We start from the raw sequence: 115,343 nt of genomic DNA, 5'->3' as shown, positions 1-115,343 counted from the left end.
AATTGTCGCGGTATCAGGCTGGCAAACTGGCGGGGGTAAAAGCTTAGAGTCATTAGTTGAGGAGTTTAAGTCAGTTGGCCTAAAACACGCGCTAGTCACAGATATTAGCCGAGATGGCACGCTTCAAGGTGCGAATAATCAGTTATATCAAGAAATCGCAGAGTGCTACCCAGAGATCTTATGGCAAGCTTCTGGTGGCATTGCCACCTTAGATGATGTTAACGCAGTAAAACAAAGTGGCGCCAGCGGCATTATCATCGGCAAAGCGCTCTTGATTAATCAATTCAATGTTGAGGAGGCAATCTCATGCTGGCCAAACGCATAGTCCCTTGCCTTGATGTAAAAGACGCCAAAGTGGTTAAAGGTGTGCAATTTCGTAATCACGAGATCGTAGGTGATATCGTTCCCCTCGCCCAGCGCTATGCAGAAGAATGTGCTGATGAATTAGTGTTTTATGACATTACCGCTAGCGCTCACGATAGAGTGATAGATAAATCCTGGGTAAGTCGCGTGGCCGAACGAATTGATATTCCATTTTGTGTCGCAGGTGGCATAAGAAGCATAGAACAAGCACGAGAAAAGCTGGCGTTTGGTGCTGATAAAATCTCGATTAATTCACCAGCGCTATCCGATCCAAGCCTGATTGCCCGCTTACAAGATGAGTTTGGCCGCCAGTGCATTGTAATAGGTATTGACTCTTATTATGACGCGGCGACAAACAGCTACAAAGTCAAGCAATTTACTGGTGATGAAGCAGCAACTAAAGACACTCAATGGTACACCCAAGACTGGGTTGAAGAAGTGCAAAAACAAGGCTGCGGTGAAATTGTACTTAATGTTATGAACCAAGATGGTGTAAGGCAAGGCTATGACATTAAGCAATTATCTATGATACGAGCCATATGTGATGTACCGTTAATCGCTTCCGGCGGAGCCGGCACAATGGAGCACTTTAAAGATGTTTTCGCTAAGGCAAATGTCGACGCTGCTCTTGCAGCTAGTGTGTTTCACAAAGGTATTATCGACATACAAGATCTAAAGCGCTACCTCAGAAATAACAATATTGCTGTTCGCATTTAACTGAAGCGTTTACAAAATTTAAGGAACAAATATGAGCACATATACGCAACAAATAAATCGCGATGCCGAGATAGTCAGTCAGCTTGATTGGGATAAAACAGGTGGGTTAATCCCAGCTATAGTACAAAACCACCTAACTGGTAAGGTGCTGATGTTAGGCTATATGGATCAAGCTGCATTAGATAAAACCTTATCAAGCAAACAAGTAACGTTTTACAGTCGCAGTAAGCAAAGACTTTGGACTAAAGGTGAGTCATCCGGCAATACCTTAAACTTAGTGGCTATCGATAAAGACTGTGATAATGATAGCTTATTAGTGCAAGTGCTCCCTAACGGACCGACTTGCCACAAAGGCACTGAAAGCTGTTGGGCTGACGGCAATGCTCACAGTTTTATTGATAACCTCAGCACACTCATACGAGAGCGTAAAGGTCAAGATGCAAGCTCTAGCTATACAGCACAGCTATTCGAACGCGGAACTAAGCGAATCGCACAAAAAGTTGGTGAGGAAGGTTTAGAAACCGCTCTTGCTGCGGCCACGAATGACAAAGCAGAGCTCATCGATGAAGCCTCTGATCTTATCTATCACTTATTGGTTTTACTAGAAGATCAGCTACTGAGCATGCAAGACATTAACCTTAACTTGATGAAAAGACATAACCAAACTAAATGAGCCTTTACCGGCTAGTCCAAGGCAGCTATCAGCCCACAATTTTGGGTAATAGTTATTAGGTTAGGTAAAACTGCCAATGACTAAACTCAGTATGTAGTAAAGCTCATGCCTAGTTAAACTCATACTCAATTAAACTCATGCATAGTTAAGCAAAGCACTATTTGCTTAACTATGCATAATACCCATCTCAAATAGTTCGCGACTAATGCCGTTATATACAATCAACCGCGACAATACCGTCCATTAATCTATTGGATTGTCTTATAAGGCTCTTATCCAAATAACTGTGAATATCATCTATCAAGACCTAGAAAAATAGCGAACTTCACTAGTTTATACTTCAATATTCAAACAAAAAGCGATAAAAAAAACTACTGACACATAAAGTTTCCTACAAAATTACTCTTTAAAAAACAAGTGCATTTACCTAAACAATACGCTAGCATAAATTTGCATTTTAAATTGCATGGTCATTTTTAAGCATAGTTTTTAGTAAGTACTTTTTATTCATGAGTTAGCGCTATCATTCAGTAACTCATTTTTACTCATGTTCAATTAAAATTAGTGATATCAATATGAAACTCATCAATAGCTTCATTAATATTACAATCTTGCTTCTGTGTATTATGTCGCTGCAGGCAAGAGCACATCACCTCACCTATTTAATGATTGCTAATCAGGCAGAGCCGTTTCAAATCAATACTGCTGACCATCAATTTAACTCAGGAATTATTAGTGACGTCATTAACCAACTCGCTAGCAAAAAGCCGTTTACATTTACCACCCATGTCATGCCATACAAGCGCTATGCGCACGAAATAGAAAAGCAAACCTACACAAACTGGATTAGCTACGGCTCACCGTTATGGCGCAAGAATACCGGCATTAGAGATCAAAATGACCGCTTATCTAAACAAGCATTATTTCGCGCTAGCCACCTTTTAGTACAAAGAAACAATGATACTCAGCATTATGCAAGCATCAACGATTTGTTAGGTAAACGAGTCATTCTCCTGAAAGGCTTTGATTACCCGGGACTCACGCCTTATATCGCAAGCGGCAAGATTAATAAAGTTGAGTCAAATAGCCATCAAAGCGCATTAAATGCCTTAAAAAATAGCCGAGGCGATGTGTTCATAGAGATGGAAAGCCGCATACGCTATGCCATCAAACAGCACAATATTGACCAAAGTGCATTTAAATACACAGACATTGCTCATATCACCCCATCACTGAACATTCATCTCGCCTATGGTGATGATGTCGACCAAGCAATGATAGACTGGATTGATGATCAAATTGTTATTATGAAAGCCACTGGAAAACTTGAAGCGATAATTACTCGGTATCAATAGCCTTTCCCAGCAGAATATATCAATTTCGCGTCATGATTAATGGCCATTTTACACAATAGAAAACACTGTTTTTAAATTGTATAAAACTGTTATTGCTAGGGTGTTGCGCTCTAGATCTTCTGTTACAATCTGCGCCACTAAAATTAAGCTTCTCAATAATAAAAGTGTGCCCTATGAATCTTGCAGATAAAGTTTTAGTCGTAAATGACAACCTTCCAATTCGTACTAACAAGCCTGTACATTCAGGTAAAGTTCGCAGTGTTTACTGGTTAACCGAAGAAGATAGTGCTCGGTTAATTAAAGACAAAGGTTACGATGTCCCTGCCGATGCTCCACTTGCAATTATGGTGATCAGCGACCGTATTTCAGCATTTGACTGTGTATGGCAAGGTGAAAACGGTCTTAATGGCGTACCAGGTAAAGGAACCGCGTTAAACGCTATTTCTAACCACTGGTTCAAGCTTTTTAAAGAAAAAGGTTTAGCCGACAGCCATATTTTAGATATCCCACATCCGTTAGTTTGGATTGTACAGAAAGCCCGTCCTGTAATGATTGAAGCAATTGCTCGTCAATATATTACCGGTTCTATGTGGCGCTCTTACACTAAAGGTGAGCGCGAGTTCTGTGGTATTACTATTCCTGAGGGCTTAGAAAAAGATCAAAAGCTTCCTGAACTATTAATCACTCCTTCAACCAAAGGTGTATTAACAGGGCTTGAAGGCGTACCTGAAGCGGATGATGTTAACGTATCACGCAGCGACATTGAGCGCCATGTTGATGGATTCAACTTTAGTAGTCTTGCTGATATTGACCTATACGAAAAGCTGTTGAAAGAAGGTTTCGACGTGATCAGCGACGCTTTAGCGCAACACGATCAGATTTTCGTTGATACTAAGTTTGAATTTGGCTACGTCAATGATGCTGCTGGCAACGAAAAGCTTATCTATATGGATGAAGTTGGTACTCCTGATAGCTCTCGTATTTGGGACGGCTCATCGCACCGTGATGGCAAAATCATCGAGCAGTCTAAAGAAGGTTTCCGTCAATGGTTATTAAACCACTTCCCGGATCCAGATATCTTGCTAAACAAGAACCGCATGGAAGAACGTTTCGCCCTAGCTGCAGACAATAAGCTACCAGAATCAGTAATGATGGATATCTCTAATACCTATGTCGGTATTGCAGAGAAAATCATTGGTGAAAAGCTAACCATCAGCGAGAACCCAAAACAAGAGATCATCGATATCTTGCGTGATGAGTACCAGTTGATCGTTTAGTTACCTAGCGCTAATGCTCAATAAAAAGCCGCAATCAAGATTGCGGCTTTTTTGTTACTTCTCTATGGCACTGAGGATTCTAATCGCGCCGCAGAAGCTTAATGATAAATAGATGGCTCACCCTCTGGGCGAGTCTTTAACACCCGTAAGAACCACATATATTGCTCTGGGTAAGCTAAAATCACCTGCTCTACCGCTTTGTTTAGCGCAATCGCTTCATTCTCTTTGCCCTGCATAGTTTCAGGATCAATCGCTGGCATCACGGTTAAATCAAAATGACGTTTTGCTTGATCATAGCCAATTTTCACCGGCATTACTTGCGCATTGCCCGCTTGAGCTAAACGCCCAACCACAGGTAATGTCGCTTTAGTTGTCCCTAAAAATGGCGCAAATACGCTTTTATCGCGGCCTAAGTCTTCATCTGGTAAATAAAAAAAGCTGTTATCTTGCTTTAGCTCACTTAGCAAAGCACGAATACCCGCTTCACGCATATATATGTTACCGCCTTGCGAACTGCGCATGCGATTATTAAACCAGTTAAATAAACCGTTTTTATGCGCTTTAGCCATTGAAACCATAGGCAGATCTAAGTTTAAACGTAAGCCTGCATATTCAATGCCCCAAACATGCGGCATGATAAAAATTACCGGTTGCCCGGCGGCTCTGGCTTGCTCAACATGCTCATAACCATGTAACTGAACTCTGCGCCTCATATGCTTACGAGATTTGAGCATCAGTTCTGATTGTGCCAAGAGGATCATGACGAAATTTTCAACGTTATCTTTAACTAACGCGTCGATTTCATCTTTAGATTTTTCAGGAAAACAAGTTGTTAAATTAGCTCGCGCAACCTTGATAGGTTTCGTCGCTATCTTCATCACTAACTTTGCTAACACTTTGGCTATTGGATCACGCAGCCACGCAGGCATTAGACCAAATACCACCAGCACTAAAATCGCGACCCAAGTTAGCCAGTATTTAGGGTGTAACAAGCTAACATTAAAACGTCGGTCAAAATACTTTGGCTTTCTAGACAAAAGCAAACCTCTACTGCAAGTTAACAACAGAAAAAGCCACTCTATTGAGTGGCCTCTTCATTACGACACTAAAGCAATTACTTCTTTGCGTTAGCCTCTTCGACACGGCTTTTCAGCTTCTGTCCTGGTCGGAACGTCACAACACGACGTGCCGAAATTGGGATATCTTCTCCCGTCTTTGGGTTCCTTCCCGGTCTTTGATTCTTGTCCCTCAGGTCAAAGTTGCCAAAGCCAGATAGCTTGACCTGCTCACCACTTTCAAGAGCTTGACGAATTTCTTCGAAAAACGTCTCTACCATCTCTTTCGCTACTCTCTTGTTGATACCTAGCGTTTCAAAAAGATGTTCTGCCATTTCGGCTTTGGTAAGTGCCATACTTTTAGTCCCTCAACGATGCGTTGAACTCGTCCTTCAGAGCAGAAACCACTACATCTACCATCTCTGCGATCTCTTTCTCTTCCAGAGTACGAGCGTTATCTTGTAATAAGAGTGCTATTGCAAGGCTCTTTTTGCCTTCCTCTACACCTTTACCTCGGTATACATCGAACAAGTTTATGCCAACCAACTGATTTTCGCCAACTTTTCTTATCAATTTTACAACATCATCGGCTGAAATAGCGTCATCTACAACGATGGCGATATCACGACGGTTTGCTGGAAACTTAGATACAGTCTGGGCTAGCGGCAAATTAGCATGCAATAAAGCGTCTAATTCTAGCTCGAAAATAATTGTTTTTCCGTTTAGGCCAAATGGCTTTTCTAGGCTCGGATGAACCGTACCTATGATACCAATTACGCGATCATCTCTTAAGATTTCAGCGCATTGCCCCGGATGTAAAGCTGGATGAGTTGCAGCTCTGAAACTAAATTCAGTGTCAGCTGCGGTTAAACCGATGACCGCTTCTAAGTCACCTTTCAGGTCAAAGAAATCAACTGTTTTTGACTCCATTGTCCAATGCTCATCGTTTTGATTACCCGCAATAACTGCAGCAAGCATAGGCTGTTGTGACACACCTGACTCTGCAGCTTCATTTGGTACAAAACGTAAACCTGTTTCAAATAGTCTGACACGGTTTTGTTGACGGCTTTGGTTATAACCCACAGCTGTCAATAGACCGGTAAACATAGACAGACGCATTGCTGACATCTCTACCGAAATAGGATTCGGTAGGATCATTGCTTCTGCACCTGGATGAATCAACTCTTGCTGCTTAGGATCAACAAAGCTATAAGTCACCGCTTCTTGGAATCCACGAGCAACCAACATACTGCGCACGCGCTTGATGTTAATGTTTGATTCTTTATGATCAGACATACTTAATTGCGCAACCGGCGCAATATTTGGAATATTGTTGTAACCGTAAATACGGGCAACTTCTTCGATTAAATCTTCTTCAATTGCCATATCGAAGCGGTAAGTGGCTGTGGTGACATTCCACAGCCCTTCACTCACTGCAACAGTAAAGCCTAAACGCTCTAGGATTTCAGTCACATCGTTATCTTCAATGTGATGGCCTAGCGTCTTATCAAGCTTGCTGCGACGTAATAGGATTTGTGCAGGCTTTGGTAAGTGTTCGTCAGACTTAACTTCAACAACTGGACCGGCTTCACCACCACAAATATCAAGTACAAGGCGGCTTGCACGATCCATCACTTTTTGTTGCAGCTCTGGGTCTACACCACGCTCAAAGCGGTGCGATGAATCAGTATGCAGACCAATCTTACGCGCTTTACCTAAGATAGCTAAAGGTGCGAAGAATGCACATTCTAGAAGAATATCTGTTGTCTCAGCAGTTACACCGCTATATTCACCACCAAATACACCAGCAAGGGCTAATGGCTTAGCCTGATCTGCAATAATCAACATATCTGCAGGAATGGTGATTTCATTACCATCAAGTAAAGTGAGCTTTTCTTCGCCGTTAGGCTTACGAACTTGAATACCACCATCTAACTTCGCTAAGTCAAAAGCGTGCATTGGTTGACCGAATTCAACTAATACGTAGTTAGTGATGTCAACAATGGGGTCGATAGAGCGAATACCGCTACGGCGCAGTTTTTCTTGCATCCATAGTGGTGTTTCCGCTTTAACGTTGACATTTTTAATCACACGGCCCAAGTAACGACCACACTCTTGTGGCTCTTGAACATCAATACTCACTTCATCAGCGATAGTTGCCGATACAGCTTCCCAAGTAGGCTCTGTAACCGCTTGACGGTTAAGAACGCCCACTTCACGAGCAAGACCAGCCATACCTAAACAATCTGCACGGTTAGCCGTTAAATCAACGTCGATGACAGCGTCGTTTAGATCTAAGTACTCACGTACGTCTTGGCCCACAGGTGCATCTAATGGCAATTCAATGATGCCATCGCTTTCGATATCCACACCTAGCTCGCCAAACGAACACAACATGCCAAATGAAGGCTGACCGCGCAGTTTAGCTTTCTTAATTTTGAAATCACCAGGCAGTACAGCACCGACCATAGCAACAGCAACTTTAAGGCCTAAACGACAGTTTGCAGCGCCACAAACGATGTCGATAAGCTCTTCACCGCCAACATTGATTTTAGTCACGCGTAGTTTGTCAGCATCTGGGTGCTGACCACATTCAACCACTTCACCAACAATCACGCCGCTAAAGTCTGCAGCTACTGGCTCAACGCCATCAACTTCAAGACCCGCCATAGTGATTTGGTGTGATAATTCTTCGCGGCTAACACTTGGATTAACCCACTCACGAAGCCAAGATTCGCTAAATTTCATGCTATTACAGCTCCGTTTATTTAAATTGCTTCAAGAAGCGTAGGTCGTTTTCAAAGAATGAACGTAAATCGTTAACGCCGTAACGAAGCATAGATAAACGCTCAACCCCCATACCGAAGGCAAAACCTGAGTATTTCTCTGGGTCAATACCAACACTACGCAGTACATTTGGATGCACCATGCCGCAACCAAGTACTTCTAACCACTTACCGTTTTTACCCATCACGTCCACTTCTGCTGAAGGTTCGGTAAACGGGAAATAAGATGGACGGAAACGCACTTGTAAATCTTCTTCAAAAAAGTTGCGTAAGAAGTCGTGCAAAATGCCTTTTAGCTCAGCAAAGTTAACGTTTTCAGCAACCAATAAGCCTTCAACCTGATGGAACATAGGTGTATGAGTTTGGTCGTAATCATTACGGTAAACACGGCCTGGAGAAATAATACGTAACGGCGGCTTTTCGTGTTCCATCGTACGGATCTGCACACCTGAAGTTTGCGTACGTAGCATCACTTTAGGGTTAAAATAGAAAGTGTCATGATCAGCACGAGCTGGATGATGTTCAGAGATGTTTAATGCATCAAAGTTATGAAAGTCATCTTCGATTTCTGGGCCGTCTTTAACAACAAAACCTAACTCACCAAAGAATGCTTCAATGCGCTCAATTGTGCGCGTAACTGGGTGCAAACCGCCGTTTTCGATACGACGACCAGGTAAACTCACATCGATGCTTTCAGCTTTAAGCTGCGCTTCTAGCTCAGCCGCCTTTAGGCCATCAATGCGAATAGAAAGCTGCTTTTGAACCGTTTGCTTCGCTTGGTTCACTGCTTGACCAAAAGCAGGCTTCTCTTCAGGAGGAAGTTTACCCATCATTTTCATCATGTCGGTGATTTGACCTTTTTTACCAAGGTAATCGACACGGAGGTCATCGAGAGCTTTTAAATCTGTAGCTCCTTCGATGGCGGCTAAAGCCTGTTCTACGATCTCTGTTAACTGTGACATCATCTCTTCCAGTGCAAGTAAGTCTTCGACCTACGACTTTTGGGCTAACGTATTTTCTTTGTGAAAATAGAAAAAGACTAAAATTTTACGTTAGACAGCTAGATTTGACTAGGACTAATTCAGCTTTTTTGTTGCTAACTGCCTATTTTGTTTAGTCCTTATACAAGGCATTGCAATCGATTTTCAACCTAAGCTGCAAATAAAATCAGGCCAACAATTCATCAGCCCAAGATCAATCGCTTGAAAAAACCACAAAAAGATTAAATTTAACACCAAACAGTTATATCAACTATGAATACAGATATCTTTATATTCAATATGTTAACCAAGCAACTGTTTAAAAATGAGTCGTACAGTTCAAGCTTGTGAAAAATTGTTTAAGAAACCTCTACAATGTCCGATAACTAAAATAGGCTGTGATTTTAATAAGAGAACATTATGAAAGAAGTTAAGTTCCGCTGGGTCGATAAATACCTTATTCACATGACACTTAGGGCTAAATTTGCTGTTTTAGCTATCGTCCCTATTGTTACATTACTAAGCTTAGCGGTGTTACTTAACGCTAATTACAAACAAAACTTACTTACAAGCCAGATTACCCAAACCGAGAATTTTAACCAAACGTTAAATAGCACCCTCAATACTGCATATCAATTTGTGCCTCAAGATCAGCAGCAAGCTTTCTTAAAAGCGCTGCAAGGTACAGTAAGCGTCAGTCATCAGCAGTCTGCGCCACGTCAATTAACTAGCATTGCAAGTCACGGCGGCGAAACGCAAGTTTTAGGAGAGAGTGTTGAAAATACAAGTCGCATAGGCAATAACGGCCTCATCACCAAGCTCACTTCAGCGCAACAGAACCAAGCCCATAATGAGTATATGACATACCTCATTTTAACCTTGTTAATTGGTATCATTCTTATTAGCAGCTATTATATTTCAACCTTTGTTGGTGGCGCGTTGTACACCAATGTTATGGCGCTAAAAAAGGCAGCTGATGGCGATTTAACCGGACGCCTAAACTTCTTTGAGGTTAAAGATGAATTCAGCGTTTTAGCCATAAGCATCGACACGCTTGTTGAGCGGCAGCATAAATTGGTTAGCGAAATGACCAACGCCAATCACCAAATACGCAATGTTGTACAAGAGTTTAGAAATACCGCAAAAGAGGGACAATCTTTAGCGGTTGACCAGCGCCAGCATATCGACTCATTAGCCACAGCAATGGAGCAAATGACCGCAGCAGTAACCGAAGTGGCTCGTAATGCTGAGCTATCATCAACGGAAACTCAGGAAGCAAACGTACAAGTTGATGCCGGCTCTCGAGATATCGCTATTACCGTCGATGCAATCGGCGGTCTTTCAAATGAAATCGCTGATGCATCTGAAGCAGTAAACCATCTTAACGATAATGCCGCTAAAATTGACGAAGTCGTGACCACAATTAATGCGATTTCAGAGCAAACAAACCTACTCGCTTTAAATGCGGCCATTGAAGCTGCAAGGGCCGGAGAACAAGGACGTGGTTTTGCTGTCGTAGCAGATGAAGTTCGTACCTTAGCCGGACGCACTCAAGCCGCAACAGTTGAAATTAAAACCATGATTGAAGCATTACAATCAGGAGCCCGTAACTTAAAGCTCGTTATGAGCCGTACAGTAGACAAAGCAGAAGAAGGCAAAAAGCATGTACTCGATACGGGTAAAGATTTAGAAGGGATTGCTCACCATAGCGCGAAAGTATATGAAATGAGCGTGTTAATTGCGACTTCTGCAGAAGAGCAATCAGCAGTCGCCAATGAAATCGCAACCAATTTAATGGATATTCGCAGTCAATCACAGCATGTTGAACAATCTGCTAATCAGTCGGTATCAGGATGTGATGAACTGCACGCGACAACAGAACAACTCGATCAATTGCTAATTGGCCTGAAAATTTAGCTAACAATTTAGCCTCTCAAAAAAAGCAGCTTAGGCTGCTTTTTTCTATTCTCTGCCTTGTAGCTGAAATTGTAGCGATTCAATCAATTTCTGCTGCTGGTGATCTAACACACCATCAGCTCACAATCTCAAACTCCATCGAGTGCCCATTCGTCTTTACTGTCACAGCAAAGACTGTTCGCACAGCTTAAGCAAAACTATCACGAAGTCACTTAGTTGTTAGCCACCATTGAAAATAAACACTAGCAATGGCAGTCCTTTTGCAAACATGTGTAAATTGTCTCTTTATGTATCTTTGGCAAAGTTTGTTTTACAAAAAAATAACAAGAATTGTATACTTATTTGATGGTTACCTCGAGGCATCAAATTGACCCTGAAATAGCGCTTTAACGCTTCAAACCATATCAAGACCGACAACAGCATAGAGTAAACATTTGATTAAGCTATTTATCTGTGGGAGACCCAAGAATTGACAAACTGGCGCTCAAGCTTGCCTATACAGTTTATGTTCATTCAACTGTTTGTTGCAGCGGTCATTATTATTGCAAGTATCTGGTTCATTAAATCTATCGAACAAGATAGATTAATCGACAACCAAACATCCTTAAGCATCAACCTTGGCAATACGATAATTGCTAAATTACAACAAAAAACCAATCGTATCGAAAACCTTGCAGTATCTTTAGGCGCTGTGGGAGAGAGCTATCAAAGCTCCCCCTTTCAACTTGATACTATAGTGCCTGCAATACTAGAACAATCAGACCAACAACATGTGCTGCTTGGCGGTGGTATTTGGCCCGAGCCATATAGTTTTAATTCAGCAAAACAGAAGAATAGTTATTTTTGGTCTAGAAATAATAGCGGCCAATTAATGAAAGTGGACGACTATAACGATAAGTCCACTTCAACGTACTTTGAAGCAGATTGGTATCTACCTGCAAGGTATTACCCGACTGATACTACTTATTGGTCAAAATCCTATGTCGATCCCTATACAAATAATGCCATGCTGACCGCATCTGTACCTATGTGGTCAAATCACAAGTTTATTGGCGTATCGACAGTAGATGTAGCCTTATCAAGTATCGATAGCTTTTTGAAAACAGCAACCGAAAGTCAAGGCGGCTATGTGTTTGCACTTGACCAACAAAATCGCCTGTTGTCTTACCCTGAGCTTGAAGATGATAACGGTATAGCCAACAGCCATGAGTTGTTCTTACCTTTTGCTGAGTTCGCCAAAAAGCACCCAGACTTCAATCAACTGCAAATGCAACTTGCAACTATAGATCAAGAGTTCATCAAAAAAGCCAACAGTAACAAGGCCTATAGCAATCAACAATTAGCAGACGTTATTGCTAATGCGCCGGCTAATGAGCGCGATAAACTCATTGCACTGATCAACCAAAATGCTAACAACAAACTCGAACAAGTTGAGGTTATTGCGAGCCTGCAATTAAGCAATGATCCAAAACTTAACGAACCGGTGTTGGTTACAGTCTTTCTGATGCCTAGCACTTATTGGAAAATCGTGCTGGTGACGCCAATATCGGCCATCACTCAAAGTAGCCAGGCTTTAGCTAACTCTGTCGGTTTTTACCTGGTTATCATTCAAATTCTTGCGTTAATGCTGTTATTTGTGATGCAAAATAAACTATTTATTACCCCCATAAGTCGCATGGTACGTGCATTAAACGACAGTAATCCAGCAAAGGTAGAACTAGAAGCGACTCAGCGCAATGATGAAATAGGCATGCTTGCTAAAGCCTTCAGCTCTCGCACACGTCAATTAGAGATTGCGTTAGCCAGTTTAGATGCAACTAACCTTGCACTCGAGCAACAATTAGATGTGCAACAACAAGCTCAAATGGAGCTAAAAGAAAAGAAAGAACAGTTGAATACTGTTCTTAATTCAGCGCACAACTTGATTTTCATCAATGATATCAATGGCACATTTACACTCGTTAACGACCAGTTCTGTCAAACTCTGGGGCGTAATAGAGAAAATATATTAGGAAGTAAAACCCACTTAGTGATGCCAAAAGAGATTGCTCAGCTTAATAGTAAAAATGATCAGTACGTTATCAACACCAAAATTGAATTAAGCTATGAACAAACATTTCCAAGCAAAGACAAGCAACATACCTATTTAGTGACTAAATTCCCTATCCTAGATGAACAAGGTCAGGTTACTTCAGTGGGGACAATTGCCTTTGATATCAGTGCAACTAAAGCGTTAGAGCTAAAGAAAAAGGCCCAGTTTGAAATTCTTAGGCAAGAAACCTCAGAAAATATACGATTTATCGAAAAACTCGAGCAAACAAATCGCCGCTTGTTAAATGAATCTAATCAAGCAAAATCGGAATCAAACCGAGCGGTGAACTTTGAAAGAGTTAAAGTTGAAAATCAAGCCCTGTACCCTTCTTTAGTCGCTGCAATCGTCAAACCTATATTTAGAAAACAGGATGATTTAGCAGCAAGTGCCTATCGCTTAACGACAGGAGAACTGGATCCGCTAGAATTTAATCATGCACTGGCAGCACAAACTGAAAGGCTCCGCCATTTAGAATATCTATTTTCAGCTCAAGACTATCTCGCAAAACCCATCGATTTAGTGTTATTGCTCGAGCATATCGTTGCTTTACTGCAACCGAAATTGATAAGTAAAAATATAAACTTAACCATAAAAAGTGATAAAAGACTTATCGTGGATGGTGTCCACTGGCACTTTTTATTGATTTTTTATCGCGCAATAAGCAACACAATAAATGACGCTTTCTATCAACAGTCAGAGCAAAATAAAATTGAAGTTAAATTAGATAAAACCGCTGAAATGATCACCATGGAATTAAGAGATAATGGCCGACGCTTATCTGACGAACAACTCAAAAAAATACATAACACACTAAAAATAAATGAAGTTACAGGCACACTTTCAGCACTGTCTATTTGGTTGAAAAGCGAATTCAATGGCGAGCTAATCATATCAACACTCTCCCCTGACACCGGCTATACAACGCTTCAGAAATACCACCTTGCTAACTGTTAACCACAAAAAAGCGCCGCATCAATGAGTGCGGCGCTTTTGGTTAAGAACTCAGATAAATAACATTTAGATAGTCACTTTATCTAAAAAACTAACGAGACACATCAACGATATAATGCCCCTGTAGCCAGTTACGACCAATCAGTAATTTATAAGACATTTTGCTTCTGTCACGTAAGTTAACTTTTACTTTATATTCTTGCCCTGGTTCACCGATATTAAGCTCTACCATATAGCGGATCTCACTGCCTTGAGCATTTCGGATCAACGATGTTTCTACGATCCGTGACTTAACGACATGTGACTCACCTTTCTCATTTTCGGTGGTAAAGTGAATAATCTTGCCGACATTCTTTTCCATATCAGGATCTTCATTATCTATCTTTATATCAAGCGCATGCAGTGAATTTTCTACGGCACCGGTATCAATGCGAGTTTTAAAAATTAAACCTGATTCAACAACGCTAATAGGGGCTGTCGGCCCAATAATTTTCTTTTCTGACACATCTACGACATAGCGCCCTTTCAACCAATTCCGGCCAATAAGCAACTTATAATCCATATGGCTACGGTCTCGAAGATTAACCCTGACTTTACGCTCCTTGCCTTTAAAGCCAACATCTAAATCAACCATATAGCGAGTTTCAGTCCCCTGTGAGTTACTCACTGTAGAGGTTTTAACGATTTTTGCAGTTAAACGCTTAGATTCACCAGCATTGTTTTCTGTAGTAAAAGACACCATTTTTCCAACATTGTCTTTCATATTTTTAGCGTTACCGCCTTCAACAACAATGTCATAAGCATGCAAAGAGGTGTTTACCGCCCCAGTATCAATACGGGCAACATAAGACAGTTCCGCATGGGCTACAGACATCTTGGCGGTTGCGCCAATCACGGCTTTTTCATTTGCAATCACTGAAAACGAAGACGTCAGGATTAATAAACTTAGGCCTAGTTTTTTCAACATCGGAAACCTCTAATAATTTGATGATTTATATCGTTTATATCGCCGATATAATAACAAGATTTGTAGGTGAATAAAGTGCAACTATGACACAGTCAAGCTGAACAAATGCTGGCACAAGATTGAACTCATATCAAAAAATTAGCAACTAACAATATGAATAAACCTGCAGTACAAACACAATGGCAATAGTGCCACCAGCTCGTGATGCCGAACATTAGCTGACGTAAATGACGATAAAACTGTATCGCAAGCCAAACAAGAATAAAGGGCACAAAAGGTAAAGATATCACCAATGGGAAAAATCCCCACCCAAGATCAAATGAGTGCAGACTAAACAGCCTTAAGCAAAACCAAAACACCAGTAAGCAACAATAGACAAACATGTGCCGTGTATTCTGAGATTTGTTTAGCCAACTCCGCATTGCAATCTCCTCTGTCGATTTTGCAACACTAGGCTTTAATTTAACAAGCAACAAGCGCTTAGAGAGGAAATACTGTAAGCAAATATAAAAGGCTGTTGATGCCCGACAAGCGGCTTTATTGATATGTTTAAATATTAGTCTTCATTATTTTGTCTGCGACTCAGTCACACACAACCTGGCTGTGACATGGTAATGACTGAGGTACCGCTAAAAATTACTGATCTCTTGGTCAAACAAATTCTTTATCAAGCAAGAAAACTCTGTAATGAATAATGTTTGTTCCGCCGTCGCTTTTTGAGAAGCTACCCGCGCTAAAATCTCTTCTAAGTCGTACACAATAGAATCCACCTCACGAATAACTAAGTTACGCTGCGCAAATGTAAGCGAAGGATTTTGTCCACAAACCATTATAATTTGTGCAGCAAGTTGCTCTTCGAATAACTCCATAACTGTAGCGTCAGTGGCGCTTTGTTGCTGAGAGTTAGCAAATATATCTAAATGCTCAGTCAAATATTGGATCAGGTGAATATACCCGTCTTTATCGGTAACCATACAAAACCTAAAACACATAAATGTGTACATGATTGAAGCTGTTAAAGCACAGACAATCTTATTATTGATAGTAAGATGAATCTTATCTGAGTTTTTACTCAATTGAAATTGCAGTTCATTAGTTAAGCTACTGGTTATAAATAGCTTTAGCTAAAAATTACGCAAGTGTTCCTATCTGCATAAGCGCTTGATCTAGGGTTGCAGTTCAGCAAAAAGGCCTCACCAAATAGTGGCAAGGCCTTGAGATATCTAACGACTACGTCTTTTGTGATAATTGAAGCAAAATTTTACTTTGTTAAATTTAAACTAAAAGTAACAGGTACAGCTTTACTGATCGCGGAAAGGCCGGCTATTTCACGAAGCTTTTCTACGCCAGCAGTTAAACCAAAACTATTTGCATTAACAATCACTGGTGCCACACTCGCAACCAATAAGTGTGTGTCAGACAACTTAGCAATGCTGACTGTAAACGCCATCTGTTGTTTTTCGCCATGTAAATCAACTTCGGCATCAATGGTAGCGACTTTAACTGAACCAACAGCAAGATCTTTGACCAAGTTAGGGTCTACAGACGCAGTCAGTGTCAATTTAGGGTACTTATCAACCTCGAATAATAGCGACGTCATACGCTCATCGCGGATCTCAATATTGGTCGCTACGCTGGCTAAGGCTACAGAGAAGCTAAATTGGCCTTTATCATCAAATGTGCCAGCCATAGATTTAAAATGATGAACTTCAGCGATATCACCTTTTTTGATAGAGATGAAACTTACATTTGAACTATCGCTATCCACTTTCCATGGCTGTGCCGAAGCCATTAATGACAAAGGCAGCAAAAGTAACCCCGTGATAATACCTTTCATGTTCGTTCCCTCATATTCAGATAGTCATGTATTTCAACAGTTAAGCTAGAACTAATTTACCATGCTTAGCAAATGCTGAAAGCACTTTTTACAGTAGAAGCTAATATTTCTTTATTTATATTAGGGCAAATTCATCTATCTAGCTAAATGACTCATACAAAAAAACCGCATTATTGTGCGGTTTTAGTCTATTGGCTGTTTATACATCTACAGCTTAAAAAGGAGATAAACTAAGGGGCTAACCGGCTATGTTGCCAAGTATCTTCCACTTTAGTGTAGATAAAACGATCGTGCAGGCGATGCTCACCTCCTTGCCAAAACTCAATACTTTTAGGTCGCACTAAATAGCCGCCCCAAAACTTTGGCAATGGCACGTCACCTTTAGCAAATTTGGCTTTCATCTCTGCAAACTTAGACTCTAATGCCTGACGAGCACTAATTGGGCTGGATTGCTTTGAAACCCAGGCTGCGATTTGGCTCTCTTTAGGGCGACTCATAAAGTATTTAATCACCTCTGCTTTTGACAAAGGCTCTGCAACACCTGTAACCGCAACCTGCTTTTCTAAACTATGCCAAGGAAATAAAATACTGACTTGGGCATTATGCGTAATATGCTGTGCTTTACGGCTTTCCAAATTCGTGAAAAACACAAAACCGTTATCATCAAAACGCTTTAAAAGTACAATACGTTGAAAAGGCTGACCATTTTCATCAACTGTCGCCACTGACATAGCAGTTGGATCTTGTATGTTGGATTCGCGAACAACCTCAAGCCACGCATTAAATAACACCATAGGGTCACTCGGTACATCTTCACTATGTAACTCACCTAACGTGTATTCTCGTCTAATATCGCTAATATTTGACATCTTAGATCCCTTGCAAAACGGCATAAAAAAAGAAGCACTAAAACAGTGCTTCTTTTATCATAACAATCTTAGACCTATAGCGTGAAACTTTTAACTCATCGTTTCTCTCATGTAGGCGAGATGACTATCGCAATCTATCAAATAAGATTATTTGATTTTGCCGTTTGATTCAGCCCAAACGTGCAACATCTCTAGGCCTAATGTTGCGCCAGCAAGTGCAGTGATCTCAGCGCTATCATATGCAGGTGCAACTTCAACAACGTCCATACCGACAATCTTCATGCCTTTAAGGCCACGAATAATCTTCATTGCTTTATCGCTGGTTAAGCCACCACACACTGGCGTACCAGTACCTGGTGCGAACGCAGGGTCTAAGCAGTCGATATCAAATGTTACGTATAGCGGCATATCACCTACGCGCTTACGGATCTGGGCAACGATCTCATCAGCAGTCATTTCATTAGCGGCTGCGGCGTCAATCACTTCAAACAGGTGATTCGCAGTATCGTACTCTGTACGAATACCCACTTGAATTGAGTTTTCAGCAGCAATAATGCCTTCGTTTGGTGCATGGTAGAACATTGTACCATGATCGTACTTACTGCCTTGGCTATAGGTATCTGTGTGCGCATCAAAATGAAGTAAAGCCATTTTACCGTGCTTTTTATAGTGAGCGCGTAATAGTGGCAAGGTAACGAAGTGATCACCACCAAAACTTAGCATTGCCTTATCAGCTTCAAGAATCTTGGTTGCGAAATCTTCAACTCGCTGAGTAAAGTCAGCTGAGTCGCCACAGTTGTAAACAAGATCACCTGCATCAACAACTTTAATATGTTCACTTAGCTTAAACTGATACGGCCAGCGTGTTTCTTCCCACGCTAGGTTTACTGATGCGTTACGAATAGCACCAGGGCCCATACGGCCACCTGAACGGCCTGTCGTTGCCATATCAAATGGTAAGCCTAAAACCACTACATCCGCATCGCCTTCAAGAGGTTTAAAGTCTAGCGGTTGTCTTAAGTAACCAAATGCATTTGAATAAAGCGAATAATCTGGCTTATCTGCAATAGTGGTCATAAATACTCCATAAAATGTCTAGAGTCACAGTACTTCGGCTATTAAGGTTTCGCTTTCAGCCTGAATATAGTGATAGTAATTAAAATCATTTAGCTGGTTTAACTGTAGATCACAACTTGCTACCCTTCTATTTGAAAGAAAGCCTGTGTGATCTATTGGCATATTCAGCCCAATGATGTCCCAACTGCTGGGGTTCAATACTTTGAGTAACTCAGCAAAAATATTGAACGGATATTGTAAAAAGTTCACGTTTGTTTCGACACTCACGTAAGAGCTTTGCTCTTGAGGCGTGATATGTATGGTCAAAAATTTATCTTCAAACAATCCATTGATTGAATATCCACAGGGCTGAAACAGGTGATCGTCGAACTCAAATTGTGGTAGCAAACGATCTAAATTGAGTAGTCGGCGTATATAACTACTTTCTTGCTCAGCACTGCGTAAATATTGCGCAGCCTCACCTTCAATATGATACATCAACAAACAAGCACTTTGAGCCTGCTTAGTTACGCCTGCTGCACTATAAAGGTAATGATGATGGCTATCTAAATGACCGATACGATAAGCCGTACCGGGGACGAGCGCCTTCAACAACTCTACATCATCTTCAAAGCGCGTAGCTTGTAGATGCGGTGAGAACTCACTTTTACGCTGATAATTTAATTCTGATATAAGGCCTGCGCCGATTTTTTCAATGATAAACGCAACAGTATCAATTAAACGTGTTTTACCGCAGGTAATTAATAGCAACTTATGTTGCCATACAAACATGCTTGATTCACTTAATACATAGGCATCACAATATGCATTACTGAGATCCGATAAAATAGCGGCATCTGCCATCGCTAATGCCTGTTGCCAAAAGCCACGTGGATACGCTCTTAATGACGGGGCACTGGGGTGGAGTTGCAAAACTAATTTCTTTTCTGAACCTTCAAAAAACATCGAATCGAAGCCCCTAAAGCTAGCTATGTTTGTTAACTGATACTTGTATACAATCCATCAACGCAATTTAAAAATAAAACCAGCTAAGAGCGAACTCAAAGCTGGCTATAACAACACTTTTAACGCCATGATGATATGGCTGATTTACCGACCTACGAAAAATCTTCTAGGTAGGTATAACCTTTCAGACCTAGTTGTAGTTCTTCAAGAATATTAGCACGTTCATCTTCGGCAATATGCTTGTTCACTAGCTCTTCATAAGTACGCATAAATGATACTGCATCTAAGTTTACATAACGTAAAACGTCAGCAACGGTATCACCTGCAAGAACCGACTCAACATTAGTACGCGCGTCATCATCTAAACGAACAACCGCTGAGTTAGTATCACCAAACAAGTTATGCATATCACCCAAAATTTCTTGATATGCACCGACTAAGAAGAAGCCAATTAAATATGGGCTTTCTTGAGTCCATGCTGGTACTGGCAATGTTGTTTCAATACCTTGGCCTTCAACATATTGATCAACTGTACCATCTGAGTCACAGGTGATATCAAGCATTACCGCACGGCTTTCAGGCTTCTTATCTAGACCTGAAAGTGGCATGACAGGGAATACCTGATCGATACCCCACGCATCTGGTAATGATTGGAACAACGAGAAGTTAACAAAGAACTTGTCTGCTAGTTTCTCATTCAATTCATCAATAATTGGACGGTGGAAACGATACTTAGAGCTCATGCTACCTTGTAATTCGTAACATACACGCAAGTTAACCTGCTCTGCCCATGCGCGCTCAGCTAAACCAAGTTGTCCAACAGCAAATAATGAGTGCGCTTCTGCCAAATCGCTTTGACAATCATGGAAAATCTCAATCAATGCACGTTGATCAGCTTTACCACTCACTTCTACCCAAGACTGCCACATATTATGTAACAGCTGCGGTGCATCTTCTGCTGGCGGCTGAATATCTTCAGGCTTGTAGGCTTCTGTACCAATTACATCTGTCAATAGTACTGCGTGATGTGCAGTTAAGTAACGACCAGATTCAGAGATGATTCTCGGCATCGGCTGTTCGTACTCTTTACACATGTCAGTCAATACACTAACGATGTTGTTGGCGTACTCTGTTAGGCCGTAGTTCATAGAGTGACTACTTTGGCTACGCGTACCATCATAATCAACCGCTAAGCCACCACCCACGTCAAAACATTTAACGTTTGCGCCAAGCTTCATTAGCTCACAATAGAATCGACCAGCTTCACTCACACCTTGACGGATATCGCGAATATTGGCAATTTGCGAACCTAAGTGGAAATGCAATAACTCTAGCGAATCAAGCATATCTTCTTGTTTAAGTGAATTAATCACTTGCAGAACCTGAGCAGCACTTAAGCCAAACTTAGATTTCTCACCACCACTTGCCTGCCATTTACCCTTACCTTGGAATGCTAAACGCACACGCAAGCCAAGACGTGGTGTTACACCAAGTTCTTTTGCTTGTTCAAGCACGACCTTGAGTTCTGACATCTTCTCAAGAACGATATAAACCTTGTGACCTAGCTTTTCACCGATTAAAGCAAGGCGAATATATTCTTTATCTTTGTAGCCATTACAAATAATGACAGAGCTGGCCTTTTGCGCCATCGCCAATACAGCCATCAATTCTGGCTTACTACCGGCTTCTAAACCTAACTGCGGCACCTCTTTTGAGACTTGGCTAGCTAAGATCTCTTCAACAACCGTTTGCTGTTGGTTAACTTTAATCGGGTATACAAGTAAGTAATCATTTTCGTATTGATACTTTTGAATTGCCTGATTAAATGCCTGACAAAGGCTATTTACTCTATGATGCAAAATTTGCGGGAAACGCACTAATACGGGTAAAGCCACGCCTGACTTAACCATATCCTTCGCCATTTCGTTCAAACCAATTTTACAGTCTGGGCGGCTAGGATCCGGTGACACTGTCACCTCACCGTCATCGCTAATACCGTAAAGTCCTTGGCTCCAGTGATTTACGTTATAACTTGCGCGTGCATCATCAATAGACCAATTGCTCATATTTGTCCTAACCTGTCTATTTTATTCAAATAAGTTGCTAATACCTTAATGGTCTTAGCTAACTTGCGAATGTTAAAATCAGATACGCTCTGATTTAGCTACAAAAGTACAAACTAATTCAATTAATACTCAAAAACACTTCTGATGTCGACTAGGAGTATCAATTTTCTTAAAGCGCTGCTAACTGTATTGGCGCTTTGATTTTCATGGTAACGAAAAAAGCCATGCCTTTAAACCTAGCATGTAAAAGCAAATCCATAAAAATCTAATTTGTGACTTCAACCATTGCTTAACCGCAGTACGGTGTATTCACTCAAGAATAAGCCTACAAACGACACACTTTTCTCTCGGAATTTTTTGCGGCGCAATTAAACCTTGAGACACAGCAGATTGCAATAAAAATCAGCCCCTAAAAGGTCAATTAATTGCGAATTAATTATCAGCCGATAATAGCCTAGTAACAATCTGTCTTCATTATCACTAAAACCGTGATATTTGCCTGCTTTTGCTTACAGAAATTTGCTGAGTTTTGCGCATTAGTTTCAAAGGGCTAAAGCTTATTAAGATGTTTTCCACTATAATCGCAGCAGAAACTAATCGTTACTGTTTTAAAAGTAGAGAACATCATGATCCAGATAGGTAAAACCTGTAAGCTCGAAGTCGTCAAACAAGTTGATTTTGGTGTCTATTTAGACGCTAAAGAAATGGGCCAGGTCCTCCTTCCTCGCAAAGCCGTTCCAAAAGACTGCCAAGTCGGAGATATGGTTAATGTGTTTCTTTATTTAGATTCAGAGGACATGGTGATTGCCACTACTCGCCGACCATACGCGCAAGTAGGTGAATTTGCCTATTTAGAAGCAAAAGCCAATGGTCCATATGGCGCATTTCTAGATTGGGGACTCGATAAAGATCTACTGTTGCCTTTTGGTGAGCAGCACCGTGAAATCGAAGTGGGTAAGTCATACCTAGTTTACATTTATACTAGCCATGTAGATGATCGTATTGTTGCTTCTTCTAAGGTTGAAAAGTTCCTCGATTTAACTGAACCAAAGTTCCGCAATGACCAAGAAGTCAACTTGATCATTGGTGGCTCAACAGATCTTGGCTACAAAGCCATTATCAACAATAGCCACTGGGGCGTATTGTATAAAAATGAAGTTTACACTCGCTTAAGCTTTGGTCAAAAAGTCAAAGGCTTCATTAAGCGCGTTAGAACAGATGGTAAGATTGACCTTATCTTACAAAAAGGTGCCAAATCAGAGCTTGATAAACACGCTGTTGCTATCATGATTAAGCTAAAGCAAGCCGGTGGCTTCTTACCGCTTAACGATAAGACTGATGCAGAAGTGATTTACTCGCAATTATCTATGAGTAAAAAAGCCTTTAAAAAGAGTATTGGCGGCTTATATAAGAATAAGCAAATCACCATCACAACTGACGGCATTCGCTTAGAAGATTAAAATCTATGGGTAATTGCTTATAAACCAATCAATTACCTAAAAAACAATCTTAAAGCTTCTTTGCAATAAAGCATGGCTCTGTTATAACAAAGTCATGCTTTTTTATTAAGAGGTTAATATGGAACTCACTCCACTTGAAGCGCGTGTTATCGGTGTCCTGCTGGAAAAGGAGATCACCACTCCAGAACAATATCCCCTTTCTTTAAACAGTTTAACCTCTGGCTGCAATCAAAAAACCAGCCGCGAACCAGTGCTTAGCCTGAGTGAATCTGAGGTGCAAAACACCTTAGATGGTCTCGCTAAAAAACGACTCATCTCCGATCAATCAGGTTTTGGTAGCCGAGTCATCAAGTACAAGCATCGATTCTGTAATACTGAGTTTAGTGATCTTCAACTTAAGCCTGACGAACTCGCCATTATTTGCTTATTACTATTGCGAGGCCCACAAACGCCCGGAGAATTAAGAACCCGCAGCAATCGCCTATATGAATTTAACGATGTAGCCGAAGCGGAAGCAACCTTACGCAAACTACAACAGCGTGAATCACCTCTCGTAATGCTACTTGCTAAAGAGCCTGGCAAACGTGAAGCACGCTATCGTGAACTTCTAACGCCTCCTTCTAACATCGAACAACAAAACAGTGTCCCACTGCAGGTAAATTCTCAAGATTTAAATAGTGGTTCACAGCACACAGATCAACTAGAGCTCATACGTCGAGTACAAACACTGGAACAAGAAGTTGCTGAGCTAAAGGCGCAACTAAAAGAGCTACTTAAGTAGATACAAACATCCGTTAACAAGTTAGGTTAACCCTAATGCAAAAACGGTGTTAACCTAAGCCAACTTAATCATTCAATCATAAGGGATTAGTTTGGAAAATAACCCTCAGGCGAATAGCACGATTAAAAACACGCTATTACTCGCCCAATTTGAAGTCAAAAAAATGCTATTTAACCCTCGTGGGCTAATAGCGCTAATTGCATTTTCACTGGTCTGGATGCTGATATTACTCTATCCAATTAGTGGTGCTTCTACTTTTTTAATTAATCCAGATTTTAGAACCGTTATAGAAGGCTTTTTTGGCATCAACGCTGTGAGCGAGCTATTTGAGTGGCCGGTTGCAGAGCTTGCGGTTTATTGGATTGCTGCACTATATCTGTTCCCGCTTTTCAGTATATTTGTTTCAGCTGATCAATTTGCTAGCGATAAAGCCCGTGGCACCCTTAGATTTTTAACTCAGCGAGTAGGAAGAGACAGCTTGTTCTTTGGCCGCTTTATAGGCCACATGCTGCTGCAAAGTTTACTATTGTGCCTCACTGTTATTGCAACTATCGTACTTGCAGTAAGCAGGGAAACCAGCTTGTTATTACCGGCTCTCTATTCAGGCCTCATTGTCAGTATAAACTTAATCATAGTGCTATTACCCTACACTGCTCTTATGGCTATTTTGTCGCTTTATGCAAGCTCGGCACGACAAGCCACTATTTATGCAATTCTTGTTTGGGCAGCCATGTCTATCACCATTGCCATTATTAATAGCTACTTGCCTATTATTAATGTGTTAAAATGGCTATTGCCGGGTTCTCAGATCTCACTCATGATTAACACACAAGGTCTACAAAGCTTTATGTACGCACCTATCGCACTCATTCAAGCCTGCGCCTTACTATTTGCCGGTAAATTGTATATTAATAGGAGTGCGCTATGAGTTTAGTGACGTGCAAAGGACTGTCTAAATCCTACGGTGATAAGCAAGCACTGAAACAAGTTGATATTAGCCTTAATGCAGGTAACCCCATCGCATTAGTCGGTCCAAACGGAGCCGGTAAAACAACCTTGTTTAGCCTGCTGTGTGGCTATATTAAACCTACATCTGGCGAAATTAGTTTACTGGGTCATCCACCGGGCTCTGCCGCCCTACTCGGCCGCATAGCATCATTACCTCAGGACGCGCAGCTCGATCCTAATTTAGATGTTTTAACTCAGCTGAGCTTTTTTGCTAGTTTACAAGGTTTTGATAGCAAAGCTGCAAATGCTGAAGCACTGCGGGTGCTTAACTTAGTCGATCTCAGTGATAGCGCAAAACACAAGCCAAAGTCTTTAAGCCATGGCATGGCAAAGCGCGTATCAATAGCGCAAGCACTCATCGGCTCGCCAGAGCTGGTGCTACTTGATGAGCCAACTGCAGGTTTAGATCCGGCTAATGCCAAAAAAATCCGCGAACTAGTTAAGTCTCTATCAGCTAAAACCACCTTTATTATAAGTTCACACAACTTAGATGAACTGGAAAAGTTATGTGATCAAGTGCTGTATCTTGAACAAGGCCAATTGCAACAATCGGTGTCAATGAGTGAAGCCCAGCATGAAGACTACTTAACAGTGACAATGCAACGATGTGCACCAGCATCTTTAATTAATGCAGTACTGGGATTAGCAGATATTAGTGCTGTCGAAGAGAGAGAAAATAACCAATTTTTAATTAAACATAATAGCCAACAAGCCTATGCTATTGAAATAGCACTGCTACAGCTGTTTAAGCAAAACAACTGGCAATATAAAGCCATCCTAAAAGGCCGTACTTTAGAGGAGAAGTTATTCTCATAACGGTTTAGCCTGTGTTTATACCAATTAGTATAAGCAGTTGATCTACTCAGAGCGATTTTGGCAAACTAATTCAAGGCGAATAACTGAAAGAATGGTTGTTCCCTTGTGAAGTTATTTAACGCAGAAGTAGGCAGCCGAAAGCGCTCCAGAATGGCAACCAAATCTTTATATTAATTGGTATTACAATAAAACGGCGCTATATGCGTCGTTTTTTATTGCATAAAAGCAATCCCCCCACCCAACGCCATCAGGAACAATAGATTGAGAGCTAATTTTTCAAATTAGTATAATTATGGCAAGCGGAATTGAAGTGAGAAAGCATAGAGCCAAGAGGTGTCTCTCAAGGCGTATACCAATTAGTATAAGCAGTGATTTAACGCAGAAGTACCAAAAGCACTCAAGAACGGCGACCAAATCTTTATACTAATTGGTATTGAGGCAATAATTCATTTACACGGATTAAAACGAAAAAAGAGCCGTGGTAAACCACGGCTCTTCAAAATTCTGTATGATTAGCTAGTGCTAACCAAGCTGGTAACTTAGATAACAGTTACGTTCTCAGCTTGTGGGCCTTTTTGACCTTGAGTTACGGTGAAAGAAACTTTTTGACCTTCGTCAAGAGTTTTGAAACCGTCAGAGTTGATAGCGCGGAAGTGTACGAATACGTCTGGACCAGACTCTTGCTCGATAAATCCGAAACCTTTATCAGAGTTGAACCACTTAACAACGCCAGTAACTTGAGACATAATATTGAATCCTGTAAATATAAATTAAAGCCTTAACGGCGGTAAAGCTGGAAAATGCCGGTTTACTTAATGTTAACAGGACGAGCATTGTCGTATTGAACACATAAAAATAAGCCTAACCTTCAAGCTGCAAACACTATAAACCATTCTCATCATAAGTCAACACACATTCGTATCGGAATTTAGGGTGTTTTTACTTATATTTCTACAGCTTGCTAATTGGATCAAAAAATACACTTATACAAACGACTAGTTAACACTCACAACCGCTTTAAAAACAACCACAATGCTGCAGCCTTTGATTTACTGGGCTCTAAAGACTTCTACCTTAAAATCGAGCTCACAACTAAAACCTGATTTAGCCAAAGCTAATTTTTGTTGTTCTGTTAATTTCCAGTTATACGGGGTCATCTTCAAAAAGTGGCTGATATCGTCTTCATCCGTCAGCGTTAGCTGCTGTAAAATCCGTTCTTGATGGACGAGATCAAAGCCGTCAATTTGCGAAGCAGCATCAGTGTGTTCTTTCGGGTTATCATATATTAACTCTTTTAACGCAAAATGGTGTCGCGGCCCGGCACATACCGTTATTAAGGTGCCGCCAGACTTAACCACACGCTTTAACTCCTCATCTAATGAAGGTGCATAGATGCGAAGCATAAAGTCAAAACTGTTATCAGGGAATGGCATATCAAAGGCACTAGCCACGCTAAATGCAATTTTAGGATAACGCTTAGCTGCATACTTAAGCGCTGACTTACTGATATCAACACCATAAAGCGCAAAGTCTTGCGGTAGGCTTTCAACTAAACGGTTTGAATAATAGCCTTCACCACAACCAATATCTAATCCGCACTTCGCGTCTGGCGAATATTCGTTGGCAAGCAAATTAACTTTATCACTTAGGACTTGATAAAAACCTTTATTCAAAAACTCACGCCGAGCGAACATCATTTCTTTGTTATCACCAGGATCATTAGACTTCTTCTTTTGTACTGGCAATAGATTAACGTATCCCTCTTTTGCGCAATCAAACCTGTGATTGGCAGGACAACACCAGGTTTTATCTTGTTTCGATAACGCTTGCTGGCATAAAGGGCAACGGTAAATCATGTTTACATCTCCAAAGCAAAAGCTTGATATGGTGTGTACTTATATCATGCCCTTCGAATTCGTCGGGTGATACTTTATACGACTAAGACTCCAAGTATATTAATAGTGTTCAATGATGTTTAAACGCTGACTTGAACTATTAATACTTGCAAAAACAAGTCTAAAAAAAGGACGGCTATTCTACTGCCTAGTCCTATTTTGATCCAGCGGATAAAACTGCTACAAACGCCGACAAAGTAGTTGAGTTATATTAAGTAAACTAAGACATTTATATCGTGTCAGTGCTATGATGACTGCAATTATTGCTCGTAATAGCCTTTTAGATATGTCCATAAATAACCAACCCACCCTCTTCTGGCACGATTATGAAACTTTCGGGGCCAACCCAGCTAAAGATAGACCTTCTCAGTTTGCTGGTGTCCGCACCGATATGGATCTTAATATCATCGGCGAGCCAGAAACCTTTTATTGTAAACTGGCCAATGATTACTTGCCGTCACCAGAAGCAATTCTAATCACTGGGATCACCCCGCAACTGGCTAACTTAAAAGGCATGCCTGAAGCTGAGTTTATGAATAGGGTTAATAACCTATTTAGCCAACCTAAAACCTGTGTGGTGGGTTATAACTCACTGCGTTTTGACGATGAAGTTTCTCGCTATGGCTTTTATCGCAATTTTATCGACCCGTATGCTCGCGAGTGGCAAAACGGCAATAGCCGCTGGGATATTATTGACTTAGTTCGAGCCTGCTATGCCTTTAGACCTGAAGGCATTAACTGGCCAGAAAAAGAAGATGGCTCACCAAGCTTTAAACTTGAACAGCTTACAGTTGCCAACGGCTTAAGTCATGAAAAAGCCCATGATGCGATGTCAGATGTGTACGCGACTATCGATATGGCCAAGCTCATTAAAACCGTACAGCCAAAACTATTTGATTACTATTTTAGTCTTAGGCAAAAACAAACAGTGTCTAAACTGATTGACGTATTAGAAATGAAGCCACTTGTACATGTTAGCTCCAAGATAAGTGCACTAAATGGCTGTACCACCATTATTGCGCCTGTAGCGTATCACTCAACCAATAAGAATGCGGTTATATGCGTCAACCTTGCCATGGATGTGAGCCCACTTATTGAACTTAGTGTCGAGGAGATCCGTGAGCGCATGTACACTCGTCGCAGCGATTTAGCCCCTGATGAGTTACCTATCGGTTTAAAGCAGCTACATATCAATAAAAGCCCATTTATTGCAGGCGCAAAAACCTTAACCGATGAAAACGCGGCCAGATTGGATATTGATAAAGCATTTGCCCGCGAGCAATACAAAATACTTAAACAACACCCTGAGTTAAGAGAAAAGCTTGTAGCTGTATTTGACGTTGAACACGATTCAAGTCATGTCGATCCAGATCAAGCTCTATACAGTGGTGGATTTTTTAGCTCTGCTGACAAAGCCAAAATTGAAATCATTCGCAATACTCAGCCTAATAACCTTGCAGCATTAGAGCTTGATTTCGATGATGAACGTTTAGCTGAGATGCTATATCGATATCGTGCCCGTAACTACCCAGAAACGCTCAATGATGCCGAGCAGTATCGTTGGCGCGAGTTTTGTCAAAGCAAACTCAACGATCCTGACTATATTATTCGTTTAGAGAACTTAATCGAAGCAACCGAACAAGACGAAAACAAGCAAAAACTGTTACAGGCTCTATGTCATTACTTAAGAAGCCTATAGTCTTAGTTCTACAATAAATGCGACAACCACCTCATTCTATCTGCAATAAGCTAATTAGAATGATATTTCATTAGCGTTAACAAAAGGAAATAGCGTATGCAAGACAGATTTTTAAAAAGCATAGCTAAGTTACCTGAGTCACTAGCTACGGCCATCGTGCCATTGCTTGATAAAGATTTTGCAGGCCATATTGATGCTCAGCAACTGGCTGAGCTACAAAAAGCCACTCAAATGGAATTAGATGAACTGCTTTTAGCATTACTGCCAATTGCAGCGGCGTTAGCACGGCCCCCTATTAGTGAGTTCCATGTAGGTGCGATTGCCAAAGGTAAAAGCGGCGATATCTATATGGGCGCGAATATTGAACTTCCAGGTGAAGCCCTTTTTCATTCTGTTCATGCCGAGCAAAGTGCCATTAGCCACGCATGGCTCAGCGGTGAAAGTGTCATTGAAGACATCATAGTCAATGCCTCACCATGCGGTCATTGTCGTCAATTTATCAATGAACTCGTTGAAGGCAGTAAAGTAAAAATCCATTTACCTTCGCAAGACACGGCACCTTTGTCGCACTACCTTCCTTATGCATTTGGCCCAAGCGATCTTAACATTGAAACGCCATTGCTCACTAAGCAGCAACACGAGCTAATCTTAGACTCTAATGATCCTATGGTGATTGAAGCATTAGATCATGCTAGCTCAAGTTACGCGCCTTACACCAAAAATTACGCTGCAGTGGTATTAGAAACTAAAGACGGCGCAACCTATTGCGGTCGTTATGCTGAAAATGCAGCCTTCAACCCATCAATGCAACCTATGCAGATGGCATTATCCACCATGGCTCGCCATAACCGAGACTTCAGTGAAATTAATCGCGCAGTATTAATTGAATCATCTAAAGGCTTGGTATCTCTTGTGGGTGCGGCTATGGATGCGCTCCATAGTGTTGCTCCTATTGAGCTTGAACATATCGTTGCCGATCCTGAGTAACTCTAGAGTTAGCAGTTCAAAAACGAAAAAGGACCGCAATGCGGTCCTTTTTAATTTAAATGACAATAGTTAACGATGCTTTTCAAGCTTGGCAAGCAAGCTAGATGTATCCCAGCGCGAACCACCAATTGCTTGAACCTCAGAATAAAACTGATCGACCAATGCCGTTAACGGTAAATGTGAGCCATTACGACGTGCTTCAGCTAAGGCGATCCCTAAATCTTTACGCATCCAGTCTACGGCAAACCCCAAGTTATACTCCCCTTGCCACATGGTTTGATAACGATTTTCCATCTGCCAAGATTGCGCTGCGCCTTTACTGATCACCTCAACGACTTTTTCACCATCAAGGCCAGCGCTACGTGCAAAATGTAACCCCTCAGATAATCCTTGCACCACTCCTGCAATACAGATCTGATTGACCATCTTAGTTAACTGGCCTGCTCCTACGTCACCGAGTAGCTCCACGCATCTGGCATAGGACTCAATCACAGGTTTGGCTCTGTCAAATGTGGCTTGTTCACCACCAGCCATTACAGTTAACACTCCATTTTCAGCGCCTGCTTGACCACCCGATACTGGTGCATCAATGAAGCCTATATTCAGCGACTGTGCAACTTGGTTGATTTCGCGAGCAACATCAGCTGAAGCCGTTGTATGATCCACCAAAATACTTCCTGCATGCATACCCGCTAACACGCCTGTATCACCTAAGGTAACTTGACGTAAGTCATCATCATTGCCTACGCACATAAATACGATATCTTGACCTACTGCTGCGGCTTTAGGTGTAACTTCAAACCCGCCGTTATATTCATTCGCCCACTGCTGGGCTTTACTAACAGTGCGGTTAAAAACGGTAACTTGATGACCCTGTTTAACTAAATGCCCAGCCATGGGATAACCCATCACGCCTAGACCAATAAATGCGACTTTAGCCATTTGACTTCCTATTGTAGAGTGAGGTTGTTGCTATTTTTGAATCATTCTAAAGGCTTGCTGGTAAATAAAACAGCACAAACCAATAAAAAAGCCAACCCAAAGGTTGGCTTTAATCGCTTTATTAAGAATATGGCTAAGGCACTTGTAAAGATGGCTGCAAATCAACATGTGCTTGCATTTCAGCGCCAATCTTTTTGCGCATCTCCATCAAACGAATTGCAGATTCTCGCAATTCAATGTCCGCAGGTAACTCCGGCTTCCAATCCGGTACAGCTGTCGGCTGACCTTCATCATCGACAGCAACCATCACTAACACACAGTGAGTTGTTAAATGCCGATCTTGATGCTTTGGATCGCCAGCTTTAACATCAACTCCTAAGTGCATAGAGGTACGGCCTGTATAAATCACTTTAGCTGTAACCTCGACGATATTACCTACATGAATAGGTTTAACAAAACGGATGCCGCCAGCATAAGCGGTAATACAATATTTACCGCTCCACCCCGCTGCACATGCATAGCCAGCTAAGTCAATCCACTTCATCACGGCGCCGCCGTGTACTTTGCCACCAAAATTAACATCTGCAGGCTCTGCAAGAAATCTTAATGTTAACTGTCTCTCTAATCCGGCCATGTTGGACCTCAGTCTATTTGCTAACGATTAAGTATCTTACGTTATATTAGTGCCAGCAGCACCTATTAGCCAAACTGACCGACCAAAAAGCTACCACCTAATACCATAGGTAAAGCAAGACGATACACCCAAAGCTGGCTAGTCACGCCAAAGTACTTACCGCCATTAAATAATGTGTAAGCTGCAATACCTGCTAGAAATAGACCCATCACCTCAATGCCCGCAAGCACGCTATTAGCATTACTCACATCAATAGCGGTAATTAGCAACGCAAACCAAACAATACTAAATGCAGCAACAGCCATATTAAATGTTTTAACGCCAAGCTGTAAGTTAGGTAAACGTGCGGCAGATTCACCACGAATAAGTTCATTAATGTTTGCAGTGATGATGCCTAGAATTGGCATAATAGGAATAACAATTGGATTTAGCACTTTCGTGTCCCTTAGATAAGATCCGCATAACGCTCGATGTTGAGCAGATGCTGGCAGTATCTGCCTAAAGGTTGACATTTTCTAGCGGCTTTTTAACACATTAACTAAGGTTAATCCTCGGGTTATCCACTTTTAATATTTGCTTAAAATAGTGTGAACTTGTTCATGATTTCACTTTATTATAGCGAATAAAAAAGCGCCTTTCGGCGCTTTTAAAATAGTGTAGTTAACTGAGCTAATTATACTTTTTTGAAAAGTAGTGAGCCGTTAGTACCACCAAAACCAAATGAGTTACAAAGACCGTAGTCAAATGTGTAATCACGAGCAGTATGCGGCACAAAGTCGAGATCACAACCTTCATCTGGATTGTCTAAGTTAAGTGTCGGCGGGATCACCTGATCTTTTAGCGCAAGAATAGTAATAATTGCTTCAACAGAACCGGCTGCACCCAATAAATGCCCCGTCATAGATTTAGTCGAGCTAACGAGTAAGTCATATGCATGGTCGCCAAATACAGACTTCACGGCTGCAGCTTCAGCTTTGTCGCCTGCTGGAGTTGATGTGCCATGCGCATTGATATAACCGATCTGTTCACGGCCAACTTTAGCATCGTTAATCGCATTAACCATTGCGGCCGCAGCACCAGCACCGTCACTTGGTGGCGATGTCATATGGAATGCGTCGCCACTCATACCAAAGCCTACAAGCTCAGCATAAATCGTTGCTCCACGTGCTTTTGCATGCTCATATTCTTCAACAACCATAATGCCCGCACCGTCACCAATAACGAAGCCATCACGATCTTTATCCCATGGGCGGCTAGCCGCTTCTGGGTCGTCATTGCGTGTTGAAAGCGCTTTTGCTGAACCAAAGCCACCTACAGCTAGCGGACAAGTAACATCTTCAGCACCACCCGCAATCATTACGTCAGCATCACCGTAGGCAATGGTACGAGCTGCAAAACCAATATTGTGCACGCCAGTGGTACAAGCCGTAGTTACCGCAAAGTTAGGGCCTGTCATGCCATACTTTATCGATAAATGACCTGCAATCATGTTGATAATGGTACTTGGTACGAAAAATGGTGAAATCTTACGAGGACCACCTTTGAGCAGTGCAGCATGATTTTGCTCAATCAATGGCATACCACCCATACCAGCGCCAATAGCAGTACCTACGCGGGCTGGATCGAGTTTATCCATTTCAAGGCCTGAATCTTCAACAGCTTGAATGCCTGCCGCCATACCGTATTGGATGAATAAATCCATTTTACGGGCGTCTTTGCGAGACATGTACTGCTCAACATCAAAATCTTTAACTGAGCCGCTAATACGGGTGGTAAACTCACTCGCATCAAACTTGGTTATCGGTGCAATACCACTCTTGCCAGAAACCAATGCTTTCCATGAAGAATCGACTGTATTTCCCACTGGGCTAACTAAGCCTAAGCCCGTTATGACTACTCGACGTTTAGACACGCGGTCACCTTTTTTACTATAAAAATGAATAACTATGATAGCTGCAAAGAAGTTGAACTACCAATACCTATACCCTGTATTTGAGAATGCGATTTCTCAGGGCTTTGCCAGTTCTGGTTGGAATAGTACTTATTTAGGTGAACAAGTACTTTGGGGTAAATCAAACACAAAAAATGAACTTCAACCAGCGGCAGCTAGAAACAAAAACAGGCGGCAAAATTGCCGCCTGTTTTCAAGAATTCTAGATTACTGATTCTTAGAAACGTAATCGATCGCTGCTTGAACAGTAGTGATCTTTTCAGCTTCTTCATCAGGGATCTCGGTGTCAAACTCTTCTTCTAGAGCCATAACCAACTCAACAGTGTCTAGAGAATCCGCACCTAAATCGTCAACGAAAGATGCTGCTGATTTAACGTCTTCTTCTTTAACACCTAGTTGCTCGATGATGATTTTCTTTACACGTTCTTCGATGTTGCTCATTAGTTTTCTTTCCTATTCAAATTACGCACTTGCGCAAGATTGCGAGTAGTTTATTGAATTTGGCAGACATTGCAAGCTTAACTTTCGTGGTCTAACCACAATCAAGCCTGCAGTTGATGCAGATCACCCTAAGGCGATAACAGCCTGCCGTTCCCTTTAAACCATGTACATGCCGCCATTCACATGGAGAGTTTCCCCAGTGATGTAAGCAGCAGAGTCAGACGCTAAAAAGAGGACTGCGTGAGCAATTTCCTGCGCCTGACCAAGCCTTTCCATTGGCACTTGAGACATAATAGCTTGTTGCTGGTCTTCCGTCAGCTCATCTGTCATATCAGTCTGGATAAATCCAGGAGCAATAGCATTAACTGTAATTTGACGAGATGCAACCTCTCTTGCAAGAGATTTTGTAAATCCGATCAAACCAGCTTTAGCTGCAGAGTAGTTAGTTTGCCCTGCATTGCCCATTGTGCCTACTACAGAACCAATATTGATGATGCGCCCTTGACGCTTTTTCATCATAGGTCTCATAACCGCTTTTGAAGTGCGGAACAAAGATGTTAGGTTGGTATCTAGGATATCATTCCATTCATCATCTTTCATGCGCATTAACAAATTGTCACGGGTAATGCCTGCATTGTTGACTAAAATATCAACATCGCCTGCTTTTTCTTTAATCGTTTCAAACAAGGCTTTAACTGAGTCGCCATCTGTAACGTTTAAAACAAGACCATGGCCTTTATCGCCTAAATAAGCTTGAATCGCTTCAGCGCCACGTTCACTTGTTGCTGTACCAATAACCACAGCACCTGCTGAAACTAATGTTTCTGCAACTGCGCGGCCAATACCACGGCTTGCGCCAGTGACAAGAGCAACTTTTCCCGTCAGATCAAAACTAATACTCATTAAATTTCCTTATGCGGTCAATGCCGTTAATGATGCTTCATCGTTTACAGCTTGTGCTGATAGCGAGCGATTAATACGTTTAGTTAAACCGGTTAATACTTTGCCTGGTCCAATTTCAAACAGATTAGTCGTACCATTTGATGCCATAAATTCAACTGTTTCTGACCAACGTACTGGGCAGTATAGTTGACGAACTAATGCATCTTTAATCTCTTCAGCAGATGTAGGGCTTGCTACATCAACGTTATTAATCACTTGAACAGCTGGGGTATTAAATTCGATATCGGCTAGTGCTAGGGCCAGCTTATCTGCTGCAGGCTTCATTAGTTGGCAGTGTGACGGCACGCTTACAGGTAATGCTACAGCCATTTTCGCACCGTTAGCTTTACATAATGCAGCAGCGCGTTCAACAGCAGCTTTTTCACCTGCGATAACAACTTGTCCTGGGCTGTTGTAGTTCACCGGGCTCACTACATCACCTTCAGATGCTTGTTCACATGCTTTAGCGATCGCATCATTATCAAGACCAATAATGGCAAACATCGCTCCGGTACCAGCAGGTACGGCTTGCTGCATAAGCTGACCACGCAGTTCAACTAGTTTGATTGCCGCTGCAAAATCAATTACTCCAGCACAAACAAGTGCAGAGTACTCACCTAAACTATGACCCGCCATTACGCTTGGTGCCGCTTTGCCTGATGCTAAGAATGCGCGGTAAATAGCAACACTCGCCGCTAATAAAGCTGGTTGGGTTTTGTCTGTTTCATTTAGGGTTTCAATAGGTCCTTGCTGAACCAATTCCCATAAATCATATCCAAGCACACTGCTTGCCTGCGCAAAGGTTTCACCGATAATTGCATGAGACTGCGCAAGCTCAGCTAACATGCCTAACGCTTGTGAACCTTGTCCAGGGAATACAAAAGCCGTATTTTCCATATTTATTTACCTTTCAATCCGCGTGTACTTTTTAAAATAAATTCAAACGCTACTTAAAAACGAACTAAAGCACTTCCCCAGGCAAATCCTGCGCCGAAGGCTTCAAGTAACAATAATTGTCCGCGCTGAATACGGCCATCTCTCACTGCTTCATCAAGTGCAATCGGCACAGATGCAGCTGATGTATTACCGTGTTTGGCGAGTGTTAGTACAACCTTATCTAGGCTCATATCTAACTTTTTAGCCGTAGCTTTAATGATCCTAAAGTTCGCCTGATGTGGCACCAACCAATCAATTTCTGATTTATCAACATTGTTATGACGCAGTGTTTCGGTCACAACATGCGACAACTGAGTCACGGCAACTTTAAACACATCATTGCCTTTCATTGTCATGTAGCCGACGGCTTCAGACGTTTCACCTTTACGCGGTGGAATAGAACATTTCAGCAAATCACCTTGACGGCCATCAGCAAAGATGTGCGTAGAAATAATACCCGGCTCATCTGAGCGGCCTACGACTGCAGCACCAGCGCCGTCGCCAAACAAAATGATAGTAGAACGATCTTCAGGTTCACATAAACGTGATAGAACATCTGCTCCAATAACGAGTACATTGTTTGCTGCGCCTGATTTGACATATTGGTCAGCAACAGACAGCGCATAAACAAAACCAGAACATGCTGCTGCAATGTCAAATGCAGGGATAGTATGAATACCTAGCATGGCTTGTATTTCACAAGCGGCTGCTGGGAACGCATTGCTAGCACTGGTGGTGCCACAAACAATCATATCAATTTCAGATGCGTCAATGCCTGCCATCTCAATGGCTTTTAGCGCAGCTTGGTATCCCATAGTGGCAACAGTTTCATCTGCTGCAGCGATTCGACGTTCAGAAATACCAGTACGTTCTACGATCCATTGATCAGTTGTTTCAACCATCTTTTCAAGATCGAGATTACTGCGCACTTGCACGGGCAGATAACTACCAGTACCAAGAATTTTTGTATGCATAAGGAATTTATCAGCTATTAATGTCTAAAAGAATCGACTCAAGACGATCTTCAATCATCTGCGGGAGTCGACGTTGTGCTTCAGTTGCTGCCAAATTAATTGCTTGTAAAAAAGCAGCTTCGTCTGCACACCCATGACTTTTTACTACAATTCCGCGCAATCCTATCAGACTTGCACCATTATAGTGGTCGGGGTTCATCTGATTTAACAAGGAACGTATACGTGGCGCGATGATTTTTGAGAGAAGTCGCACAAAAAAGCCTTGGCTCAAGCCTTTTTTTAGCTGGTGCACCAATAAACGTGCAATACCCTCAGAGGTTTTTAAGGTGATATTTCCAACAAAACCATCACAGACAATCACATCTACATTACCAGAGTAAATCTCATCACCTTCAATAAACCCGGTATAGTTTATTTGAGGAATTTGTTGCAGTAGTTGACCAGCTTGCTGTACCTGATCATTACCTTTTATCTCTTCAATGCCCACATTAAGTAATGCAACCTTGGGTGACACCGTTTTATCGACTGTTTCACACAGTACTGATCCCATGACCGCAAACTGGAATAACGTTTCAGAATCACAAGAAACATTCGCGCCTAAGTCTAGTAGATAAACCGGAGTATTGTTCACCGCTGGTAAACAACTCACAAGCGCCGGACGGTCAATGCCAGGTAAGGTCTTTAGTAGCACTTTAGACATGGCCATTAAGGCACCGGTATTACCCGCGCTCAGGCAAGCTTGTGCTTTTCCATCACGCACTAACTCAATCGCTAAGCGCATAGAGCTTTGTTTTCGATTTCTTAAGGCGTGCACAGGTCGATCAGACATAGTCACCACTTCGGTGGTATGTTTAATCTCAATTCGGCGTATTAATGCTGGGTCGGCAGATGCTAAATGTTCGTCTATTTGGGTTTTATCGCCCACTAGTACGATTTTTAAGAGGGGGTTTAAGCGAAGTGCCTGCAAAGTTGCAGGCACTGTGATGCGGGGACCAAAGTCGCCCCCCATCGCATCTAACGCAAGCGTCAGATTTGTCATAAGGGTGTCAACAAATTACTTGTTGATAACCTTTTGACCACGGTAGTAACCGTCCGCAGTCACGTTGTGACGACGGTGTAGTTCACCACTCGTTGCATCCACTGATAATTGAGCTGTGCTCAAAGAATCGTGTGAACGACGCATACCGCGCTTAGAACGAGATTTTTTATTCTGTTGTACAGCCATTGGCCCTGTCTCCTAGATTACTTGCTCTTCAGTTTTTCTAACACTGCAAACGGATTTGGACGCTCCTCTTGAGCGGGTTCGATCTCGCCTACAACTATGTCTTGCTTACCAAGATGACAATCTTCATTCTCATGCATGGCAATCAAAGGCATAGCAATTATCAATTCATCTTCAATCAATTGATGTAGACGAATTTCGCCAATTTCATTGCACTCAATAGGCTCATACGCATCCGGGAGCTCATCGATTTCAGCTTCAGTCTTACAAAGTCCAAAACTAAACTCGACCGTAACCTCAGTGGTAAATAGTGTCATACAACGTTGACAATCCAGAGTGAGCTCCGTCACAGCCTTCCCGTTAAGGTAGACTATCCCCTGTATATCTACGCCGCATTCAATCGACACTGCCACGTCAGAACAGTCGCCGGCACATAATTCATTTAATCGCTTTAACTGCTTACCAGGCACCATGCCTTTATAAGAAACTTGGCTACTGGCAGCGCGAACGGGATCAATTGAAACCGGTATCTTTACTGTTTGCATAAGGCGCGCATATTACCGTGAAATTCCACAAAGTCAATACCCTCATATGATTGCATTAAATTATTGCTTACTTCATCGGCTAAGTGAGTTGTTAGGTGGCCGCATTATATAAGAAAGGCAAGCGTCATGACATTAATTTTCACATACAAATTGATCTAAGTGTTCGTAAAATCATCGGCGCTGTCGATGCTTTTATATGAATAACCCCGTCAACCTGCCCTCTTAGGACTTAGCCTATAACTAAAGATAGACCAATTATAAGCTTGAATTCGATATTGCTAAAAAGAGAATAGCCCTTAGCTTATGTTGCATCTGTATTATCAGCCAGTTTTGACTGGCCACTATGATTAGAAACGCCAGCTGCCCAATGAACCACCACATGATCAAGTTTAGCGATAACTTCTCGTGCTAATGCTCCCAATACTATAGCCGCCAAGATTGTCGGATAGAAGGGACGACTGACATCACCACTTAAGTGAACAACAACCGACAACATGACAATGATCGCTAACCATAACTTAAACATAGAGCACTCCTGTTTCGCATCAAAGAATAATGAGCATAAAGCTTAAAATGTATGTTCAGGATAAGCTAAGGAGCTGTACCACCGCTGAATACGTCACTTTTACATCAATTTAAAGTCATTATTGATACATTCCGTCATATTCTAGATTGTGCTCGCTCAATCGGTTATTCCGAGCTGATGAGAAGTTGCTTTGCGCTAACGGTTCATTTTGGTCATAATTGCCCACTTACAAGCAAAACGACAACAATTAAAAAACTCATTATCACTGAGACTATTTTTTACCTAGCACAGGGCCTTTTCATGTCTGCTCAGATTGTACTTGCATCAACCTCCCCTTTTCGGCAACAGCTACTGCAAAAACTGCAGCTAGCATTTATCAGTTGCTCTCCAGATGTAGATGAAACTCCGTTAGCAAATGAGTCCCCTCGCGAATTAGTGTTGCGTTTAGCGCACAGTAAAGCCGCGGCGGGCTTAGTACAGCATCCTGACTCTATTGTGATTGGCTCAGATCAAGTAGCCGTCATTGATGGAAAAATTATTGGCAAGCCACTAAACCGTGAAACCGCCATTCAACAGTTAAGCTCTGCAAGCGGCAAAGCGATTACCTTTTATACCGGAGTCGCAGTTCATAATGGCGTAAACGCTAAGCAAGAGGCAATCGTTGAACCTTTTACCGTACACTTTAAGACACTTAGTCATAGTCAGATCTGTAACTATATTGATAAAGAGCAACCTTTTTATTGCGCTGGTAGCTTTAAAAGTGAAGGGTTAGGTATCGCACTGTTCGAAAGGCTTGAAGGCAAAGATCCCAATACACTCGTTGGATTACCACTAATATCACTCATTGAACTACTCGAAAAACAAGGAGTTTCCATCTTGTAGTAACCAGCTCTTAATCACTATAAACAACTAGGTAAAATAGAAAAAATAAAATTACCAGCACAATAATAGTTACTCAACTAAAATTAGCCTTATCAAGCTGCGGTTTCAGCGAAATGGAATAGCTACATAAGCGAGAATCTTGCAGCATAAAGACTATGACTCAATAACAACGGCTCACTTTTCAGGTTTATTGATTTAACGGTTGAGAAAGGACTATGACCAACATAGAGGAAGCGTTAGCACTACTGGCTGCACCCTATACCGATGAACGTTTCTTTACCCGAGCACTAAGTGCGTTAACTTTGGTAACTCAATGCAGATGGGCCGGTTTTGCTCGGCTATCAAATCAACCAGGCTTCGGCGAAGTGATTGCATTCTGCGACGGTAAGAAAAGTATACCTAGCTTTCAGTTTGAGTTAAAAGGCTCTCCTTGTGAGCAAGTTTATTTAGACACAGAAAAGTATCACTTAATTTTCAATAAAGACCTGCAAAATCGCTTTCCAGACTTTCATTTAATCAAATCACTAGGTGCCAATAGCTACCAAGCAGAGAAGATTGTTAATGAGTCTGGAGAAATACTTGGGCACATTTTTGTACTGGACCCACTTCCTCAGTCAGAAAATACCAAGTCGAAAGAGTTTTTTAGGTTACTCGCTCAGCGAATTGGCGTTGAATATCACCGTCACATCATCAGCCAAGAATTAGTGCAACATCAGCAAATGATCTCAAGTTCAGAACAATATATGTCTTTTGTTGATACTGACTATATCTACCGTGTTGTCTCTAAAGGTTATGAAACGCTATTTAATTTAACTCAGGAGCAGATTATTGGTAAACGAGTAGTAGAGCTTCACGGTTTGCCAGTATTTGAAAAACAGATCAAACCACTATTGGATAGGTGCTTTTCGGGCGAACAAATAAAAACCCAAGTTTGGATCCACCCACCACACATAGCTCAACCTATATTTCTCGACGTGCATCACAACCCTTATTACGACGCCAGTGGAAAAGTAAAAGGTTCAATCGTTTCTGCCCACAATATTACAGAGTTAGAGCAAGCTAAAAACAGAGTTGAATTTTTAGCCAATCATGACAGCCTAACAGGATTGGCCAATAGGCGCTCTTTGTTCCAACAGTTCGAGAAGTTACTTGCGGTACAAAGTAATAGTAGCAATAGAGTAGCGATAATCTATATTGATATTGATGATTTTAAATCTATAAATGATAGTTTTGGTCATCAGGTTGGCGACATCGTTTTAAAAGAAATCGCCAAACTGTTAACGCAACACTGCACTCAACATGACACTGTAGCCCGAATAGGCGGTGATGAATTCGTTTTGATCACCACATTCCCAAGTACAGGGCAGCAGTCAAGCGCACAAAGTTTGCTCCACCGATTACGCGAACAGCTACAGCAGATATTATGCACTTCTCTCGTCATTGATGGTAAACAGGTAGACGTAAGCGCCAGTATTGGTTTCCATTTAGTCAGTGACACATCAGCAAAACCGTCAACGCTGATCAGCCATGCCGACAATGAAATGTTTAAATACAAGCAAAAGCACAGCCGCCGTGGTTAAAGAAGATATCCCTCTGCGTGCCTAGCAAAACACCGCTAGCTGGCGCCTTAAATCAAACCACTTTACTTACAAATAGTCAGCAACTCTGTCGGGTGATGGATAATCGCCTTTGGACGAGCCTGTAGTAAGCGACTTTCACTATGCGCGCCATAACTCACGCCGACAGCATCAACACCAGCATTATTCGCCATATTTAAATCATGTAGCGAGTCACCCACCATAAGCGCCCGATTGGGGCTAACTTTCAGTTCTTCAAGCAACTCAAGGATCATGTCCGGATTAGGCTTACTTTTTGACTCGTCAGCACATCGGCTCGACTCAAAGTGACGGCCAAGGCCTGTTTCGCTAAGCACTCGGTTCAATCCGTTTCTACCTTTACCTGTAGCAACTGCTAAGCGGTAGTCTCGTGAACTGAGTTCATTTAACAACAGTTCACTTCCGTCAAACAACGGACTTGGGGTTTTGTTGAGTGTTAGATAATGATCTTTGTACGAATTAATCATTGGTCCAAAGTCAGTAACTGGCATCAATGGGTAAAGCACCTTAAATGCCTCCTCCATAGAGAGACCGATAACATCTCTCACCGCTTGCTCAGATGGGATCTCGATAGACACCGCAGTGGCCATCTGCTGCATGCAAGTAACAATTTTACTGACAGAATCCATTAAGGTTCCATCCCAATCAAAAATGACTAATTCGTAAGGCTTCATACTTTCTTTAACTTCTTTAAGGTTGATTCGAGTATTGGGTCTAAAGGTGCTTTTACTTGCATCACTTCTTCAGTTTCTGGATGGGTAAACTTTAACTGCGCAGCATGCAAAAATAATCTATTCAGCCCATGCACTCGCATTGAGTCATCGAACTTTTGCTCACTGTACTTTTCATCACATGCAATAGGATGCCCAGTATATTGACAATGCACACGAATTTGGTGGGTACGACCAGTCACTGGACTAGCCTGAACTAATGTCGCATCACTATAACGCTGAAGGATCTTAAAACGAGTTTCAGATTCTTTACCTTCTTTATTGACACGTACAATACGTTCACCGGATTTTAGTGTCAGTTTCAATAAAGGGGCTTTTACTACTTTATCGTGAGCTTGCCATTCACCGCGAACTAATGCCATGTAATCTTTCTGCATTTTCTTGTATCTCAACTGATCATGCAGATGACGCAATGCACTCCGCTTTTTGGCAATCAGTAATACGCCCGAGGTTTCTTTATCTAAACGGTGAACCAGTTCTAAGAACTTTTGTTGGGTACGAAGCGAACGCATGGCTTCAATAACACCAAACTCAACACCGCTACCACCATGAACCGCAATGCCTGCAGGCTTATTCAATACGATAAGGTATTTGTCTTCAAATAGGATCCGCTCTTCAAGTTGCGACACTTTGGTCAACTTCGCTGAAGGGCCGGGTCTACCTTCACTCTCAGATATTCTAACTGGTGGGACGCGTACAACATCACCTTCAGCCAATTTATATTCTGGCTTGATACGCTTTTTGTTTACACGTACCTCCCCTTTACGCACGATCCGATAGATCATACTTTTAGGTACGCCTTTGAGCTTAGTAACAAGAAAATTGTCTATACGTTGTCCAACGTGGTCCTCATCAATAGTGACCATTTGAACCTGTGCTTTTGAAGATGGAGTATTCATGTTGCGCCGTTATATATTTCGTTGCCACGCATTGTACAACAACTCAAAAGAATTGTGCCTTTCCATTTGCTGATTTTATTGATTATTGCTATATTTCCCTCGCTATTGCTGGCGTTCTACGGATTAAGTATCCCTTAGCTAGCGTGGTAAAACGTTACAGTATGAGACTAAAAATGTTTTTGCATTGATAGTAAATCATTGATTTACGGGTCGTTGTATCAATAAAAAGGCCACAAAAACTGCCTTCACGACTAAATCAAAGCACAGACCCAACTTACAACTGGTTTCTCTACTGAAAACGCCACAATTTCGAAGAATAATTTTAACTCGTCGTCAGACGCTACCATTTCGAATTGGCATTACTGGAAAGAATTTAAGAATTTATGGGGTTGGTTGACATTTAACAACGAATTCCTTGTTTTTTGTAAACATAAAAAAATAAGCCATAAATAGGATGCGACACGCAGTGAATGCGTCTAACAATTAATGCGCACCTTGCCTAGAGACTAGCCGTGAGGCTATGTATTGTAAGTCTAGGCCCGTAATGCAGTGAAATTTGTAACGTTTGATGACCTTATATAAAGAAGAATTACGTCATCATGAAACGGATGTTAATCAATGCGACTCAATCTGAAGAGTTGCGCGTTGCCCTTGTTGATGGGCAACAACTTTATGATTTGGATATTGAAAGTCCAGGTCATGAACAGAAAAAAGCAAATATCTATAAAGGTACCATCACTCGAGTTGAACCGTCTCTTGAAGCGGCTTTCGTTGATTACGGTGCTGAGCGTCACGGCTTCCTGCCACTAAAAGAAATCGCTCGAGAATACTTTCCGAAAGGTTACTCTTTCCAAGGCCGACCTAGCATTAAGGAAGTGGTAAAAGAAGGCCAAGAAGTTATTATTCAAATTGATAAAGAAGAACGTGGCAACAAAGGTGCTGCGCTAACAACCTTTATCAGTCTAGCTGGTTCTTACCTAGTACTAATGCCAAATAACCCTCGTGCTGGCGGTATTTCACGTCGTATCGAAGGTGATGAGCGTACTGAGCTAAAAGCCGCTCTTGCTGAGCTTGAAGTACCACAAGGTATGGGTCTTATTGTCCGTACTGCAGGTGTAGGTAAAGATCCTGCTGAGCTAAAGTGGGACTTAAAAGTACTTCAGCATCACTGGGCAGCAATTAAAGAAGCTGCTGAAAGTGCCCCTGCTCCTTTCCTAATTCACCAAGAAAGTAATGTTATTGTTCGCGCCATTCGTGACTACTTACGTCGTGATGTAGGCGAGATTTTAATTGATCACCCACGTATTTATGAACAAGCAAAAGAGCACGTTTCTTTAGTACGTCCTGATTTTGTTGAACGTATCAAGCGTTATGACGCTGAAGTGCCACTGTTCACTCATTACCAAATTGAGACACAAATTGAGTCTGCTTTCCAACGTGAAGTACGTTTACCGTCTGGTGGCTCGATTGTTATTGATCCAACAGAAGCATTAACCTCTATCGATATTAACTCCGCTCGCGCAACCAAAGGCGGTGATATCGAAGAAACGGCGCTAAATACTAACCTAGAAGCTGCTGATGAAATTGCTCGTCAATTACGTCTACGCGACTTAGGTGGTTTAGTTGTTATCGACTTTATCGATATGACGCCAGTACGCCATCAACGTGAAGTTGAAAAGCGTATGCAAGATGCTGTACACCATGACCGCGCTCGTGTGCAGTTGGGTCGCATTTCACGCTTTGGTTTGATGGAAATGTCACGCCAACGTCTTCGCCCTTCATTGGAAGAGTCTGCAGCTCACCTATGTCCTCGCTGTCATGGTCAAGGCACGATTCGTGGCACAGAATCTTTAGCGCTATCAATTCTTCGTCTAATGGAAGAAGAAGCGATTAAAGAAAACACGTCTCAAATTGAAGCGGTTGTACCTGTTGATGTTGCTGCTTTCTTGCTAAACGAAAAGCGCAAAGCAATCCGCATCACTGAAAAGCGTCACAATGTTGAAGTGTATGTGATCCCTGATCCTAACATGACAACGCCAGACTATCGTGTTGTTCGTCACCGTAAAGATGATGAGATCAGTGAGTCAAGCTACAAGCTATTAGAAAAAGAAGAATCTAAGTTATACGAACCTCGTAAACTTGAGCGAGCCGCTTCTCCTCAGCCTGCACTTAAAGGCTTCTCAACGCCGAAAAAAGCCTTAGCTGAAAACACTAAGCCTGCAGCACCGAAGAAAGAAGAACCAGGTTTCTTTGCGAAAATCGCAGCAGCGATTAGTTCACTTTTTGGTAGTAAAGAAGAGCCAAAGCCTGAGCCTAAGAAGCAAGAAAAAGACAACCGTAATCAAGGTCGCAATAACAATCGTCGCAACAATAGTAACCGTCGCAACGATAACCGTCGTAACCGTAACGAAAACGCGGATCAAGCAAAAGATAAGCGCAAAAACAACCGTAACGACAATAGTGACAATCGTTCTTCTGCGGAAGAAAATACCAAACGCCAATCTCGTAATGAGAAACCGCGTAAAGATAATAAAGCTGAACAATCAAATGATCAGCCAAAGCAAGAGGCTGCACGCGAACGTCGCCAACGTCGCAACATGCGCCGTAAGGTACGTGTCAATAACGAGCAGCAAGAAGAAGTTAAAGCTGATGCCGTAGCCACTGAAGCGCAAGCCCAAGTGAAAGCGACAAACGATGAGAAGCCAGCAAAACCTAAACGTCAACCACGTAAGCCAAAAGCTAAAGTGGAAACTGTTGAGAATGTAAACGCTGAACAAACTGTTGTTGAAACTTCTGCACCTAAAGCGACAGAAGAAGCAAAAGCAGTTGCTGAAAAAGTAACTGACAAGGTTGCTGCAGAGGTTAACACTCAAGCAGAAGCTGACACTGCTGTTAATGCAACAGAAAATACAGTTGCTACAGAAGAAACAACGCGTGAACCACGTGATGGTCAACGCAGAAGTCGTCGCAGTCCTCGTCATCTACGTGCAGCCGGCCAACGCCGTCGCCGTGATGAAGATGCGCAGCAAAACGATGCAAATGCAACTCCTGCATTTGAACCAAATGTAGTTGAAGATGCTTCAGCAACAAAAGAGGTTCAAGCGCCTGTTGTTGTCGTAGCCGAAACAGCAATCGAGCCAATCGAGGTTGCTTCTGTACAAATGCCAAAAACAGAAACTGCTGAAGCTAAAGTTGAGGCACCTGTGGTAACTGAAACTGCTGAAGCTAAAGTTGAAGCACCTGTTGTTACTGAAACTGCTGAAGCTAAAGTTGAGGCACCTGTGGCAACTGAAACTGCTGAAGCTAAAGTTAAGGCTCCAGTGGCAACTGAAACTGCTGAAGCTAAAGTTGAGGCACTTGTTGTTACTGAAACAGCTGAAGCTAAAGTTGAAGCACCAGTGGTAACTGAAACTGCTGAAGCTAAAGTTGAAGCACCAGTGGTAACTGAAACTGCTGAAGCTAAAGTTGCAGCGCCAGTGGTAACTGAAACTGTTGAAGCTAAAGTTGAGGCACCTGTGGTAACAGAAACAGCTGAAGCTAAAGTTGCAGCACCTGTTGTTACTGAAACTGCTGAAACTAAAGTTGCAGCACCTGTTGTTACTGAAACTGTTGAAGCTAAAGTTGAGGCACCTGTTGTTGAAGAAGCGACTGAAGCTAAAGTTGCAGCACCAGCTACCGCCGAAACTACCGCGACTAAATCAGCATCAGCGCCTATGGCAAAGCCGGCAGCAATTGCGCCAGCGCCAGCTAAAGTCGAAGTTGACACAAAAGTGGAAACTCCAGCACAAGCTGTTGCAGCTAAACCTGCAGTGAAAGCAACCAGCCGCTTTGGCTCAATGGTAATGTCTGAAACGGCTAAACCATCAGTTGAAAGCCGTGAAAACGTGGCAACACCTGCAGGCCGTCAATATCAAGCTTCTGCATCAACTGAAGCGGCAAAACCAAAAGTCGTAAACAGCGCGAACTCTGATACTGCTCGAACCTAATACAGTTCGTTGAGTTAACTAAAAGCCATGCATTCGTGCATGGCTTTTTTATGTTCAAACTGCGCTATTTTTGTTAGTATGCGCGGCCAACACACCTTTACAATTAAACAATATTTTAACAGAGGTTAAATGTTCGATCTTATTCGCCACAAAACAGCCAGCCATAAGGCTGATTTACTATCAGGGCTTACCGTCGCCCTTGCTTTGGTTCCTGAAGCCGTTGCATTCGCCTTCGTCGCAGGCGTTGAGCCTATGGTTGGTTTATATGCCGCCTTTATCATGGGCCTTATCACCGCACTGATTGGCGGTCGACCAGGTATGATTTCTGGTGCCACTGGAGCGATGGCTGTCGTGATGGTAGCGCTTGTAGCCGAACATGGTGTGCAGTATTTATTTGCAGCTGTTGTACTGGCTGGGCTAATTCAAGTTTCAGCGGGTGTGTTCAAACTGGGTAAGTTTATTCGTATTGTGCCTTACCCTGTAATGATTGGCTTTGTAAACGGCTTGGCCATTGTTATTTTCCTTGCCCAGTTAGGACAATTTAAAACACCTGACGCAAATGGTGTAATGAGTTGGCTACCGCAAGATCAGCTAATTTTAATGCTTGGCCTAGTAGCGTTGACTATGGCAATCATTCAATTTTTACCTAAATTAACCACTGCTATCCCATCATCATTAGCGGCTATTCTTACCGTGACCTTGTTGGTGACTTTCTTAAATCTTGATACTCGAACTGTACTGGACTTTTTAAAGTCGATGAGCGGTGATGAAAATGCCACCATTGCAGGTAGTCTGCCGACATTTTCAATTCCAGCGGTCGAGTTTAGCTTAGAAACCTTATATATCATTTTACCTTACTCGCTCATTCTTGCTGCAGTTGGCTTAATTGAATCGCTATTGACCCTAACTGTCATCGATGAAATGACTGGAACTCGTGGCCGTGGTAACAAAGAGTGTATCGGTCAAGGTGTGGGTAACATTACAAGTGGCTTCTTTGGCGCTATGGGGGGCTGCGCCATGATTGGTCAGTCAATGATCAATATTAACTCCGGCGGACGTGGTCGTTTATCCGGTATTACTGCAGCTGTTGCCCTACTGGCCTTCATTTTATTTGGCTCATCGTTAATTGAAATGATCCCGCTAGCAGCACTTGTTGGTGTGATGTTTATGGTGGTATTAGGTACCTTCGAATGGGCAAGCTTCAAAGTGATGCGTAAAGTCCCTAAGCACGATGCCTTTGTAATTGTACTGGTTACTATCGTCACAGTATTTACTGACCTTGCATTTGCAGTATTCGTCGGTGTTATCGTTTCAGCCCTGGTATTTGCTTGGGAGCATGCAAAACATATCAATGTAGAGATCAGTGAAGATCAAAATGGTTGGAAAGTGTATAAACTAAATGGCCCACTGTTTTTTGGTTCAGTAGCTGAGTTTTTAGAGCTATTTCACGCAAAAACAGATCCACAAGATGTGATTGTTGATTTCCAAAACTCACGAGTTTGCGACCATTCAGCGCTTGACGCAATTGACACACTCGCAGAGCGTTACGTTGGCGCAGGCAAACGCCTACACCTACGCCATCTAAGTAAAGACTGTAAAGCGTTATTAGATAAGGCTGGTGATCTCGTTGAAGTCAATCTCATTGAAGATCCGCACTATAAAGTGGCTGACGATAAACTTGATTCGTAGGCAGACTTTAACAACCCATTCGGATTAGTATTATAAAAAGACAGGCAATGCCTGTCTTTTTATTACGCTTAATCTCCCTAATACCTATTAGTATTAGAAGTTGTTCTACTCAGAGCGACCAAATCTTTATACTAATTGGTATATAACTCTTTTAACTTATCAGCAAACAACGCCTTCACCTTATCAACTTTAGGCTTAACCACCATTTGACAGTAAGGCTGCTCGCCATGTAACTCATAATAATCGTTATGATAATTTTCTGCTGGATAAAAGCCATCATAAGCAACGACTTGGGTGACTATCGGATTTGGCCAAGCTCCGACTTTAGTTAAATCATCAATCATGTTGTTAGCAGATACCGATTGTGATTCATTATGAATGAAAATCACCGAGCGATACTGGGGGCCAACATCATTACCCTGACGATTTAGTGTTGTTGGATCATGACTCGCCCAAAACACCTCTAATAATGTTTCAAAGCTAACCACATTAGGATCAAACTCTATTTGTACCACTTCGGCATGAGCAGTGTTGCCACTACAAACCGCTTTATAGTTAGCATCATGCTTATCCCCTCCCGCATAACCAGAGGTGACTTTTATCACACCTTTAATCGCTGCAAAAACAGCTTCAATACACCAAAAGCAGCCGCCGCCAAAAGTTGCCAAGTCAGTTCTAATTTTCTCAGCAACCTGCTCAATTGACTTAAACGTCATAGATACAGAATTAACGCAGTGCCTTACATTTTTCGGCGTTAACAATTCACCTTCAAAAACATGGCCTAAATGACCACCACATTGACTACATACAATCTCAGTACGGCTACCATCTGCATCTATATGACGAGCTACCGCACCTTTAATTTCATCATCAAAAGCTGGCCAACCACAATGAGCATTAAACTTATCTTCAGAGCGATATAGCGGCGCATCACACTTCTTACAGCAATATACTCCTTTCGCATCATGCTGGTTATACTCGCCGCTAAAAGGTCTCTCAGTGCCCTTTTGCTCGATTACGTATTTTTCAAAATCAGTAAGTTTACCCATTAAAATATCAACCCCTTATACCGCTATGCCGTTCTGCTCAATATCATAACTGTTATCAGCTTTTTTTATCATCAAGACGATTGCTCTCGAATAAATCAATACACTAGACCTTATACGCTGCAGATAGCTTTCAAGATTACTCCGTTTATTATATTAGTGAACTTGTAAGTTGACCTTAAGCCTCTAGCTTAGCATCTCAATTTACCCATCTATCACTACCAACTAGGCCAATATAAAGTTAACGATTTCAAAAGTCAGAAAACTAGCCTTAATTGACTCACAAGTTTTGATTAATTTTTAACTAAGCGTTATCTGTTAACCGATTAAAATTAAATTAGTTATTGAGTGATTATTTTAGTGCTTTCGCTAACCCGAACAATAACAAGTGTGATCAAGCTCACTTAGGTTTGATCATCCTATTTTACATCGCTAGACTTGGCTTAAATTTGATAATAAGAACAATACTATGACATTAGAAACTATCGATTATCGTGCTAATGATGCAGCAAGCAAATTTGTCACTTCATTAAGAGAAACAGGCTTTGGCGTTTTAAGCAACCACCCTATTAATCAGCAACTCGTAGAAGATATCTACCGTGAATGGCAGGCATTTTTTAATTCTGAAGAGAAACGCAACTACCTGTTCAAACCTGAAACACAGGATGGTTTCTTTCCTGCAGAAATTTCAGAAACGGCAAAAGGTCATAGCGTAAAAGATATTAAGGAGTACTTTCATGTGTACCCTTGGGGGCGTATACCTGACTCGTTGAGAGACAATATCCTTACTTATTATGAAGCCGCTAACCGCTTAGCAGCCGAATTACTCGATTGGGTTGAGCAACACTCACCTGATGAGGTAAAACAGCACTTTTCAATTGCCCTACCCAAAATGATTGAAAATAGCCAAAAAACGCTGCTGCGTGTACTGCATTATCCCCCTATGTCAGGCGATGAAGAAATGGGCGCTATCCGTGCAGCAGCGCACGAAGACATTAACCTACTAACGGTGTTACCTGCTGCAAATGAACCTGGACTACAAGTGCAACTAAAAGATGGCACTTGGATTGATGTGCCAAGTGATTTTGGCAACCTAATTATTAATATTGGCGACATGCTACAAGAAGCATCTAATGGTTACTTCCCGTCAACAAGCCATAGAGTCATCAACCCAGAAGGGCTAGATAAAGGTAAATCAAGGATCTCATTACCCCTTTTTCTGCACCCAAACCCACAAGTAAAACTATCAGACAAATATACAGCCGATAGCTACCTAATGGAGCGCCTACGTGAATTAGGCGTGATTTAGCACCATTAATACCCAATATGCAGCCAAAAAGCACCTTAGGGTGCTTTTTGTTTGTTAAACTTAAGCATTACAAGGTAAAATCCTTTCAATTATGTAATTTGATAGTAGAGCGCACACATGGCAATTCAGTGGTATCCGGGACACATGCACAAAGCACGCAAAGAGATTGAAGAGGTTATGCCTCAAGTCGATCTAGTTATAGAAGTGCTTGATGCGAGGATCCCCTACAGTAGTGAAAACCCTATGGTGCAGAAGCTTCGCGGTGACAAGCCTTGTATCAAACTACTGAATAAATCAGACTTAGCCGATCCTAAAACGACTCAAGCTTGGATTGAATACCTTGAACAAGAACAAGGTGTTAAGGCAATGGCAATCACGACATTACAAGCTGGACAAGTTAAAAAAATTCCAGATTTATGCCGTAAATTTGTACCGAGTCGCGACAAAATCGAAAAAGATATTCGCACCATGATCATGGGGATCCCTAACGTAGGCAAATCCACCATTATCAATACCCTTGCAGGCAGAATGATCGCCAAAACAGGTAACGAGCCTGCCGTGACTAAAACCCAGCAGCGTATCAACTTAAAAAATGGCATCGTATTGTCTGACACGCCAGGTATTTTGTGGCCAAAAGTAGATAACGATAAAAGCAGTTATCGCCTTGCTGTGACAGGAGCAATTAAAGACACAGCTATGGAATATGAAGATGTGGCCATGTTTGCCGCAGAGTATTTCTTAACGGCTTATCCAAATGAAATTGCCGAGCGCTATAAAATCAAACAAATGCCAGATACCGATATTGAATTGCTTGAGGCTATTGGGCGTAACCGCGGGGCATTGCGTCCGGGCGGACGAATCGATTTGCATAAAGCATCAGAAGTCTTACTCCACGACTATCGCGCAGGACGCATAGGTCAATTGTCACTGGAGACTCCAGAAATGGCCGAAGTCGAAAAAATCGAAGTAGCAAGATTGCTGGCAGAAAAAGAGGCTAAAGAGCAAGCGCGTAAAGAGCAAGAGCGCCTAAAACGTTCAGGTAAGCGTTTAAGCTAATTTATGCCATCTCTCTCATTAAAAAAGCGCTAATATTAGCGCTTTTTTAACTTCAAGCTTATGCTGTATGCTGTTAAAGCGTTCCCCTTTGCAAGCGCTGCACTAGTTGGCTACAGCTATTATCGAGAAGATCTAATACCAGCTCAAATCCATCTCCCTCACCGTAATAGGGATCAGGCACTTCAACATAATTTTCAATACCAGCTTCAAATTCACAAAAGTCTAAGATTAATGCTAGCTTAGATTGAAACTGTGGCGGACAAATACGCTGTAAGTCGTGTAAGTTTTGCTTATCAGCAGCCAGAATTAAGTCAAAATGGCTAAAATCGTTCAACTCAACTTGTCTTGCTTTCATTCCGGTAAAATCCAAGCCACGTTTTATACCCGCAGCAACAGAACGTTTATCGGGTGGATTACCTTGGTGATAAGCAATCGTGCCTGCAGAATCAACCTCAATGTCAAGACCTGCCTCTGCCGCCTTTGCTTTAAACATCGCTTCAGCAGAAGGAGAGCGACATATGTTGCCCATACATACAAATAGAACAGCATTAATTTTTGTTGGCATAGTTCCTCATTTACGACTTATAAAATTAATTACTCCTGAATACCATTGGGTATTTAACCAAGGATTCAATGTTATTAGTAACCCATAGTTAAACCAATGTGTGACTAGCGACTCAACTCAAAACTGTATTTTCGGCTAAATTCAACAAGCCACTATCTACCTAACTTAGTTCTACATTCAAACTAAACTATACAAAGAGCGTAATCATTATCTATGAGCTCAACAATCTATTATCAATAGAATCTTGATAATCATTCAACTAAATCACTGTTTTTCGATTGCAGAGATCTAGGTAGCATAGCGACAACGTTTAAATTGCTTGTACCGCTTAACATTAGGAAATGAATATGACTCACCCAATTATTGCAGATCTAGAAAGCCGTTACACTGCAAAGCGCTATGACCCATCGAAGCGCATTCCTCAGCAAGATCTTGATGTAATTTACCAAGCGATGAACCTATCAGCTTCGTCAATTAATTCACAGCCTTGGAAGTTTATTGTCATTGAGAGTGACGAAGCTAAGCAACGTATGCATGACACCTTTGCCAATAACTTCCAATTTAATCAGCCACATATCAAAGCGGCTTCACACATAGTGCTGTTTGCTCACAACCCAAAATATACTCGTGACGATTATGCAAAAGTGGTTGATAAAGGTATTGAAGACAAACGCACAAAACCTGAAGAGCGCGAGCAGGCTTTTGGAGCCTACGCCTTTGTTGAATTAAATACAGATGAAAATGGCGACAACTCTACTTGGACAAAAGCGCAAACATATTTAGCACTGGGTAATACCTTACACGTACTTGCACGTTTAGGTATTGACTCCACCACAATGGAAGGTGTTGATAGTGCGCTGATTGGCGAAATCTTTAAAGAAGAGCTTGATGGTTATGTTTGCGGTGTGGCGTTAGCTATGGGTTATCATCACAACTCTGAAGATTACAATGCTGCATTGCCAAAATCACGTTTACCTGTAGAGCAAGTTGTGCAGGTATTGTAATTTAGAGCAAGAATCCCCACAGCAAACAACTCATTCCTATAATGGATTTATTAAGGGCTCAACAAACATCGTGAGCCCTTATCGTTATTACCTTAAAAACCGCAATGCTATTTCTAGTTGTAAGAAATAATCTTTGGCTAAATTTAAGCCACAATATTGCAAGACTAATTGCAAAATAAAATGTAAGACTGCAGCAAATTCGCTATTTAATGTGCTTCTCTTACCCGTAAAAAACTGGCGAATCTAGGTGTACCTTTTTGGGTTACGCCATAATATTTATAAGTAACCAAACTACCAATGCGAGGTGGATTTAAACGCTCCGCATCAGTAAAGCCGCTTCCCAACTTGAATATTTTACCTTGCTTATTTTCAACGACTAACGCACCAAGCATACCACTATACTTTCCTTTACCTGCTTTATGGGCAATAACGGTTGCCTCTGCATCATAAAAAGGTTTGAGCTTAACGATATCTTGGCTGCGTCCAACCTGGTAAAGCGCTGACTTTTTATGCAGCATGAGCCCTTCACCGCCTTCGGCTATCACTGCTTGCAAATGAGTATCAAGTTGCTTTTGATCATTGAGTGAGTATTGCACTAACACCTGCAAATAAGGGCTGATATCACTCAACTCGTTGACTGCTTTTTGATAGCGTAACTCAAACGCTACTTTCTCGCCGGGCAAATCAAATACCATAAAACGTATGCTTTGCCATTCTTTATCTGTTGCAGAAGATTTCCTCACAATGGCCGATACTTGCTCAAATGCACCGCGGGAGATCCATAACTCACCATCTAATGCATAGTCTGGAAAGCCTGCAGTAAACCAAGCTGGCGCCGCTATTTTTCGTCCTGAACGACTATATAGTGTTTTACCGTCCCAATAGCCTCTGACACCATCAAGTTTTTCACTGATTAAGTAATCCGATAGTTGTGAGATAGGCTCTGACTGCCTTGAAGCAAGTTGGATAGATGGCTTTAGCGAAGGAACTGCTAACTTAGAAGCAGCTGGTGCCTCAGCCGTGTAGGATAAACTCAATAGCAACAACAGTGTATAACGAATAGACATAATAATTGCTCCTTGCAAATCAATTCACATCCTGTGATGTAAGTTTAGGTAACATCCTCACAAGTGCCAAAATGATCTGAACGCCTCGGCTTTAGCTTTTCCATCATATCTAGCGAGGATTTATAGATAATTTGTTCATGCTATAATCTTCGAAAACGTAACGTGTACACCAATTTGAGTGTTAACTCATTGGCATAACCAAATAATGGAACACTATGAAACCAGCTAATAATCAAGGGATAAAGCGTGTCATTAGAGCAACAGGGTTTTCTATACAAGGTTTAAAATCAGCGTGGAAAAATGAAGCGGCTTTCCGTCAAGAATTGGTCTTAGCAGCAATCATGTTGCCCATTGCATTATTTGTAGATGCTAGCCAAGTTGAGCGGGTATTACTCATTTTAGGTCTATTTTTAGTGTTAATTGTCGAGTTAATTAATTCAGCAATTGAAGCTGTCGTTGATAGGATTAGTGACGAACACCATCCTCTGAGCGGTCAAGCAAAAGATATTGCATCTGCAGCTGTTTTCATGAGCTTAATGTTTTGCGGTCTTACCTGGGCTATTATTCTATTGCCTAAACTGATCTAAAGCGGACAGTGTAAGGTAACGGCGAATTAATCTATTGTTAGTTCGCCATAATAACTTGTATTAGTAACCGACATTAGCTACTGCTAATTAGTCAATCATTTAATCCATAACAGCACTTACACCTCAGCATAATCCTCCATGATTCCCCCCTCACTCCCCATAAATCCTTAGCAGTATATCAACTCTTAGATTAATACCATTTAGCTCTGCTAAAGGGGGATGAGTAATATTATTAGTACAGATCAAATAAAAGCTACTTTTTTGAAACAATTTATTCACAACAAGAAAGATCCTGCTATGCTAGGGATGAAAATAATAATAAAGCGTCATTATCTAACTACAAAAATAAGAACGACGGAGTCACTTTTAATGCTTAAAAGTTTCATCATTCGCAGCATTAGTTTACTTGTATTAATTGCAAGTCCCTTGGCTTTAGCCGGCAATAACACTGTTATTCGTATTGGTGGATTTTATGCCAACACCGACTCTACGATTGATGTTAACGATCCTATTTTAGGTAACGCTTTTACTCTGGATTTCGAGTCTGACTTAAAACTTGAAGAGTCACAGTTTTTACCTTTTTTTGAATTCTCCCACCATTTCAATGATCGCCATATTCTGTATGTTGACTGGAAACAACTCCACCGCAATGCACTAGTTCAATCCGTAGAGAAGCCTTTTCAATTTACTTGGGATGATACGACCTATGACGTAAAGTCAGGTATTTCACTCGATAGTACCCTCAATATCGATATCATGCGTATCGGTTACGGTTATGACGTTTGGCAGGGCGACAACTATGATGTAGGTGTATCTGTAGGCCTGCATGCTATGTTTATTAAAACCGCATTTAAAGGCAAAATTGGGATCTGTGACGCCAGCACAGAAAATCGTTGCCCCGATACAATTGATGTACCTAAAGTTGTCGATGAAAAACTTTCAGCACCACTGCCAGATATTGGTGTCTATGGTGCTTATGAATTTTACCCAGGTTTTAAACTCAATGGTCATGCCCAGTATTTCTATATTAAGCTTGATGATCTGAAAGGCGGATTAGTCGACGTTCGCTTAGGCGTTGAAGCTGAAATAAGCGAAAACTGGCATATGACAGCAGCATTTAATTACTACGAGGTCGATGTTGAATACGCCTCCACATTTACCGAAGCCGATATCAAGCTCGCCGATTACAATATTTACTATAGTTTTACTGGCCCTATGTTATCGATTAGCTATCAATTCTAAATTTCAGCTTTAATACCAGTAACAAGCTTTCTATCTGTAAGGTTCAATTTTTGGGTAAAGTATTGTCTGTTGAAGACGGTGTTATCCCCTGTCAATCTAAAAAATCTACCATCAAGGCGCTTTTGGCTTTAAGGGAATAACCATTATTGCAGCTATTCGCTTTGATTTATTTTGCCAACATTCGTTCTGAATTGATCAAATTCTTATACTGATTGGTATAAAAAACATAATAGAATGCAATCATTATATAAATAGCGTAAGCAAAGCCCTTTGCATAAATACGCTCAGTAAAGATATGTAGATAAAGGATAACAATGGCGAGTCCACTGCTAAAGGAATCTGCGGCTAAGTTAAAGAAAGCAATTCCCTTAATGCTCAAGCATCAAATACCTACTACACCAACCAACTATGCACTTTGGTATGCCTATGTTGGCGAGAAAAGTCCATCACTAAACCAACACTTAGATAACGTTGTTAGCCAGTACAGTACTTGCCCGCCTAGCCAAAGTGAGCGACTTTATCGCGAGTTTTTATCTGATCCCGTTGAGCTTGATCTGGTCGATATGCGCCAGAATCTCGATGCTATGGTCACCGAGCTTTCGCAATCGCTAAAAGATACCAATTTCGATGCAGATCAGTTCCAACATAAAATAGACAAAAGTTATACCAAACTTCATAAAATCGAAAATGACGGTTTTACTATTGAAGAAGTGCTCAGCGTCGTAAAAAACTTAGTTCAAGATTCTAACGAGATCAGAGCAAGTGCAAAACACTTTTCAGAGCAGTTAGCCAAGGCACAAGCTGAAATCGACAGTTTGAAACATCAGTTAAAGCAATCGGAACACGAAATGCTGTTTGATGCATTAACTAACTCATTAAACCGCCGAGCATTTAACAACGATCTCAAAGCTATGGTTGAACAACAGCCCGATGGCCTGTGTTTGATTATTGCGGATATCGATCATTTTAAAGTCTTTAACGATACATACGGCCATCAATTAGGTGATCATGTACTCAAAAGTGTCAGTAAACGATTAGAAGAGTCTTGCCAAGATGGTACCAAACTCTATCGTTTTGGCGGTGAGGAGTTCGCCTTAATCGTAGCAAAATCTGAAATAAGACGCGCACGCCACCTTGCTGAGTCCATGCGCAGAAGCTTAGAGAAGCTACTGTTAAAAGATAAACGTAAAGGCACCACAATCAATAAGATAACGGCTTCATTTGGTGTTGCTGAATATAAAACAAATGACAGTGACAGCTCGTTAATTGAACGTGCAGATAAACAACTTTATGAAGCTAAACGGCTAGGCCGCAATCGTGTTATGCCAATTTAGCCAATTCACTATTAAATTGAAGTAGCAAATTGGCCTAAACTAAATCTGCTGTATTGATGCCGCATCAATTCAGCAGATTAAGCTTTAGTCATTCATGACCATAACATTCAACTCAACTAAGCCACTTTAGTTAATTGGTGTCGCTTGCACAACAAAGCGCTGCTCACCTCCTGCAAACTGCGCCCCAAAGGGATAACACGTCACCAGTGTTAATACACTTTCCCCGCTATCTTCTGTCACGCTCATATCTGATTCATGGACCACTTCAGCTTTGGTTACTTTGTACACGAGCGTTTTTCCTGTGGCATTTTGCAAACGAATAAGTTGACCTAACTTAATAGCTTCAAGCCGAGAGAAATGGGTATCCCTATGGCCGGCAATAACCGTATTTCCGCGGGTATTGATATTTGCCGACGATAGCATTTGTGCCGGTCCAAATGCCAGATTTCGACCTGACGCACCAGCGAGAACATATAAACTATCGCCATTAACGGGCTGATGTTCCAGAGCAACGTCACTCATATTTCCCTCGAGGAAATCCATCTTAGCAACGGGGTGTGTATCCGCCCATGACCATGGTTTGTGGGGTTGCCTATCCTGTAGCGTTTTCAGCCACGCTTGCTGAATTAAAAACTGTGCAAAATGTGCTTTAGCTTGCATATATCCACCTTGTGCAATTAATAGCGCGCCGCCTAACAATAGCAACCAACAACAAGTTCTATGTAAGCGGCGCTTCCTGCCACCAGCAGTGGCAAGCTTGCTACTTTTACGAGTGTATTGGCGCCTATTCCACTGGCAATAAGATCCGCTAACGTTACTCATCAGCGTTAGCTCTAACAAACGACAAACGGTATAACAGTGCCAATAACAACAGCATGCTGCCAAAAATCAGTAATACATAACTATTGGTTCCTGTTTGCGGCAAGGTTTGCTTAAGTCCAATTAGATTTCTGTGCCAGCCGTGAGGTAAATGTTGCTCTACATTCGCATCAATCGCAGGTAAACCTTGTGGCCTCACTGGCGTAACATCAACTGCCACCAAACTGGTATACGCACTCATAATGTGAAAATTCATCGCTATTGCCGTAATTTGCTTCTCAATGCGCGCTTTATTGGCACTCTGCTTAGTCAACTCTAATGCTGCTATCTGCTTACGCGCCCAAACTAAATCTAACCCTTTAGCACCTTCGCTTTTCGTTAGCGCTAACTGTCGCTGCCAAAAGTTACCGGCTAACTGCCCTTCTATCATTAAATCATTGCTAACATAACTTGGAATGCGAACAGCAACTAAAACAGGCTCGTCGGCATAAAGATCTGGAATATTGACTGGCCAATAATCTGGCACGCTACCATCACTAAATCTAAGATCCACATCTGTTACTTGCGGCTTCTCTATCTTTTCAAGCAGCTTTACCACTTTATGGTTTACTTCATCCATTTTACCTATATAAGTGTATGTTCCGCGTCCCAGCTCTGCCGCTCGCTGCATAAAGTGTGCATTAGGCGCAGAACCAATACCTATCGTGAATAATCGACTATCGGCTAACTGATCCGCTATTTGTTGAAACAGCGCAGACTCATTTGCAACAGCTCCATCGGTAATAAATAACACTTGCCTAATAGTGTGCGAATGGTTGAAATCGCTTTTCTGTGGCTGCTTTAGCGCTGCATCCAAGGCAAGCGACATCTCTGTGCCACCATCTGCATGCAAGTGATTAATATAATTTTGAGCACTGCCAATATTATTGGCAGTAGCAGGCATTGCGTGCTTAGACCATTTAGACACCCTAGAATTAAACTGCAAAATGTTGAAGCTATCTTGCGGCCTTAAGCCAGCCAAAGCCTGCTTAATTGCCGACTTTGCTTGCTCAATGGCATCTCCAGACATAGAGCCTGAGGTATCTATAACTAAAATAAGCTCTCTTGCAATAATGCTGCTTTGTTCAACACCTGCTTGAGGCGGCATTAACATCACCAACGCATAATGTTCAGCGTTTCTGGAAACACGCTTATCCATCTCAGTAACGTGATTAGTTTGAGTCTTTGTTTGATGAGTTTTACCTTGTTGAGAAAACACAGCGGCGAGTGGTTCATTACCTTGTACAGGTTTCCAAGTTAGCACAAAGTCACGATTTGCAACCGCATCGCTTTGCAAACTGACCAGTGCAGCAGCATCGTCAACCATATTGATATTTACCTCATGGTAAGGACTAACAATGTGCTCTACTGCCATAGCGCTATCAAACTTAACCTTAATAGACACCAGATTGCTATCACGGACACTGCCTTCGGTAACAAGGGGGCTAACACTTTGATGAAGTGCCTTAGCTGACAATAAGCTTGATTCTGTTGCTAATGAGTTTGGTTCAGCTAACGTATGCCTGTTGCCGTGCTGTAACTGGTAATACTGTGCCACCTCTTGTGGTTTAATTCTGGTCATAATTTCTTGAGCTAAACTCTGTGGATTCTCTGTACGCTGGCTATTTAGTGCAGGTTGAGAAACTGGTTCTGCAGTTGGTGCATAGCGGGGAGCAACAACCATCGGAAAACGTAAACTAAACTCGCCATCACGATAACTGAGTGTTTCTTGATAAGTCAGCTCTACAACCAAGGTTTGTCCCGGTGCTAAATTAGCCACCTTGGCGCTAAAAATATTTGCACGCCGTTGTTCAAGTAAGCTAGCTTGTTTACCTTGAGATTTAGCTTGATTGTATATCGCCTTCGCTTTTGCTTTCGGTTGGATCTGCCCTTCGATTATCCTGTCGCCAATATGTAGCTTTAGTTGATCGACAGCAGCTTCATTTGGCAATGGAAATAAATACTGCCCATTAACCCACTCTGTTGAGTTATTAGTAAACTGGTGACGAACTGCAACACGATTAGTCCAGCCTGAGACTTGCATATTCACTTCTGTTTTCATCGGTAATGCCAAAGAGAGCTCACCACGCTGGTTAGCAAAAACCAAAGTGCCCTGAGTGATCGAATCTATTGCTCCTCCCTCTGTCGTTGTTAACGCAAGCGCATTATGGGATAGCACTGTAATCGCTACTGAAAAAGTAAATTTTGCCGTGATTTTGAGTTTGCTAAACCCTGCCAATTTCTGCTTTATGTCTGCAACTGCTTGCTGCAAATACTCCAGTACAATAGGCGTAGAGTTGATAGTAAAATAGCCTGCCATTTTTATTCCTTATCCTTGCCAACCCAAAGCGGGTTTCAAGTGAACTCACCGGTTGCTCATTAACAGACATAGCAAGTTCACTCGAGTCATCCATTTACTTCGCTGAAATTGCTGCAAGTGAGCCAGCTTGATTCTGCAGCTTCAGCGTCACACGGCGATCAAAGAAATCATTTTCAAAACTTTGCTCCGCCATTAATGGAGAAGAGTCACCAAAGGCTTGTTTATGTAAGCGCTCTTCATCAACACCTTGGGCTACCAAATAGTTTTTTACTTCAGCGACACGCTGCTCAGATAGAGCTTGGTTATAATCACCGTCTCCACGACGGTCAGCGTATCCAGTTAAATCAAGGGTTAACTCAGGTGATAAAGACATGGCATAAGCAATATCATTTAATTGGCTTTGAAAGTGCGGCTCTATGGTTGATGAACCCGTTTTAAACTGGACGTTTAAACCTAAAGCTAATTCAGTTAACTTTTGCTCCTGTGCCATTTTCAAACTGGTTAATTGTTGCTGCGCTTGTTCATATTGCTCAGACAATTCAACCAATGATTCATTTTGCTGATTCAATGCCGTTAATTGCTGCTGTTTTTCATCTAGCATGGCTTGCTGCATTTGCAGTTCATCATCATCACCGACAGATTTCCCCACTAAGGTTCCAGTAAATGCACCAACAATGGCACCAACAGGCCCACCGACCACTGCGCCAAGTACAATTCCTGATGTAAGGCCGATTAATTCTTCATTGTTATTACGTTCAGACACAACACTTTGTTCTGCGCTGGCCTGAGTTGAAAATACTAATGCGCCGATAACAAGAGTAGAGATAAGTTGCTTTTTCATAATGTTCCCCTTAGGTGTTTGTTCTATTCGATGATTAAAAACCGCTCGTTAAATTAATTTGTTAAGCGTTATGGTTTCGATGGGGCTATTAAAACGGATCGAAATGGCTTTTAAGGGGAGCAAAAATGGCGATTTGCAGTTCAATTGTGGCAACAATATGGCAATCACTGCTTGTGACTTCAAACCAAGTCATTTTCCTGTATAGTCACAATCAATTAGACAGTTAAACCCAAATAAAGACACCATGAAACGTATTGCAATAGTTGAAGATGAAGCAGCAATTAGAGAGAACTATAAAGAGGTGCTACAACAGCAAGGTTACTGCGTGCAAGCTTATGCAAATCGCCCACAAGCAATGCAAGCTTTTAATACACGCCTACCCGATCTGGCAATTATTGATATTGGCCTTGAAAATGAGATTGATGGCGGTTTTACTCTTTGTCAGTCATTACGAGCGATGTCGAGCACATTACCGATTATCTTTTTAACCGCACGAGATAGCGACTTTGATACTGTATGCGGCTTACGCCTTGGCGCTGATGATTACTTAAGTAAAGATGTTAGTTTCCCTCATCTCATTGCTCGACTAGCCGCCTTATTTAGACGCTCTGATCTAAAAAATGTCACCATTGATGAAAGCCATTTGGTCGAACACGGCTTGCTAACAATCGATGTCAATCGAATGCAGGTGTTTTGGAATAATGTACAGATCGAACTCACTGTTACAGAGTTTTGGATGGTTCATGCACTTGCCAAACGTCCTGGCCACGTACGTCAGCGTCAAGAACTTATGCAAGAAGCCAAGATCTTTGTTGATGACTCAACAATTACCTCTCATGTAAAGCGCATTCGAAAGAAATTTATCGCCCAAGATCCCAACTTTGACTGTATCGACACGGTATACGGCATGGGTTATCGCTGGGACTCTCACAGTTAATAACAGCGCCCAGTTATAAAATTGGGCGATGAATTAGGTACTTGTAACACCATGTTTAATTTGCCAATTGGTCTGCGTACCAAAGTCGCAGTATTGTCACTATTCCTGTTATGCCTACCTTGGTTAGGCTACCAATATGTATGGGAGATGGAAAAGTACCTGCGTCATGGACAAGAGAAAACGCTTGAGGGTACCACTCAAGCGCTAGCCACAGCATTACATGAACGGCCTAAGTTATTTGATAGTCAGGCTAGCTTCTTAACTCAAGTTGAAAAGGGTCGCGATCTCTATGCTTATCCGCTATCTGGACCTATTCAGCTAGATGGTAAACTGGGGGACTGGAGCAGTTACCGCCATCGTACGCTTAATTATGGTGCTGATTATCAGATCTACAAACGTGACGAGGATCTGCCTCTCAATCTTAGTTTTACCCATATGGTCGGCAAATATGCGGGTTATCTTTATGCATTTTTCGAAGTGCGTGATCCCCACGTAGTTTACCGTGGTAAAAATAGTTTAAGTATTGATAGAAACGATCATATTGCCATCGCGACGCTTGCACCTGATGGCCAATTTCGGCGCTACATTATTGCCACAACAAAAGATGGTTGGATCAGCGCGTTTGAACTACCAGAAGATCCCGCATTAACCACACCAGTGACTCCCGAGGTCAAAATTCAAGGTAAATGGACTAAGAGCAAACAAGGCTACAATGTTGAGTTACGGATCCCGCTCAATATGGTAGGCAGTAAACTAGGCTTTGCTGTCTATGACGTCAATAACCCTAATAGCCGTGCCCTCGATGCCGTTGTCGGTACCTCAGCTATCGACGATGTAAGTAAGCTTGGTACTGTTCTGGTCCCCTCTCCAGAAATCGAAAGTATCATTAAAGGCATGAGCCACAATAGCTCGAGAATTTGGGTCGTTGATAAGCACGGCCGAGTACTAGCCAAATCAGGCGATATTCGTTCAGATAATAGCGTGTGGTCACGCTCACTAATGGAAAAGGACGATGATTCAGGCTGGGGAAAATTCAAACGAGAGTACCTGCACCCGCTGTATTATAAAATCTTAACCACTCCGGCAAAGGACTTTATCGACTCATTGCAAGACTCAACAGTGCTTGAGGGAAGTCACATTACTAAAGCACTAAAAGGTCAACAAGGCTCGACTTGGCGTCTCACTCCTGACAGCAAAGCTGTGGTGCTCGCTGCCGCAAGCCCAATCTGGATCGACGATAAGGTGATGGGTGTAGTGATCGCTGAAGAAACGACCCACGGCATTCGAACCCTACGCAATAAAGCGCTAGAAAAGCTGTTCAATGTGATTTTAACCGTAATGAGCATGGGCACATTAGCGCTGTTTTTCTTTGCTTCAAATATCTCTAGCCGTATTCGCAAACTTCGTGACGAAGCTGAACAAGCGATTGACAGCCAAGGTCGCATAAAAAATGAAATTCAAGGCTCAAAAGTGCGAGATGAAATTGGGGACTTATCGCGTAGCTTTGCAAGCATCGTCAGTCGCTTAAGCCAATATACTCATTATTTAGAGAATATGTCTTCAAGACTATCTCATGAATTGCGCACACCTGTTGCAGTCGTACGCTCATCGTTGGAACATCTTGGGTTACAACAACTTAATCCCGATACCCGTAAATATGTTGATCGTGCACAAGAAGGCGTCAATAGGCTCAACATGATCCTTAATAACATGAGTGAAGCCACCCGTTTAGAAGAGAGTTTATCCCATGCTGAAACGTCAGTATTTCCGTTAGAGAAGGTGATTAGCGGCTGTATGCAAGGTTATCAAATGACCTATCCAACACAGGAATTTAGCTTAGACATTACTCAAAGTGCCACCCCTGTTTTAGGAGTGCCTGAGTATATTGCTCAGCTGATGGATAAGCTAATTGCTAACGCGTTAGAATTTAACCATGACCACAGCCCTATTGCTGTTTCATTACAGTCAAAAGGTAAATTCGCAGAGTTATCAATCAGTAACCAAGGCCCAGCCCTGCCCGACAACATGGCGGAACAAATTTTTGAATCTATGGTATCGGTGCGAGCGCAAAAATCACAAGACAAACCCCATTTAGGCTTAGGTCTTTATATCGCCCGACTTATTTGCCAATTCCACCATGGCAAAATATATGCAACAAATACTGAAGATAAAGCTGGTGTCATTAATGGAGTACAGATCAGCATAACGCTGCCGCTCAGCAAAGAAGCTTGATAACAAAGTGAATAAATTGACACTTTATTTTAGCCGTTTAGATGTTAAGATGGCTAAAACTAAAAACTGATGGAATACGCCCAATGAAAAAAGAAACGCAGATTGTCAGTCTTGGCCGTGAAAAGAAGTGGACTCAAGGAGTGATTAACCCTCCGGTTTACCGAGCATCAACCATGGTATTCGATACCATAGAAGACATGCGTTTTGCCGCTAAAAATAAGGCTAATGGCGAAATGTTTTACGGTCGCCGTGGCGGTCCAACACACTTTGCATTTCAGGCTGCAATTGCCGAGCTTGAAGGCGGCGTAGGAACCGCTCTTTATCCATCTGGCAGCGCTGCTATCAGTAATAGTTTGCTGTCGTTTTTAAAAGCTGGCGATCATCTACTAATGGTCGACAGTGCTTATGAACCAACACGTGATCTATGTGACAAGCTACTCGCAGGTTATGGCATCGAAACCACTTACTATGATCCTATGATAGGTGATGGTATTGAAGCGCTTATAAAGCCCAATACAAAAGTGTTATTTCTTGAGTCTCCTGGTTCAATCACTATGGAAGTGCAGGATGTGCCAACACTCAGCCGCATCGCCCACCAGCACAATATCGTGGTTATGCTTGATAATACTTGGGCGTCACCAATTAACTCTCGTCCATTTGCAATGGGCGTTGATATTTCAATCCAAGCAGCAACTAAATATATCGTTGGTCACTCTGATGTCATGATGGGCACAGCCACCGCTAATGAAAAGCACTGGGAGCAGCTACGTGAAAATAGCTACTTGCTAGGACAATGTACCTCGCCTGACGATGTATACCTTGCAAGCCGCGGTCTCAGAACCCTAGGTATTCGTTTAGCTCAGCACGAACAAAATGCGCTGAAGGTGGCTAACTGGCTGGCAAAGCGCCCAGAAGTCGATCATCTACGCCATCCTGCATTTGAATCTTGTCCTGGTCATGAGTTTTTTAAACGCGACTTTAGTGCCTCAAATGGTTTATTCTCGTTTGTTTTAAAGCAAGGCGATGCTCGCTCAGTAACCGCCTTTGTTGAAAACATGCAACACTTTAAAATGGGTTTCTCTTGGGGTGGCTATGAAAGTTTAATCTTAGGGGTGTTTGGTATCGATAAGCTTCGCACAGCAACCAAATGGGATAGCAGTAAACCGCTGATCCGTCTGCATATTGGACTTGAAAATGTTGATGATTTGATTGCAGATTTAGATGCTGCGTTTGAGCGCTATAACTTAGCGCTCAACAAAGCACGTTAAGCGCCAAGTAATACTAACCCATTAAAAGCCAGCATACTCTGCTGGCTTTTATTTAAGCCATCTTATAACAACTCAATATTATGATGTTTCACTAAATAAAACCCTAATCTTCTCAGCATCAACATTATCTGCTCTTTGTTAGGGCATAAGTTTATTTTAGCTATTTGACAAAATATTCTATGATTATAGGCATCTATACATATACCGATAAACTTATGATCAAAAAAACCGATTCATCACGAGGTTTCACCCTAATAGAACTTGTGGTTGTTATTATTGTACTGGCTATTCTTGCTGTGATTGCTAGCGCTAAATATATTGATCTGAAGCGGGATAGTGAATTAGCAAGAGTCCAAGCGACAGCTGCAGCGCTGGAACAGTCAGTGACTTTTGCTCATACCAAATGGCAATTAATCGGAGCCAATGATTCAATGAATGATCTGCCAGATTTTGCTGGTGGTGAACTTGATATGAATAGTTTCGGGTACCCACTTGGAATAGATAAAAATTCACCTATGGGGCAACCTAAAAACATCGGTAAAGGTGAACAAGGTTGCGTTGATTTATGGAATACCTTACAGCAAGATCCTGCAAGCGTGTCTTTATCAAACGTTGATAACGGCAGTGATTTTCAAGCGTACCGTCACCCTGCTGACATAAACCCAGACGGCCAAACCCAGTGTACCTTCGTGCTGCGTACTTTAGGCGATACAAGCAGCCGTGGGCAAGCAGAGATGAAAATTGTCTATGATTCTGTAGCAGGTACTGTTACCTCAATCATTAACGATTAAGGAGTACAGGTGACTAGTCCTAAAATAGGTTGACACTTTTTTCAGTTCAAAACGCTCTATGAACCTCATCGGGAGTTTTGTATTTTAAAGCCATATGTGGCCTTCGTTGATTATAGATTGCTACCGACTCTGCAACCATTCTTTTTGCATCTGCAAGGTCATTTGGTTTGCTAATCAAGTATTCGTTTTTAAGTATTCCATTTACCCGCTCTGCGAGTGCATTTTGATAGCAGTCATAGCCATCTGTCATTGAGCATGTTACTCCGTGCCTATGGTGTAATGCTTGATACTCTGCAGAACAATACTGTATACCTCTATCTGAGTGGTGAATAAGGTTACCACTGCTTTGTCTATTTCTTAATGCCTGCCTAAAAGCCTGCTTAACTGAGTTCGTCTTCATGTTGTCATCAACTTGATAGCCCACTATTTTCCGTGAGTATGCATCAGTCACTAGACTGACGTAGGTCTCCCCTGAATGTGTCGGTAGGATAGGTAATATCAGCCACCCACAACTGCTCAACCTTTGTTACACTCAACCCAGATTTAACTACATTAGGGTGACAGTGAAAGCGGTGATGACTATTCGTTGTTTTGTGATAAGCACGTCTTGTTGGCACCAATAACCGATGCGCTCTAAGTAAGTTAAATAACCTGTCTCGGCCAATATTTAGCTCGCAGTTTTGCATCAAGTATTTCAACTTTCTCGCACCGATACGCGGCTGAATCATTCTCTCAAACTGAACGAACTGAATCACGCTTTCCTCAAACAATATCTGACGGCTATGGCGCTGACATTGTTGATAATACGCCTGACGTGAAATCCCTAAATATCGACATGCTCGAGCAACAGATAACTTTAGGATGGCTTTTTCTTGAACAATTTCCCTTTGGGCTTTTTTACCATACGAACCTCATAGTCTTTTTCTAAAACGTTAACGACGGCCTCAAAGAATTCTGCTTTGATTTTGGTATCTTCTAATTCTTTTTCTAATGCTTTAATACGCTGCTCAGGAGTCAGTTCAGTTTTCACTTTAGTCATAGTTCGACCTTTTGAAAGAAACTTCGGTGTGCCATTAGACCAATCTAACCGACCATGCTTACGTAACCAAACTAAAACGGTAGAGCATCCTTGAATACCATAATGGTTTTGAGCTTGCGCATAGGTCATCTCTCCCTTTTCTACTTGGTCCACTACAGCCAGTTTAAAAACAAGGGAGTAATCTTTCTGAGTTCGCTTATTTATTGATTTCATAACACTCTCCAAAAAAGGTTTGAAAAGTGTCAACGTTATTTAGGATGGGTCAAGGTAATAAAAAAGGGTGATTGCTATTCACCCTTTTTTATTTACATTTCAGTTGAGCACTCAACACTTGCACACATAACAATTAGTTAGCCGTAACCCCACCAGCAATCCAAGCTTGTGTGCCATAAAGAGGTACCGTTGATAACGCATGTTTATGGCTACCATTGGTCTCTTTCGTTGAATAAGACAAGTACAGCAAGGTCTGATTCTCAGCATCATAAATTCGGCGGACTTTTAACGACTTAAATAAAATGCTAAGTGACTCTTTAAACACCACTTCACCGTTTTTACTCTTATCAATATTCGCGATTTCGGCAGCGGTTATCGGCCCAGTTTGTCGGCAAGAGATACTCATATCTGATGGATCGGCAAGGCTTAAATCAGCTTCAATACGACTAATATGACAAGTCACTCCTGGTATTTTAGGATCATGTCGCGCATCAATAATCACATCTTTGGTGGTAAATAACCCTAAGCTCACTTTACCAACATCATCACCGCAACCACTGAGCCCCAAAGATAGCAATATTGCCAACCCAGTAGCTGAAAGTAGTTTTCTAGTTAATCCTGTCATATCTATCCTTAACAAACGATTTATTTATCCTGTCTAGATAAAGCGAACTGCACACAGATTATGGCTTTACCTTTGTAAAGCGCTACGCGAAGACCCTTTGGGCCCAGCGCGTTAACCCAGCGGTTACACTACCAAAATGATCACCAACAACAATTGGAATATCAGGGAACAAACCTGAAATACGTTTATAAATTGCAGGGCTTCTTGCTGTACCACCGGTCACATAAATGCGATCAGGCATTACGCCGGACTGCGCTAACGCTTCGCGCATTAATGCTTCAACTTTTGATAAAGGCATAGTAATCGCGTTTTCAAAATCGCTATCACTTACCTTGGCATGTAGGCCAGTATCAATATAATCAAGCTGGGTGTCCACACTATCTGTATCAGACAGTGCAATTTTACTTTGTTCAGCACTTCTTACCAGCTTATAGCCGAGCTGCTCTCTCTGCACCTTTAGCAAACGCTTTATAAGCTCAGGACTCTGTGCATCTTTAATTAAATCTTCGATCAGCTTTTTAGAAGCTAATGCGCTAAAGTCTCGCTGGGCACTGATATCATTAACCGCAACCGCATTCCAAAATGGCTTACTTGGTACAGGCAATTTATTTACCATTAAACTACCAAGCCCAAGGTGCGGCATAAATGCTGCCATAGATAACGCAATGTCTAAGTCATTACCACCAATGCGCTGACCGCTGTGGCCTAAGAAATCTTGGCTTCTATCTTGATTATCAATATGGCTAGGCCCCATTTTCACCATTGAGCAGTCCGTCGTACCACCGCCAACATCGACAACAAGTACTGTTATATCTTCTTGCAATGACGCTTCATAATCCATTCCGGCCGCGAGTGGCTCAAATAGAAAGTCGACTTCGGTAAAACCTGCACGCTTGGCTGCTAAGCGTAAAATCGCTTCTGCTTGAATATTACTGTCTTCGCCACCTATGCCCTGAAAATTAACCGGTCGACCAATCACTGCATGAGTAATGGTATTTCCAGCTACGGCAAAACTCTTCTCAGCCTGCTTTTTGATGTGCATCATCATCAAAGTAACGATATCTTCGAATAAAGCAATTTGATTATCTCGAAGCCCTGTTGCACCCAAAAACGATTTTGGCGAACGCACATAAAAACCTTCATCAGGCATATCTAGATACGCTTCAATCGCTTGTTCTCCGACAAAAACGGCTTGCTCATTTGGCAATAAGTCTAATTCACGGCGAGCGGCAGCGGCGCGGCTTATTTGCGAGGCACGTAAACGCGCATATTCAGCCTGCTCAGCTTGCGGCAATTGCTTTAACACGGCTTCTGCTATCAGTTCTCGATCCATCGCATACAGTGTTGAGCTCATATACTTAGAATCACCAGATAAGGGAACTAAACGAACGCCACCGTTTTCAATAACACCTATCGCGCAGTTAGCACTACCGTAATCAAAACCTACAAACATTCCCTTATCCTTTAACGCATAAAAAAGCCGTGCAAAATAGCACAGCCCGTCCGCTGACAAAAGCGGATTTTAAAAATTAAAAGCAGCCTAGGGCTGCTTTAAAATGGCTTTTGAATAAACCTGAGTCTTTTATGGTTAAGCTTAATGGTAGCTATTATGCTTTTTTACTATTTTGTGTTTGTTTTAACGCCTCTTTTTTAGCTCGACGCGCTTCAATAACACCGCTTACTTCGCTACCGATATGCGCTTCTCCGCGCTGCTTTGATAGCTGAACCTGACGCTCTCTCTCAATAAACCTTTGGCGCTGTTTCTCGCTAGTTTTATCAATACAATGTACACAACTCACACCTTGAACGTAACTTGCAAGCGACATTTCATCAGAAGTAATTGGCATACGGCAAGCATTACATTGATCGTATTGCCCCTTTTCTAAATCGTGATTAACAGCGACTCGGTTATCAAATACAAAGCATTCACCTTGCCAAAGGCTTTCTTGTTGATCGACCTCTTCAAGATATTTCAAGATCCCACCTTCAAGATGGTACACCTCATCAAAGCCCTGCTCCTTTAAGTAGGCAGTTGATTTTTCACAACGAATGCCGCCAGTGCAAAACATAGCGACCTTTTTATGCTTAGCGGGATCGAGATTCTCTTTTACGTACTCAGGAAACTCTCTAAAAGTTTCAGTTTTAGGGTCAACTGCATTTTTAAAAGTGCCAATTTGCACCTCATAATCGTTACGGGTGTCGACCAGCAATACATCCGGATCTGAGATCAGTTTGTTCCAATCCTTAGGTTTTACATAAGTGCCAACAACTTTATTCGGGTCGATCCCCTCAACTCCCATGGTAACAATTTCTTTTTTAAGCTTAACTTTAGTGCGGTAAAACGGCATGTTATCGTCAAAAGACAATTTATAAACGATATTGTCTAAGCCAGGTTGCTTATCTAGCCAAGCAAGTAAGTGTTCAATAGCGGATTGTGAGCCGGCAACTGTCCCATTAATTCCCTCTCGAGCAAGCAATAATGTGCCCTTTATTTCGCTCTCTTGCATAAGTTTAAGCAGAGGTGCCTGTAACTTTTCAAACTTATTTAAAGTGACAAACTTATACATGGCGCATACAACAACTTTTGACATAATCATCCCTTGCAGCTAGCTGGAGCTTAATCTCCAGTGCTAATACTTATGGTTGCGAGACAAAAAACACGAACAACCTCACAAATAAAGCGCGAATGTTACATTAATCACACCTGGACAAACAGGCACAAAAAGTATGGTTATTTAATTAACCATCAGCTGGCTAGGCAGAGCCTTCTCTGTTCTATAGCAAAATACAAAGGGCTCACTTGCCCTTTGATGAATTAACGTACGGATAAATGATAAAAGATTGTTATTTTATGTGTAAAAGTTAAAAATACTGGCCATAACTTACCCAACATACTCACTCTATGTCTTTGCCAATCCTTTACTCTTTTAGACGTTGCCCTTATGCCATGCGAGCAAGACTTGGCATCATACTATCCGGTGAAAGCGTCGATTTAAGAGAAATCATTCTCAAACATAAACCACAGGCCATGCTTGATGCCTCTCCCAAAGGCACCGTACCAGTATTAGTTTTATCCGACGGCAGTGTCATTGAAGAAAGTATCGAGATCATGTGTTGGGCATTAGCTAAAAGCGACCCCGCCGATTTATTGCTACAACGCACACCAGCGTTACAAGAAGTTGCTAAGGCGCTGATCCAAACCAATGATGGCAGTTTTAAATCTTGGTTAGATAAATACAAATATGCAGATAGGTATCCGGAGATGTCGGAGCAATATTACCGGCAGCAAGGTGAAGTGTTTATTGCCCAACTAGAAAGCTTATTGAATAAAAACCAACACTTGTTAACTGATAGTCCGAGTATCGCTGACTACGCAATTTATCCTTTTATCAGGCAGTTTGCCGGAGTCGATAAAACTTGGTTTGAAAATGCAGACTACCCTAACGTACAACGTTGGTTAACAACTCATCTGAATAGCAGTGAGTTTAAGACAATTATGAAAAAGTACCCAACATGGCTCGAGAGTAACCAGAGCTTTAAGTTTGGCAATCGCTGTAGCGCTTGATTTATGATCGCCAGTAGTCAAATACTGGCGCAGCTTTTAAGCTAGTTATAAAACGCTCGCTATCATTATCCCTAATCATTACGCAAAGTCGTTTTCAATTGTAATCGCCATTCATCTGCCGTCATTTGACACTCTAATGAATAATCAAAGGAATAGTGATTAACAACAGCCCTCCCATACACCAATTAAAATATTGCTGCCTTTGAGGCGTATCGAGTTTACGTCGAATTGTGGCTCCCAGTACTACCCAAGTTAACGATGTAGGCAAACCGACAATATTAAATACCGCAACCCCCATCAAAGCGGTAAACCAATATGCTTCACCAGCAACGGTAAAAGCAGTGCAAAGAGTGATTGTCGCCAACCATGATTTAGGATTAATCCATTGAAACAGTGCCGACTCTTTTATGGTCATAGGCCTAAGATGTTCCAGCTGTTGCTCACTATGAACAGGCATGGTGATAACTTTAAAAGCGAGATACAGCAAATACCCAAGAGATAATATTTGCAGCACTTGATGCATCATAGGCCAAGATTCAAACACGCTACCGAGGCCGAGTAAAATAGCAATGTGCAATAAGGTTTGCCCTAGGCGAATACCTAAAAGATGTGGAACCGTACGCTTTACTCCAAAATTTGCGCCGGATGTCGCCAACAGTATGTTGTTAGGCCCCGGGGTCATTGTCATGGTTGCGCAAAAAATCGCTGCGGAACCTACTAGCGCCCATATTCCATCCATTTGCTTTTCCTCCTGTTAATACCCGTTGCCAACAACATCAGCAAAGCTGACATTAACCGTAATCGAATCAAATTGTATGCGTACAATATTTGACACAATTGAATTAATACGGGCATATTAACTATACAATTTGTGGACACAAGGGTTTTATTGTCATGGGTACAATTTGGACACCAAATATAAAAAGCAACAACGAAGCCAAATATAAGCAGATAGCCAGTGCAGCAGAAACCGCCATAAACTCTGGTGAACTATTAGCAAACAGTAAGCTGCCCCCACAACGACAACTTGCAGACAAACTTGGAGTCACCATAGGTACAATTACTCGTGCTTATGCGCTGTTAGAGCAGCGAGGCTACGTATACGCCAAAATTGGGGCAGGAACTTTTGTCAAAGCGACTCAATCAGTCAGTCTTAATCAACAAGCTAACTTTGCGACTTGCCAGCAGCCACTCACAGATCAAATTAACTTGTTAAGTGATGCCATGAATCAATTGGCCAAGTCACCTTTAAGACTAACGCAATTAATGGAATATCATGCAGAACCACTTGACGAGCATAAGCTAACATTTAGTCAGTGGCTTGTTCGCCGAGGTATAGAACAAAGTCCACAACAACTCGTGTTTAGCCATGGGGCGCAACAAGGGATATTTGCCGTACTTAATGGTTTATGTGTCGCTGGTGACACACTATTTTGTGAGTCAAATAGCTATCCGGGGATCCATGTAGCCGCTGAACAGTTAGGGATCAAGGTCGTACCAATATCACTTACCGCTGACGGGTTAGATCTGATCGAGCTTGAAGAAAAACTGAGTCAATTTCTGCCTAAAGCCCTCTATTTGACCCCTAATAACCAAAATCCAACCTGCATTCAATACAGTGCCGAGCAACGCCAAGCGCTCCTAAAGTTGTCACAAGCACATCAAGTGGTCATTATTGAAGATGATGTCAATTACTGCTTACCCCATGAACGAAGTCGCCCACTATGGTCAATGGATCAAGAGGCAACCCCTATTGCTAAACAGTCTGTTATCTATATCTCTAGTTTATCTAAACTGTTTTGTGGAGGCTTAAGGCAAGGTTTTTTACTGGTGCCGCAACGCTTTATCAGAACCATCAAACAAGCCATATACAGTCAGTGTTGGATGGTTTCGCCTTTAAATACTGAACTTGCCTGCATTCTTATCGAAAACAAAGCCTTTATGGGAGATAGAGAACAGCAAATAGCGAAGCGTCAACAACAGTGTATCGCCATGGGGGAGCGACTTGGACTGAAACAAAATTGGCGTGGTTTAAACGGCTGGTTGCAACTCAAGTTACCGCTAAAAGCCCATCATGTGGTTACAGCACTTGCACAACAGGGCGTGCTGATCCGTAATGGAGATGACTTTAATAACCACGACAATCATATTCGTTTAAGTATTGGTAGCTGTGGTGATGACGCCATCTTTCTGCAACAACTGCAAAAAATAGAGTCCTGTATCAATGAGTTAAGCCAATCAGCTTACTCTGTGGTTTAGCTTATGTGCCAGTCGATAATATAAACAGCTATGCTCTACTGGCAGAAAAAAACCGCTATTAAATAGCGGTTTTAGCTTTATTTTCCTATTCATCATTTGACTTACATCTGTCTATCGACTCTGACATAACCTTGCAAATAGACGACACGCACCTCATCGTTAACATTAAAAATCATGCCTTGATCAAAATCTTGGATCACCATAACCTGCTCACCAGAGTCTAACGTAATCATCATCTCAACTAATTTGAGCTCTTGATAATAGGAACTATCACCATAACGATTGCCCACTCCAGCCCCCAACAACGCACCTAAAACCGTGGCGACATCTTGGCCTGAACCACCGCCAAATTGATGGCCAATAACACCGCCAATTAATGCTCCACCAAAGGTTTTCCAACCGCTGTTACGATCTTCAACCAGCTGTTTTTCAGTAATATTACGTACAGAGCTGACTTGTCCAAACTCAACCTTTTCGACAGGAACAGCTTGATTACGATTATAAGAATTAGCATAAAGCGCACTTGAACTAAAAATTAAACAGATGACAGTGAACACGACAAGATAAGGTTTCAACATAAGACTTTTTCCGCTAACTTTAAGGATAAGTATATTTATTAATCTTACTCAATTGTGAACTCACTGTCTTATTTAAATCATGATCAGCACGGTTTCCCGCCGCCAGAACAAGCATTACGAGATCCCAATGGTCTGCTAGCAGTTGGCGGAGACCTTAGACCTGAAAGGCTACTAAACGCATACTACAATGGTATTTTTCCTTGGTTTAACCTAGACGATCCGATTTTGTGGTGGTCTCCTGATCCACGAGCTGTATTTGTTCCCGGTAACATGAAAATCAGTCGCAGTTTGCTTAAGTACTTAAAAAAGCAAGACTGGACCTACACCATTAACCATCAATTTAAATCAGTTATGGCGGGCTGTGCCGCCCCTAGAGCTAAACAAGATGGTACTTGGATATCTGAAGAAATCCAGCAAGCCTACTACGCACTACATCAACAAGGGCGAGCTCATTCACTGGAGGTTTGGCAAGGAGAAGAGCTAATAGGCGGGCTATACGGCATTAATATTGGCCAAGTTTTTTGCGGTGAATCCATGTTCCATCGAACAACGAATGCCTCTAAAGCTGCTATGATCGTATTACAGCAACATTTGCAGCGCTGTGGTTATAGGCTTATCGATGCGCAAGTTGTTAACCCCCATTTAGACAGCCTTGGCGCAAAATCGATAAAACGAGACGATTTTTTAAGGTTACTCACCCACTTGAGAGATGGTGAGGTTAACCCTGATAGCTGGTGTAAATCCGAGGTGTTTATTGAACTCTAAAACAAGACAACTTGCAGTCGGTAGAACCAAAACCTTTCCTTGTAGTTATTTAGACGCCAAGCAAGAACAATTAATGGTGCTACAAGAGGATGTTATCGATGCTGCACTATTTGAACAATTACTGGCGTTGGGCTTTAGACGCAGCGGAAGCATGATATACAAGCCACAATGCCCACAATGTAGTGCCTGTCTGCCAATCCGCTTGGCTATTAATGAATTCAGCATTTCAAAGCGACAAAAAAGAACATTAAAAAACAACCAAGATTTAAATTGGAAAATTGTTGATCATAAAACCGAGCAACAATACCAACTCTATGAACGCTATGTGAATACTCGCCATGGCGACGGTCCTATGTACCCAGCCACGCCAGAGCAATATGACAGCTTTGCAACTGCGAGCTGGATGCAACCGCTGTTTATTGAGCTACGTTTAGAAGACAAACTAATCGGTGTCGCAGTAACCGACGTATTGCCTCATAGTTTGTCTGCTATCTACAGCTACTTTGATCCTGAATATCACAAACGCTCGTTAGGCAGCCTACTCATTTTATTGCAGACTCAAATTGCTAAAATGATGCACAAGCACTTTTTGTATTTAGGCTATCAAATTGATGAATCGAGAAAAATGAATTACAAACGCGACTATCGACCACATCAAATTTTGACAAACTCAGGCTGGGTCACAGAGATCAACTGCAAAAACTTATAAATTTATCACCCACTAAGCGCTAGATAGCGTATATACTCAACCTTTGCTTTACAGCAAGGCTAATTTGCGGCATGATACGCCCGTTTTTATTATTTGAAGGCTAACAGGATAACTGATTAATGGCGAAAGAAGACAACATTGAAATGCAAGGCACAATCCTTGAAACCTTGCCAAATACAATGTTTCGTGTAGAACTTGAAAATGGTCACGTAGTAACGGCACATATTTCAGGAAAAATGCGTAAAAACTACATCCGTATTCTAACGGGTGACAAGGTAACGGTTCAGCTGACACCTTACGATTTGAGCAAAGGACGCATCGTCTTCCGTTCACGCTAAGTTATTAGCCTATATAACGTATATGAAAAAGCCGGCAATGCCGGCTTTTTGTTGTCTAAAATTTATCATTTCAAAATGATGACATAAATGCCCTGTGGCAGCGGCATTTATTTTTAGGCTATTGTGTCACTTTTTCTAACGATTCAGTTGTGATAGTGATTTCATCACCTTTAACGTCGATTTTAGCGATACCGCCTTTTTCAAGCTTACCAAACAAGATCTCATCCGCTAATGGCCGTTTGATCAAGTCGGTAACGACTCGCGCCATAGGGCGAGCGCCCATCGACTTATCATAGCCTTTCTCGGCAAGTAAGGTTCTCGCCTCGTCAGTCACTTCAAGCGTTACAGACTTATCATCAAGCTGTGCTTGCAGTTCCACCAAGAACTTATCGACGACCTTAGCGATAACAGTCATATCAAGATGATTGAACCAAATGATTGAATCAAGACGGTTACGGAACTCTGGTGAAAACACCTTATTGATTTCCGACATTGCATCTTGTGTATGATCTTGTTGCTTAAAACCAATCGACTTACGAATCGTCTCTTGTACACCGGCATTAGTCGTCATCACTAACGTTACATGCCTAAAGTCCGCTTTACGCCCGTTATTATCAGTCAATGTACCGTGATCCATAACTTGCAGTAGCAAGTTATAAACATCAGGGTGCGCTTTTTCTATCTCGTCAAGCAGCACGACACAGTGTGGGTTTTTAATCACTGCATCAGTTAGCAAACCACCTTGATCGTAACCAACATAACCAGGCGGCGCACCAATTAAGCGAGACACCGTATGGCTTTCCATGTACTCAGACATATCAAAACGCACAAGGTTAAGGCTTAGGCACTTGGCAAGTTGACTGGTCACCTCTGTTTTACCTACACCAGTAGGTCCAGCAAACAAGAAGCTACCAACAGGTTTATTTTCCCCCCCGAGACCACTTCTCGATAAACGAATAGCAGAACTAAGCCCCTCAATCGCAGGATCCTGCCCAAACACCACCATTTTAAGGTTGCGCTCTAGGTTTTTAAGTAAATCTCTATCTGAACTCGATACAGACTTCTCAGGAATACGTGCCATCTTAGCGATAATCGACTCGATTTCAGCCTGACCAATAGTCTTTTTACGTTTACTTGCAGGTTGCATCGCCATACGTGCGCCCGCTTCATCGATCACATCAATCGCCTTATCTGGCAAATGTCTGTCGTTAATATGCTTATCAGACAAACGTGCCGCTACACTCAAGGCTGCCAGGGTATAACGTACATTGTGATGCTCTTCGTACTTAGATTTAAGCCCCTGCAAGATTTTAGTGGTTTCAGCCACAGACGGCTCATTGATATCTACTTTTTGGAAACGTCGCGCTAACGCACGATCTTTTTCAAAAATACTTTGATACTCTTGGAAGGTCGTTGAGCCCATACAGCGAAGCTTACCGCCTGAGAGTAACGGTTTGAGTAAGTTAGAGGCGTCCATCACCCCGCCAGAGGCTGAGCCTGCGCCGATAATGGTATGAATTTCATCAATAAATAAAATTGCATGCTCATCATTTGCCAACTCTTTAAGCAAGCCTTTGAAACGTTTCTCAAAGTCACCACGGTATTTCGTGCCAGCTAGTAAGGCGCCTAAATCAAGCGAGTAAACTGTTGCTTTACTCATCACTTCAGGCACTTCTTCTTTTACAATTCTATACGCCAAACCTTCTGCTATAGCCGTTTTACCTACACCGGCCTCACCGACTAAAAGCGGATTATTTTTACGGCGGCGACATAAAATTTGAATAGAACGCTCGATCTCTTCACTACGGCCAATGAGTGGATCAATGCTACCACTTTTTGCCAGTTCATTGAGGTTCGCAGTAAACTGCGACAAAATGCTGCGCTCTTCTTCGCTTTCAGTTTGGTCTTCAATTCGATTAGGTTCGCCTTCTGAATCAATGTCATTCTTTGAAAAACCGTGGGAAATAAAATTAACGACATCTAGACGGGTGACATCACCAGTACGTAGCAAATAGACCGCTTGAGACTCTTGCTCACTAAAAATGGCAACGAGAACATTTGCGCCGGTGACTTCATTACGGCCAGATGACTGCACATGAAACACAGCTCTTTGCAAAACACGCTGAAAACCAAGCGTAGGCTGAGTTTCTTTGTCATCTTCTGGATCGGAAATAATTGGTGTTGTTTGTTGAATGAAGCTCGACACTTCATTTTTTAGCTTCTCTAAATTTGCTCCGCAAGCAACTAGCGCCTCTTGTGCGGCAGGGTTATCGATTAATGCCAACAACAGATGCTCTACCGTCATATACTCATGACGTGCATCTCTGGCTTGTTGAAAAGCCAGATTTAAGGTGACTTCAAGATCTTTATTTAACATAAGCACCCCCTAAAAAAATAACACAGAGTGAAGCCCAATTAGGCCTCCTCTAATGAACACAGTAACGGATGTTGGTTTTGTCTTGCAAATTGATTTACTTGTGCAACCTTAGTTTCAGCAATACCAAATGGATAAATACCACAGATCCCTTTACCTTTGTGGTGAATGGCCAACATGATCTCAGTTGCCTGTTGCTCATCTTTTTGAAAGAACAGTTGTAATATCTCGATGACAAAATCCATTGGCGTGTAGTCATCGTTATTTAAAATCACTTTATACATAGAAGGCTGTTTAAGCTCAGACTCAACACTTTCTTCTAAATGTTCAATATTTTCTGTTCTACTCATATTCCAATATTAGCCTCTAGTCTTGGCTTGTACCAATTGATTATGTTACTCAGTTCGTTCGTTGCCCAAATTCTATCAAATTATACTCAGGTACGACTTGTTAAAAAATGTTGCTTTTTTGTTAACTTTATCTTGACAACCACTTATTCAGCTTTCATTCTGTTCATTAAGCGAGGATTTTCCCCGCTGATAAGTTTTACTATCTTACTGGTAAGTGACCAACAGAAGGAAGTGGAAGTATGGCAAGCGGAACTGTTAAATGGTTCAACAACGCCAAAGGATTCGGGTTTATATGCCCAGATGCTGGCGGTGAAGATGTTTTTGCACACTATTCTACCATCGAAATGGAAGGCTATCGAACGTTAAAAGCAGGCCAACCAGTTAGTTTCGAAGTAGAAGCAGGGCCTAAAGGGATGCACGCGTCAGCAATATCGCCAACAAACTAAAATAAGTTAGATAAATCAACCTACATAAGTAAATACGCTAAATACTTATATAGCTTGATATTACTTGGCGACTAAAGAGGCGATGACAGACAAAAAAGCAGAATAGCTAAGCTATTCTGCTTTTTTATTAATCAACATAAATAAAAAAGGCTTACTACAAGTAAGCCTTCTTAAGCCAAAATGACCTAGAGTGAACTGTCAGCTATTAACCAATAATTGCGTTAAGAGTTGCACTTGGACGCATAGCTGCAATAGCTTTCACAGCGTCTAGGCGGAAGTAGCCACCTAAATCAACTGCAGGTCCCTGCGCACCATTTAGCTCATCAACAATTTTTTGCTCGTTAGTTGTTAGTAACTCAGCTAATTGCGCAAACTCAGCTTGTAACTGAGGGTCATTATTTTGTGCAACTAATGCTTGAGCCCAGTACATAGCCAAATAGAAATGGCTACCGCGATTATCGAGCTCACCTACTCGACGAGAAGGTGACTTGTTGCTATCGAGGAACTGGCCAATCGCAACATCAAGTGTATCAGCAAGCACCTGTGCCTTTGCATTACCTGTGCTTTGGCTTAAGTGTTCTAATGATGCACCTAAAGCAAGAAACTCACCTAATGAGTCCCAACGTAAATGCCCCTCTTTTTCTACCTGTTGTACGTGCTTTGGTGCACTACCACCCGCACCTGTTTCAAATAAACCACCACCATTCATCAGTGGTACAATCGAAAGCATCTTAGCGCTCGTGCCTAGCTCTAAAATTGGGAAAAGATCGGTTAAATAATCACGCAGAACGTTACCTGTCACTGAAATCGTATCTTTACCAGCTTTAACACGCTCAAGTGTGAAGCGAGTAGCCTCAACCGGTGACATAATATGTAGCTCAAGGCCTTCTGTATCATGGTCTTTTAGGTACAAGTCAACTTTCTTAATGATTTCAGAATCGTGAGCACGCTCCGAGTTTAACCAAAATACCGCAGGCGTATTTGATAAACGTGAACGGTTAACCGCAAGCTTAACCCAGTCGCGAATTGGCGCATCTTTAACTTGACACATTCTGAAAATATCACCAGCTTCAACACTGTGTGACATCAACACGTTACCGCTTTGATCGACAACATTTACAGTACCGGCATCAGTAACTTCAAATGTCTTATCATGGCTACCATACTCTTCTGCTTTCTGTGCCATCAAACCAACGTTTGGTACGCTGCCCATAGTGCTTGGGTCAAAGGCACCATTATTGATACAAAAATCGATTGTCTCTTGATAAACACCGGCATAACAACGATCTGGGATCATGGCTTTCATGTCCTTTAATTGACCGTCAGGGCCCCACATCTTACCCGATGTACGAATAGCCGCAGGCATAGAGGCATCGATAATGACGTCACTTGGTACGTGAAGGTTAGTAATACCGCGATCAGAATCCACCATAGCAAGTTCAGCACGCTCGTTATAAACAGCTGCTAAATCGGCTTCAATGACTTGTTTTTGCTCAGCTGGCAATGTCGCAATTTTAGCGTATACATCACCCACACCGTTGTTTACATCAACACCAAGCTGTTCAAATAGCTCACCGTGTTTAGCAAACACATCTTTGTAGTAAACTTTAACTGCATGACCAAATAAAATCGGATCAGAAACTTTCATCATTGTCGCTTTTAAGTGCAGAGATAATAAAACATCTTGCTCTTTAGCTAGGTTAGTTTCACGCTCATAAAACTCAACCAAAGCTTTTTTACTCATCACAGCAGAGTCAATCACTTCACCAGCTTGGAGAGCGATACCACTGCGCAGAACTTGTTCTGAACCGTCAGCTTTATTTAATACAATTGATACGCTACCAGCATCTGCAACGGTAACTGACTTTTCACTACCGTAAAAATCACCCTCATTCATATGTGCAACATGCGACTTAGAATCGGCCAACCATTTACCCATTGAATGGGGATTTTTCTGGGCGAATTTTTTCACAGAACCAGGTGCACGACGATCAGAGTTACCCTCACGAAGTACCGGGTTTACTGCACTGCCCTTAATTTTATCGTAACGAGCTTGAATTTCTTTTTCAGCCTCATTTTGTGGCTCGTCTGGATAGTTAGGAATATCATAGCCTTTGTTTTGTAGCTCTAAAATACACGCTTTCAGCTGTGGAATTGACGCGCTGATATTAGGCAGTTTGATGATGTTTGCTTGTGGTTTTTTCGCCAGCTCACCAAGCTCAGCTAACGCATCACCAATACGTTGCTCTGCAGTTAAATTTTCAGGGAAGTTTGCAATTACACGACCAGATAGGGAGATATCACGAGTTTCTACGTCAACGCCGGCAGTTTGAGTAAATTTTTGAATAAGGGGTAACAGAGACAATGTGGCTAACGCTGGAGCTTCGTCAGTTTCGGTATAGATGATCGTTGATGTTTTATCGTTCATTTTGTGTCCTACATTGATTTAAATTTAAGATTTTTATAATAATTATTTTCTATTTTTACGATTGAAAAGCAGTAACGTTTCTATCTTATCACTCTGAATTGCTAGCGATAATTTATGCGATCTTGTGTGTAATAAGCCAGCGACATTATCCGCACACCTCTCACAAATAAGAATAATTAGTTGCGGATCACACTTTTTAATTTGCCGACATCATAAAACATTCCACGCAATTTTCAAATTCCACTAAAAGCCAATGCCAAGTACAATAAGTAAAATAGTCCTATAGATGAAAAGTATTACAGCGTGACGCAGCCATTTAGTAACAAAAACAGTAATCAACAGCGCAAAACTCGCACTGCCCGTCATAACAAAAATAGCGGTCACTCAAACTCGGCAAATCGCAGCAGTTTTAAACGCAAACCAGCGGCAAAACCAAAGTCAGTTGCCAACCCGATAATCGTGTTATTTAACAAGCCATTTGATGTGCTATGCCAGTTTACTGATGAGCAAGGCCGCAAGACCCTAAAGGATTATATTCCTGTGCCCGATGTATACGCAGCCGGACGCTTAGACCGAGATAGTGAAGGCCTTTTGCTACTGACTAATGATGGAAAACTGCAAGCGCAAATTACTGAACCCAAGAAGAAAACTTTTAAAACCTACTGGGCGCAAGTTGAAGGCATACCAACTGAAAGTGATTTAGAACAACTGCGACAAGGTGTAGAACTTAAAGATGGTATGACCTTGCCGGCTAAAGTCAGCATTATGCAGCAACCTAAAGTATGGCCGCGGACGCCCCCGATCCGTGAACGTGCAAATATTCCCACGACTTGGCTTGAGATCCAGATCTGTGAAGGTCGCAATCGTCAGGTAAGAAGAATGACTGCCCATATCGGGTATCCTACCTTAAGATTAATCCGCTATAAAATAGGTCAATGGAGTCTAGATGATCTTGAAAATGGCACATATCGTCAACTCGATATGTCCAAAAAATAAGGGTTAAACCTATGACTGAGCGCTATAAACCAAATACCACTGTGGCCTGCATTATCGAGGCTCAAGGTAAATACTTGTTAGTTGAAGAGCTGATTGACGGGCAACTGAAATATAATCAACCCGCGGGTCACATCGAAGCCAACGAGTCAATTATCAGTGCCTGTATCCGTGAAGTACAAGAGGAAACCGGCCTTGTTATCGAGCCACAAGGTTTAGTCGGTATTTATCAATTTAGTGCTAGCGAAACACTGGCATTTGTGCGCTACACCTTTTATGTTCGACTCGATGAAATCCTTGAATCAAAGCCAGAGGATGCCGCGATTAACGGCTTAAAATGGCTAAGCTTAGCGCAAATAAAAGCGATAAGCAGTCAGCTTCGTAGCCCACTGGTTATAGCGTCAATTACAGATCACTTAGCAGGTAAACATTACCCATTAGATATCCTCAATGCACAATATTTATAAGCGGATTACTGATCGAAACGAGAGTCAGTTGCCTCAAGTGCAATTAAAGCTGAAAGATAAGTACACGCTAGATAGCCCAGCCACGCAATGCATGATAGAATATGCCCCCGCAGAATGCCGTAGCTTACAACGAGAAATGCATTACCTTAATCCGAATGGTTAAAGGTTCTTGGTTTACGGCAGTTCGCAGCAATATTCAGTGAACACAAGGTTTATTTAGGATTTATGACGTCAATCGAACCCACTCATCTTGGTAAAAAAGTCATCGTCGGCATGTCCGGTGGTGTAGATTCATCAGTTTCAGCCTACCTGTTAATGAAACAGGGTTACCAGGTTGAAGGCCTGTTCATGAAGAACTGGGAAGAAGATGACACGGATGAATATTGCGCCGCAGCTGACGATTTAAAAGATGCGCAAGCTGTATGCGACAAGCTAGGTATTAAACTTCATACCGTTAACTTTGCCTCTGAATACTGGGACAATGTATTTGAGTATTTTCTGGCTGAATACAAAGCCGGCCGTACCCCAAATCCCGATATCATGTGCAACAAAGAGATCAAGTTTAAAGCGTTCCTTGAATTCGCAGATGATATTCTAGATGCCGACTTTATTGCTATGGGCCACTACGTGCGTCGCCGCGATATTGATGGCACCAGCCAAATGCTGCGTGGCGTTGATGGCAATAAAGACCAAAGCTACTTCCTATACACATTAAGCCATGAGCAAGTGGCTCGTTCACTGTTCCCTGTTGGTGAATTGGAGAAAAGCGAAGTACGCGAGATTGCTAAAGAGATGGGTCTAATTACCCATGATAAAAAAGACAGTACTGGGATCTGTTTTATTGGTGAGCGCAAGTTTACTGATTTCCTGCAAACCTTCTTACCTGCGCAGCCTGGCGATATCGAAACCAGCGAAGGTGAAGTCATTGGCACTCATCAAGGTTTGATGTACCACACACTAGGTCAACGTAAAGGCTTAGGCATTGGTGGTCTGAAAAATAGTAGTGAAGATCCATGGTACGTTGTTGAAAAAGATTTAGTGCGTAACGTGTTAATTGTTGGCCAAGGTGGTAACCACCCTCGCCTAATGTCTAACGGTTTAATTGCTAATCAATTGCACTGGGTTGATAGAAAAGGCCCAGCTGATGGCTCAAACATCACAGTGAAGACACGCTACCGCCAGCAGGATGTGCCTTGTCGAGTAACTTATGACAGCGACGATATGCTACGGGTTATTTTTGATGAACCTGTTGCGGCTGTGACTCCTGGCCAATCAGCTGTTTTCTATGATGGTGAAATCTGTTTAGGCGGCGGCATCATCGATGCCCTTATACGAGATTAATCAATGAGTGATCAGTTGTTTGAACGCACTATGGCCTTCGCAGGAATTCTACAAGCGGTGGCCCAAGTTCAGTATGTTGCAAGACACGGTGACTCAGACAAAGATGCGTTAGCGGCAAGCTTGCGCTCTGTTTTAGTCACTAACCCTGAGTCAACAAGTGATGTTTATCCTGATAAGTTCGCGTTAAGAAAAGGCTATGAATTAATTGTTAGCCAGCTTGGTGATGCTAAACAAAAAGACGTTGAAGTGACCCGCTATTTAGTTGGTATTTTAGCTTTAGAGCGTAAATTAACACGCTCTTCAAACGCAATGGGCATGCTCTCTGAACGTATCAACCAAGTGCATCGTCAATTAAATCATTTTGAGATCACCGACGAGCAAGTTATCGCCAACTTTGCAGGTATATACAGTGACATTATCAGTGAGCTTGGCCCTAAGCTACAGATCTCTGGTAATCCTGAGTTTCTCAAACGTACCCAAACACAGCACAAAATTCGCGCCCTGTTACTATCTGCCATGCGCAGTGCAGTACTTTGGCGCCAATTAGGAGGCAAGCGTAGGCACCTTGTCTTCTCAAGAAAAACAATAGTAGATACAGCTATGAAAAGCCTCACCCTATAATATTTAAGTCAAGTTCATCAAGGAGCTTCAAATGGAACTTTCCGCACTAACTGCTATCTCTCCGGTAGACGGTCGTTATGGTAGTAAAACCGCCTCATTAAGAGGGATTTTCAGCGAGTACGGCCTGACCAAATACCGTGTTCAAGTCGAAATTAACTGGCTAAAGCTGCTTTCAAGCTGCCCAGAAATTGAAGAAGTTCCACCTTTTAGCGAAGCAGCTTTAGCTTTGCTTGATCAAATTAAAGACAACTTTAGCGAAGCAGATGCGCTGCGCGTTAAAGAAATTGAATCAACAACTAACCATGACGTTAAAGCAGTTGAATACTTCATTAAAGAACGTATCGCCGATAACGCAGAATTAGTTGCTATCGACGAATTCGTGCATTTTGCCTGTACTTCTGAAGACATCAACAACCTTTCTCACGCTCTAATGTTAACTGAAGCGCGTGATCAAGTGATTGTGCCTTATTGCCAAAAAGTCGTTGATGCAATTAAAGCATTGGCTCATGAACATAAGTCTGTACCATTAATGTCACGCACCCACGGTCAGCCAGCTTCACCTTCTACATTAGGTAAAGAGATGGCTAACGTTGCAGTGCGTCTAGAGCGTCAGCTAACACAGGTTTCTAACGTTGAAATTATGGGTAAAATCAATGGTGCAGTAGGTAACTACAATGCTCACCTTTCTGCTTACCCAGAAGTAGATTGGCACGCCCTATCACAGCGTTTTGTCACAAGTCTTGGCATTAACTGGAACCCGTACACAACTCAAATCGAGCCGCACGACTACATCGCTGAATTGTTTGACGCGCTAGCTCGCTTCAACACAATCCTAATCGATTTCGACCGTGATATTTGGGGCTATATCGCACTTGGCCACTTTAAGCAAAAGACGGTTGCTGGTGAAATTGGTTCTTCAACCATGCCACACAAAGTTAACCCAATCGACTTTGAAAACTCTGAAGGTAACCTAGGTATTGCTAACGCATTGATGCAACACCTTGCCGCTAAACTTCCTGTTTCACGCTGGCAGCGCGACCTTACTGACTCAACAGTGCTACGTAACCTAGGTGTGGGTATGGCTCACTCACTAATTGCTTATCAAGCAACATTGAAAGGCATTAGTAAGCTAGAAGTTAACCAAGAGCAACTTCTTAAAGAGCTAGATGCTAACTGGGAAGTATTAGCAGAGCCTGTGCAAACTGTTATGCGTCGTTACGGTATTGAAAAGCCATACGAGAAGCTAAAGGAACTCACGCGTGGTAAGCGTATTGACGGTCCTCAATTAGCAGCGTTCATTGACGGTCTTGAGCTTCCAGAAGAAGTGAAAATCGAACTTAAAAAGATGACTCCTGCTAACTACATCGGCCGCGCTGAAGCATTTGTTGAAGAGTTAAACTAATTAGCTTTTTACTCATTTGCTATTAAAGTGTTAAAGAAGGCGTTAAGCTTAGGCTTAACGCCTTTTATTTTATCTATTTTTTGCATATTCCTTGCCCATTTAAAAAAGAGCAGCCCACTCATTATGTTTACTCTTAACTTCGACCCAGCTGAATTTCTTAGCCAATACTGGCAAAAAAAGCCCATTTTAATTAAAAATGCTTTTCAACAATTTGAAGATATTATTAGTGCAGATGAGCTTGCAGGTCTTGCCTTTGAAGATGCTGTGGCATCTCGAGTGGTCGTAACAAAAACTAATGATTGGCAAATTATTGAAGGCCCTTTTGACGAGTATGAGCAATTTGGTGACGCGAACTGGCAATTGCTAGTGCAGGCATTAAACCATTGGCATCCAGATTCAAATAAGCTCATTAATGCGTTTCGTTTTATTCCCGATTGGCGCTTTGATGACTTAATGGTGTCTTTTGCCACACCTGGTGGCGGAGTTGGTGCACATATCGATAATTACGATGTGTTTATCATTCAAGGCGAAGGTCAACGTCACTGGGCTGTTGGCGACAAAGGCCACTATGCGCCTAAAAATAACGACCCGACCACCCCATTGATTGAAGGGTTTGAGCCTATTATTGATGCCGTACTTGAAAAGGGCGATCTGCTTTACATCCCACCTGGATACCCCCATCAAGGTCAAACCTTAACCCTAGCAATGAGCTACTCAATAGGCTTTCGCGCGCCAAGTCAGCAAGAGTTATTTAGTGAGTTAGCTGACTCACTTATTGACAACAACAGCGGCCTCAAGCGTTTTACTTCAAGTAACGAGCCAAAGCTTGCTAGCCAAATAAGCACTTCACATCAGCAAGACATGATGGCGTTAATTACAGAGCTTGCAGCTAATCCAGAGAACTACCAAGCGATGCTAGGTAAAATGCTCAGCCAGAACCGATTTGAATTGGATATTTGCGAGCCAGATGAACCTTACTCTGCAGAAGATATTACCGACTACCTTAGCCAAGGTGCATTACTGTATCGTATTGGAGGGCTAAAATTACTGCGAGTCGAAGCTGATAGTGAATCACGCATCTTTGTTAATGGTGAAGCATTTAACTACCCAGCACACATAGAAGCTGACATTAATAAGTTGTGCGAGAATTTTAGCTTTGATAATCAACAAGCAGTAAGCCTGATGCAAACAGCAGAAACCGAAAAGGTCATACTTGAATTACTGAATCGCGGCTACTTCTATTTTGCGGAGTAGTACCAAGCAGTAAATTAAAAGGCATCCATCGGATGCCTTTTTTACTGCGCTAAAGTATTAGGCCTTTGGCTGCCAGATACTGTCATCGGCCTGCATCTTATATAGGCTTTCTGCACGAGACACTAGCAGCTGAGCAAATTTTGCCTGAGCAGGATCTTTAGTTAAACCTGAACGTTGAATATTTTCTGCTTTCATCTGCCACATCATTGAAAAATGGCGTAGTGCTTCTCGAGCTGTTGCCGCTACACTCACTTCAACATAGTCAGAAGGCAAGTCACCCGACATTACCCAATAAGTTTTCTTAGTCGGCTTCTTCGAATCAATTTTCCACAATGCGACATAAGGTGCTAAGTAACGACTTTCTTCGGCATAGACCTTATTTGGCATGATGCCTTTTTCCGCTAAGAACTTGTTTGCCTTTTGAAACTGAGCTCGAGTCCACTCCTGAATTTGCTGCTCTTGATCTACTACTTCTTCAGCCATTAATACTTCCTTTCTTATTGTTATTTTGATTTCTGCCTGCATGAGAATATAAATAAATTTTCACAGCTTCGACACTGAAATTAAGCAACAACTTTACGTTAACGTAAAGTGGAAAGCAAAATTGCCAGACAGATCACAAATATTCCGAATCTTTACTTTATTGAGAGTATCGCTAAATGCTATCGTTCTGCAATAAATATAACAAGTAGACCACTCTGTAATCCTACAGCAGCGGTCATTCGATGCTCACAGCGGAGATCAACAAGTGGCAATTTTTAATCACATCTCTTTCGACGACCACGAACAAGTCGTCTTTTGTCATGATAAAGAAAGCGGCTTAAAAGCCATTATCGCTATCCACAACACTAACCTTGGACCTGCAGTTGGTGGTTGTAGAATGTGGAACTATGAATCAGATGATGAGGCTATCACTGACGTATTACGTTTATCACGCGGCATGACCTATAAAAATGCATTAGCAGGTTTGGCAATGGGTGGTGGTAAATCCGTCATTATTGCCGACCCAAAAGTGCAGGACAGAGAAGCACTATTTAGAGCGTTCGGGCGCTGTATTGATACATTAGGTGGCAAATATTATTCGGCAGAAGATGTTGGTGTATCAACTGCAGATATTATGATTGCCCACCAAGAAACCCCTTATATGGCGGGTTTAGAAGGTAAAAGTGGTGATCCATCTCCATTTACCGCATTAGGAACCTACTTAGGTATTAAAGCAGCGGTTAAGCACCAGCGCGGTCTAGATAGCCTAAAAGGCTTAAAAATATCAGTTCAAGGCGTTGGCCATGTGGGTTATTACCTATGTCGCCATTTACACGCTGAAGGCGCTGAACTTATTGTTACTGACATTCATCAAGACTCACTCGATCGCGTTGCAACTGAATTTGGCGCAACCGTTGTCGCTCCACAAGATATTTATCATCAAGATGTTGATGTTTATGCTCCTTGTGCACTGGGGGCAACAATTAATGACATAACTATCCCAATGTTAAAAGCAACGATTGTTGCTGGCTGTGCAAATAACCAACTTGCTGAAGTTCGCCATGGTGAGATGCTTAAAGATCTTGGTATTTTATACGCCCCAGATTATGTGATTAATGCTGGCGGTATTATTAATGTATCATTCGAAAAAGATTATGACGCATCAGCTGCTACGGCAAAAGTTGAAGAGATCTACAACACGCTACTAACGATTTTCACTCAGTCAGTTGAGCAAAATCGTACCACTGGCGACGTTGCTGATGAAATGGCGCGAAATATTATCAACGCAGCAAAATAACATTTAGCAAACTAAAGCAAAACACTCAATACCCAGCCATGTGCTGGGTATTTTTATATAAAAACACCAAACTTATAAATGAATAAATTTCATTATAAAACATATTGATATTTTGCTTAAATCTACTTCCACCTACACCTTGTACTGGAAATAACTCAATTCATCTGCTTGACTTATAAGCCCTGTTTAAAGCGGAAATGATGGATATGGTGATATTTAAATACGCCCTTAATCAAGATAATATTGAGTTACAAGCCAGTAACTGGTCTGGACTTGAACAGATGTTTATTAATGGCAAGCGCGTATCTAGAAAACTCAATTTTGGCCAACATAGCCAACATGACATGACGTTGCATGATGGTAAAGCTGCAACTTTATTGCTTTTGCTCGAGCCAAATACTGATCAGCTTGTATGTCATATCTACAAACAAAATAACCTTGTGGCCAGTTTAACTCAACCTAAGAAAGAGCCTTATCCCTACCGACAACTCGCTCAGCAGGCGATACTTTCTATCGGCCTCGTCTTGGTATTTTTGCTAACTATGGCTTAGGAAAAATAGGGAGACTTAGCTCAGATTTAATCGCGTCAGAAACTAACACAGTGTGATGTTAGCGGCTTTTATACAAAGCAATTGTGTATTTTGATAGTCACCACTTCCTGCAGTAACTGTTGTGATCGCCAATTTTTGTTTTTCCTTACTGTTTTCAATCAGCTCAGTTTTAATAATCGTGCCATCACGAACAAAGCTCACTGCATCAGCAAAGTCACCAACATTAAGATCTCGGTATAGCTTTGCGGTAATACTACCGATTGAACGCGGCTCTAACCTGCCCTCCTCAACAATAACGCTATAACCGTTAGCAAGCTTTATAGCCTTAATAAACACAGCACTACTGTCTTGCAAGTCAACCTTACTTACTGATGAGTCTACGTGCGGCTCAGGACTTTTAGGCTTATTAATATTTATTGAACAAGCACTTAGCATTAACGTAGCGCAAACCGTAATTAACAATGGTTTCATAAATATTCCTTAGCTGCTTATTGTCTATAATTAAATCTATGTTTAGAGCAACATACGGCTAATAACGATTAATTTTATTCAGCAGCAATAAAAGCTGTGCTCTTTCTTCAACCGCAAGATACTCTAAGAAAGCTTCATTAACTCTCTCAGCTTCTCTCACTAAGTCTTGTTCAAGCGCTTTACCGCTATCGGTAAGATAAATTTGAAATGCTCGACGGTTGTCAGCATCTTGGTGGCGGGTGATTAAGCCTTGTTGCTGTAATTGGTCTAGCAAACGAGTCATAGTGTAGTTTGCCACATCACAACGTTTTGAAAGCGCAGTTTGGGTCACGCCTTCCTCTTGCCATAAGGAAAACAAAACTGGCCAAAGTTTGATGTCCAACTCGTATCGCTTTAGCCGCTGATCCAGTGCATTTTGCAGATCAACATTCAAATGAGATACCAAGTCAGCTAGACTCTCAAATCGATTCAATTAGCACCTCCTGAGCCTGCGGGGTTTGTATAATACCAACTAGTATAAAGATTTGGTCGCTCAGCGAGAATTTAGCGGCACTGAGACAAGGCAACGAGTGAAGAGCATAGTTAAACTAGGTTCAAGCTTGCTCTTTTTATCAAGAGTCGCAGGATCAGAGCCGCTCAAACTCGCCATTCTGGAGCGTTTTTGGCTGCCTACTTGTGCGTTGAATAACTTCACAAGGGAGCAACCATTCTTTCAGTTATTCGCCTTGAATTAGATTGCCAAAATCGCTCTGAGTAGATCAACTTCTTATACTAATTGGTATAATCTTATCATCTACATCAAAAGAAACTAGCATTACTGTATGCTAATTATTCAGCTTTCATACAAAACACTTAAGTTTCATTATCTTGAATTAAAAAGGATCAATGTAAGTAAAAGTGATTAAAACGAAAAAGCGAGAAGTTAAATAATAAACTCATTGATAAAGCGGTAAAAACACGCTCTAGCGAACTTAGCCTCTACCCCACGCTCAAACGTAATCGTCACTCCATCTTCATGCACGATAAACTCGTCAAAGCTTTCGACTGCATGCTGGCTACCAATGCTGGTATTAACAATGTAACTACCGTTATCACAAGCCTGATAATCGACCACAATTAGCGCTTGAGAGGCAACGGCCACACGCAATCTTTCAACAGGTGTGATCAGTAAATACTGGCCTTCAATCCGGTGTAAAATAGTGGCAAATAGTTTACAAAACTTAAGTGGTAGTTTACCTGATTGATAAAACCAATCACCTTTGTCATCTATTTCAAACAAGCTAGCTTCGCTACACAGATCTTTCCGATGCGACAACGAACCAAGCACTTCTGTCACATCATTCGCTTCATCTTGTTCAGTAGTCATAATATGCCCTAGCCAATAAAACAAAAAACCACCTAACAATCTAGGTGGTTTAGTCAAGGATCAAATTAGCGTTAATAATGCTTCTACAGGATGTTTTGGCTTAAAACCGCTAAAGCGCTTTACTTGACTTCGACATGAGTAACCAGAGATCAACACCTGCGATTGCGGTAGCTGAGTCAAGGTGTGTTCCCATGACATACTATACAGGGTTTTAGAACGCTCAAGGTTTTCTGCCTCATGGCCGTAGGTGCCAGCCATTCCGCAGCAACCTAAATTGACCGTATTTAGTTTAGCGCCAAAATGCTGGAAAATATGCTGCCACTCTTTAGCGGTATTAGGCTTAGCCGTTGATTCTGTACAATGACTAAACCAAGTAAACTCCTTCGCGTCATCACCAGCTAACATCTCTCGAGTTGGTACATTACTCAGTGCATCTAAAAGCCATTCGTTTGCAAGTTGCACATGGAAATTCCCGCGCGCGCCGGCGAGTACCTCTTTATACTCATCACGATAACAAAGCACTAATGCAGGATCGATCCCCACCATAGGCATCTTAAGCTCCGCCACTTGATTGAGAAAATCTGCGGTCGATTTTGCAGTACGGGCAAACTTATCAAGGAACCCTTTGATGTGAATAGGTTTACCATTTGGCTTAAATGGCAATAACACCGGCTTTAGACCCAGCTTTTCAATTAACTGAATAAAGTGATAAACCGTACCTGCTTCATAAAAACTATTAAACGGATCTTGTACCACCAGCACATACTGACTACGTTCATTCTCGGGGATTTGCTGCAATGCAGCTAAATCATAACCCCTACTCGGATGCCCCTCTAATCGCTGCTTAAGTGTTGGTACTGATAACGCCGGTGCATCAACATAACCGAGCGATTTTTTAATGACCCACTTACTAAGACTATTCTGTGATACTGCGTTAACCAGTCTTGGTGCGCTCGCCATTAAAGGTAGAGAATCTTCAATCCCAGCGACTAAGTAATCTTTTGCAGGGCGTAAATAACGCTGATAATAGATATCGAAAAATTGTGCTCTAAACTTAGGCACATCGACTTTAACTGGACACTGACTTGAGCAGGCTTTACAAGCTAAACAACCTTTTAATGACTCCATCACTTCATGGGAATAATCGTATTCTTTATCGATTTTTAAGGTGTTTTGTGCGCGCTGCAACCAACCTAAAGGTTTAGCTCGAGCAAGCTCATTAACATCGACGCCTTCAGCCTCTAATAAGCGCAACCATTCGCGCATCAGACCTGCTCGACCTTTAGGAGAATGAATGCGGTCACCTGTCACCTTAAATGACGGACACATTGGAGAATAAACACTGTAGTTAAAGCAAAGACCATTACCATTGCAATTCATCACATCAGGAAAGGCTTCACGGGTTTTTATTGGTATTTGTCTATCAAATGCGCCACGTTTTACACTATCAACGTTATATAGCATTGGCCCGCTGCCTTTAGGCGCAACCAACTTACCTGGGTTAAGCTTATTACTAGGGTCAAATAAGCCTTTAACCTCTTCCAATAAACCATATAGTTCCTCACCAAATACAGCAGGGCCATATTCGCCGCGCACGCCTTTACCGTGCTCGCCCCACATCAAGCCGCCATACTTAAGTGTCAAATCCGCCACTTGATCAGAAATCGTTTTAAGCAAGCGCTCATCTTGCTCATCACACATATCAAGCGCAGGACGAACATGCAGTACCCCAGCATCGACATGACCAAACATGCCGTATTGTAATTGATGACTATCAAGTAGTGCTCTAAATTCCAAGATAAAATCGGCAAGTTTCTCTGGTGGAACCGCGGTATCTTCAGCAAACGCGATAGGTTTACGGCTGCCTTTTGCTGCGCCTAATAAACCAACCGCTTTCTTACGCATCGCATAAATCGTATTAATGCTGCTTTTATCTGAGGTTACTTGGTAACCCAGTAACCCCGCTTCATTTTGGTTCACCTGCACAGTCAGCATAGCTTCTAAGTTTGCAACACGAGCTGCTACATCAGCTTGCTCACCGGCAAATTCGACCATATTCAGGCCGTCAATCTCTTTACCTGGTACATCTTTGATCAGCTCGGATACTGAATGCCAAATAATATCTTGCTTAGCAAGATTTAAGACTTTTGAATCGACGGTTTCAACAACGGTTGCATTCGCTTTCACTAGATCTGGCGCGTGGCGCAGTGCGGATTCAAACGAGTCATATTTGATATTGACCATCATTCGACAGGTTGGCAGAGGCGTAATATTTAGCTTTGCCTCAGTGATGACTGCTAAGGTGCCTTCAGAGCCTGCGATAATGCGCGATAAATCAAATTGCTCTAGCTCGTCATCCCACACATTTTTTAAGTCATAGCCCGTTAAAAAACGGTTTAATTTAGGAAAACGTAGCTCGATTTTCTGCCGATTATCTAAGCAGATATTTGCAATCGTTGAGATCAGCTGCTGCCCTAATAAATTATCTGTCACAGAGTCGACATTAGCTAACTGTTCTTTGCTGAGCGGAGATGTACTCAGTATCGAACCATCATATAAAGCACTGGTTAAACCCAATACATGATCAGATGTCTTACCGTAAACCAGTGAACCCGCTCCTGAGGCATCTGTATTGATCATCCCGCCAAGGGTTGCGCGGTTTGATGTCGAAAGATCAGGACTAAAGAAAAAACCGTGAGGGCGTAACGCATCATTAAGGGCATCCTTTACTACACCGGCCTGCACCCTAACCCAGCCTTCTTCAGCATTAACTTCAAGCACTTGATTCATATAACGCGACATATCGATAATAATGCCGTGGGTCAATGATTGACCATTAGTGCCAGTTCCACCACCACGTGCGCTAAACACCACTTTTTCAAATTCAGCGTTATTGGCAAGCATTAATGCAAATTGCACATCTTGCGCCGTTTTTGGGTAGATCACGGCTTGAGGCAAAAATTGGTAAACTGAATTATCGGTTGCTTGGGCTAACCTAGCACTGTAACGCGTGTCGATATCACCAGCAAATGCGCCCTGTTCCAATGCAGATAAAAAGGAAAGATAGATAGGTTCAAGTGTTTGTTGATGCGATAACTTGGGTAACATAGCTGCTTCTGTCATTTATTATTTTTAGGGTATGTCAGCATTATAAACATAAAAAAAGCCGCTAAATAGCGGCTTTTTTAATGAAATGTTAAATCACGCAGATTTAACTATTCATTTTAACGGCGATAAACACTGTTATGCGTGTGCTTCTGCAAGGTATAACCAAGTATCAATAACGGTATCTGGGTTAAGAGATACTGTGTCGATCCCTTGCTCTACCAACCATGCCGCAAAGTCTGGGTGATCCGATGGTCCTTGACCACAAATCCCCACGTAAGCGCCTTTAGCTTTGGCCGCTTTAATCGCAAGAGCAAGTAACGCTTTAACCGCTTCATTACGCTCATCGAATAGGTGACTAATAATGCCTGAATCTCGGTCAAGACCTAGGGTTAACTGAGTTAAATCGTTAGAGCCAATTGAGAAGCCATCGAAGTACTCAAGGAACTGTTCAGCGAGTAATGCGTTTGAAGGCAGCTCACACATCATGATAACGCGTAAACCATCTTTGCCGCGCTCTAGACCTTGCTCTTTAAGTAGCTCAATCACTTGTGCAGCTTCATCAAGCGTACGTACGAATGGGATCATGATTTCAACATTCTTCAGACCCATATCATTACGAACACGCTTAATCGCTTCACACTCTAAAGCAAAACAATCGCGGAACGACTCAGAGATATAACGGCTAGCACCGCGGAAGCCCAACATTGGGTTTTCTTCTTCAGGTTCGTAACGGTCACCACCCACTAAGTTAGCGTATTCGTTTGACTTAAAGTCTGACATACGAACAATCACTTTCTTCGGGTGGAAAGCAGAACCGATAGTTGCAATACCTTCAACAAGACGTGCTACATAGTATTCAACTGGAGACTCATAACCCGCGATCATCTCGTGGATCTCTTGCTGTAGTTCAGCGGTTTGGTCGTTGAACTCAAGCAAAGCTTTAGGGTGAATACCGATCATACGGTTGATAATAAACTCAAGACGCGCAAGACCTACACCTTCGTTAGGTAAACGAGCAAAGTCAAACGCTCTGTCAGGGTTACCCACGTTCATCGTGATCTTCATTGGTAGCTCAGGCATGGCATCAACGCGTGAAGAAACGACATCAAACTCTTGTAAACCACTGTAAATGTAACCTGTGTCACCTTCAGCACAAGATACAGTGATCTCTTGACCGCTTTGAATATGGTCAGTGACATCGCCACAACCAACAACAGCTGGTACACCTAGTTCACGAGCAATAATCGCAGCGTGACAAGTACGGCCACCACGGTTAGTAACAATAGCGCTTGCACGCTTCATGATTGGTTCCCAATCAGGATCTGTCATATCTGTAACTAACACATCACCTGGTTGAATTTGATCCATATCATCGATTGACTTAAGCACCTTAGCGATACCTTTACCAATCTTATGACCAATTGCACGTCCCTCAGAAAGGACTTCACCTTGAGTTTTAAGGTGGTAACGCTCAATTAACTGAACATCTTCACGAGAGCGAACAGTTTCAGGGCGAGCTTGAACAATATACAACTTACCGTCGTTACCATCTTTAGCCCATTCGATGTCCATTGGACGGCCGTAGTGCTTCTCGATAGTCATTGCTTGTTTAGCTAACTCTTGTACTTCAGCATCATTAATAGAGAATTCACGGCGCTTATCTGCTGCAATGTCTTCAATCTTAACTTGCTTACCATGTGATTCATCGTCTGAATACACCATTTGGATAAGCTTACTGCCGATATTGCGGCGTACAACGGCTTTATGACCTGCTACAAGTGTTGGCTTATGAACATAAAACTCATCAGGGTTAACTGCACCTTGAACAACCATTTCGCCTAAACCAAATGAAGAAGTAATGAATACTACATCATTGTTGCCAGACTCAGTGTCCATGGTGAACATGACACCTGAAGCGGCTTTGTCTGAGCGTACCATGCGCTGAATACCAGCAGACAATGCAACGCCTTTATGGTCATAGCCTTGGTGAACACGGTATGAAATAGCACGGTCATTGAACAAAGAAGCAAATACATGCTTAGTTGCTTCAAGTACAGCTTCATAACCCTTAACGTTAAGGAAAGTTTCTTGTTGGCCCGCAAATGATGCGTCAGGCATATCTTCAGCAGTTGCAGAAGAACGCACTGCAAAAGATGCGTCTGTTGTTTCAGAGCTTAGCTTTTCGTACGCTTCACGAACCGCTTGCTCAAATTCTGGATGGAATGGGGTATCGATTACCCACTGTCTAATCTGTGCACCGGCTGTAGCGAGTGCGTTCACGTCATCTACATCTAGGGATTCTAGTATTTCGTATATCTTCTGGTTAAGTCCACTTTGTTCAAGAAATTCATTGAACGCAAAAGATGTTGTTGCAAATCCGCCAGGCACTTGAACGCCTGCATTTGATAGATTGCTAATCATCTCACCAAGGGAAGCGTTTTTACCGCCTACCTTGTTAACATCGCCCATGCCTAATTCTTGATACCAGAGTACGTATTGCTGCACAGTTTTTATCTCCGCAAGTATATTTTTAGTGTGGCTCTTCACACGAGAGCAAGGGCATCTTACACTCCATGGCAACAAGCGTAAATGTATAATTTTATTTGTAATTTTATTACTACAAGAGGTCAAAATGTTACGTAAAGTATTCTATATCTCAGATGGGACAGCGATCACAGCTGAGGTGTTTGGTCATGCAGTGCTATCGCAGTTTCCGCTTGAATTTGATGCACTTACAATTCCATTTGTTGAAACAATAGCAAAAGCTGAAGCGGTAAAAGCGCAAATAAATGATTGTTTTATTACAACAGGTGAACGACCGTTAGTTTTCCATTCTATCGTTAAACCTGAGATTAGAGATGTCATTTATAGCAGCGAAGGCTTAGATTATGACTTTTTGAACACTTTTGTCGCGCCATTAGAAAAACAACTAGGTGTTGCTGCTGCTCCAGCACTGCATCGCACCCATGGCAAAACGAATGAAGGATACGAAGCGCGTATTGATGCGATTAACTACGCCATGGAAAATGATGATGGCCAAACCATGAAACATATGGATAAAGCCGATCTAATCCTGCTCGGTGTATCGCGCTGCGGTAAAACCCCATCTAGCCTATATCTATCTATGCAATTCGGTATTAAAGCTGCGAACTACCCATTTACTGAAGATGATATGGATAACTTAAAACTGCCTGATGCACTAAAACGCAATAAGGCTAAATTATTTGGATTGACTATCGATCCTGAAAGATTACATGAGATCCGCCAAAGCCGTATGTCAAACAGTCGCTACTCTTCTCTACGTCAATGCCGTATAGAAGTGAAAGAAGTCGAAATGATGTACAAGCGTGAGCGTATTCCCTTTGTTAACACGACTAATCATTCAGTCGAAGAGATTGCCACTAAGATCATTGAAGCAACAGGATTAGAACGTCATATGTTCTAAACTTACTCAACAGTGACGTTGTTAAATTAAAGGCTTTTAAGCCTAAAAGCCTTTAATTTATATCAAATAAATATCGATATAGACAAAATTTGCGCCAATTTTAGGGTAATTGACACTGTGCATAGGCTAACTATTAGTTATAATCCGAGTAATTAAGGCGAAAGCCACACGAACGCTCGGTATTGTGAATGACCATTAAAACAGACGAACTACGCACTTCCCTTTTATGTAAGGTAATTTCACCTGCACAACTCGCTTCTGAATACCCTTTAACTCAAGATGCCGCTGACTACCTTGTTCAGCAACGCCGTGAAGTTGAGGCGATTATCAGTGGTGAAGATCAACGCCTACTGGTAATCATTGGCCCTTGTTCAATCCACGACACAGAAGCAGCACTTGATTATGCTCAACGCTTAGCCAAGCTTCATCAGCAGTACAAAGATGATTTATGCATCTTGATGCGAGTGTATTTTGAAAAGCCACGCACAACTGTAGGCTGGAAAGGATTAATCTCAGATCCAGATCTCGATGGCAGTTTCAGTCCAAACAAAGGCTTACGTAAAGCGCGTCATTTACTGCAACAAATCACCGAACTTAAGTTACCTATTGCAACTGAGTTTTTAGATATGGTGAATGGTCAGTATATTGCAGATTTAATCACTTGGGGTGCGATCGGTGCACGCACAACAGAAAGCCAAATCCACCGAGAAATGGCATCGGCTCTGTCTTGTCCTGTTGGGTTTAAGAATGGTACCAATGGCAGTATTGATATTGCTGTCGATGCCGTTCGCGCGGCGCAAGCTCCTCATATCTTCTACTCTCCAGATAAAGATGGTGCCATGGCGGTATACCGTACACACGGCAACCCATTTGGACACATTATTTTACGTGGTGGTAAAGAGCCAAACTATCATGCCGAAGATATTAAGAGAGCTGCTGCACAGCTTGAAAGTGTCGGCGTAACCCAACGTATGGTAGTTGACTTTAGCCATGGTAATAGCCGTAAGATGCATAAAGAGCAGCTCAACGTTGCTGATTCAATTATGCAGCAAATGGCACAAGGTTCTACCTCAATTGCAGGCATTATGGCTGAAAGCTTTATCGAAGAAGGTAACCAAAAAGTGGTTGCTGGTGAAGAGCTTGTTTACGGTAAGAGCATTACCGATGCCTGTATAGACTGGGAAGATTCAAAAGTCTTATTAAGCGATCTTGCTAAGGCTTCTCGAGCAAGAATTGAATTGCTAAAGCAAAAATAACAACTCAGTTATATTGCTAGCACTGATGTTAGCAAACCTATTTAAAACGCACTGCTCCATTCAAGCAATGCGTTTTTTTTCTTCCGAAAATGCCACCAAATCAAGCTCAAGCTTCTGTTACGATCATATCAATCGACTAATACACTTGTACCTAATCTGTTATAAAATGACAAAAACGGCTATAATCTCGTCTCTTTTAAATGCATAACCACAGGTTGCCGTATGCCATTGTCGCAAGACCCACAAGTTTTTTCTGAAGAAGTTGCCCTTAGAATTGAACAATCTGAAGCTCGAGTAATAAAAGCCGTATTCCCATCAATTACCAATCACCATAACACCTTGTTTGGTGGTGAAGCATTAGCTTGGATGGACGAGACTGCATTTATTGCGGCTACGCGTTTTTGCCGTAAGACCTTAGTCACAGTTAGCTCGGATAGAATTGATTTTAATAAGCCTATTCCGGCCGGAACCTTAGCTGAAATTATTGCTCGTGTGATCCATGTGGGTAACACATCAATTAAAGTAGAAGTAAATATTTTCGTTGAAGATATGTATCAAGACCAGCGAGATCATGCTATTCGAGGCGTATTTACCTTTGTTGCTGTTGACGAAAATAGAAAGCCTACAGCAGTTTGGCCGCCTCACAGTTAATGTGAGTAGATAATCTCATTGCACATGTATATCAAAGTTTAAGCAATTAATGTGCTCTATAAATTAAACCTTAAACTTTGATATACATATTGAGGGGAATATCAGGCACTTTTCGTTGCAAGCCATCCCCATTAACAGATTGTATCTACAGCTTGATCTCGAATGTAATTTAACAAAACCTCACCCCACTTGCTGCCATAGACCAAAGTCTAACTTCTGCAATTATTTTAACAAATAGTAACTTTTAAGCAGAAAAGCCATGGAATAGCTTGTCATTTATCTGTTACATTGAACTATCTTCACGTGCAACCAATACAACCTTACAAAGCCATGAAGCCTGAAAATTTAAATATAATTATTGCTGATGACCATCCGCTATTTCGTAATGCTCTTAGACAAGCCCTATCGTCTGAATTTACGAATACTCAGTGGTTTGAAGCTGATAGTGCTGAAGCACTACAAAGCTTATTAGAAAATGATGACGTTGAATATGATGCTGTGTTGCTCGATCTGCAAATGCCGGGATCACATGGCTATTCAACACTGATCCATTTGCGAACTCACTTCCAAGACTTACCAGTTGTTGTCATATCAGCCCATGAAGACAACCTAACTATTAGCCGAGCAATTCATTACGGTAGCTCAGGCTTTATTCCAAAGTCATCTTCGATGGAAACCCTCGCAGAAGCGCTAGAAGCAGTATTATTTGGTGATGTGTGGTTACCACAGGGCGTTGAACTACAAGAAATAAATGAAGATGAAACGGATCAGATGGCGGCGAAACTTGCGGATCTGACTCCACAGCAATATAAAGTACTACAGATGTTTGCCGAAGGTTTACTCAACAAACAAATAGCCTATGATTTAGGTGTCTCTGAGGCGACGATTAAGGCGCATGCTACTGCGATATTTAGAAAGCTTGGTGTCAGAAACCGAACCCAAGCTGTTATTGCACTACAACAATTAGAAATGGAAAAGGTCGACATTTAAGTCTACACCTTGTTTGGCTTTCCCCCTCTCTACTTTAACAGGATCCGCTGACAAATTATTGCAGCGGATCTTTATAACTAGTAGATAACAGCTTGACCTATATCACTTTTCACTATCGCTTTATCGAAAGTTTTCCATCACCTTGTAATACATCATACCCAGCGCAAGTGCTTGATTACCAAACCACTCATTCAGTGGAATACGGTAGTGAGACATCTGAGCAAATAGGTCAAATTCATGTAATTCACCCGCTACGGCATTGGCCACAATCTCTGCCATAATATGAGAAGTCGCAACACCATGACCAGAATAGCCTTGGCAGTAATAAACATTTGGCGATACTTTGCCCAATTGAGGAATACGGTTAAGTACTATCCCCGCCATACCAGTCCAACCGAATTCAATATCTATCCCCTTAAGCTGAGGAAAGGTTCGTTCAAGAGCGGGTCGCAATTCTTTAGTAACATCCTTAGATTCCCGTCCAGAATAATTGGTGCCGCCGCCAAACATCAAACGGTTATCAGCTGTTAATCGGTAATAATCAAGCACAAAGCGTGTATCGTAAACCGCGACATCTTGAGGGATTAAACTCATCGCAAGTTCTTCAGACAACTGGGTTGTAGCACAATTGCCTAATGATGCAGGAAACAACATGCCACGTAATTTTTTACGAGCAAGTTTATGATAGGCATTACCAGCAATAACCACACGGTTAGCAATCACTTTTCCTTTGGCTGTGGTTACCTTTGCTAATGATCCGTCTTCAATGTTTAAAACAGCAGAATGCTCAAAAATCAATGCCCCTAAACTCTCAGCCGCCCTTGCTTCACCAATACAAAGGTTTACGGAATGAAGATGCATATTACGTCTATTAAGTAACCCACCATGGTACAAAGGCGTATTAACATACTCATCTAATTCAGATTTGGTAAGCATAGCTAAGTCACCTTCCATTCCTCGTTGGCAAGCTTCGGCATAGGTTTTATCAAGCAGTTTTAAGTGACTGTACTTATATGCTGTGTGAATATGGCCAAACTTCAAATCGCAAGCAATATCATATTTTTTTACTCGTTCTTTAATGATGTCATGCCCACGCCAACGCATATTCCAAACATATTGTTCGGCATCACTACCAATTCGTTTTCGGAGTTGCCTAGTCATGGCTTCATCTCCGGAAAGGCTTCCGGTAACCTGGCCACCATTACGCCCAGTAGCCCCCCAGCCGATTTTATTCGCCTCAAGTAGTGCTACTTTGTAGCCTTTCTCGCTCAGCTCTAGTGCTGTTGCAACACCAGTAAAACCACCGCCAACAATCACAACATCGACTCTAATCTCTTCCTTTAACTCCGGAAACTCCGTTTCATGATTAATTGTTGCGTTGTAATAAGAGTTGCAGCGTGGTTCGGACATGGTCATTCCTTTTGAGTATTTTATTATTGTTGTTTTATATATTTTACAAAATTAAACTAATGTTCAGTATATCCACTCAAAATAAGACTGGTCAAGACTTGAAAATACGCCTTTCAACAACGACTCATTATTCTGACATTATCAACTTAGCTAGGAAGTAAATCTATTTACTCTATTAGCAACAGTTACTTGTCGAGCTTAGGTTCACCTACTATCTTCAATAGTGTATGTCTAAGTTATCAAATACTAAATTATTTGTTTTGGACCGTCAGCGTGCAGTTGTACTTACGTTTTGAGATCGCTAAACCTATTGAAAATCAAAGGAAACTAACATGAAAAACCTCGGTATCGCACTCATTGTTCTAATCCTTAGTGCCTGTGCATCTTCTCCTGCTACATGGAAGGGGATGTCAGAAAGAGATATTGCAGAATGGAAAGAAATTGGTTTTAACGCAGAACAAGCTCAAGCTTGGAAAAAGGCAGGGTTTGATGCCAAACAATCAAGTAGCTGGTCAAAAGAAGGTTTTAATTTAGAAAGTGCCCAAAGCTGGAATAGCCAGTCTTTTAACCCTGAAGAAGCCAAAAGCTGGAAGACAGGTGGCTTTGATGTAGAAAGCGCTGTAGAGTCGAGAAATAAAGGCTTAACACCAGTTAAAGTTGAATAATCAACCCAAAAATTGGTACCTCGCTATACACAGTAAAAGTGAAACAGCTACGCTATTAGCATACCTGCTTCACTTTTACCCGAACTAACTTTTTTTCACTAAGCTCGAGATTAATGCCCTCAGTGCCGCAGGTTTTACCATTTTAGCCATATAGTGGTAGCCCCTTCTTTGAATGTCTTCAATCAAGTCTTTACGGGTATTTGCAGTGATGAGGATCCCAGGTAAATGCTCGCCATAAAGGCTTCGAATACCGTCCATAGCATCTACACCATTCTGACCATCATCTAAATGATAGTCCGCTAACACGATGTCAGGTGCCAATCCTTTTAAACCTAACTTAATTCTGGCATCAGAGAGATCTTTTGCACAAATTACCTCACACTGCCAACGACTAAGCAAACTCTCAAGACCTGCAAGAATTGCTTCCTCATTATCAATACACAGTACTTTCACACCAGCTAAAGGTTGTTGAAGCGAAGGCGCTTTTTTGGCTTTAGGCGCGGTATTCTTTTCACCTAAAGGTACCCTAATCGAGAAAACAGACCCCCTACCTAGCTCAGAGCTAACATATATATCATGGGATAATACTCGGCTTATACGATCAGCAATGGCAAGCCCTAAGCCCAAACCACTAACACTTTTGCTTTCAGGGTTATCTAAACGTTTAAACTCTTTAAAAATCTCAGATGTCTCACTCTCGTCAATGCCACAACCAGTATCGATTACTTGAATTTCGATCTCCGAACCTCTATGACGACAACCCAACAACACCCGGTTTCCTTTGGCATATCGATAGGCATTAGTTAAGAAGTTTTGCAAAACTCGACGTAGTAAACTTGGATCTGAATTAATGGTGACTGAACTCGCAACGAAGCTAAACTTAATTGCATTATCTTTCGCCATGGCATCAAACTCTACAGCTAAGCCATCTAAAAGATCAGCTATGGCAAAATCTCTACGATTAACATCAACCATTCCTGAATCTAGTTTAGAAATATCAAGCAGATCAGTAAGTAACTCCCCTGCTATTTTTAGTGAGCTATTAACATGATTTAGCGTAGTTTTACCCTCTTGATCCAAATTAGGGTATTGAGAAAGCGACGCTGTAAATAACCTTGCGGCATTCAGTGGTTGCATCAAGTCATGACCAACTGCAGCTAAAAATCGGCTCTTTGAAGCGTTAGCCATTTCTTCTTGAGCTTTTGATTCAAGCAGTTGGCTATTGAGCATAGCCAATTCGTAAGTGCGTTCCTGCACCCTCGCCTCTAGCGTTTCATTTGCCTCCTGCAACGCTTTAGCTTGTAATCGATATTGGGTGATATCGGTAAACGTCATAACAAAGCCGCCACTAGGCATTGGGTTACCTTGAATTTTTATCACTTTACCGTCGTCTCGCTGGCGCTCTGACACATGAGCTGTACCGTTTCGCATATGCTGAACGCGTTTCTGTACTTGTTCCTCAATGTCACCAGGCCCACAGTAACCTCGCTCAGCATTAAAACGTACAACTTCGCTGATCGGCATTCCGGCCTGTAAAAAGTTGTCTGGGTAATTATACAATTCGGCGTATTTGTAATTCCAAGCAACGAGGTTGAGATCTTTATCCACGACACTCATGCCCTCATAGGCATGCTCAATCGCGCCTCTAAGCATATCTTGACTTAAAATGATTTTTGATGAGGCTTCATCAACTAAGCTAAATACTTCATCTAAGGCTAAATCTCTGCCCTGAAGAACAGAGTCCAGTACAAGTGATGCACTCGATGCGCCTAAAACGCCTGCTAGCATATGTTCGGTATGAGCAATAAGCTCCGGTGGCGCGGCTTTATGCCAACTGTCGCTTTTTACCGCTTCTTCTGAAAAAGAGGAAAAACTCTCATAAGCACGTGTAGGGCTGACAAAACGGCTAGCTAATATTAATAAGTCTTGTTGAGAGACGGGTGCATTTTTACGGTTAGGACCTTTTTTCAATTGTCCTGGAGTGACAAAAGCACTAGCTTGCATGCGCTCAGCAACACCAGCCCTAAACCAAACAGAACCCAGCATATAACATGCACTATTAGCTAGTAATGCGATAAGAATATCACGCACATTGGGTGTAATGGATTCAAGCAATGCGAACTCTGCCGTTACGATTGACGGTGAATTTACCGCACCTTGCATTAGAATATAACACCAACAGCCAAAGCCCACTGTTAACCCAAGCAACACACCACTGCGATTGCCATGCTTCCAATACATGCCACCTATTAGCGCTGGAGCTAGCTGGGCAAAAGCGCCAAATGACAACATACCTAATGACGATAACGAGTCGTTATCCATAAAAGATAGGTAACTAAAATAACCTAAGCCAAGAATAAGCATGATGGCCAAGCGGCGAGCATTTAAAAGCAGCTGCGAAAATTGGCTAAAATTCCGCGCCTTAATTTGCCCTGTGCGCAACATTAATGGGACTAGCCACTCGTTACTAACCATAACGCTAATGGTTACCACCGCAACGATCACCATTCCCGTAGCTGCCGACAATGTTCCCAATAAAGCAACTACTGCGAGCCAAGTTTGATCAAGTGCTAAAGGAAGGTTTATAACATAAGTATCTGCCGCAACGCCGTCCCCGAGTAGTAATTTACCAGCCAACGCTAAAGGGGCGACAAACATGCCAAAAAGTAATAAATATAAAGGAAATAACCAGCGGGCTTTTATAATAGTTTTTTCGTTTTCACATTCGACCATCATGACATGAAACTGCCTTGGCATACACAAAAATGCCGCCATCCCGACTAACAACTCAGGCGTTAATGCTTCTAGACGAATATTAGGATTGTTAATTAAGTTTTTATCGGCAGCCTGCTGCCAAATATCAGAAAAGCCATCAAATACGCCGAAACTAATCACCAAGCCAACCAGTAAAAATGCCCCTAGCTTCACCAAAGATTCAAAGGCAATAGCTAACATCATCCCAGGATTATGTTCGGTAGCATCAAGCTTACGAGTTCCAAATAAGATAGCGAATACCGCGAGGATTGCAGTGATAATTAATGATACTTTAGCGCCATCGAATAGCGCCCCATCTGGCTGGAACAAATTGAGGCTAAATACCATCGCTTTCAGCTGCAGTGCGATATAGGGCATTATCCCAAATAAAGCAATTAGGGTTACGATCGCAGCAAGCAGTTGCGACTTGCCATAACGAGCAGCGATAAAGTCCGCTACAGAAGTAATATTTTGCGCTTTAGACACAATCACCATTTTACGTAATAAGCTAAAGCCCAAAACGAAAATAACAATAGGACCAATAAAGATAGGTAAAAAAGACCATAGGTCTTGTGCTGACTGACCAACTGTACCTAGAAAGCTCCATGACGAACAATATACGGCCAAGCTCAAGCCATATATCCACGTCTGCAATCGCTTTGTCACCCCGCTAAACCAACGTTCAGCTCCCCACGCCAGTAAAAACAGCAATAACACATAGACGATGGCAATCGAGCCAACTAACACGGTTAAATTCATAGGATTCTCATTTTTTTGAACTATTTTGCGGTAAAACCTGCATAAAATCCAGCCAAATTAAAATTACAACCATTTAAAAAATAAGGAAATTATCGTACTAGACCAAGGTCTAATAGAGAAAGAGGTCGTTCCCAATTCATACTCAGCCTACGCATTATTAGATAAGGGAAGCCCAATGAGCATGCAGTCTCTCTACAAAGTACCAAGTGACATCGCTGCAAATGCACTTGTAAACGATGAACAATATAAAAAAATGTATCAGGAGTCGATAGTCAACCCTGAAGGTTTCTGGAGAGAACACGGCAACCGCATCGACTGGATAAAACCTTTTACTAAGGTTAAACAAACTTCTTTTGACGACCACAATTTATTTATCAAATGGTTTGAAGACGGAACCCTCAACGCATCAGCGAACTGCCTCGACAGACACTTAGAAAACAATGCAGATAAATTGGCTATTATCTGGGAAGGCGACGACGCGAACGATCAGCGCACACTGACCTATGGCGAATTACATGCAGAGGTATGTAAATTTGCTAATGCTTTGCGTAGCCAAGGGGTTCGCCGCGGAGATGTTGTTACTGTATATATGCCTATGGTGCCTGAAGCGGCAGTCGCTATGCTTGCGTGCGCTCGAATTGGTGCCATTCACTCTGTTGTGTTTGGTGGCTTTTCTCCAGACTCAATCGCTTCTCGGGTAATTGATGGTAATTCGAAAATTGTGATCACCGCAGACGAAGGTGTTCGCGGCGGTCGAATTATTCCACTTAAAGCCAATATTGACCAAGCTTTATCTCACCCAGATGTTAACTGTATTGAAAAAGTCATTGTAATGAAGCGCACTGGCGGCGATATCAATTGGGTTGAAGGCCGCGATATCTGGTGGGAGTCATTAATGGAAACCGCTTCAGAGCATTGTGTTGCTGAAGAGATGGGCGCAGAAGATCCACTTTTCTTACTTTATACTTCAGGCTCTACCGGCAACCCTAAAGGCGTACTCCACACTACCGGTGGTTACATGGTGTACGCTGCAATGACCCATGAGTATGTTTTTGATTATAAAGAAAACGAAGTTTACTGGTGTACTGCGGATGTAGGTTGGATCACGGGTCACTCTTATATGGTATACGGCCCTCTTGCAAACGGTGCAACAGTGCTTATCCATGAGGGTGTACCAAATTACCCAAGTCCTGCCCGCCTTGGTGAAATGATTGACCGCCACAAGGTTAATATTCTATACACAGCTCCAACACTTATTCGCGCTCTGATGGCTGAAGGCAAAGAGCAGTTCGCCGGTTTCGATGGTAGCTCTTTACGCATTATGGGCTCAGTTGGCGAACCGATTAATCCTGAAGCTTGGCGTTGGTATAACGATGTAATTGGTCATGAAAAATGTCCGATTGTTGATACTTGGTGGCAAACCGAAACTGGCGGTATTCTGATTAGCCCACTTCCCGGTGCAACAGACACAAAGCCGGGCTCAGCAACTCGTCCATTCTTTGGTGTTCAACCTGCCCTTGTTGATAACATGGGTAATATTGTAGAAGGTGCAGCCGAAGGTAACTTAGTTATTCTAGATTCATGGCCAGGACAAATGCGCACTGTATATGGCGATCACGACCGCTTTGTACTAACGTATTTTAAAACCTTTAGAGGCATGTACTTTACTGGTGATGGTGCCAAACGAGATGAAGATGGTTATTACTGGATCACAGGCCGTGTTGATGACGTTATTAACGTTTCAGGCCACCGCCTTGGTACAGCAGAAGTTGAAAGTGCACTTGTTGCTCATGAGCAAGTTGCAGAAGCTGCCGTCGTTGGCTACCCACACGATATTAAAGGACAAGGTATTTATGCTTATGTGACCTTAACTAAAGGCACAGTGGAAACAGAAGAACTTCGTCAAGAACTTCGTCAATGGGTACGAAAAGAGATTGGGGCGTTAGCGACACCAGATCTTATCCAGTGGGCTGGCGGATTACCTAAGACTCGTTCAGGTAAAATCATGCGCCGCTTCCTACGTAAGATCGCAGCGAATGAGGTTACAAACCTAGGAGACTCTTCAACACTCGCTGATCCAGCTGTTATCGACACACTTATTGAAACGCGATTAAATCGCAGTGAATAAGCAACAAACCAATTTGATTGTGTAATATCCCTAGCCCCTCTTTGAGGGGCTTTTTTTGTTTACCGTTTAAGCCCAAATATGGGATCATTTCAGATAACGTTTTAAATCAACTTAGGCCAATGTGTGCAATTAAGAGATTATCAGCAACAATCAGTTGATGCGGCCATCAACCATTTTAGGACAAGCATCGACTCCGCCGTTTTAGTCTTACCTACAGGTGCAGGCAAAAGCATCGTCATTGCAGAGCTTGCTCGAATTGCTAAAGGCCGAGTACTCGTATTAACCCATGTCAAAGAACTTGTTGCTCAAAACGCAGAGAAAGTTGGCCTATTAACAACCCAAGCTAAAATTTATTCAGCTGGACTTAACCAAAAATCAACTGACGGCAAAACAGTTGTTGCCAGTATTCAATCGGCAGTTAAACAACCGACACAATTTGATGAACCATATAGCTTAGTCATTATCGATGAATGTCATCGTGTTAGCCCAGATGAAGATAGCCAATATCAACTACTACTTACTCATCTCAAATCAAAAAATAGTAAACTAAGAGTGCTAGGGCTAACAGCAACCCCTTATCGATTAGATCTTGGTTGGATCTACCGTCATCACTATCACGGTAAAGTTGGTAACACCGAAAAACCTGTGTTTGAAAAGTGTATTTTTGAGTTACCAATGCGCCCTCTTATTAAGCAAGGCTTTTTAAGTCAACCAAAAATGTTCGACGGCTTAAGCGCACAATACGACTTTAGTGATCTCACAGCTTCACCAACTGGTGAATATAACGAGAATGAAGTTAACTCTATTCTTAATCACTGCGGACGAGCGACGACAGCAATAGTCAAACAACTAATTGATTTCGGAGCCAGTCGCCAAGGGATCATTATCTTTGCAGCAACCGTCAAACACGCTGAAGAAATTGTCGAAAAACTTGCATCAGAACAGGTCGCTCTCATTACCGCGAAAACATCTCGAGAAGAACGCGATAGATTAATTAATGAGTTCAAAGCTAAAAAAATAAAGTATTTAGTAAACGTAGCAGTATTAACTACAGGCTTTGACGCGCCCCATGTCGATCTCATTGCTATTTTGCGCCCAACAGCTTCTGTCAGCCTATTTCAACAAATGGTCGGTCGCGGGTTAAGAATTGATAAAAATAAGGCTGAGTGTCTGGTCATCGATTATGCAGCCAATGGTTACGACCTTTTTTACCCTGAAGTTGGTCAACCAAAACCAAATACCAAGTGTAAACCGGTACAGGTACACTGCCCTGTTTGTGATTTTGCCAATATATTTTGGGGCTTAACCGACGATGACGGTGACATCATTGAGCATTTTGGCCGTCGCTGCCAAGCCATTGTTGAAAAAGAAGGCATAAAACAGCAATGCGACTTTCGTTTTCGCTCAAAGTCATGCCCAAACTGCGGAGAGGAAAACGATATAGCAGCTAAAGTCTGCCAACATTGCCAATCCGTGCTCGTTGACCCGGATAAACGTCTTAAAGAAGTGTTGCAACAAAAGCACCATCACCTATTCAAGTGTCAAAGTATGCTACTTGAAGCTCAACCAGACCGATTATTAGTACGTTATATTGATTTAGATGGTAATGATTTTTGCCGCTTTTTCAAAATGCAGACTCCAGCTCAAATTCGAGCACTTTTTGCTTTATTCATATTACCTCATAGTCGCACTCCAGGCATGAAACACCCAAAGTATACAGAGCCTGAACAACTTGTTAATGACCAAGCTCTTTTTAGAAAACCCGACTTATTGTTACTAAAAAAAGGCAAAAAGGGTTGGGAGCTGATGGATACAATATTTGATTACAAGGGCCGCTATCAAACAGACAAAACGAATTTTGAATGAAATTAGCTAAAACGATTAGCTCAACTTTGATTATCAATTAGAACAATTGCAAAGGCTATGATATAAAGTGCTCAAGATAAAACTGAGGAAGCTATTATGTTTGTTGTAATTTTCGGTCGTCCAGGGTGTCCTTATTGTGTTCGCGCAGTGCAAGTTGCTGAACAGCTAACTGAGAAGCGTGATGATTTCAAATTCAGATACGTAGACATTCACGCAGAAGGGATCAGTAAAGCTGATCTAGAGAAAACAGTAGGTAAGCCAGTTGCAACTGTGCCGCAGATTTTTGTCGACCAAGATCATATTGGTGGCTGTACAGAGTTTGAACAGTACGTTAGAGATAACAACTTAATGCCTGCAGCTTAAGTTTTATACTCAAAAAAGGAGGCATTTGCCTCCTTTTTTAACTTTAAAACTCACTAAAGGACATACTTCATAGAGAAAATCACTCGATTGAGCTCTCCATCCATACCGTTTTCCTTAGTGTTTTTAGCATACATATATTCAACACCAACCGTTAACGGCTTTACAGGTGAATAAAGTAAATTAATATAGCCAGAGTAAGAGTCTTTATTGACATTGTTACCACTTAAATCAACGTTATTGTCAGCCTTAAAACCCGAACCTGTTATACTCGTTCTCCACTTATCGTTCCACCAATGACGATAAGAAATATAACCACCATAAGAACCAATTGTTTCTATATCACCGTTGCCATTCAAAACACCAGCATTAACGTAATTCAGCGCCATATAGCGCCCCAATCCTTCACCATAAGTTGCCGACATCTTAATATCGTCCTGACCAACAGGAATAACACCGGTAAAGCTCACTCCGTAGCCAAACTCAGTAGCATCGATAGGGTTAGCCGTGTCTTTGTTCATTTCAATATTAAGCTGCCTTGCAATACCTGCAAAAGTAAACGCCATACCACTTTCGGTTTTCATATTATAACGAGCAACAAAGTCGGGGATCATACCACTACCACTAGTGACACGAGTGCCGCTGGGATCCCGATATGTATTTAGTGTTGTTTCAGGGTTTTCTGCTGAAAACTGAAATCCACCATTGGTATATCTAACCATAGTTTGACGAACAAACGGCGTACCATCAGCAGCACCAACAAAGTCTAGGTTTTCAGGCAATGCCCCAGGATTTTGGAAAGTGGTCCACATTTGACCTGCAGCCCAATTATCAAAACTAATAAAGGCTTGACGAATACGTGGGGAATAACTGTTGGAAACTCGTTCATTACCATCAGTATGCGTCATAAAATCAAGCTCAATAAAACCTGACAACTTATGCCCATTTAAATCTGTCGATGTTTTAAAGTTAAAACGAGACTCTCTTGCTTGAAAATCAACGACCTGTTTACCATTACTCGCATCACCATAAATCGTACCAGGCACATAAAACTGCCGTGATAAACTGCCTGAGCCAGGAGCACCATTGCTATAATCACTAAACATTACATCTGCTTTAACATATCCACCAAACTGAAAGTCCGTATCAGCTTGTGCACCAACACTTATAGTTGTTGCTATTGCTGCTCCAATTAAGGTTAACTTTGCTTGTTTCATTCCCTTTCTCCCAGATACTTTTATTATCCATACTAAATATGACCGAGTTAACAATTAGACAACATTAGCAATAGGTCTATTAGACAAAGGTATTGCGCCAGATGCTAATGAATATCTATTTCAGTCACCTGCTTTATATTAGTAAAGAATGAAACAAAGTGTTAACTCATCTTAAAAGCTGCCTTATTAACCACGATTTCTTATTCTATAAACTTGAATCACGCTATCTCACAAATCGACAGTTAATGGGAATAACAATTTAGAAATCTAATTTTAAATTTGCTTAAAGTTTTTTTAGTCTAGAAAGATCACTAAAAAACCAGAGAAGAACCTCTAAGTATTATACAAATTAGTATAAAGATATGGTCGCTCAGCGAGAGTTTAGCTGCACGGAGACAAGGCAACGAGTGAAGAGCATAGTTACTCTACGTTCAAGCTTGTTAATGCAAGATCAGCGCCGCCAAAACTCGCCATTCTGGAGCGCTTTTGGCTGCCTACTCTGCGTTAAATAACTTCACAAGGGAACAACCATTCTTTCAGTTATTCGCCTTGAGTTAGTTTGCCAAAATCGCTCTGAGTAGATCAACTTCTTATACTAATTGGTTTTATGTTGCATTAAGGAGGCGAATGAGGTGATAAAAATATAACCTATTTGATGTACGCAAAAGTGAGAATCCGATAACTAGCACTGATAAATGCTTAAGACTCAAAAATTAGCACTTCAATATATTTTAGTGGAGATAATGGATATTTTTAGTGGAGTAAATAAAAGGAATGGTGGGTCGTGAAGGATTCGAACCTTCGACCAATTGGTTAAAAGCCAACTGCTCTACCGACTGAGCTAACGACCCAT

Annotated in this window: 99 protein-coding genes, 1 tRNA gene and 1 pseudogene (1 of these 101 running past the window's edge); 49 read left to right on the top strand and 52 right to left on the bottom strand. The window is 41.9% G+C overall.

Annotated elements, in window-relative coordinates; genetic code table 11:
* The 5 genes from hisA to L884_RS0108695 form a co-directional block, all read left to right on the top strand.
* A protein-coding gene (gene hisA / locus L884_RS0108720; protein ID WP_028767136.1) for a 1-(5-phosphoribosyl)-5-[(5-phosphoribosylamino)methylideneamino]imidazole-4-carboxamide isomerase crosses the window boundary here: on the top strand, positions 1 to 325 show its 3' end. 413 nt of this gene lie to the left of the window's left edge; 325 of the gene's 738 nt are visible here — the last part of the coding sequence; its start codon lies beyond the left edge, outside the window; it ends in the stop codon at positions 323 to 325.
* On the top strand, positions 307 to 1,080 hold the full coding sequence (hisF, locus tag L884_RS0108715; RefSeq protein ID WP_028767135.1) for an imidazole glycerol phosphate synthase subunit HisF: 774 nt from the start codon (positions 307 to 309) through the stop codon (positions 1,078 to 1,080). Before hisA ends, hisF begins: the two co-directional genes overlap by 19 nt.
* Before the next feature lie 31 nt (positions 1,081 to 1,111).
* Positions 1,112 to 1,753 (top strand): bifunctional phosphoribosyl-AMP cyclohydrolase/phosphoribosyl-ATP diphosphatase HisIE, encoded by a 642-nt coding sequence (hisIE, locus tag L884_RS0108710; protein WP_028767134.1) that lies wholly within the window; start codon positions 1,112 to 1,114, stop codon positions 1,751 to 1,753.
* Between the two features lie 575 nt (positions 1,754 to 2,328).
* A complete protein-coding gene (locus L884_RS0108700) occupies positions 2,329 to 3,108 on the top strand; it encodes a substrate-binding periplasmic protein (protein ID WP_084221422.1) in 780 nt (259 codons plus the stop codon).
* Positions 3,109 to 3,281: 173 nt separating this feature from the next.
* On the top strand, positions 3,282 to 4,385 hold the full coding sequence (locus L884_RS0108695; RefSeq protein ID WP_028767132.1) for a phosphoribosylaminoimidazolesuccinocarboxamide synthase: 1,104 nt from the start codon (positions 3,282 to 3,284) through the stop codon (positions 4,383 to 4,385).
* 98 nt (positions 4,386 to 4,483) lie between these two features.
* On the opposite strand, the gene lpxM is transcribed toward L884_RS0108695, so the two are convergent.
* The 4 genes from lpxM to pheS all read right to left on the bottom strand — a co-directional run bounded on the left by lpxM (position 4,484) and on the right by pheS (position 9,188).
* Positions 4,484 to 5,422: a lauroyl-Kdo(2)-lipid IV(A) myristoyltransferase gene (gene lpxM / locus L884_RS0108690; RefSeq protein WP_028767131.1), complete on the bottom strand. Its 939-nt coding sequence runs from the start codon at positions 5,420 to 5,422 to the stop codon at positions 4,484 to 4,486.
* 77 nt (positions 5,423 to 5,499) lie between these two features.
* Positions 5,500 to 5,796, bottom strand: coding sequence for an integration host factor subunit alpha (gene ihfA, locus L884_RS0108685; RefSeq protein ID WP_012142935.1), 297 nt, complete (start codon positions 5,794 to 5,796; stop codon positions 5,500 to 5,502).
* A 4-nt stretch (positions 5,797 to 5,800) separates the two neighbouring features.
* A complete protein-coding gene (gene pheT, locus L884_RS0108680) occupies positions 5,801 to 8,188 on the bottom strand; it encodes a phenylalanine--tRNA ligase subunit beta (RefSeq protein ID WP_028767130.1) in 2,388 nt (795 codons plus the stop codon).
* Positions 8,189 to 8,204: 16 nt separating this feature from the next.
* Positions 8,205 to 9,188: a phenylalanine--tRNA ligase subunit alpha gene (pheS, locus tag L884_RS0108675; RefSeq protein WP_037410660.1), complete on the bottom strand. Its 984-nt coding sequence runs from the start codon at positions 9,186 to 9,188 to the stop codon at positions 8,205 to 8,207.
* Between the two features lie 438 nt (positions 9,189 to 9,626).
* On the opposite strand from pheS, the gene L884_RS0108670 reads away from it, so the two are divergent.
* Entirely contained in the window at positions 9,627 to 11,123 is a 1,497-nt protein-coding gene (locus L884_RS0108670; RefSeq protein WP_028767128.1) for a methyl-accepting chemotaxis protein, read from the top strand.
* Positions 11,124 to 11,592: 469 nt separating this feature from the next.
* Complete coding sequence (locus tag L884_RS0108665; RefSeq protein ID WP_245603092.1) at positions 11,593 to 14,169, top strand: PDC sensor domain-containing protein; 2,577 nt, start codon at positions 11,593 to 11,595, stop codon at positions 14,167 to 14,169.
* Between the two features lie 88 nt (positions 14,170 to 14,257).
* Here the strand turns inward: L884_RS0108665 and L884_RS0108660 are convergent, their stop codons facing one another.
* From L884_RS0108660 to speA, 7 genes are all read right to left on the bottom strand, one after another.
* On the bottom strand, positions 14,258 to 15,133 hold the full coding sequence (locus L884_RS0108660) for a putative ATP-dependent zinc protease (protein ID WP_028767126.1): 876 nt from the start codon (positions 15,131 to 15,133) through the stop codon (positions 14,258 to 14,260).
* Between the two features lie 629 nt (positions 15,134 to 15,762).
* Complete coding sequence (locus tag L884_RS0108655; RefSeq protein WP_028767125.1) at positions 15,763 to 16,107, bottom strand: DUF3802 family protein; 345 nt, start codon at positions 16,105 to 16,107, stop codon at positions 15,763 to 15,765.
* A 287-nt stretch (positions 16,108 to 16,394) separates the two neighbouring features.
* A complete protein-coding gene (locus L884_RS0108650) occupies positions 16,395 to 16,970 on the bottom strand; it encodes a YceI family protein (RefSeq protein WP_028767124.1) in 576 nt (191 codons plus the stop codon).
* Between the two features lie 230 nt (positions 16,971 to 17,200).
* On the bottom strand, positions 17,201 to 17,839 hold the full coding sequence (gene pdxH / locus L884_RS0108645) for a pyridoxamine 5'-phosphate oxidase (protein ID WP_028767123.1): 639 nt from the start codon (positions 17,837 to 17,839) through the stop codon (positions 17,201 to 17,203).
* Between the two features lie 147 nt (positions 17,840 to 17,986).
* Positions 17,987 to 18,916 carry an agmatinase gene (speB, locus tag L884_RS0108640; protein WP_028767122.1) on the bottom strand — a complete coding sequence of 310 codons (930 nt, stop codon included), beginning with the start codon at positions 18,914 to 18,916 and terminating at the stop codon, positions 17,987 to 17,989.
* A 24-nt stretch (positions 18,917 to 18,940) separates the two neighbouring features.
* Positions 18,941 to 19,861, bottom strand: a complete 921-nt coding sequence (locus L884_RS0108635; RefSeq protein ID WP_028767121.1) for an adenosylmethionine decarboxylase — start codon at positions 19,859 to 19,861, stop codon at positions 18,941 to 18,943.
* A gap of 152 nt (positions 19,862 to 20,013) precedes the next feature.
* Positions 20,014 to 21,927: a biosynthetic arginine decarboxylase gene (gene speA / locus L884_RS0108630; protein ID WP_028767120.1), complete on the bottom strand. Its 1,914-nt coding sequence runs from the start codon at positions 21,925 to 21,927 to the stop codon at positions 20,014 to 20,016.
* A gap of 626 nt (positions 21,928 to 22,553) precedes the next feature.
* Between speA and L884_RS0108625 the strand changes: the two genes are divergently transcribed.
* From L884_RS0108625 to L884_RS0108610, 4 genes are all read left to right on the top strand, one after another.
* Positions 22,554 to 23,387, top strand: coding sequence for a CvfB family protein (locus L884_RS0108625; RefSeq protein ID WP_028767119.1), 834 nt, complete (start codon positions 22,554 to 22,556; stop codon positions 23,385 to 23,387).
* A gap of 118 nt (positions 23,388 to 23,505) precedes the next feature.
* Positions 23,506 to 24,168 (top strand): YceH family protein, encoded by a 663-nt coding sequence (locus L884_RS0108620; protein WP_028767118.1) that lies wholly within the window; start codon positions 23,506 to 23,508, stop codon positions 24,166 to 24,168.
* A 91-nt stretch (positions 24,169 to 24,259) separates the two neighbouring features.
* Positions 24,260 to 25,096 (top strand): ABC transporter permease subunit, encoded by an 837-nt coding sequence (locus L884_RS0108615; RefSeq protein ID WP_028767117.1) that lies wholly within the window; start codon positions 24,260 to 24,262, stop codon positions 25,094 to 25,096.
* Positions 25,093 to 25,992, top strand: coding sequence for an ABC transporter ATP-binding protein (locus L884_RS0108610; RefSeq protein ID WP_028767116.1), 900 nt, complete (start codon positions 25,093 to 25,095; stop codon positions 25,990 to 25,992). Before L884_RS0108615 ends, L884_RS0108610 begins: the two co-directional genes overlap by 4 nt.
* A gap of 539 nt (positions 25,993 to 26,531) precedes the next feature.
* On the opposite strand, the gene L884_RS0108605 is transcribed toward L884_RS0108610, so the two are convergent.
* Both L884_RS0108605 and rlmA read right to left on the bottom strand, forming a co-directional pair.
* Positions 26,532 to 26,738: a cold-shock protein gene (locus L884_RS0108605; RefSeq protein WP_028767115.1), complete on the bottom strand. Its 207-nt coding sequence runs from the start codon at positions 26,736 to 26,738 to the stop codon at positions 26,532 to 26,534.
* A 303-nt stretch (positions 26,739 to 27,041) separates the two neighbouring features.
* Positions 27,042 to 27,848 carry a 23S rRNA (guanine(745)-N(1))-methyltransferase gene (rlmA, locus tag L884_RS0108600; RefSeq protein WP_028767114.1) on the bottom strand — a complete coding sequence of 269 codons (807 nt, stop codon included), beginning with the start codon at positions 27,846 to 27,848 and terminating at the stop codon, positions 27,042 to 27,044.
* Positions 27,849 to 28,173: 325 nt separating this feature from the next.
* Between rlmA and sbcB the strand changes: the two genes are divergently transcribed.
* A complete protein-coding gene (gene sbcB / locus L884_RS0108595; protein ID WP_028767113.1) occupies positions 28,174 to 29,586 on the top strand; it encodes an exodeoxyribonuclease I in 1,413 nt (470 codons plus the stop codon).
* Between the two features lie 96 nt (positions 29,587 to 29,682).
* Positions 29,683 to 30,573 carry a cytidine deaminase gene (gene cdd / locus L884_RS0108590; RefSeq protein ID WP_028767112.1) on the top strand — a complete coding sequence of 297 codons (891 nt, stop codon included), beginning with the start codon at positions 29,683 to 29,685 and terminating at the stop codon, positions 30,571 to 30,573.
* Positions 30,574 to 30,642: 69 nt separating this feature from the next.
* Here the strand turns inward: cdd and L884_RS0108585 are convergent, their stop codons facing one another.
* The 12 genes from L884_RS0108585 to L884_RS0108530 form a co-directional block, all read right to left on the bottom strand.
* Positions 30,643 to 31,515, bottom strand: coding sequence for an NAD(P)-dependent oxidoreductase (locus L884_RS0108585; RefSeq protein WP_028767111.1), 873 nt, complete (start codon positions 31,513 to 31,515; stop codon positions 30,643 to 30,645).
* 133 nt (positions 31,516 to 31,648) lie between these two features.
* Positions 31,649 to 32,149, bottom strand: a complete 501-nt coding sequence (locus L884_RS0108580) for an acyl-CoA thioesterase (protein WP_028767110.1) — start codon at positions 32,147 to 32,149, stop codon at positions 31,649 to 31,651.
* A 65-nt stretch (positions 32,150 to 32,214) separates the two neighbouring features.
* On the bottom strand, positions 32,215 to 32,583 hold the full coding sequence (locus L884_RS0108575; RefSeq protein ID WP_028767109.1) for a hypothetical protein: 369 nt from the start codon (positions 32,581 to 32,583) through the stop codon (positions 32,215 to 32,217).
* Between the two features lie 239 nt (positions 32,584 to 32,822).
* Positions 32,823 to 34,061: a beta-ketoacyl-ACP synthase II gene (gene fabF / locus L884_RS0108570; RefSeq protein WP_028767108.1), complete on the bottom strand. Its 1,239-nt coding sequence runs from the start codon at positions 34,059 to 34,061 to the stop codon at positions 32,823 to 32,825.
* A 246-nt stretch (positions 34,062 to 34,307) separates the two neighbouring features.
* Entirely contained in the window at positions 34,308 to 34,541 is a 234-nt protein-coding gene (gene acpP / locus L884_RS0108565) for an acyl carrier protein (protein ID WP_011496723.1), read from the bottom strand.
* A gap of 156 nt (positions 34,542 to 34,697) precedes the next feature.
* Positions 34,698 to 35,444 (bottom strand): 3-oxoacyl-ACP reductase FabG, encoded by a 747-nt coding sequence (gene fabG, locus L884_RS0108560; RefSeq protein WP_028767107.1) that lies wholly within the window; start codon positions 35,442 to 35,444, stop codon positions 34,698 to 34,700.
* Between the two features lie 9 nt (positions 35,445 to 35,453).
* Positions 35,454 to 36,380 carry an ACP S-malonyltransferase gene (fabD, locus tag L884_RS0108555; protein WP_028767106.1) on the bottom strand — a complete coding sequence of 309 codons (927 nt, stop codon included), beginning with the start codon at positions 36,378 to 36,380 and terminating at the stop codon, positions 35,454 to 35,456.
* Positions 36,381 to 36,433: 53 nt separating this feature from the next.
* Positions 36,434 to 37,393: a beta-ketoacyl-ACP synthase III gene (locus tag L884_RS0108550; RefSeq protein ID WP_028767105.1), complete on the bottom strand. Its 960-nt coding sequence runs from the start codon at positions 37,391 to 37,393 to the stop codon at positions 36,434 to 36,436.
* 10 nt (positions 37,394 to 37,403) lie between these two features.
* Entirely contained in the window at positions 37,404 to 38,432 is a 1,029-nt protein-coding gene (plsX, locus tag L884_RS0108545; RefSeq protein ID WP_028767104.1) for a phosphate acyltransferase PlsX, read from the bottom strand.
* Positions 38,433 to 38,447: 15 nt separating this feature from the next.
* Positions 38,448 to 38,618, bottom strand: a complete 171-nt coding sequence (gene rpmF / locus L884_RS0108540) for a 50S ribosomal protein L32 (protein WP_028767103.1) — start codon at positions 38,616 to 38,618, stop codon at positions 38,448 to 38,450.
* A 17-nt stretch (positions 38,619 to 38,635) separates the two neighbouring features.
* A complete protein-coding gene (gene yceD / locus L884_RS0108535) occupies positions 38,636 to 39,160 on the bottom strand; it encodes a 23S rRNA accumulation protein YceD (RefSeq protein ID WP_028767102.1) in 525 nt (174 codons plus the stop codon).
* 301 nt (positions 39,161 to 39,461) lie between these two features.
* Positions 39,462 to 39,686, bottom strand: a complete 225-nt coding sequence (locus L884_RS0108530; protein WP_028767101.1) for a hypothetical protein — start codon at positions 39,684 to 39,686, stop codon at positions 39,462 to 39,464.
* A 300-nt stretch (positions 39,687 to 39,986) separates the two neighbouring features.
* Here L884_RS0108530 and L884_RS0108525 point away from each other — a divergent pair, with 300 nt between their 5' ends.
* Together L884_RS0108525 and L884_RS0108520 are read left to right on the top strand one after the other, a co-directional pair.
* Entirely contained in the window at positions 39,987 to 40,568 is a 582-nt protein-coding gene (locus L884_RS0108525; RefSeq protein ID WP_028767100.1) for a Maf family protein, read from the top strand.
* Positions 40,569 to 40,783: 215 nt separating this feature from the next.
* A complete protein-coding gene (locus tag L884_RS0108520; protein WP_028767099.1) occupies positions 40,784 to 42,148 on the top strand; it encodes a sensor domain-containing diguanylate cyclase in 1,365 nt (454 codons plus the stop codon).
* Positions 42,149 to 42,210: 62 nt separating this feature from the next.
* Here the strand turns inward: L884_RS0108520 and L884_RS0108515 are convergent, their stop codons facing one another.
* On the bottom strand, positions 42,211 to 42,858 hold the full coding sequence (locus tag L884_RS0108515; RefSeq protein WP_028767098.1) for an HAD-IA family hydrolase: 648 nt from the start codon (positions 42,856 to 42,858) through the stop codon (positions 42,211 to 42,213).
* Positions 42,855 to 43,814, bottom strand: a complete 960-nt coding sequence (rluC, locus tag L884_RS0108510; protein ID WP_028767097.1) for a 23S rRNA pseudouridine(955/2504/2580) synthase RluC — start codon at positions 43,812 to 43,814, stop codon at positions 42,855 to 42,857. Before rluC ends, L884_RS0108515 begins: the two co-directional genes overlap by 4 nt.
* A 599-nt stretch (positions 43,815 to 44,413) precedes the next feature.
* On the opposite strand from rluC, the gene rne reads away from it, so the two are divergent.
* Entirely contained in the window at positions 44,414 to 47,800 is a 3,387-nt protein-coding gene (gene rne, locus L884_RS0108505; protein ID WP_028767096.1) for a ribonuclease E, read from the top strand.
* A 129-nt stretch (positions 47,801 to 47,929) separates the two neighbouring features.
* Positions 47,930 to 49,489 (top strand): SulP family inorganic anion transporter, encoded by a 1,560-nt coding sequence (locus tag L884_RS0108500; RefSeq protein ID WP_028767095.1) that lies wholly within the window; start codon positions 47,930 to 47,932, stop codon positions 49,487 to 49,489.
* A gap of 131 nt (positions 49,490 to 49,620) precedes the next feature.
* Here L884_RS0108500 and L884_RS0108495 read toward each other — a convergent pair whose 3' ends face one another.
* Positions 49,621 to 50,538 (bottom strand): bifunctional methionine sulfoxide reductase B/A protein, encoded by a 918-nt coding sequence (locus tag L884_RS0108495; RefSeq protein WP_028767094.1) that lies wholly within the window; start codon positions 50,536 to 50,538, stop codon positions 49,621 to 49,623.
* 466 nt (positions 50,539 to 51,004) lie between these two features.
* On the opposite strand from L884_RS0108495, the gene L884_RS0108490 reads away from it, so the two are divergent.
* Together L884_RS0108490 and ylqF are read left to right on the top strand one after the other, a co-directional pair.
* On the top strand, positions 51,005 to 51,844 hold the full coding sequence (locus tag L884_RS0108490) for an isopenicillin N synthase family dioxygenase (RefSeq protein WP_028767093.1): 840 nt from the start codon (positions 51,005 to 51,007) through the stop codon (positions 51,842 to 51,844).
* Positions 51,845 to 51,961: 117 nt separating this feature from the next.
* A complete protein-coding gene (gene ylqF / locus L884_RS0108485; protein WP_028767092.1) occupies positions 51,962 to 52,900 on the top strand; it encodes a ribosome biogenesis GTPase YlqF in 939 nt (312 codons plus the stop codon).
* Between the two features lie 73 nt (positions 52,901 to 52,973).
* On the opposite strand, the gene L884_RS0108480 is transcribed toward ylqF, so the two are convergent.
* Positions 52,974 to 53,465 carry a low molecular weight protein-tyrosine-phosphatase gene (locus L884_RS0108480; protein ID WP_028767091.1) on the bottom strand — a complete coding sequence of 164 codons (492 nt, stop codon included), beginning with the start codon at positions 53,463 to 53,465 and terminating at the stop codon, positions 52,974 to 52,976.
* 347 nt (positions 53,466 to 53,812) lie between these two features.
* Between L884_RS0108480 and L884_RS0108475 the strand changes: the two genes are divergently transcribed.
* A complete protein-coding gene (locus L884_RS0108475; RefSeq protein ID WP_028767090.1) occupies positions 53,813 to 54,469 on the top strand; it encodes a nitroreductase family protein in 657 nt (218 codons plus the stop codon).
* A 206-nt stretch (positions 54,470 to 54,675) separates the two neighbouring features.
* Here the strand turns inward: L884_RS0108475 and L884_RS0108470 are convergent, their stop codons facing one another.
* Positions 54,676 to 55,536 (bottom strand): DNA ligase, encoded by an 861-nt coding sequence (locus L884_RS0108470; protein ID WP_051435587.1) that lies wholly within the window; start codon positions 55,534 to 55,536, stop codon positions 54,676 to 54,678.
* A gap of 215 nt (positions 55,537 to 55,751) precedes the next feature.
* On the opposite strand from L884_RS0108470, the gene L884_RS0108465 reads away from it, so the two are divergent.
* The 3 genes from L884_RS0108465 (at position 55,752) to L884_RS0108455 (ending at position 58,699) form a co-directional block, all read left to right on the top strand.
* Complete coding sequence (locus L884_RS0108465; protein ID WP_028767088.1) at positions 55,752 to 56,123, top strand: diacylglycerol kinase; 372 nt, start codon at positions 55,752 to 55,754, stop codon at positions 56,121 to 56,123.
* A 369-nt stretch (positions 56,124 to 56,492) separates the two neighbouring features.
* The gene (locus L884_RS0108460; RefSeq protein ID WP_028767087.1) at positions 56,493 to 57,365 is read left to right on the top strand and encodes a hypothetical protein; all 873 of its coding nucleotides are present in this window, start codon (positions 56,493 to 56,495) and stop codon (positions 57,363 to 57,365) included.
* Between the two features lie 314 nt (positions 57,366 to 57,679).
* Positions 57,680 to 58,699: a diguanylate cyclase domain-containing protein gene (locus L884_RS0108455; protein WP_028767086.1), complete on the top strand. Its 1,020-nt coding sequence runs from the start codon at positions 57,680 to 57,682 to the stop codon at positions 58,697 to 58,699.
* A 126-nt stretch (positions 58,700 to 58,825) separates the two neighbouring features.
* Here L884_RS0108455 and L884_RS0108450 read toward each other — a convergent pair whose 3' ends face one another.
* From L884_RS0108450 to pdsO, 3 genes are all read right to left on the bottom strand, one after another.
* Positions 58,826 to 59,521 carry a class GN sortase gene (locus tag L884_RS0108450; protein ID WP_028767085.1) on the bottom strand — a complete coding sequence of 232 codons (696 nt, stop codon included), beginning with the start codon at positions 59,519 to 59,521 and terminating at the stop codon, positions 58,826 to 58,828.
* Positions 59,514 to 61,877 (bottom strand): marine proteobacterial sortase target protein, encoded by a 2,364-nt coding sequence (locus tag L884_RS0108445; RefSeq protein WP_084221419.1) that lies wholly within the window; start codon positions 61,875 to 61,877, stop codon positions 59,514 to 59,516. Before L884_RS0108445 ends, L884_RS0108450 begins: the two co-directional genes overlap by 8 nt.
* Positions 61,878 to 61,971: 94 nt before the next feature.
* Positions 61,972 to 62,718, bottom strand: a complete 747-nt coding sequence (pdsO, locus tag L884_RS0108440) for a sortase-associated OmpA-like protein PdsO (RefSeq protein WP_028767083.1) — start codon at positions 62,716 to 62,718, stop codon at positions 61,972 to 61,974.
* 244 nt (positions 62,719 to 62,962) lie between these two features.
* On the opposite strand from pdsO, the gene pdsR reads away from it, so the two are divergent.
* The 4 genes from pdsR (at position 62,963) to L884_RS0108415 (ending at position 67,946) form a co-directional block, all read left to right on the top strand.
* On the top strand, positions 62,963 to 63,655 hold the full coding sequence (gene pdsR, locus L884_RS0108430) for a proteobacterial dedicated sortase system response regulator (RefSeq protein ID WP_028767082.1): 693 nt from the start codon (positions 62,963 to 62,965) through the stop codon (positions 63,653 to 63,655).
* 51 nt (positions 63,656 to 63,706) lie between these two features.
* The gene (gene pdsS, locus L884_RS0108425) at positions 63,707 to 65,887 is read left to right on the top strand and encodes a proteobacterial dedicated sortase system histidine kinase (RefSeq protein ID WP_028767081.1); all 2,181 of its coding nucleotides are present in this window, start codon (positions 63,707 to 63,709) and stop codon (positions 65,885 to 65,887) included.
* An 83-nt stretch (positions 65,888 to 65,970) separates the two neighbouring features.
* Positions 65,971 to 67,155 carry a cystathionine beta-lyase gene (locus L884_RS0108420; RefSeq protein ID WP_037410645.1) on the top strand — a complete coding sequence of 395 codons (1,185 nt, stop codon included), beginning with the start codon at positions 65,971 to 65,973 and terminating at the stop codon, positions 67,153 to 67,155.
* A gap of 215 nt (positions 67,156 to 67,370) precedes the next feature.
* Entirely contained in the window at positions 67,371 to 67,946 is a 576-nt protein-coding gene (locus L884_RS0108415) for a type II secretion system protein (protein WP_028767079.1), read from the top strand.
* 46 nt (positions 67,947 to 67,992) lie between these two features.
* Here L884_RS0108415 and L884_RS21900 read toward each other — a convergent pair.
* From L884_RS21900 to trhO, 4 genes and pseudogenes are all read right to left on the bottom strand, one after another.
* Positions 67,993 to 69,198 (bottom strand): annotated as a pseudogene (locus tag L884_RS21900) (IS3 family transposase).
* Positions 69,199 to 69,331: 133 nt separating this feature from the next.
* Positions 69,332 to 69,823: a CreA family protein gene (locus L884_RS0108400; protein WP_028767077.1), complete on the bottom strand. Its 492-nt coding sequence runs from the start codon at positions 69,821 to 69,823 to the stop codon at positions 69,332 to 69,334.
* 82 nt (positions 69,824 to 69,905) lie between these two features.
* Positions 69,906 to 71,276, bottom strand: a complete 1,371-nt coding sequence (gene yegD / locus L884_RS0108395; RefSeq protein WP_028767076.1) for a molecular chaperone — start codon at positions 71,274 to 71,276, stop codon at positions 69,906 to 69,908.
* Between the two features lie 154 nt (positions 71,277 to 71,430).
* Positions 71,431 to 72,414: an oxygen-dependent tRNA uridine(34) hydroxylase TrhO gene (trhO, locus tag L884_RS0108390; RefSeq protein ID WP_028767075.1), complete on the bottom strand. Its 984-nt coding sequence runs from the start codon at positions 72,412 to 72,414 to the stop codon at positions 71,431 to 71,433.
* A 311-nt stretch (positions 72,415 to 72,725) separates the two neighbouring features.
* On the opposite strand from trhO, the gene L884_RS0108385 reads away from it, so the two are divergent.
* Positions 72,726 to 73,388, top strand: a complete 663-nt coding sequence (locus L884_RS0108385; RefSeq protein ID WP_028767074.1) for a glutathione S-transferase — start codon at positions 72,726 to 72,728, stop codon at positions 73,386 to 73,388.
* A 133-nt stretch (positions 73,389 to 73,521) separates the two neighbouring features.
* Here the strand turns inward: L884_RS0108385 and L884_RS0108380 are convergent, their stop codons facing one another.
* Entirely contained in the window at positions 73,522 to 74,127 is a 606-nt protein-coding gene (locus L884_RS0108380; RefSeq protein ID WP_028767073.1) for a LysE family translocator, read from the bottom strand.
* A 155-nt stretch (positions 74,128 to 74,282) separates the two neighbouring features.
* On the opposite strand from L884_RS0108380, the gene L884_RS0108375 reads away from it, so the two are divergent.
* The gene (locus tag L884_RS0108375; protein ID WP_028767072.1) at positions 74,283 to 75,647 is read left to right on the top strand and encodes an aminotransferase-like domain-containing protein; all 1,365 of its coding nucleotides are present in this window, start codon (positions 74,283 to 74,285) and stop codon (positions 75,645 to 75,647) included.
* 101 nt (positions 75,648 to 75,748) lie between these two features.
* Here L884_RS0108375 and L884_RS0108370 read toward each other — a convergent pair whose 3' ends face one another.
* Entirely contained in the window at positions 75,749 to 76,225 is a 477-nt protein-coding gene (locus L884_RS0108370) for an outer membrane lipoprotein (protein ID WP_028767071.1), read from the bottom strand.
* 54 nt (positions 76,226 to 76,279) lie between these two features.
* Here L884_RS0108370 and aat point away from each other — a divergent pair, with 54 nt between their 5' ends.
* The 3 genes from aat to infA all read left to right on the top strand — a co-directional run bounded on the left by aat (position 76,280) and on the right by infA (position 78,037).
* Positions 76,280 to 76,990 (top strand): leucyl/phenylalanyl-tRNA--protein transferase, encoded by a 711-nt coding sequence (gene aat / locus L884_RS0108365; protein ID WP_028767070.1) that lies wholly within the window; start codon positions 76,280 to 76,282, stop codon positions 76,988 to 76,990.
* Positions 76,980 to 77,699 (top strand): arginyltransferase, encoded by a 720-nt coding sequence (locus L884_RS0108360; protein ID WP_028767069.1) that lies wholly within the window; start codon positions 76,980 to 76,982, stop codon positions 77,697 to 77,699. Before aat ends, L884_RS0108360 begins: the two co-directional genes overlap by 11 nt.
* Before the next feature lie 119 nt (positions 77,700 to 77,818).
* Entirely contained in the window at positions 77,819 to 78,037 is a 219-nt protein-coding gene (gene infA / locus L884_RS0108355; protein WP_005500725.1) for a translation initiation factor IF-1, read from the top strand.
* A 118-nt stretch (positions 78,038 to 78,155) separates the two neighbouring features.
* Here infA and clpA read toward each other — a convergent pair whose 3' ends face one another.
* A complete protein-coding gene (gene clpA / locus L884_RS0108350) occupies positions 78,156 to 80,414 on the bottom strand; it encodes an ATP-dependent Clp protease ATP-binding subunit ClpA (RefSeq protein ID WP_028767068.1) in 2,259 nt (752 codons plus the stop codon).
* A gap of 38 nt (positions 80,415 to 80,452) precedes the next feature.
* Entirely contained in the window at positions 80,453 to 80,761 is a 309-nt protein-coding gene (clpS, locus tag L884_RS0108345; protein ID WP_028767067.1) for an ATP-dependent Clp protease adapter ClpS, read from the bottom strand.
* Positions 80,762 to 81,000: 239 nt separating this feature from the next.
* Here clpS and cspD point away from each other — a divergent pair, with 239 nt between their 5' ends.
* Positions 81,001 to 81,207, top strand: coding sequence for a cold shock domain-containing protein CspD (gene cspD / locus L884_RS0108340; protein ID WP_012155761.1), 207 nt, complete (start codon positions 81,001 to 81,003; stop codon positions 81,205 to 81,207).
* 205 nt (positions 81,208 to 81,412) lie between these two features.
* Here the strand turns inward: cspD and L884_RS0108335 are convergent, their stop codons facing one another.
* Entirely contained in the window at positions 81,413 to 83,635 is a 2,223-nt protein-coding gene (locus L884_RS0108335) for an NADP-dependent isocitrate dehydrogenase (protein WP_028767066.1), read from the bottom strand.
* Positions 83,636 to 83,938: 303 nt separating this feature from the next.
* Between L884_RS0108335 and L884_RS0108330 the strand changes: the two genes are divergently transcribed.
* From L884_RS0108330 to L884_RS0108300, 6 genes are all read left to right on the top strand, one after another.
* Positions 83,939 to 84,631 (top strand): rRNA large subunit pseudouridine synthase E, encoded by a 693-nt coding sequence (locus L884_RS0108330; protein WP_028767065.1) that lies wholly within the window; start codon positions 83,939 to 83,941, stop codon positions 84,629 to 84,631.
* An 11-nt stretch (positions 84,632 to 84,642) separates the two neighbouring features.
* The gene (locus L884_RS0108325; RefSeq protein ID WP_028767064.1) at positions 84,643 to 85,095 is read left to right on the top strand and encodes an NUDIX hydrolase; all 453 of its coding nucleotides are present in this window, start codon (positions 84,643 to 84,645) and stop codon (positions 85,093 to 85,095) included.
* A 225-nt stretch (positions 85,096 to 85,320) separates the two neighbouring features.
* Positions 85,321 to 86,436: a tRNA 2-thiouridine(34) synthase MnmA gene (gene mnmA / locus L884_RS0108320; protein WP_028767063.1), complete on the top strand. Its 1,116-nt coding sequence runs from the start codon at positions 85,321 to 85,323 to the stop codon at positions 86,434 to 86,436.
* A gap of 3 nt (positions 86,437 to 86,439) precedes the next feature.
* Positions 86,440 to 87,057 carry a high frequency lysogenization protein HflD gene (hflD, locus tag L884_RS0108315; protein ID WP_028767062.1) on the top strand — a complete coding sequence of 206 codons (618 nt, stop codon included), beginning with the start codon at positions 86,440 to 86,442 and terminating at the stop codon, positions 87,055 to 87,057.
* Between the two features lie 31 nt (positions 87,058 to 87,088).
* Positions 87,089 to 88,459, top strand: coding sequence for an adenylosuccinate lyase (gene purB / locus L884_RS0108310; protein WP_028767061.1), 1,371 nt, complete (start codon positions 87,089 to 87,091; stop codon positions 88,457 to 88,459).
* A 123-nt stretch (positions 88,460 to 88,582) separates the two neighbouring features.
* Positions 88,583 to 89,713 carry a ribosomal protein uL16 3-hydroxylase gene (locus L884_RS0108300; RefSeq protein ID WP_028767060.1) on the top strand — a complete coding sequence of 377 codons (1,131 nt, stop codon included), beginning with the start codon at positions 88,583 to 88,585 and terminating at the stop codon, positions 89,711 to 89,713.
* A gap of 57 nt (positions 89,714 to 89,770) precedes the next feature.
* Here the strand turns inward: L884_RS0108300 and L884_RS0108295 are convergent, their stop codons facing one another.
* Positions 89,771 to 90,196 carry a DUF4826 family protein gene (locus L884_RS0108295; protein WP_028767059.1) on the bottom strand — a complete coding sequence of 142 codons (426 nt, stop codon included), beginning with the start codon at positions 90,194 to 90,196 and terminating at the stop codon, positions 89,771 to 89,773.
* Between the two features lie 265 nt (positions 90,197 to 90,461).
* Between L884_RS0108295 and L884_RS0108290 the strand changes: the two genes are divergently transcribed.
* The gene (locus tag L884_RS0108290) at positions 90,462 to 91,493 is read left to right on the top strand and encodes a Glu/Leu/Phe/Val dehydrogenase dimerization domain-containing protein (protein ID WP_028767058.1); all 1,032 of its coding nucleotides are present in this window, start codon (positions 90,462 to 90,464) and stop codon (positions 91,491 to 91,493) included.
* Positions 91,494 to 91,699: 206 nt separating this feature from the next.
* A complete protein-coding gene (locus L884_RS0108285; RefSeq protein WP_028767057.1) occupies positions 91,700 to 92,044 on the top strand; it encodes a hypothetical protein in 345 nt (114 codons plus the stop codon).
* A gap of 42 nt (positions 92,045 to 92,086) precedes the next feature.
* Here the strand turns inward: L884_RS0108285 and L884_RS0108280 are convergent, their stop codons facing one another.
* From L884_RS0108280 to ppsA, 5 genes are all read right to left on the bottom strand, one after another.
* Complete coding sequence (locus L884_RS0108280) at positions 92,087 to 92,515, bottom strand: PliI family lysozyme inhibitor of I-type lysozyme (RefSeq protein WP_028767056.1); 429 nt, start codon at positions 92,513 to 92,515, stop codon at positions 92,087 to 92,089.
* 58 nt (positions 92,516 to 92,573) lie between these two features.
* Entirely contained in the window at positions 92,574 to 92,987 is a 414-nt protein-coding gene (locus L884_RS0108275) for a MarR family winged helix-turn-helix transcriptional regulator (protein ID WP_028767055.1), read from the bottom strand.
* Positions 92,988 to 93,437: 450 nt separating this feature from the next.
* The gene (locus L884_RS0108270) at positions 93,438 to 93,881 is read right to left on the bottom strand and encodes a DUF1285 domain-containing protein (RefSeq protein WP_028767054.1); all 444 of its coding nucleotides are present in this window, start codon (positions 93,879 to 93,881) and stop codon (positions 93,438 to 93,440) included.
* Positions 93,882 to 93,941: 60 nt separating this feature from the next.
* Positions 93,942 to 96,989: a D-2-hydroxyglutarate dehydrogenase YdiJ gene (gene ydiJ, locus L884_RS0108265; protein ID WP_028767053.1), complete on the bottom strand. Its 3,048-nt coding sequence runs from the start codon at positions 96,987 to 96,989 to the stop codon at positions 93,942 to 93,944.
* Positions 96,990 to 97,124: 135 nt separating this feature from the next.
* Positions 97,125 to 99,494: a phosphoenolpyruvate synthase gene (gene ppsA / locus L884_RS0108260; protein ID WP_028767052.1), complete on the bottom strand. Its 2,370-nt coding sequence runs from the start codon at positions 99,492 to 99,494 to the stop codon at positions 97,125 to 97,127.
* A 127-nt stretch (positions 99,495 to 99,621) separates the two neighbouring features.
* Between ppsA and ppsR the strand changes: the two genes are divergently transcribed.
* From ppsR to L884_RS0108240, 4 genes are all read left to right on the top strand, one after another.
* Entirely contained in the window at positions 99,622 to 100,434 is an 813-nt protein-coding gene (ppsR, locus tag L884_RS0108255) for a posphoenolpyruvate synthetase regulatory kinase/phosphorylase PpsR (RefSeq protein ID WP_028767051.1), read from the top strand.
* Positions 100,435 to 100,622: 188 nt separating this feature from the next.
* A complete protein-coding gene (locus L884_RS0108250; protein WP_028767050.1) occupies positions 100,623 to 101,690 on the top strand; it encodes a 3-deoxy-7-phosphoheptulonate synthase in 1,068 nt (355 codons plus the stop codon).
* A 222-nt stretch (positions 101,691 to 101,912) separates the two neighbouring features.
* The gene (locus tag L884_RS0108245; protein WP_028767049.1) at positions 101,913 to 102,341 is read left to right on the top strand and encodes an acyl-CoA thioesterase; all 429 of its coding nucleotides are present in this window, start codon (positions 101,913 to 101,915) and stop codon (positions 102,339 to 102,341) included.
* Between the two features lie 330 nt (positions 102,342 to 102,671).
* Entirely contained in the window at positions 102,672 to 103,331 is a 660-nt protein-coding gene (locus L884_RS0108240; RefSeq protein WP_028767048.1) for a response regulator transcription factor, read from the top strand.
* A 120-nt stretch (positions 103,332 to 103,451) separates the two neighbouring features.
* Here L884_RS0108240 and L884_RS0108235 read toward each other — a convergent pair whose 3' ends face one another.
* Positions 103,452 to 104,741, bottom strand: coding sequence for an NAD(P)/FAD-dependent oxidoreductase (locus L884_RS0108235; RefSeq protein ID WP_028767047.1), 1,290 nt, complete (start codon positions 104,739 to 104,741; stop codon positions 103,452 to 103,454).
* Positions 104,742 to 105,073: 332 nt separating this feature from the next.
* On the opposite strand from L884_RS0108235, the gene L884_RS0108230 reads away from it, so the two are divergent.
* Positions 105,074 to 105,406, top strand: a complete 333-nt coding sequence (locus L884_RS0108230; protein ID WP_028767046.1) for a hypothetical protein — start codon at positions 105,074 to 105,076, stop codon at positions 105,404 to 105,406.
* Positions 105,407 to 105,490: 84 nt separating this feature from the next.
* On the opposite strand, the gene L884_RS0108225 is transcribed toward L884_RS0108230, so the two are convergent.
* A complete protein-coding gene (locus L884_RS0108225) occupies positions 105,491 to 108,919 on the bottom strand; it encodes a PAS domain-containing hybrid sensor histidine kinase/response regulator (RefSeq protein ID WP_028767045.1) in 3,429 nt (1,142 codons plus the stop codon).
* Positions 108,920 to 109,094: 175 nt separating this feature from the next.
* Between L884_RS0108225 and acs the strand changes: the two genes are divergently transcribed.
* The 3 genes from acs to L884_RS0108210 all read left to right on the top strand — a co-directional run bounded on the left by acs (position 109,095) and on the right by L884_RS0108210 (position 113,276).
* Entirely contained in the window at positions 109,095 to 111,047 is a 1,953-nt protein-coding gene (gene acs, locus L884_RS0108220; protein ID WP_028767044.1) for an acetate--CoA ligase, read from the top strand.
* Between the two features lie 123 nt (positions 111,048 to 111,170).
* Complete coding sequence (gene radD / locus L884_RS0108215; RefSeq protein ID WP_028767043.1) at positions 111,171 to 112,913, top strand: DNA repair helicase RadD; 1,743 nt, start codon at positions 111,171 to 111,173, stop codon at positions 112,911 to 112,913.
* Between the two features lie 96 nt (positions 112,914 to 113,009).
* Positions 113,010 to 113,276 (top strand): GrxA family glutaredoxin, encoded by a 267-nt coding sequence (locus tag L884_RS0108210; RefSeq protein ID WP_028767042.1) that lies wholly within the window; start codon positions 113,010 to 113,012, stop codon positions 113,274 to 113,276.
* Positions 113,277 to 113,329: 53 nt separating this feature from the next.
* Here L884_RS0108210 and L884_RS0108205 read toward each other — a convergent pair whose 3' ends face one another.
* Both L884_RS0108205 and L884_RS0108200 read right to left on the bottom strand, forming a co-directional pair.
* Entirely contained in the window at positions 113,330 to 114,490 is a 1,161-nt protein-coding gene (locus L884_RS0108205) for a DcaP family trimeric outer membrane transporter (RefSeq protein ID WP_028767041.1), read from the bottom strand.
* A 775-nt stretch (positions 114,491 to 115,265) separates the two neighbouring features.
* Positions 115,266 to 115,341, bottom strand: a tRNA-Lys gene (locus L884_RS0108200).
* Positions 115,342 to 115,343 lie beyond the last annotated feature (2 nt).

Origin of the sequence: Shewanella fidelis ATCC BAA-318 (assembly GCF_000518605.1) — a bacterium.
In the GTDB taxonomy this organism is placed as follows: Bacteria; Pseudomonadota; Gammaproteobacteria; order Enterobacterales; family Shewanellaceae; genus Shewanella; species Shewanella fidelis.
Note: the sequence above shows the minus strand (reverse complement) of the source record. Positions and strands in the feature narration are given on the sequence as shown.

Bases quoted from the DNA above. Each gene is read 5' to 3' on its own strand.
- L884_RS0108270 (WP_028767054.1), bottom strand. From the start codon at position 93,881: ATGACTACTGAACAAGATGAAGCGAATGATGTGACAGAAGTGCTTGGT.
- L884_RS0108490 (WP_028767093.1), top strand. From the start codon at position 51,005: ATGACATTAGAAACTATCGATTATCGTGCTAATGATGCAGCAAGCAAA.
- L884_RS0108245 (WP_028767049.1), top strand. From the start codon at position 101,913: ATGCCATTGTCGCAAGACCCACAAGTTTTTTCTGAAGAAGTTGCCCTT.
- L884_RS0108455 (WP_028767086.1), top strand. From the start codon at position 57,680: ATGGCGAGTCCACTGCTAAAGGAATCTGCGGCTAAGTTAAAGAAAGCA.
- L884_RS0108550 (WP_028767105.1), bottom strand. From the start codon at position 37,393: ATGCATACAAAAATTCTTGGTACTGGTAGTTATCTGCCCGTGCAAGTG.
- L884_RS0108465 (WP_028767088.1), top strand. From the start codon at position 55,752: ATGAAACCAGCTAATAATCAAGGGATAAAGCGTGTCATTAGAGCAACA.
- rpmF (WP_028767103.1), bottom strand. From the start codon at position 38,618: ATGGCTGTACAACAGAATAAAAAATCTCGTTCTAAGCGCGGTATGCGT.
- L884_RS0108480 (WP_028767091.1), bottom strand. From the start codon at position 53,465: ATGCCAACAAAAATTAATGCTGTTCTATTTGTATGTATGGGCAACATA.
- L884_RS0108470 (WP_051435587.1), bottom strand. From the start codon at position 55,536: ATGTCTATTCGTTATACACTGTTGTTGCTATTGAGTTTATCCTACACG.
- pdsR (WP_028767082.1), top strand. From the start codon at position 62,963: ATGAAACGTATTGCAATAGTTGAAGATGAAGCAGCAATTAGAGAGAAC.
- L884_RS0108610 (WP_028767116.1), top strand. From the start codon at position 25,093: ATGAGTTTAGTGACGTGCAAAGGACTGTCTAAATCCTACGGTGATAAG.
- L884_RS0108380 (WP_028767073.1), bottom strand. From the start codon at position 74,127: ATGGATGGAATATGGGCGCTAGTAGGTTCCGCAGCGATTTTTTGCGCA.
- mnmA (WP_028767063.1), top strand. From the start codon at position 85,321: ATGACGTCAATCGAACCCACTCATCTTGGTAAAAAAGTCATCGTCGGC.
- L884_RS0108300 (WP_028767060.1), top strand. From the start codon at position 88,583: ATGTTTACTCTTAACTTCGACCCAGCTGAATTTCTTAGCCAATACTGG.
- acpP (WP_011496723.1), bottom strand. From the start codon at position 34,541: ATGAGCAACATCGAAGAACGTGTAAAGAAAATCATCATCGAGCAACTA.
- L884_RS0108400 (WP_028767077.1), bottom strand. From the start codon at position 69,823: ATGACAGGATTAACTAGAAAACTACTTTCAGCTACTGGGTTGGCAATA.
- L884_RS0108475 (WP_028767090.1), top strand. From the start codon at position 53,813: ATGACTCACCCAATTATTGCAGATCTAGAAAGCCGTTACACTGCAAAG.
- acs (WP_028767044.1), top strand. From the start codon at position 109,095: ATGAGCATGCAGTCTCTCTACAAAGTACCAAGTGACATCGCTGCAAAT.
- L884_RS0108670 (WP_028767128.1), top strand. From the start codon at position 9,627: ATGAAAGAAGTTAAGTTCCGCTGGGTCGATAAATACCTTATTCACATG.
- L884_RS0108445 (WP_084221419.1), bottom strand. From the start codon at position 61,877: ATGGCAGGCTATTTTACTATCAACTCTACGCCTATTGTACTGGAGTAT.
- L884_RS0108225 (WP_028767045.1), bottom strand. From the start codon at position 108,919: ATGAATTTAACCGTGTTAGTTGGCTCGATTGCCATCGTCTATGTGTTA.
- rluC (WP_028767097.1), bottom strand. From the start codon at position 43,814: ATGAATACTCCATCTTCAAAAGCACAGGTTCAAATGGTCACTATTGAT.
- L884_RS0108335 (WP_028767066.1), bottom strand. From the start codon at position 83,635: ATGAACGATAAAACATCAACGATCATCTATACCGAAACTGACGAAGCT.
- L884_RS0108520 (WP_028767099.1), top strand. From the start codon at position 40,784: ATGACCAACATAGAGGAAGCGTTAGCACTACTGGCTGCACCCTATACC.
- trhO (WP_028767075.1), bottom strand. From the start codon at position 72,414: ATGTCAAAAGTTGTTGTATGCGCCATGTATAAGTTTGTCACTTTAAAT.
- speB (WP_028767122.1), bottom strand. From the start codon at position 18,916: ATGACCACTATTGCAGATAAGCCAGATTATTCGCTTTATTCAAATGCA.
- L884_RS0108280 (WP_028767056.1), bottom strand. From the start codon at position 92,515: ATGAAACCATTGTTAATTACGGTTTGCGCTACGTTAATGCTAAGTGCT.
- pdxH (WP_028767123.1), bottom strand. From the start codon at position 17,839: ATGTCAAATATTAGCGATATTAGACGAGAATACACGTTAGGTGAGTTA.
- L884_RS0108235 (WP_028767047.1), bottom strand. From the start codon at position 104,741: ATGTCCGAACCACGCTGCAACTCTTATTACAACGCAACAATTAATCAT.
- yceD (WP_028767102.1), bottom strand. From the start codon at position 39,160: ATGCAAACAGTAAAGATACCGGTTTCAATTGATCCCGTTCGCGCTGCC.
- speA (WP_028767120.1), bottom strand. From the start codon at position 21,927: ATGAGCAATTGGTCTATTGATGATGCACGCGCAAGTTATAACGTAAAT.
- L884_RS0108660 (WP_028767126.1), bottom strand. From the start codon at position 15,133: ATGTTGAAAAAACTAGGCCTAAGTTTATTAATCCTGACGTCTTCGTTT.
- L884_RS0108625 (WP_028767119.1), top strand. From the start codon at position 22,554: ATGATCCAGATAGGTAAAACCTGTAAGCTCGAAGTCGTCAAACAAGTT.
- yegD (WP_028767076.1), bottom strand. From the start codon at position 71,276: ATGTTTGTAGGTTTTGATTACGGTAGTGCTAACTGCGCGATAGGTGTT.
- L884_RS0108250 (WP_028767050.1), top strand. From the start codon at position 100,623: ATGACCATTAAAACAGACGAACTACGCACTTCCCTTTTATGTAAGGTA.
- L884_RS0108695 (WP_028767132.1), top strand. From the start codon at position 3,282: ATGAATCTTGCAGATAAAGTTTTAGTCGTAAATGACAACCTTCCAATT.
- L884_RS0108205 (WP_028767041.1), bottom strand. From the start codon at position 114,490: ATGAAACAAGCAAAGTTAACCTTAATTGGAGCAGCAATAGCAACAACT.
- L884_RS0108375 (WP_028767072.1), top strand. From the start codon at position 74,283: ATGGGTACAATTTGGACACCAAATATAAAAAGCAACAACGAAGCCAAA.
- L884_RS0108325 (WP_028767064.1), top strand. From the start codon at position 84,643: ATGACTGAGCGCTATAAACCAAATACCACTGTGGCCTGCATTATCGAG.
- L884_RS0108285 (WP_028767057.1), top strand. From the start codon at position 91,700: ATGGTGATATTTAAATACGCCCTTAATCAAGATAATATTGAGTTACAA.
- L884_RS0108515 (WP_028767098.1), bottom strand. From the start codon at position 42,858: ATGAAGCCTTACGAATTAGTCATTTTTGATTGGGATGGAACCTTAATG.
- L884_RS0108230 (WP_028767046.1), top strand. From the start codon at position 105,074: ATGAAAAACCTCGGTATCGCACTCATTGTTCTAATCCTTAGTGCCTGT.
- L884_RS0108385 (WP_028767074.1), top strand. From the start codon at position 72,726: ATGTCTTTGCCAATCCTTTACTCTTTTAGACGTTGCCCTTATGCCATG.
- L884_RS0108370 (WP_028767071.1), bottom strand. From the start codon at position 76,225: ATGTTGAAACCTTATCTTGTCGTGTTCACTGTCATCTGTTTAATTTTT.
- plsX (WP_028767104.1), bottom strand. From the start codon at position 38,432: ATGACAAATCTGACGCTTGCGTTAGATGCGATGGGGGGCGACTTTGGT.
- L884_RS0108585 (WP_028767111.1), bottom strand. From the start codon at position 31,515: ATGGCTAAAGTCGCATTTATTGGTCTAGGCGTGATGGGTTATCCCATG.
- fabG (WP_028767107.1), bottom strand. From the start codon at position 35,444: ATGAGTATTAGTTTTGATCTGACGGGAAAAGTTGCTCTTGTCACTGGC.
- sbcB (WP_028767113.1), top strand. From the start codon at position 28,174: ATGTCCATAAATAACCAACCCACCCTCTTCTGGCACGATTATGAAACT.
- L884_RS0108450 (WP_028767085.1), bottom strand. From the start codon at position 59,521: ATGAGTAACGTTAGCGGATCTTATTGCCAGTGGAATAGGCGCCAATAC.
- L884_RS0108580 (WP_028767110.1), bottom strand. From the start codon at position 32,149: ATGGCCGGATTAGAGAGACAGTTAACATTAAGATTTCTTGCAGAGCCT.
- L884_RS0108420 (WP_037410645.1), top strand. From the start codon at position 65,971: ATGAAAAAAGAAACGCAGATTGTCAGTCTTGGCCGTGAAAAGAAGTGG.
- L884_RS0108500 (WP_028767095.1), top strand. From the start codon at position 47,930: ATGTTCGATCTTATTCGCCACAAAACAGCCAGCCATAAGGCTGATTTA.
- ppsR (WP_028767051.1), top strand. From the start codon at position 99,622: ATGTTACGTAAAGTATTCTATATCTCAGATGGGACAGCGATCACAGCT.
- rlmA (WP_028767114.1), bottom strand. From the start codon at position 27,848: ATGATTTACCGTTGCCCTTTATGCCAGCAAGCGTTATCGAAACAAGAT.
- L884_RS0108635 (WP_028767121.1), bottom strand. From the start codon at position 19,861: ATGTTTTTTGAAGGTTCAGAAAAGAAATTAGTTTTGCAACTCCACCCC.
- rne (WP_028767096.1), top strand. From the start codon at position 44,414: ATGAAACGGATGTTAATCAATGCGACTCAATCTGAAGAGTTGCGCGTT.
- hisIE (WP_028767134.1), top strand. From the start codon at position 1,112: ATGAGCACATATACGCAACAAATAAATCGCGATGCCGAGATAGTCAGT.
- hflD (WP_028767062.1), top strand. From the start codon at position 86,440: ATGAGTGATCAGTTGTTTGAACGCACTATGGCCTTCGCAGGAATTCTA.
- hisF (WP_028767135.1), top strand. From the start codon at position 307: ATGCTGGCCAAACGCATAGTCCCTTGCCTTGATGTAAAAGACGCCAAA.
- L884_RS0108620 (WP_028767118.1), top strand. From the start codon at position 23,506: ATGGAACTCACTCCACTTGAAGCGCGTGTTATCGGTGTCCTGCTGGAA.
- ihfA (WP_012142935.1), bottom strand. From the start codon at position 5,796: ATGGCACTTACCAAAGCCGAAATGGCAGAACATCTTTTTGAAACGCTA.
- L884_RS0108650 (WP_028767124.1), bottom strand. From the start codon at position 16,970: ATGAAAGGTATTATCACGGGGTTACTTTTGCTGCCTTTGTCATTAATG.
- ydiJ (WP_028767053.1), bottom strand. From the start codon at position 96,989: ATGTTACCCAAGTTATCGCATCAACAAACACTTGAACCTATCTATCTT.
- L884_RS0108605 (WP_028767115.1), bottom strand. From the start codon at position 26,738: ATGTCTCAAGTTACTGGCGTTGTTAAGTGGTTCAACTCTGATAAAGGT.
- L884_RS0108210 (WP_028767042.1), top strand. From the start codon at position 113,010: ATGTTTGTTGTAATTTTCGGTCGTCCAGGGTGTCCTTATTGTGTTCGC.
- L884_RS0108530 (WP_028767101.1), bottom strand. From the start codon at position 39,686: ATGTTTAAGTTATGGTTAGCGATCATTGTCATGTTGTCGGTTGTTGTT.
- clpA (WP_028767068.1), bottom strand. From the start codon at position 80,414: ATGTTAAATAAAGATCTTGAAGTCACCTTAAATCTGGCTTTTCAACAA.
- purB (WP_028767061.1), top strand. From the start codon at position 87,089: ATGGAACTTTCCGCACTAACTGCTATCTCTCCGGTAGACGGTCGTTAT.
- pheT (WP_028767130.1), bottom strand. From the start codon at position 8,188: ATGAAATTTAGCGAATCTTGGCTTCGTGAGTGGGTTAATCCAAGTGTT.
- pheS (WP_037410660.1), bottom strand. From the start codon at position 9,188: ATGTCACAGTTAACAGAGATCGTAGAACAGGCTTTAGCCGCCATCGAA.
- L884_RS0108700 (WP_084221422.1), top strand. From the start codon at position 2,329: ATGAAACTCATCAATAGCTTCATTAATATTACAATCTTGCTTCTGTGT.
- cdd (WP_028767112.1), top strand. From the start codon at position 29,683: ATGCAAGACAGATTTTTAAAAAGCATAGCTAAGTTACCTGAGTCACTA.
- L884_RS0108460 (WP_028767087.1), top strand. From the start codon at position 56,493: ATGCTTAAAAGTTTCATCATTCGCAGCATTAGTTTACTTGTATTAATT.
- L884_RS0108655 (WP_028767125.1), bottom strand. From the start codon at position 16,107: ATGGTTACCGATAAAGACGGGTATATTCACCTGATCCAATATTTGACT.
- L884_RS0108415 (WP_028767079.1), top strand. From the start codon at position 67,371: ATGATCAAAAAAACCGATTCATCACGAGGTTTCACCCTAATAGAACTT.
- pdsO (WP_028767083.1), bottom strand. From the start codon at position 62,718: ATGAAAAAGCAACTTATCTCTACTCTTGTTATCGGCGCATTAGTATTT.
- L884_RS0108240 (WP_028767048.1), top strand. From the start codon at position 102,672: ATGAAGCCTGAAAATTTAAATATAATTATTGCTGATGACCATCCGCTA.
- infA (WP_005500725.1), top strand. From the start codon at position 77,819: ATGGCGAAAGAAGACAACATTGAAATGCAAGGCACAATCCTTGAAACC.
- L884_RS0108295 (WP_028767059.1), bottom strand. From the start codon at position 90,196: ATGGCTGAAGAAGTAGTAGATCAAGAGCAGCAAATTCAGGAGTGGACT.
- fabD (WP_028767106.1), bottom strand. From the start codon at position 36,380: ATGGAAAATACGGCTTTTGTATTCCCTGGACAAGGTTCACAAGCGTTA.
- L884_RS0108525 (WP_028767100.1), top strand. From the start codon at position 39,987: ATGTCTGCTCAGATTGTACTTGCATCAACCTCCCCTTTTCGGCAACAG.
- ylqF (WP_028767092.1), top strand. From the start codon at position 51,962: ATGGCAATTCAGTGGTATCCGGGACACATGCACAAAGCACGCAAAGAG.
- clpS (WP_028767067.1), bottom strand. From the start codon at position 80,761: ATGAGTAGAACAGAAAATATTGAACATTTAGAAGAAAGTGTTGAGTCT.
- pdsS (WP_028767081.1), top strand. From the start codon at position 63,707: ATGTTTAATTTGCCAATTGGTCTGCGTACCAAAGTCGCAGTATTGTCA.
- L884_RS0108495 (WP_028767094.1), bottom strand. From the start codon at position 50,538: ATGGGTAAACTTACTGATTTTGAAAAATACGTAATCGAGCAAAAGGGC.
- cspD (WP_012155761.1), top strand. From the start codon at position 81,001: ATGGCAAGCGGAACTGTTAAATGGTTCAACAACGCCAAAGGATTCGGG.